We start from the raw sequence: 115,343 nt of genomic DNA, 5'->3' as shown, positions 1-115,343 counted from the left end.
GCACTTTGAAGAGCCGTTCGATGCTGACTGCAGACGGATTCGCTTCGAGCTGCGCGTACGTTTGCTGCGTGACGCCGAGGCGGGCCGCGAGTTGCGCCTGCGTGAGCCCGGCCGCTTTGCGGAAGCCGACGAGGATCGGGCGCAATTGGGCCAACGTCTGAACGGGGAAGGACATGGGCGCTCCGGCGAAATACAGGCGATCGTTTGTCATCGAAGAATACAGTCTATGGTATGTATCGGCAAAATACAAACTGCAGCCTGTATTCGACAAAAACAGACGATAGCCTGTCAGATCGAAGCGTGCGATGCAGCGAGACGAAACGCCGTGCCGCGGTTCGCGGCTGTTCGCGCGACCGGTCGCGCGAACAGCGACTTACGGCAACGTCATCGTCGAGTGAGGCCTTGCCGGCACCCTCGGCTGCCCGAGCGGACTACGCAAACTGTTGCCGCGGTCGCAGCAAGTGCCGCTGTTTCGGCGGTATCAAATGAAGAAAAGGAGGGCGGCGACCGGTGCCTCGCTCCGGCCGCCGACAATCGGCGCCGTCGGCGGCTCGCATACAACCACCATCGTGCGATAACGGCGGCCGCCGTGCTCGGTCCGCCGCGCTGCCTCGACAGAACGATTCCGGCCGCTCGTCGTCCGTATCGGCGTCACGATCACCGGATCGAACGGCTCGCCCACGCCGCCAGACCCGGCCAATACCTGCACGCGCGCCGAACGAAACTCGCGCCGGTCCGGATCACGAGCGCGCCTATCGCCAGTGCGGCGAAATCGTCGACATGACCGAGTCCCACCCACGCTGCACTCATCGCGACCGTCGCGAGCAATGCCGACAACGCGTCGGCGCGCACATGCCAGCCGTTTGCTTCGAGGAGCGCCGAACCCGTTTCCCGCGCCTTGGCGAGCAGCCACCGCGACAGCGCGACCTTGCCGACGAGCGTCACGGCTACCAGTGCAAGCGGCACTGCGCCGGGCGCTACGCGCGGCGGCGTGTCGAAGTGCGTCGCCGCCTGCCAGATCATTTGCAACCCCGTCGCGACCAGCAACGCGCCGAGCCCGGCAAGCGCGATCGGCTCGAACGTCGGTCGGCGCTCCGGCGGCAGCCGTGCATCCATGCGGCAGGCGACGAGTAACAGCGCGTCCGCGGCGAGATCCACCGCAGCGTGCAGCGCGTCGGCGAGCAGGCCGGACGAATGCGCCGCCCATCCGGCGATGAGTTCGGTCGCGAGCAACAGGGCGTTGATCGCGAGACCGATGGCGAGGGCGCGGGAAGTGGCGGTGTAGAGATGAGGCGTGACGCGCGTCGGACGCTGCATGGCGAATTCGTCTGTCGAATCGGGAGCAGCCTCGAACGCTACCGGTCGATGGTGGCATGCGCATGACGGAGCGCAGCGCGGCGAACGCCTTGAGACGGCGCGAAAAGAAGCAGGCGCCCGTGGCGACGTCGATGCGGACTCACCGCCGCGCGAAGCGGCATGGCGAATCTCAACATTATAGAAGTAATGTCAAATATCACGCCCGAAATAATTGGAAATCCAACGGTTTACGTTATATTATTCACGAAAATCCTCCGCGCACCCGCCATGTCCGACCTGACTGCCGACGAATCCCGCCTCATCGCCGAAATCGACCGCCTGAAGGCCGCCTTCCCGAAAACCCGCGAGCTTTACCGCGAGGTCTGCGCGCTGCTGTTCTTCCGTTTCGGCATCACGCCGACTGCGAACCGTCTGTATCAACTCGTCCGCAAAGGCAGCATGAGCACGCCGACGGCCGTACTCGGCGAGTTCTGGGCCGAATTGAGGGAAAAGAGCCGCGTGCGCATCGAACACCCGGACCTGCCGGCCGACTTGCAGGCCGCCGCCGGAGAATTGGTCGCGACGTTGTGGAGCCGATCGTCGGCCGATGCGGCCGCCGCGCTCGACGCACTGCGCGCCGAAGTCGAAGCCGAACGGGCAGCGGCCAAGGCCGAAGTCGCCGCCTTGCAGTCGGAGCTGGCCCGCACCGAAACCGCGCTCGAGCAGCGCACGGCCGCGTTGCTCGCGGCACAGGTGAGGATTCAGGAGCTGGAGCAGGCGAGGGCGGCCGACGACGCCACGCGCCGCGCCCAGCAAGCCGAAATCGAACGCCTGAAGGCCGATAACGCGGAAGGCGATCGCGCGCTCGCCCAGGCGCGCGCCGACTTCACCGCACAGCTCGATCGGCTGCGCGACGATGCGAGCCGGGCGGAAGAGCGTCTGCGCGCGTCGGAGCGGCGTGCGCTGCAGGAAATCGATCGCGAGCGGCAGGCGGCCGCACGACTGCAAAAGGAACTCGACGCGACGAACGCGCGCGCCGACGAGCGCGACGCACACCTTCGCCGCGAAATCGGCGCGCTGCAGGCGCAGCTTGCCGACAGCCAGCATCGCTGCGGCGTACTGGAAGGGCAGCTCGACGGTGCACGCGCTGCACAGGCGGCAAGCGCCGCCGAGCTCGACGCGCTGCGTGCCGAGCGGGCGTCGGCATCGCGCGTGACGGCGCGTCGCGGCCCGATCCGGCCGATGTCGGCCGTACGCCCCACAAAACCGATCGCGCGGCGCCGCGTGCCCAAACCGGCATGAGGCTAAACAAACCGCAGCAGGCCAACGTTCACGGCGACCCACAAGGCGACCAAACTGCAACGCGCGAGACGTTGCGCCAACGGCGTTAGACGACCGGTCTAATCGCTGCTACCATACGCCATCATGAATGCATCCTCGGGCGCGGAAGTCCGCCAGCACATCCTCAATATCGCGAAGCCGATCATGCTCCACAAGGGGTTTTCGGCGGTCGGTCTGAACGAGATTCTCGCTGCGGCGGGCATCCCGAAGGGGTCGTTCTACCATTACTTCGGCTCGAAGGAGGCGTTCGGCGAAGCGCTGCTCGAGTCGTATTTCGAAGGCTACCTGGAGCATCTCGACAACCTGTTCGAGCGCCAGCCCGGCACGGGCGCCGAGCGGATGATGACGTACTGGAGCAATTGGCTGCACACGCAGTGCGCGGACGATCCCGAGGGCAAGTGCCTCGCGGTGAAGCTGGGCGCGGAAGTGTCCGACCTCTCCGAGGCGATGCGCGCGGTACTGCGGCGCGGCACGAGCCAGATCGTCGAACGGCTGGCGGCATGCATCGAGGCCGGCCTCGCGGACGGTTCGCTGCGCGGCATCGAGGATCCGCCGCACACCGCCGCGCTGCTGTACGAGCTGTGGCTCGGCGCGACGCTGCTGGAGAAGATCCACCGCAACCGCAAGCCGCTCGAAACCGCGATGGCCGCGACGCGGCAGCTGCTGAACCTGCCGCCGTCCGCGCCCGACGAGGCGCGGACATAAGCGGGCGCGCTGCGGCGCGCCTTGTTTTTACCTATCACACTAGACGACTGGTCTACTCATGGCGATCGCGATTCCTCCCCCGTTTTTGCCCTCGCAGCATCCGCGCCCGCAAGGGCAGCGGGGCGATCGCAGCGCATCGTGGATCGCGCGTAGTCCGCTCGTCCTTTCCTGATTCGATCGCGTGCGTGCACACGCATCCTTGTTGACGGAGGCTCACATGTCGCAAAGCAAGACCGCAAACCGCCGTATCGTCCTCAATTCGCGTCCGGTCGGCGCGCCCACCGCCAACGACTTCCGCCTCGAAACCGGCGACGTGCCGACGCCCGGCGCCGGGCAGGTGCTGCTGCGCACGGTATGGCTGTCGCTCGATCCGTACATGCGCGGCCGGATGAGCGACGCGCCGTCGTATGCGCCGCCCGTGCAACTTGGCGACGTGATGGTCGGCGGCACGATCAGCCGTGTCGTATCGTCGAACCTGCCGGCGTTCCGCGAGGGCGACCTCGTCGTCGCGGCGGGCGGCTGGCAGGACTATGCGCTGTCCGACGGCAGCGACCTGATTCCGCTCGGCCGCGATTTCCCGCATCCGTCGCGCGCGCTCGGCGTGCTCGGCATGCCCGGATTCACCGCGTATACGGGGCTGCTCACGATCGGCGAGCCGAAGGCTGGTGAAACGGTCGTCGTCGCGGCCGCGAGCGGTGCGGTCGGCGCTGTCGTCGGCCAGATCGCGAAGCTGAAGGGCTGCCGCGTGATCGGCGTCGCGGGCGGCGCCGACAAATGCGCGTACGTGACCGGCACGCTCGGCTTCGACGCGTGCATCGACCATCGCGATCCCGCCTTCGCGAGCCAGTTGAAGGCTGCCTGCCCGAACGGGATCGACGTGTACTTCGAGAACGTCGGCGGCGCCGTGTTCGACGCGGTCTGGCCGCTGCTCAACAACCACGCGCGCGTGCCGGTGTGCGGCTTGATCGCGCATTACAACGACACCGCGCTGCCGGCCGGCCCCGATCGTCTGCCGAAGCTGATGACGACGATCCTGAGCAAGCGCATCCGCATGCAGGGTTTCATCATCCTCGATTACTATGCGACCGGCTATGCGCCGTTCCTGAAGGACATGAGCGAATGGGTCGCGCAGGGCAGCGTGAAGGTGCTCGAGGACGTGATCCCCGACCTGACCGACGCGCCGGCCGCACTGATCGGCCTGTTCGCCGGCAAGAACTTCGGCAAGGTCGTCGTGCGCGTCGGCCCCGACGAACTCGCGTAACCGTTCCACGCATCCGCGGACCGGCGCCGGAAGACGTCGGCCCGCTACGTTGTCGATCGCTTTTTCAAAGGAGAAATCATGGCGCTCTACGTGATGGCCTCGCTGTTTCCGAAACCCGAACACGCGCAAGCCGTCGAGGCCGAACTGCGCAGCATGGTCGCGAAGACGCGGACCGAACCGGGCAATCGCCAATACGACCTGTTCCGCGAAGAGGGCGGCTCGCCGAACCTGCATCTGTTCGAAGTCTACGACGACCAGGCCGCGTTCGACGCGCACCTCGCGAGCCCGTACTTCGTCGCGTTCCGCGACAAATCCGCCGACTGGTTCGCGTCGCCGCCGGTGATCAAGGTGCTGAGCGGCATCGACGTCGCCGATTGACGTATCGCGTACCGCGCCCCGTCGCGACGGGGCCGCATGCAGCCGCCGCGCCCGCGCGGCGGCGACGACGACACGGCGCATCCAGCGCGCCGCTTCCCCACACACCGGCCCCGGAGGCTGAATGGTCACTCTGAACATCAACGGCGAGACCCGCACGGTCGACGCCCCCGACGACATGCCCTTGCTCTGGGTGCTGCGCGATCTCGTCGGCCTGACCGGCACCAAGTTCGGCTGCGGCATCGCGCAGTGCGGCGCGTGCACCGTGCATCTCGACGGCGTCGCCGCGCGCTCGTGCGTGTTGCCGGTCGCGGCGGTCGCGGGCCGCAGGATCACGACGATCGAAGCCGTCGGCGCGACGCCGGCCGGCCAAAAGGTCCAGCAGGCATGGCGCGCACTCGACGTCGTGCAGTGCGGCTACTGCCAGTCCGGCCAGGTGATGGCGGCCGCTGCGCTGATTGCGTCGAACCCGAAGCCGAGCGACGCCGACATCGACGCCGCCATGGCCGGCAACATCTGCCGCTGCGGCACGTACCATCGGATTCGCGCGGCGATCAAGCAAGCCGCGCAGGAGGCCTGACATGTCGCGCGGACTGATCGAAGCAGGCCATGCCGGCGCCGCCATGTCGCGCCGTTCGTTTCTGCGCTTCGGCATGTCGCTCGGCGCGGCGGCCGGCGGCGGACTGCTGCTCGGCTTCAGCCTGCCGGCCGCGGGCGACGATACGCGGCGCTCGGTGATCGGCGGCGACGCGGACGAACCCGCGCGGGCGGGCGTGTTCGCGCCCAACGCATTCGTGCAGATCGACCGTAGCGGCCGCGTCACGCTCGTGATGCCCAAGGTCGAGATGGGGCAGGGCGTTTACACCGCGCTGCCGATGCTGATCGCGGAAGAGCTCGAGGTGCCGCTGTCGAGCGTGACGCTGGATCATGCGCCGCCGAACGAAAAGCTGTTCCTCGATCCGCTGCTCGGCGGCCAGTTGACCGGCGGCTCGACGTCGGTGCGCTACGCATGGGAGCCGCTGCGTCGCGCCGGTGCGACCGCGCGCGTGCTGCTGGTGTCGGCGGCCGCGAAGCAATGGAACGTCGAGCCGACCGCCTGCCACGCGGAGAACGGCGAGGTGCGCCATCCGCCGAGCGGCCGTCGTGCATCGTACGGCGAGCTCGCGGACGCGGCCGCAAAGCTGCCGGTGCCGGCGGACGTCGCGCTGAAAAAGCCCGAGCAGTTCAAGCTGATCGGCACGCCAGCGAAGCGCCTCGACTCGCCGGAGAAAGTCGACGGTGTCGCGCAATTCGGACTCGACGTGCGGCTGCCCGGGATGCTCTATGCAGTGATCGTGAACAGCCCGGTGTTCGGCGGCACCGTTGCGAGCGTTGACGATACGGCCGCGAAGAAGATTCCCGGCGTGCGTCAGATCGTGCGCGTCGACGACGCCGTCGCGGTGGTCGGCGATCACACGTGGGCGGCCAAGCGCGGCGCATCGGCGCTGGTCGTCAAATGGAACGAAGGCGCGAACGCCAACGTGTCGACGAAGGATCTGTTCGCCGATCTCGCGCAGGCTGCCGCGAACGGCAAGGGCGCGGTCGCTCGCAAGGACGGCGACGTCGACCATGCCTTCTCGAACGCGAAGACGCGCGTCGACGCGGTGTACGAACAGCCGCTGCTCGCGCACGCGACGATGGAACCCGTGAACTGTACCGTGCACGTGCGCAGCGACGCCTGCGAGGTGTGGGTCGGCACGCAGGTGCCGACGCGCGCCCGCGACACCGCGCAGCGGATCACCGGCCTGCCTGCCGAGCGCATCGTCGTGCACAACCACCTGCTTGGCGGCGGCTTCGGCCGGCGGCTCGAAACCGACATGATCGGCCAGGCCGTGAAGATCGGCAAACAGGTCGGCGCGCCGGTGAAGGTCGTGTGGACGCGCGAAGAGGACATCCAGCACGACATGTACCGGCCGTGCTACCACGACCGGATCTCGGCCGCGCTCGACGCGAACGGCAAGCCGATCGCATGGCGGCACCGGATCGTCGGATCGTCGATCCTCGCGCGCTTCGCGCCGCCGGCTTTCAAGGACGGTGTCGATCCCGACGCGGTGGAGGTGGCGATCGATCTGCCGTACGACGTACCGAATCAGCTGATCGACTACGTGCGACAGGAGCCGCGCCATGTGCCGACCGCGTTCTGGCGCGGCGTCGGGCCGACGCGCAGCACCTTCGTCGTCGAAAGCTTCATCGACGAACTCGCCGCGCAGGCCAAAACCGATCCGGTCCAGTACCGGCGCGCGCTGCTCGACAAGACGCCGCGTGCGCGCAACGTGCTCGACATCGCGACAAAGGCGGCCGGGTGGGGCGCGGCGTTGCCGCAAGGGCAGGGCCGCGGCGTCTCGGTGATGCATGCGTTCGGCAGCTTCTTCGCGATCGTCGCCGACGTCGCGGTCGACGACGGTGAGGTGCGCGTGACGCGCGTCGTCTGCGCGGTCGACTGCGGGATGACCGTGAACCCGAACACGATCGAGGCGCAGGTGCAGGGCGGCATCATCTTCGGCATCACGGGCGCGCTGTACGGCGAAGTGACGATCGAGAACGGCCGCGTGACGCAGCGCAACTTCAACGACTATCGCGTGCTGCGGATCAACGAGACGCCGCCGATCGACGTGCATATCGTGAAGAGCGGCGAAGCGCCGGGCGGGATCGGCGAGCCCGGCACCGCGGCGACCGCCGCGGCCGTCGCGAACGCGATCTTCGCGGCGACCGGCAAGCGGCTGCGCAAGCTGCCGATCGGCAACCAGCTGAAAACGGCCTGAGGGGAGCGGCGACCATGCGAAACCTGAACCTGAGTGCGCGTGCGCTCTGCGCGTCGTTGCTCGCGCTGTCGGCACTGGTGACCGCGACGACCGCACATGCGGCGCAAGCGGCGCCCGCCGACAACGCGCTCGTCGCGCGCGGGGCCTATCTCGCGAAAGCCGGCGACTGCGTCGCGTGCCACACCGCGCCGCGCGGCATGCCGTTCGCGGGCGGCCTGAAGATGGCCACGCCGATGGGCGCGATCTACACGACGAACATCACGCCCGACACGGAAACCGGTATCGGCGGCTATACCGAAGCGGAGTTTGCCGACGCGTTGCGCAAGGGCGTCGCGAAGGACGGCCATCGGCTGTACCCGGCGATGCCGTACCCGTCGTACGCGAAGCTGAGGGACGACGACGTGAAGGCGTTGTATGCATACTTCATGCACGGCGTCGAACCGGTGAAGCAGGCGAACCGGCCGTCCGACATTCCGTGGCCGCTCAACATGCGCTGGCCGCTTGCGTTATGGAACATGGTGTTCCTCGACACGACGCCGTACGCGGACAAGCCTGCGAAGGACGCGATGTGGAACCGCGGCGCCTATCTCGTGCAAGGGCTCGGCCACTGCGGCTCGTGCCATACGCCGCGCGGTGTCGGCTTCCAGGAGAAGGCGCTCGACGAAAGCGGCGCGGCGTTCCTGTCGGGCGCGTCGATCGACAACTGGTTCGCGTCGAACCTGACCGGCGAGCACAATACCGGGCTCGGCCGCTGGAGCGAGGCCGACGTCGCGCAGTTCCTGAAAACCGGCGCAAACCGGCACGCGACCGCGTTCGGCTCGATGGTGAGCGTGATCAACCACAGCACGCAGGAACTGACCGGCGACGATCTGGCGGCGATCTCGCGCTACCTGAAGTCGCTGCCCGCGGCAGGCGGCACGGGCGCGCCCGAGTACCGCTATGATGCGAAGGCGACGCAGGCTGCACTGGCGCGACCGTCGGCCGATCCGGGCGCAAAGGTCTATAGTGCGTACTGCGCGCATTGCCACGGCACGGACGGGCGCGGCTACGCGCCCCTCCTCGCGCCGCTCGCCGGCAATCCGAACGTGCTCGAACGCGATGCGTCGTCGCTGATCAACGTGACGCTGAACGGCAGCGACACGCTCGTGATCGACGGCGTGCCTTCCGCGTATCCGATGCCGGCGTTTGCCGGCCAGCTGAACGACCGGCAGATCGCCGACGTGCTGACGTTCATGCGTGCCGGATGGAGCAACGGCGCGCCGGCCGTGCAGCCGGCGGATGTCGCGAAGCTGCGCAAGGCGACCGCCGCCGCGCAATGAGTGCCGTGCGGATCGTCGGCGACACCGATCCGCGATCGCATGCCGGCCAGTGCCGGCCGGCATGCCGACCGAACCGCGGGCGACGAGCCCGCACCGAACGCCGCCGCGCGCATTGCGCCGGCGACGCCCCTGATAACCGGCGTGCCGCCGTCCGCGGCGGCACGCTTTTTCGACGTAAAGCAGAGGTGTCTGGATGGCAAACGTGACTTATACGGATACGCAACTCCTGATCGACGGCGAGTGGGTCGACGCCGCGAGCGGCAAGACGATCGACGTGGTAAACCCGGCGACCGGCAAGGTGATCGGCAAGGTGGCCCACGCGGGCATCGCCGATCTCGATCGTGCGCTGGCCGCCGCGCAGCGCGGCTTCGAAGCATGGCGGAAGGTGCCCGCGCACGAACGCGCGGCGACGATGCGCAAGGCCGCGGCGCTGGTGCGCGAGCGCGCCGATACGATCGCGCAACTGATGACGCAGGAACAGGGCAAGCCGCTTACGGAGGCGCGGATCGAAGTGCTGTCAGCGGCCGACATCATCGAATGGTTCGCGGATGAAGGGCGTCGCGTGTATGGGCGCATCGTGCCGCCGCGCAACCTCGGCGCGCAGCAGACGGTCGTGAAGGAGCCGGTCGGCCCGGTCGCCGCGTTCACGCCGTGGAATTTCCCGGTGAACCAGGTCGTGCGCAAGCTGAGCGCTGCGCTCGCCACGGGCTGCTCGTTCCTCGTCAAGGCGCCGGAAGAAACGCCCGCATCGCCGGCCGCGCTGCTGCGCGCGTTCGTCGACGCCGGCGTGCCGGCGGGCGTGATCGGCCTCGTGTACGGCGATCCGGCCGAGATCTCGTCGTACGTGATTCCGCACCCGGTGATCCGCAAGGTCACGTTCACCGGTTCGACGCCGGTCGGCAAGCAGCTCGCGGCGCTCGCCGGTCAGCACATGAAGCGCGCGACGATGGAGCTCGGCGGTCACGCGCCGGTGATCGTCGCCGAGGACGCGGACGTCGCGCTGGCGGTGAAGGCGGCCGGCGGCGCCAAATTCCGCAACGCGGGGCAGGTCTGCATCTCGCCGACGCGTTTTCTCGTCCACAACAGCATTCGCGACGAATTCACGCGCGCGCTCGTCAAGCATGCGGAGGGGCTGAAGGTCGGCAACGGGCTCGAGGAAGGGACGACGCTCGGTGCGCTCGCGAACCCGCGCCGGCTGACTGCGATGGCGTCGGTCGTCGAAAACGCGCGCAAGGTCGGCGCGAGCGTCGAAACCGGCGGCGAGCGGATCGGCTCGGAAGGCAACTTCTTCGCGCCGACCGTGCTCGCGAACGTGCCGCTCGAAGCGGACGTGTTCAATAACGAGCCGTTCGGTCCGGTCGCGGCGATCCGCGGCTTCGACAAGCTCGAGGATGCGATCGCCGAAGCGAACCGGCTGCCGTACGGTCTGGCCGGCTACGCGTTCACGCGCTCGTTCGCGAACGTGCATCTGCTGACGCAGCGGCTCGAAGTCGGGATGCTGTGGATCAACCAGCCGGCGACGCCGTGGCCCGAAATGCCGTTCGGCGGCGTGAAGGATTCGGGTTATGGCTCGGAGGGTGGTCCGGAAGCGCTCGAGCCGTATCTCGTCACGAAGTCGGTGACGGTGATGGCGGTTTGACGGCGGTTTGATGAAGGACGGACGCACGCGCCGCCGGTGGGTGGCGTGTGCGGTCTGTGGGGTTGGGATTTCCGGTCGTTTTCGGAGATTCATGAGTTGACATAAGGTGAATTATCACACCAAACGGTTGTAGCGGCTAAGTTGTAATGTCCGCTTTCGTGCCGCGTAAGCTATCCGGCCGCCGGTTGTCCGGCGCCGGGAGCTTCGATGGCTGCGACAGAACGGATCACGATGACGATGCGAGAACTGGACCGATTCAAGGTTATTCAGGCCGTGGCGGACGGCAAGCTCAAGCCGTGGCGCGCGGCCGAGCGACTCGGACTGACGACGCGGCAGATTCGGCGACTGGTTGGCCGACTGCGGGAGCACGGGCCGCAAGGTCTCGTGTCGCAGCGGCGCGCGAAGCCCAGCAATAACCGATTGGACGCCGTGACGGCCGACCGGGCACTCTCGATCATCCGCGAACGCTATACCGACTTCGGGCCGACGCTGGCCTGCGACGAGCTCTGGGAATGTCATGGCATTCGGCTGGCCAAGGAGACCGTGCGGCGGCTGATGACCGACGCTGGCTTGTGGGTGCCACGGCGGCAGCGTCCGCCGAAGGTCTACCAGCCGCGGGCGCGACGCGCGTGCCTGGGCGAGCTGATCCAGATCGACGGCAGCGAGCATGCGTGGTTCGAGGATCGGGCGCCGCAATGCACGTTGCTGGTGTACGTCGACGACGCGACCAGCCGGCTGATGCAATTGCACTTCACCGCGACCGAGTCGACGTTCAGCTACTTCGAGGCGACACGCGCGTACCTCGAGCGCCACGGCAAGCCCGTGCCGCGTGGGCGCTCGAAGCCCGCATAGCGACGCGCGACCCAATGCAGGCGCACTCGGTGCCCGCCCCGCATGCCGTCCCAGGAACGACCCTTGCTCGCCTGATCCCGATCGAGACCCCATCGACATTCGAACATCGACGTGAAAAAGACATCAGGCGAGATTCGAATCGGCATTTCAGGCTGGCGCTACGCGGGATGGCGCGGCACGTTCTACCCGCAAGGACTGAAGCAGGCAGCGGAGCTGCGCTACGCGTCGAGCCTGATGCAGACGATCGAAATCAACGGAACGCATTACAGCCTGCAATCGCTGGACAGCTGGCAGCACTGGTACGCACAGACACCGCCGGGATTCACGTTCAGCGTAAAAGGCGCCCGCTACCTGACGCATCTGCTGCGCTTTCGCGACGAAGCGGCGACGGTCGGCGCCGCCAACTTCTTCGCACAGGGCGTGCTTGCGCTGAAAGACAAGCTCGGCCCGATCCTGTGGCAGTTCCCGCCCTCCCTGCGCTTCGACGCGGAGCACATCGAGCGCTTCCTGACACTGCTGCCGCACGATACCGAAGCGGCGCTCGCGTTCGCCGAACGGCATGACGCGCGCGTGAAGACGCCCTACCTCAGGATCGACCGCAAGCGCCGCTTGCGTCACGCGATCGAGGTGCGCCACGAGAGCTTCATGGATCCGGCGTTCATAAAGCTGCTGCGCCGCCACAAGGTCGCACTCGTCGTGTCGGATTCGACCGAGCCATGGCCGCAGTTCGAGGATCTGAGCGCGGATTTCGTCTATATGCGGCTGCACGGCACCGAAACGAAATATTCGGGCGAATACTCGGATGCCGCGCTCGACCGCTGGGCGAACCGAATCGACGCATGGCGCCGCGGCACGCAGCCTGCCGACGCACGGCTCGCCGCGCCGGAACTGCCGCCGCCGCGCGCGCAGACGCGCGACGTGTACTGCTATTTCGACAACGATGCGAAAACGCACGCGCCGTTCGACGCCCAGCGTCTGATGGAGCGCCTCGGCCTGCATGCACACGCGGCGGCGACGGCCGACGACAGCGCCGCGGCCGTCGCCGAACACGATGAACCCGAACCGCAAGGAGAAAAACGATGACCCTGCTTATCTACCTGGTCGGATGGATCATTTTCATCGGCGGCGTCGCATGGGGATTGATGACGCTGCATGTATCGCAGCACATCATCGAGATCGTCGCCGTCATCCTGTTCGGCATCGCCGTGATCACGGGCGCGACGCGCGCACGCAATCGCGACCGGTCCTAGCGCGATGCGTCCGTGCGCACGACCGCTCTGCGCACGCACGTCGCATCGTTCGCGGCCCACCACGTCTCAGCGCCGGTTCGATCGCGACACGACGTCGATCCACACCGCGAGCACCAGCACCGCGCCCTTGACGATCATCTGCCAGTACGCGTCGACGTCGAGCATCGACATCCCGTTGTCGAGACTCGCCATCACGAGCGCGCCGATCAGCGCGCCGTACACGGTGCCCGACCCGCCGCGCATCGACGTACCGCCGATAAAGCACGCGGCGATCGCGTCGAGTTCGCCCATCGTGCCGGCGGACGGCGATCCTGCGGCGAGCCGTGCGGTGTTCACGATCCCCGCGAACGCGCACATCAGCCCCATCAGCGCAAAAATCGCCAGCTTCACGCGGTCGGTGTCGACGCCGGACAGCCGCGTCGCCTCGAGATTCGATCCGACTGCATAGATGCGCCTGCCGAACACGGTCTGCGTCGCGATCCACGAGAACACGCCGAGCAGCGCGAGCAGCAGCAGGACCGGCACCGGAATGCCGCCGTAACGGTCGAGCGTCGCAACGAACGCGAACAGCACGGCACCCGCGCCGACGACCTTCGCCGCGTCCTGCCACACCGGCGCGACCGCGAGCCGGTAGCGGCGCCGCGTGCCGCGCTGACGCACGACGAGCAGCGCGACGAGCGCGAACAGCAGCAGCGCGAGGCCGTCGCCGACGGCGCGCGGCAGATAGCCCTGCCCGATGAACACGAAGCCGTCCGAGACCGGCGCGATGGTCGAACCGCCGGTCACACCGAGCAGCACACCGCGAAACGCGAGCATCCCGCCGAGCCCGACGATGAACGACGGCACGCGCCGATAGGTCGACCACCAGCCGTTGAACAACCCGATCAGCACGCCGAGCGCGAGCACGGCGGGCACGGTCGCGGCTACGGGCCAGTGGCGGTTCACGTCGAGAATCGCCGCGACGCCGCCGAGCAGCCCGAGCAGCGAACCGACCGACAGGTCGATCTCGCCCGCGATGATGACGAACACCATGCCGCACGCGAGCATCCCGGTGATCGACATCTGCCGCAGCAGGTTCGACACGTTGCGCGGCGTAACGAACGCGCCGTCGGTCAGCACCGAGAAGAACAGCCAGATCGCGGCGACCGCGAACAGCAGCGCGAGCACCTTGTAGCGGACGAAGATCTGCCGCAGCGGCCGGCCCGCGCCGCGGCGCGCGTCGGCACCGGGCGCACCGCCCGGCGCGCCGGCGGAAGACGTAGAGGAAGACAGTTCGGTATTCATGTCGCACTCGTTGCGGTGGGTTCGGTCGGGCGCCGGCCGGCTTTCAGCGCGGCGCCGAGAATCTGTTCCTGCGTCAGGCCGTCGTTGACGAAATCGCCGCGCAGCTCGCCCTCGCCGATCACGAGCACGCGATCGGCGAGCCCGAGCACCTCGGGCATCTCCGACGACACGACGATCAGCGCGACGCCGCGCTTCGCGAGCGCGAAGATCAGCCGGTAGATCTCCGCTTTCGCACCGACGTCGACGCCGCGCGTCGGCTCGTCGAGAATCAGCACCTGCGGGTCGGCGAGCAGCATGCGCGCCAGCACGGCCTTCTGCTGATTGCCGCCGGACAGGCTCGCGATCGGCAGGAACGGATGCGCGGCACGCACGGACAGCCGCTGCATCTCGGTGCGGATCGCGTTGAGTTCGGCGGCCGCGTCGATCCGCCCGCGCGCCGCGAAACGCCGCAGCACCGACAGCGTGATGTTGTGGCCGACGCCGAGCTGCGGAACGATGCCGTGCCGCTTGCGGTCCTCGGGCACCATCGCGATGCCCGCGCGGATCGCATCGCCCGGCGCACGGATCGCGAGCGGCCGGCCGTTCACCCGTACGTCGGCCGTGCACGCGCCCGGATACGCGCCGAAGATCGCCTGCATCAGCTCGGTACGCCCGGCGCCGACGAGCCCCGCGACACCGAGAATCTCGCCGCGCCGTACGCTGAACGACACGTCGTCGACACGCTTGCGCCGCGGGTTCGTCACGTCGTAGCAGGTCACGTTGCGCACATCGAGCACGACGTCGCCGATCTCGTGTGGCTCGCGCGGATACAGGTTGCGGATCTCGCGGCCGACCATCATCGAGATGATCCGGTCGGTCGTCAGCGCACGCATCGGCTCGGTCGCGACGTGGCGGCCGTCGCGGATCACGGTGACCGTGTCGCAGACGGCTTCGACCTCGTCGAGCTTGTGCGAGATGTACACGCACGCGACGCCGCGCCGTTTCAGATCGCGGACGATGTCGAGCAGGATGCGCGTCTCCGACGCGCTCAGCGACGACGACGGTTCGTCGAGAATCAGCAGCTTCGCGCGCTTGTTCAGCGCCTTCGCGATCTCGATCAATTGCTGATGGCCGCCGCCGTAGTTCATCACGGGCTGCGCGACGTTGATCGCGTCGATCCGCAGTTCGCGCAGCAGCGCCTCGGCGCGTCGCACCATCTCGGCATAGTGCATGCGCCCGCCGGGCAGCGTGATCTCGTTGCCGAGGAAGATGTTCTCGGCCACCGACAGTTCGGGCACGAGCATCAGCTCCTGGTGAATGATCACGATGCCCGCGCGCTCGGTATCGCGCACGCCGGATGCGACGAGCGGCGCACCTTCCCAGCGGATCTCGCCCTCCCACGTGCCGTGCGGATAGACGCCCGACAGCACCTTCATCAGCGTCGATTTGCCCGCGCCGTTCTCGCCGCACAGCCCGACGCATTCGCCGGGCCGCACGGTCAGGTCGATTCCGTCGAGCGCCTTCACGCCGTCGAAATCCTTGACGATGCCGCGCATCGTCAGCAAGGGTTCGGTCATACGTTCGTGCCTCGCAGTGTGCGCGCGGCCGCACCCGGCACCCGCGGCCGGCCGCGCGCGTCGCGCCGCTTACTGGCTCGCCAGCTGCGCCTGGGTGTAGAAGCCGTCCTTCACGACGACGTCGACGTTGCGCTTGGTCAGCAGCGTCGGCTGCAGCAGCACGGTGTCGACCTTCTTCTTGCCGTTGTCGTATTGCGCGTTGTACGCGGGCTTCGTGCCCTTCGCGAGATCGACCGCGAGCTTCGCCGCTTCGCCGGCGATCAGCTTCAGCGGCTTGTAGACGGTCATCGTCTGCGTGCCGGCGATCACGCGCTTGACGGCCGCGAGATCGGCGTCCTGCCCCGACACCGGCACCTTGCCGGCCAGATGCTGCGCGGCGAGCGCCTGGATCGCGCCGCCCGCGGTGCCGTCGTTCGACGCGACGATCGCGTCGATCTTGTTGTTGTTCGCGGTCAGCGCATCCTCGACGATCCGCAGCGCGGTCGATGCGCTCCACTCCGGCACCCACTGCTGGCCGACGATCTTGATGTCGCCGCGGTCGATCGCGGGCTTCAGCACCTTCATCTGGCCGGCGCGCAGCATCTTCGCGTTGTTGTCGGTCGGGGCGCCGCCGAGCAGGAAGTAGTTGCCCTTCGGCTTCGCGTCGATCACGCCCTGCGCCTGCAGCTCGCCGACCTTCTCGTTGTCGAACGAGATGTATGCGTCGACGTCCGCATCGAGAATCAATCGGTCGTACGACACGACCTTGATGCCGGCCTTCTTCGCTTCGGCGACGACGTTGCCGAGCGTCTTCGAATTGAACGGCACGATCACGATCACGTCGACGCCGCGCGAAATCAGGTTTTCGATCTGCGAGATCTGCCGCTCCTCGCTCGCGTCGGCGGACTGCACGGACACCTTCGCGCCGAGCTTCGTCGCGGCGGCGACGAAATAGTCGCGATCGCGCGACCAGCGCTCGACGCGCAGATCGTCGATGCAGAAGCCGATCTCGGGCTTGTCCTTGCTCGCGTGCGCGAGCGGCGCGCCAAGCGCGAGGACCGCCAGCGCTGCGGCGCCGGCGAGCGAACTCAATACGGTACGACGCGTCACGGATCTCATGTCTCCACTCCTCTTTATTGGACTACCTCGATACGCCGGGCGGGCGCCGGAATGCGCCGCCCGCTTCGAGCCATTGCAGGCCCCGCGCCATCGCGCGGCGGCCCCGCCGGCGGCCCGAGTTCCGGCGGTGCGAGCGGCGCGTCACGCGCCGGCCGCGAATACGGGTTCGAGCGCGCGATACAACGCGCGAAACGTCGGCCGCCGCACGTCGCGATACCACGCATGGCGCGCGCGGTCCGGCTCGCGTACCGCCAGCACGGGCGGCTGCGGACACACGATGTCGAGCGGCACATCGGGTTCGACCGCGAGCCGCGCAAGCCGCGCGGCACCGAGCGCCGGGCCGACGTCGCCGCCCGCGCGCAGCGTCAGCGCGCGGCCGGTCAGATCGGCGAGCATCTGCGTCCAGTACGGGCTGCGCGAGCCGCCGCCGATTACCGTGATGCCGTCCGGCACGAGCCCCGCCGCATGCAGCGCGTCGATGCCGTCGAGCAGCGCGAAGCCGACGCCTTCGAGCGTCGCGTTCGCGAGATCGGCGCGCCGCGTATCGGCCGTCAGCCCGTAGAACACGCCCTTCGCATTGACGTCGTTGTGCGGCGTGCGCTCGCCGCTCAGGTAAGGCAGGAACCATGGGCGCGCATCGCGCGCGTTCGCCTCGGCATCCGCGAGCAGCGCCGCGACGCCGTCGTAGCCGGCGAGCTGCGCGGCAAAGTCGATGCAGCCCGCCGCGTTCAGCATCACGGACATCAGGTGCCACGTGTCGGGCAACGCATGGCAGAAGCTGTGCACCGCCGATTCGGGATTCGCGCGAAAGCCGTCCGACACCGCGAAGTAGACGCCCGACGTGCCGAGCGACAGCAGCGCATCGCCGGGCCGCACGATGCCGACGCCGACCGCGCCGGCCGCGTTGTCGCCGCCGCCGGCGACGACCGGAATCTCGCGCAGCCCGAGCGTGCGCGCGACGTCGGGCAGCAGCGTGCCGGTGATCCGGTTGCCTTCGAACACGGGCGGCATCTGCGCTTGCGATAGTCCGCAGGCCGCGAGCAGCGTGTCGTCGTACGCGCGCTTTGCGACGTCGAGCCACAGCGTGCCGGCCGCATCCGACGGATCGGTCGCGAACGCGCCGGTCAACCGGTAGCGCAGATAGTCCTTCGGCAGCAGCACGTGCGCGATCCGCGCGAACACGTCGGGTTCGTGGCGGCGCACCCACAGCAGCTTCGGCGCGGTAAAGCCCGGCATCGCGACGTTGCCGGCGACCGCACGCAGCGACGGCGCCGCGCGTTCGAGCTCCGCGCACTCCGCATCCGCGCGGCCGTCGTTCCAGAGAATCGCGGGACGCAGCACGTCGCCGCGCGCGTCGAGCAGCGTCGCGCCGTGCATCTGGCCCGTGAGCCCGAGCGCGGCGATGTCGCGCGCGTCGATGCCGGCCGCACGTGCATCGGCGACGAGCGCCGCGAGCGCACCGCACGCAGCGTCCCACCAGTCGTGCGGCGCCTGCTCCGACCAGCGCGGCTGCGGCCGGCTCACCGTCAGCGGCCGCGTCGCGCTCGCGCGCACCGTGCCGTCGCGGTCGAGCAGCACGGCCTTCACGCCCGACGTGCCGAGATCGAGTCCGATGTACATGGCGTCAGCGCAGCGCGTAAATCGCCTGATTCACGATGTTCTCGAGCCGCTCCTGCGCGCCGCTCGCATGCTGCGGGTTCACGCCGCGCGCGAGCGCGTCGGCCGCGAGCGATTCGAGCGTATAGCCGCCCGACAGGATCTTGCGGCCGAACGCGTCGTCCCACTGCGCGTAGCGCTGCCGGCGCATCGCTTCGAGCCGGTCGTTCTCGACGAGCACGGCCGCGCGTTCGACGGCGAGCGCGAGCACGTCGATCGCGCCGACATGTCCGTAGAACAAATCTTCCGGATCGACACTCTGACGTCGCACCTTCGCGTCGAAGTTCATGCCGCCGGTCGTGAATCCGCCGTGACGCAGGATCTCGTAGAACGCGAGCGTGAGCTCCTCGACGCTGTTCGGAAACTGATCGGTGTCCCAGCCGTTCTGCGGATCGCCGCGGTTCGCGTCGACGCTGCCGAACACGCCGAGCGCGAACGCGTTCGCGATTTCGTGATGGAACGAATGACCGGCGAGCGTCGCATGGTTCGCCTCGATGTTCACGCGGATCTCGTCCTGCAGCCCGTATTGCGTGAGAAAGCCGTGCACGGTCGCGACGTCGTAGTCGTATTGATGCTTGGTTGGCTCCTGCGGCTTCGGCTCGATCAGCAGCGCGCCGCGAAAGCCGATCCGGTGCTTGTGCTCGACGACCATCGACAGGAAGCGCGCGAACTGCTCGCGCTCGCGCTTCAGATCGGTATTGAGCAGCGTTTCGTACCCTTCGCGGCCGCCCCACAGCACGTAGTTCTCGCCGCCGAGCCGGTGCGTCGCGTCGAGCGCATGGCGCACCTGCGTCGCGGCCCATGCGAAGACGTCCGGGTTCGGGTTGGTCGCGGCGCCCGCCGCGAAGCGCGGATGCGAGAACAGGTTCGCGGTGCCCCACAGCAGCCGCACGCCGCTCGCCTGCTGACGCTCGCCGAGATAGTCGACCATCCGCGCGAAGTTGTCGACGTACTCGCGCAGGCTGTCGCCTTCCGGCGCGACGTCGGTGTCGTGGAACGTGTAGAACGGCGTGCCGAGCTTCGTGAAGAACTCGAATGCGGCATCGGCCTTCTGCCGCGCGCGCTCGAGCGCGTCGCCCGGCTGCTGCCATGGCCGCCGGAATGCACCCTGCCCGAAAATGTCGTGACCGGGCCACACGAAGGTGTGCCAGTAGCAGACGGCGATCCGCAGATGTTCCTCGAGCGTCTTGCCAAGCACGCGCTTCGTGCGGTCGTAGTGGTGATAGGCCAGCGGGTTGTCCGACTGCGGCCCTTCGTAGCGAATCGCGGGAATGTGTTCGAAATACGACATGGCGTCTCCGTCCGGTGTCTTGTTGCAGCGCAGCGTGCGTCGCGTCGACGCGCGGCGCCGGGTTGCGGTCTGGCAGGATCGTGCCCGTGCGCCTGCCGGCCGGCAATTGCGAAATTGCGCAGCACGCTTAACGTTTCTTGCCAGCCGCGCGCGCGGCACGCGGATTCCGTCCTACAATCGCCGGACATCGAACCGTCGCGCGCCGCCCGCCGGACGCGCGCCCCAGGAGACAACGGCACGGCGCCCGCGGCGCCGGCCCCGAGACCGAGATGAACCGCGCCCGTTCCGCCCCGACACCGCACCGCATTGCGCTGCTGTTCAACGCCAACAAGGTCTACGACCGCGAAATCATCAGCGGGATCGGCCAGTACCTGCACTCGACGCGCGTCGTGTGGGACCTGTTCCTCGAAGACGACTTCCGCTGCCGGCTCGCCGGCATCGAGCGCTTCGACGGCGACGGCATCATCGCGGATTTCGACGATCCGGCGGTCGCCGACGCGCTGGCCGGCTCGCCGCTGCCGATCGTCGCGGTGGGCTCGTCTTACGAGGATCCGTCCCACTATCCGGACGGCGTCCCATACATCGCGACCGACAATCCGAAACTCGTGTCGCTCGCCTATACGCATCTGATCGGCGCGGGGCTGCCGCATTTCGCGATGTACAGCCTGCCGGCCGCGCAGGAAAACCGCTGGGCGCAGCAGCGCGAGCTGGCGTTCGACCGGCTCGCGCGCGCGGACGGCCTCGACGCGCCGATCTACCGCGGGCTGCCGACGACGGCGTCCGGCTGGAACCATGCGATCGAGCAGCTGATCGACTGGCTGAACGCGCTGCCTAAGCCGGTCGGCGTGATCGCGGTGACCGACGCGCGTGCGCGGCATCTGCTGCAGGCGTGCCTGATCGCCGGCATCGCGGTGCCCGAGCAGGTCGCGATCATCGGGATCGACAACGATCCGCTCACGCGCACGCTGACGCGCATTCCGCTGTCGTCCGTGATCCAGGGCACCGAGGAGATGGGCCGCACGGCCGCGCACCTGCTGCACCGGATGCTGCGCGGCGCACGCTTTCCGGGGCAGCGCATCCTCGTGCCGCCGGTCGGCATCAACGTGCTCGAATCGACGCGCCATCAGCCGGTCGCGAGCCCGCACGTGATGCGCGCGCGGCACTTCATCCGCCAGTACGCGTGCCAGGGCATCAAGACCGAGCAGGTCGCCGACTATGTCGGCGTGTCGCGCTCGCTGCTCGAAGAACACTTCCGGCGCGAACTGCAGCGCACCGTTCATCAGGAAATCCTGCGTCACAAGCTCGAGGCCGCGCAGGCGCTGCTCGCGAGCCGCAATGCATCGAGCGCCGAGGTCGCGATCCGCTGCGGATTCACGTCGCTGCAGTACATGTATGCGGTGTTCCGGCGCGAACTCGGCTGCACGCCGCGCGAATACCAGGAACGCGCGGTGTCCGCGCACTGACGCTCATCGTCGACGACCGACTACTCATGACCTTCGATACCGATTCTTCCCGTACCGCGTCCGACGTCGCCCGCATTCCGTCCGAGCCGTGGGGGTCGCTGCCCGGCGGCGATCCGGTGCGGCGCTATACGCTGCGCAATGCGCACGGGATGCGCGTCGTCGTCAGCGACCTCGGCGCGACCGTCGTGTCGTGGCTCGCGCCCGACCGCACCGGCCGCTTCGCCGACATCGTGCTCGCGCACGACACGCCGGCCGACTATCTCGCGTCCGGCGCGTATCTCGGCGCGACGGTCGGCCGCTGGGCGAACCGGATCGCCGGCGCGCGCTTCACGCTCGACGGCATCGACTACCCGCTCGATCGCAACGAGAACGGCAATCTGCTGCACGGCGGCGCAAGCGGTTTTCATCGCGAACGTTGGGACGTGATCGACGATCGCGGCGGCCTCACGCTGCGGCTCGATTCGCCCGAAGGCGATGCGGGGTTTCCCGGCAACGTCAGCGTACAAGTGCGCTATACGCTCGACGACGACGGCACGCTGACGATCGACTACACGGGCACGAGCGACGCACCGACGCCGCTGAACCTGACGAATCACAGCTACTTCAATCTGAGCGGCCGCGCGGGCAGCGACGTGCGCGGCCACGTGCTGAGGATCGATGCGGACGCGTTTCTCGAAGTCGACGACGCGCTGATTCCGACCGGCCGCGCCGACGTGACGGGCACCGCGTTCGATTTCCGGCAAAGCGCGCCGCTCGGTGCGCGCCTCGATTGGCCGCACGCGCAGCTTGCGCGCGGCCGCGGCTTCGACCACTGCTACGTGCTGCGCGACGACCTGCACGGCGTGCGGCCGGTGGCGAGCATCTACGATCCGGAAAGCGGCCGCGAGCTGACCGTGTCGACCGATCAATGCGGGCTGCAGCTCTATACCGGCAACTATCTCGACGGCCTGCGCGTCAGCGGCGGCACGACCTGCGTGCGGCATGCGGCACTGTGCGTCGAGGCCGGCTGCTTTCCGAATCAGATCAACATGGCGGAGCTCGCCGACGCCACGATCGTACGGCCCGGCGATACGTATCGGCAGACGACGCGCTATCGCGTCGCCGTGCGCGCGTAATCGCCGCGCGCGGTACGGCCGCGTAATCCGCGCGCCGTCGCAGGCCGCGATCGTTCGCGCGGCGCGCCGCGTCCGGCCATCGACCTGAGGGCAGCGCACGCCCTCCGCCCCCTTCCCTTTCTGCGCTGGATGTCGCACACGGCATCCAGCGACGCATGCGCGCCGCACACGATTGTGCGAGATCGTGCAGAAGACCTTTCCTGTGCAGCCGCTTAATCGCGCGTCGGGCGATCTTCAATAATGCGCGCTCGATCCGTCGGTCTGCCGCCGACGCGCCTGCCGGCTTCGCGCCGGGCCAACGACAAGACACACAATGCATTCCAATCAGACCACCCCGCGCGCGCGCACGCGTGGCCGCACGACCTCATCGACGCGTCGCGCGCGCCGGACCAACGGGATCGCCGGCGCGCTCGTCGCCGCCTGCACGGCGGCCATCGCACCGACCGCCGCACAGGCACAGAGCAGCGTCGCGCTGTACGGGCTGATCGACACGTCGATCACCTATGCGAACAACCAGCGCACGCATGGCGCGGGCTCGCCCGGCAGCGGCAGCGTCGCGATGACGAGCGGCGCATTGAATGCGGCGCGCTGGGGACTGCGTGGCCGCGAGGATCTCGGCGGAGGTCTCTCGGCCGTCTTCACGCTCGAGAACGGCTTCTCGGGCACGACCGGCGCGTTGTCGCAGAAAGGCGTCGACCTGTTCGGCCGGCAGGCATGGATCGGCGTGCGCTCGAACACGGCCGGCACGCTGACGTTCGGCCGTCAGTACGACCTGATTCTCGACTTCGTGACGCCGCTCGGCGCGTCGGGGCCCGGCTGGGGCGGCAACCTCGCCGTCCATCCGTACGACAACGACGACTCGAATCGCAACACGCGGATCAACCACGCGGTCAAGTACACGAGCCCGACCTATCGCGGGCTCGCGTTCGGCGCGATGTACGGATTCTCGAATACGGCCGGTGCGTTTTCGAACAATGCCGCGTGGAGCGCGGGGCTGTCGTACGCGAACGGCCCGCTGAAACTCGGCGCCGGCTATCTGAAGATCAGCCGCGACCGCCATGCGCCGAATCCCGACGGCGCGCTCAGCACGGTCGACGGCTCGGCGACGATCACGGGCGGCAACCAGCAGATCTGGGCGCTCGCCGCGCGCTATGCGTTCGGCCCGCACTCGGTCGGCGCCGCGTGGTCGCACTCGGCCACCGACGGCGTCACCGGTGTGCTGCAAGGCAGCGGCATCGCGCCGCTGAAAGGCGAATCGCTCGTGTTCGACAACTTCTCGGTCGATGCGCGCTACTTCGCGACCACTGCCTTCAGCGTATCGGCTGCTTACACCTACACGATGGGCCGCTTCGATACGCGCGCGGGCCAGACGCGCCCGAAGTGGAATCAGGTCGTCGCGCAGGCCGATTACGCGTTCTCGAAGCGCACCGACGTCTATCTCGAAGGCGTGTATCAGCGCGTGAGCGGCGGCAACGGCAATCCGGCGTTCAACGCGACCGTCTGGACGCTGACGCCGTCGGCGAACGGCAATCAAGTCGTCGTCGCGCTCGGGCTGCGGCACAAGTTCTGAAGCGCGCCGGGCCTCGTCGTGCAACGTTCGTTCCCGAGCGCGCGCGGCAACGGACGATGCCTGCGCGCGCATCCTTTCTCGTCCATCCCTGCGGTCAATGACGGAGAAACTGGTCACGCTGTGACATTTTTCCTAATCTGATTGCAGCAGCATCGCGATCCGGCACGCCGATCGTCACAGTCTTTCAGGGTGCGTGCCGCCGCCTTGCGAAAGCATGTCGCACGGGCCTCGCGTGCCCGCTGTCAACGCAGTCAACCGCAGGAGAAAAAGGATGAGCAAAACGAACCGGTTTGCGGTCATTGCAGCGCTCGCGCTGCTCGGCGGCTGTCATCATGCCGCGAAGGCGCCCGAGAACACCGGGATGGCGCCGACACCGTCGAGCGAGGCCGTCACGACCGTGACGGCCGACGATCTGGACAATCCGAACAGCCCGCTCGCCAAGCGCAGCGTGTATTTCGACTTCGACAGCTACACGGTGAAGCCAGAGGACCAGTCGCTGCTGCAGGCCCATGCGAACTACCTGCGCAGTCACCCGTCGCGTCACGTGCTGATCCAGGGCAACACCGACGAGCGCGGCACGTCCGAATACAACCTCGCGCTCGGCCAGCGCCGCTCGCAGGCCGTGATGAGCGCGCTCGAAACGCTCGGCGTGCCGGCGTCGCAGCTCGAGGCCGTGAGCCTCGGCAAGGAAAAGCCGGTCGCGCTCGGTCACGACGAAGCCGCGTGGGCGCAAAACCGCCGCGCGGATCTCGTCTATCGTTGATCGCGCCGTGTCTGCCGCCGCGTTCGCGCCAGCGTGGCGGCCCTCCCGAGCCGCCGCGTCGCGCGCGACGCGGCTACACACGCCGAATCGCCACGCGTCGCCTACGCCAACGGCAGATCGATCTCGACTTCCGATGCAGATATCGTCCTGCGCCGACCACGTTGCGAGGTTGCGCAACGGTCGCGAGAACGCACCGCGCGATGCATGACGCCGTGCGCGTGCCGCGGCGCGATATGCAAAAACAATGGAATAACGGCCGGCGCCAAGTCGTTCTGTGATCGCGCAGACGCCCGGTTCGCACGAACCGGCGTCGTCCGGCGGACTGCGCACCGAAAGGAGATCGACATGAAATCGGCAACGTTGGCCGCGGCGCTGATCGCGGCGCTCGCGCTCGTGCTGTCGGCGGGGTGTACGTCGTCGGGCGGCGGCCCCGCGCAGGGGCCCGGCATGAGCCGCTACGGCGGCTCCGGAGGCAATGGCGGTGGGGGTGGCGGCGGCGGTTACTGACGCATCGCCGTCGAGATGTCGGCGCGCAGCGCGCGGCGGCCGGCAACCGGCCTGCCCGCACGCTGCATCGCCGCACGGTTCAGCGCATCGCCTTGACGTCGGCCGGCGTGACGCTGGCCGGCTGGCCGCCCCATGTCGCGCGCAGATAGTTCGCGAGCTGGGCAACTTCGTCGTCGCCGAGCGTGCCGGCGAAGCCCGGCATCGCCTGCATGTTCTCGACGCCGGCGAACTTCTGTTCGTCGATGCCGTCGAGCACCGCGACGAGCAGGTTGCGCGGATCGTGCTGACGCACGGTCGAGTTGCCGGCCATCGGCACCGCGACGTGCGGCTTGCCTTCGTCGCTCAGCCCGTGACAGCCCGCGCACACGGCGACATAGACGGAACGGCCGGCCGCGAGCTGGGCCGCATCGGCCGATACCGGCTTCACGGGCTGCGGCGCGGGCGGCGTGTCGCCGAGCAGATAGACCGACAGCGCGCGCAGGTCGTCCTTCGTCAGGTATTGCGTGCTCAGGTGCACGACCGGATACATCTCGCCGAACGCCGAGCCTTGCGGCGCGATCCCGACGCCGAAGAAGGTCTGCAGGTCGGCACCGGTCCAGCCGCGCGCTGCGAGGCCGGCCGGCGTGATGTCCGGCGCGGCGACGCGGCCGAGCGCAGCGCCCGCGAACGGCTTCGCGCCGTCGAGCTGGCCCGTGAACGCGCGCGGCGTGTGGCACTCCGCGCAGTGGCCGAGCGCGCCGGCCAGATAGCGGCCGCGCTGCCAGTCGGCGGACTGGCCCGTCGATGCGTCCGGCAGGCTGTCCTTCAGGAACGCAAGGTCCCACAACGCCATCCCGAACCGCAGGTTGTACGGGAACTTCAGCTCGTGCTCACGGTTGGCCTGCGCGACCGGCCTGATCGTCATCAGGTACGCGTACATCGCGTCGGTGTCCGCGCGCGTGAGCTGCCGGTACGACGTGTACGGCATCGACGGATAGAGCCGCTTGCCGGGCGCCTTGCCGTCGTGCAGCGCCGCATAGAAGTCGTCCGCGCTCCAGCGGCCGATCCCGTGATCCTTGTCGGGCGTGATGTTCGATCCGTAGAACGTGCCGTACGGCGAATCGAGCTTCGCGCCGCCCGCGAACGGCGCGCCGTCCTTCGCGGTATGACATGCGGCGCAGTCGGCCGCCTTCACCAGATAGCGGCCGCGCGCGATCTGGTCCGCGCCCGGTGCGCCGGAGCCGGCCGTCGACGCCGGAGCGTCGCCGCCGCACGCGGCGAGCGTCAGTGCGCACGCCGCGGCGAGCGCAGGCAAGCCGGCGAAGCGCGCGATACGATGAGCGAGTGTACGTTTCATGCGGCGTCCTTCACGAGTCCCGGCGTCGTCATCACGACGTCCTTCACGGCTTCGTAGTAGCGGACGTAGCCCGTGCAGCGGCACAGATGCGCGTTCAGCGCCTCGGTGATCGTGCGCTCGACGTCGGCCTTCGCGACCGGCTCGCGCTTCAGCCGCTCGATCAGCACCGTCGCGGCGTTCACGAAACCGGGCGTGCAGTAGCCGCACTGGAAGCTGAAGTGCTCGAGGAACTTCTGCTGGATCGGCGACAGCTCGACCACCTCGCCGGCTTCGTTGCGCTTCGCATGGCCTTCGACCGTGCGGATCGCGCGCCCGTGGAAGAAATGCGCGCCGGTGATGCAGGTCCGCACTTCCTCGCTCGTGCCGTCCGGCTTGTCGAGAATCACCACGCACGCGTGGCAGATCCCCTGCCCGCAGCCGAGCCGCGAGCCCGTGAGCCCCGCATACTCGTGCAGGAACTCGATCATCATCAGCCCTTCCGGCACCTGCATCGGGCCGACGGCCTTGCCGTTGATGTTGACCGACAGCGGCTTCTGCTGGAAGCGGACCAGCGGACGCTCGACGGCGGCCGCGGCGGGTGCGGCCGAAGCCGCGTTCGGCGCGGACGCGCCGGTCGCTGCCGCGGCGGCGCTCGCGCCCGACGCGGCGGTTTGGGCGGTCGTCATGCGAGCACCTCCTGAATCTTTTGCGGGGTCACCGGCAGATCGGTGAAACGATGGCCGATCGCGTGTGCGATGCCGTTCAAGATCGCGCCGACGACGGGAATCATCACGACTTCGGCGACGCCCTTCGGCGGATCGGTCTCCGACAGCGGCGGCAGCACGTCGCCCGTCTGCGTCCATACGGCGACGTCGGTCGCGCGCGGCAGCTGATAGCGGTTGAAGTTCCACGTGCCGTTGCCGGGGCCGTCCTCGTAGAGCGGCAGGTATTCGTGCAGCGCGTGGCCGATGCCCATCGCGAGGCCGCCCTGCAACTGGCCCGACACGAGCTGCGGCGAAATCTGGTTGCCGCATTCCATGATCGAGTGATGCGTGAGCAACTCGACCTTGCCGGTCGCTTCGTGCACGGCCAGCTCGACGAGCGTGCCGACCGCCGTGTAGTACGTGACGGCCGCGTTGTTGCGGCTCATCGGCGGAATGAACACGCGCTTGCGGTCGAGCACGCGATAGCCGTTCGCGGTCGGCGGCAGCGTGCCGCGCACCGCGGTCGCGCCGGCCGGCACGGCGGTGCCCGGTACCGGTCCGTGCTCGTCGCCCGTCTTCGGCGCACCGATGCGCAGCGACAGCCCGTCGATCGGCAAACGCTCGACCGTGCCGCCGATCTCGAATTCGGCGTCGGTCCATTGCCAGCGGTTGAACACGTGCACGACGGCGCCCGTCGGCAGGCCGAGCGCATGCGCCTGCTTCGCAAGCTGTTCGAAGCTGAGCGGCTCGAGCCCGTCGGCGGTCAGCTTGCCGTCGACCCAGCGCGCGTCTTCGATGCGTACCGTGTACGGCGCGGCCTGACCGCCGCCGAGGCCGCGCGACCAGATCGACATCGCGGCCGGCCACAGGCCGTAGCGGAATACGGCGCGCGCGGCTTCGCGCGTGCTGTGCGTGAAGTAGAACGCCGAGTTCGTCGCGCTCGACGGCGACGCATAGCTCGGCGACCAGCGCGGATTCGCGCTCAGGCGATCCTGGTCGGCCTGCGACATCGTGTACGGGTCGCCGCTCGTCTCGACCGGCAGATCGGGCCATTCCGTCACGGCGACGCGCACGTCGGTCGCGGGGCGGCCGAGCCATTTCGCGACCGCGACCGCCTGCGACGTCGACATCCCGGTGCCGATCTCGGCGGCCGTGTGATGCAGCGTGACCTTGCCGTTCTCGTCGAACTCGACCTTCGCGAACGATGCTTCGGCGCCGGTGCCGAAGTCCTTCTGCACGCAGGCGAAGCCGACGCCGTAGCGCTTGCCGGGATTCGCGGCCTCGAATTCGGCCTTGCGCGCGGCGCGCCGCGTCCACAGCGGGTGCTGCTTCGCGCGCTCGAGCACTTCGTCGACGCGCAATGCGCCGGCCGGAATCGCGCCCTGTGTGTTCTTCATGCCGGAGCGCAGCGCGTTGCGCAGACGGAAGTCGATCGGATCGAGGTTCAGCTGCGCGGCGATCTCGTCGATCGCCATTTCGGTCGCGGCCATGCTTTGCAGCGTGCCGTAGCCGCGCGCGGACCCGGCGTCGATCGCGCGCGACGCGATCGCGACCGCCGCGAGATCGCTTTTCGGGAAGTAGTAGATCGACTGCGCGGCCGTCGCGCCGACCATCGCGACCGAAGGCGAGAAGTTCGAGCGCCCACCGCCGTTCGCTTCGAAGTCGCCCTTGAACGACTGCAGCAAGCCGGTATTGCGGTCGACCGCGATCCGGTAATGCATGCGGAACGCGTGACGCTTAAGCGACGTCTGGAACTGCTCGTAGCGGTCGTTCGCGAAACGCACCGGACGGCCGTCCGCATAGAGCGCGCACACGAGCCCGTAGAACGGCACGTTGCAGTGATCCTTCGATCCGTAGCCGACCGTGTAGCACGGATGCACGAACAGCTTCTTCACCGGGAAGCGGCATTTCGCGACCATCGCGGCCGCGTTCTCCGCGACCTCGAGCGGCGACTGGCTTGCGACCACCAGATGCAGCGACTGCGTCGCGGCGTCGTACCAGCAGTTCGCGTTGTCCGGCTCGAGCGCGGCCGTATCGACCGACTGCGTGCTGTACTCGCGATCGAACACGAGCCAGTCCGCGGACGGATGCTCGAGCTCCGCCGCGATCTGCCCGGCATGGAACATCCCCTGCTCGTCGAGCTTGCCGTGTTCCTTGCCGTCGGGCCAGACCGGTTGATGCTTGCGCATCTGGCTCGGGAAGATCGGCGCGTCCTTCAGGCTCGAATAGACATCGTCGTCGTACGCGGTCTTGCCGCCCACGCGCACGTAGCGGAACGTGCCCCACGGATCGCGCTCGAGCGGCCCCGTGACGGCGCCGTAGCGGATCACGTCGTCGCGGAACTTCAGCGCGTTCTTCGCGAAGCGGAAGCGCGCGAAGTCGTGATAGATCAGGATCGCGACCGCATGGCCGAGATAGGCAGGCGTCTTGCCGGCGGGCAGCAGCATGTCCTCGCCGTAGAACGCCGGGAATGCGACGCCGTCGCGCGCGAGATCGTCGGCGGTGACGACGCGGTCCGGCTTCAGTTCGTCGCCGAGCAGCGACAGGTCGAATCCTTCGTAGATGCGGTCCGCCTGCGTGACGCGCAGGATCAGCGCATGCGACTGCTGCTGCGGCCAGTGCGGCATGTCGGCGGCACGCACGTCGCGGGCGAACACTTTCGAGCCCGTGACCTTCGCCATGCCGTCGATGCGGAATCGGGGGATGCCGGTGACGCTATCCCATTTGACCGGAGTGAGGAGTTTTTCTTCGAAGAGCGCCGCGAATGCGCGGCTGCCCAGCGGCGCGACATACACTGCAACGCCGGCCAGCACGCTGGCTTTCAGAAAACCCCGCCGTGACAGGCCGTGGTTTTTCATTGGGGGGAACCTCCTGATGCGGCTCGTACGGCGATCGGATGTCGCGGCGTTCGGAGCGGCGCGCATTCTGGCATTTTTTACGAGATATCGCCTATAGTATTTTTCACATGCAATAGTTATTGAATTTCTTATAACGAGATTCGGCCGCGGCGCGGCGTGCGGTCGCGGCATCGATCGCAAGCGTGTGCGGACGTGCCGGCCATGCGCCGCATATCGTCCCGTGGACAACGATCGTGCCGCTGCGCGCGCAGCGCCGCAAGCGTCTTTTCTTCGCGTGCGGCAGCCGTTCGAACGGCCAAGCACCGGTGCGCCGCGCGGCGCGCGTTCATGGTAATGTCGTGCGCATCCCGGCTTGCCGGCACCCGGCCCCGTGCACGGATCCGCCAGCCATCGCGATATCGTGTCGAGGTCGATAACCATGGCAGTCAGGGCACGTCTCCTGCACTCCGTTCTCGCCACTCCCCCGTCCGGCAACCACTGCGTGACGGACGCGCTGCGTCCGTCGATGCTCGTCACGTTGTTCGAGGACGTGCGGCCGATGGCGCTGTCCGGCCTCGCAAGCGGCTTCGTCGCGGCCGTTGCGCTGCTTCGTCTGCATGAACTCTGGTGTGCGCTCTGGCTCGTCCTCGACGTCGGGCTGCTCGCCGCGCGGCTCGCGATCGCGCGCGCTTACGTGGTCGAGCGCAACGCCGGCCGCGATCGCGCCGAATACTGGGCGATGCGCTACGCGCCCGTGTCGCTGCTCGCCTGCTTCGTGCTCGGCCTCGGCGCGATGGGCTGCGTCGATGCGGCCGACGTCGAGCTCGGCACGCTCGCGGTGATGATCGCGGGCGGCGTGTTCGGCGGCATCGCGTCGCGCAATTCGGCGCTGCCGCGCCTCGCGATGACGCAGGTCACGCTCGGCGTGCTGCCGATCGGCGTCGGCGCGCTGCTCGCCGAGCGGCCGGGTGCGTGGCTGCTGGTGCCGCCGCTCGCGATCTATCTGGCCGCGATGCGCACCGTCGTGCAACGCCACTACCGCGTGCTCGTCGCGCTGATCGCGGCCCGCCAGCGCAATGCGGAGCTCGTCGCGCGCTTCGACGCCGCGCTCACCTACATGCCGCACGGCCTCTGCATGATCGACGGCGACAGCCGCGTGATCGTCGCGAACCGGCGCACCGCGCATCTGTTCGGTTCGCCGCGCGACATCATGCTCGATACGCCGCTGCCCGACGTCGTCGCCGCGCTCGGCACCGACGCCGCGCAACCGGACGCGGCCGTCCTCGCGGCCCGCTGCGCCGACTGGCTCGCACACGACGCGGCGCCGTTCGACATCACGCTCGCGAGCGGCCGGCAGCTCGAACTGACGCGCCATCGCGTGCCGGACGGCAACGCGGTGATCATCGTCGAGGACGTGACCGCGCGGCGTCTGACCGAACAGCACATCCGCCACCTCGCGCGGCACGATGCGCTGACGGGGCTGCCGAACCGGCACGAGCTGCATGCGGAGCTCGAACGGATGCTGTCGCGGCCGCGCCGGCCCGACACGGCGGTCGCGGTGATGTATCTCGATCTCGACGGCTTCAAGGCGATCAACGACCGCTTCGGCCATCAGGCCGGCGACGAGCTGCTCACGCAGGTCGCCGAACGGCTCGGCCGCACCTTGCGCGACGGCACGCTCGCGGCGCGCATCGGCGGCGACGAGTTCGTCGTGGCCGTCGACGATACGACGATGGACGCGTGCTCGCGCGTCGCCGCGCAGCTCATTGCGCAGATCTCGGCGCCGTACACGCTGTCGATCGGCGAGACGGTCCGCTTCGGCATCAGCATCGGCATCGCGCTCGACGACGGGCACGGCACGCCCGACGAGCTGATCCGCCAGGCCGACAGCGCGCTCTACGACGCGAAGTCTGCCGGCAAGGGCCGCTATCGGTTCTATTCGAGCGGCAGCCGGCCCGTCGCGCCGGCCGCCGCAAACTGACCGCGCCGCGCGCGACTGTTTCAGTTTCGAAACGCTTTTCGCGTGCGCGGCGCGTGCCGATGTCACGTGACGTGTTCCGTAACATCGCCCGCGATACGCCGCGACGTTACGTGCAGAAGGCTGCACGATCGGCGCAGTGCGCCGCATTTTCTCTCTGGCACCGTTATTGCTTCATCACGGGAAACAGACAGCCGGAGAGTGCTGCCATGAATACCGTCGAAGTGATGAGCCGCCGCGAAACGATCGACGAACTCGACGTGATCGACGGCGCATCGCTGATCCGCCGCCTCGTGTCCGGACGCCGCACGCCCGCTCGGGAAGCCTGCTGCGTCGACAATCCGCCGCTGACGCTGTACGGCGCGTATCGGCAAGGCGTCGCCGACTACGCGGCCGGCCGCGCGAATCCGTATCGTGCGGGCAGCCGGTTCTGGGCGCTGTGGGAAGAAGGTCGTATCGAAGCTGAAACGTCGGGGCGGTAGCGCACGCAAGTCCGCGCGCGCGCGACACGCGGCTCGCGCGCGTCGCGCCGCGGCCGTTTCCCGATAAGATGGCAGATCCCGTCCATCGCACGACGTTGCCATGACCGCCTCCTCCCCGTTCCGCAATCCCATCCACTGCGAAATCGATCTCGACGCGCCCGGCAAGCAGGCCGGCTATCTGCGTCTTCCGCATTCCGTGCATCGCTCGGCATACGGCTGGCTGCCGATTCCGATCGCGTCGATCCGCAACGGCGACGGCCCTGTCGCGCTCGTGATGGCCGGCAATCACGGCGACGAATATGAAGGGCAGATCATCGTGTCGCAGCTGATGCGCGAGATCGAGCCCGACATGATTAGCGGCCAGTTGATCCTGCTGCCGATGGCGAACTTTCCGGCCGCCGATGCGGGGCTGCGCGTGTCGCCGCTCGACAACGGCAACCTGAACCGCAGCTTTCCCGGCGATCCGGCCGGCACGCCGACGCAGATGATCGCGCATTACATCGAGCACGCGCTGCTGTCGCGCGCGCAATACCTCGTCGACCTGCATTCGGGCGGCAGCTCGCTGCTGTATAGCGGCGGCAATATGCTCGCGATCGATCCGCTCGACGCGGACGAGGCCGCGAAGCTCCACGGGCTGCTCGTCGCGTTCGGGCTTCCGAACGCGCTGCTGCATGGGCCGAACCCCGTGCATTCGGCGTCGGCCGCGCGCCGGCAAGGCGCAATCTCGATCGTCACCGAACTCGGCGGCGCCGGCATGGCGGATCCGTCGCTGATCCGGCTCGGCCGTCACGGGCTGCTGCACTATCTCGGCTATATCGGCCTGCTGCACGGCAAGCTCGTGCCCGATGCGCCGCCGACCGTCACGCGCTTTTTGCGGGTCGACGGCGACCGGCATTTCGTCTACGCCTACGAACGCGGGCTCTACGAACCGCTCGTCGAACTCGGCGACCGCGTGACGGCCGGGCAGCCGGCCGCCTGGGTCCACTTCCCCGATACGCCGCTGCGTGAGCCCGTGCTGCATCGGTTCAAGGGCGACGGCGAAGTCGTCTGCAAGCGCGTGCCCGCGCAAGTGCAGCGCGGCGACTGCCTGTTTCAGCTCGCGGAACCCACCGACCCGCCGAGCATCGGCCGATAGGGCCGGTTCCGGACCTCTCCTTTTCCCGTGCTGTCTGCCCTGTATGGCGGACGGCACGCGTGCGCCATTAACCAACTTGACAAATTAACCTACTTGGTTATACTCGCGCATGGATACCTATGGAAAAGCGAACGCCGCACTGCAAGCTGCCGCGTCAAGGCGCTGATCGAAGCCGGCAAGGTCCGCCTGACCGCAAGCGCCGTCATCGGCGCCCGCCTGATGGGCTTCACCGAAGCGGAAGCGATCGACGTGGTGAGGGCGCTGACACCGTTCGAATTCCACAAGAGCATGACGACCTACGCCGACCACACGATCTGGCAGGACGTCTACCGGCCTTGCACGATGCGCGGCGACGTGTACCTGAAACTGACCGTCGTCGACGATGTGCTGATCGTGTCTTTCAAGGAGCGATGAAATGAAATGTCCTGCATGCGGTGCTGCCACGCTGGTCCGCGACACGCGCGACATCCCGTACACCTACAAGGGCGAATCGACCGTGATCCCGCACATCACCGGCGAGTTTTGCCCCGCGTGCGGCGAGTCGGTGCTCGACGTCGACGAGGCGACCCGTTTCGGCGAAGCGGTGTCGGCGTTCAACCGGCAAGTGAACGCGACACTCGTCGATCCGAAGTTCATTGCGACGGTGCGCAAGAAGCTGAAGCTCGATCAGCGCGAGGCGGCCGAGATTTTCGGCGGCGGCGTCAATGCGTTTTCCCGCTACGAGACCGGCAAGACCAATCCACCGCTGGCGCTCGTGAAGCTGCTGAAGATTCTCGACCGTCATCCCGATCTGCTCGACGAAGTGCGTGCGGCATAAACGGCCTGCGCGCGTGCATCGATGATCCGCCGCGCACGCGCACTTTCGCGCCTCATCCCCCCGCTTTCGCTGCAAGCCTTCTGACGCTTCCCGCGAAATCCTTATCGAAATTGCTTCGTTCGTCTTCGCGCGCCGCCCCGCTAACGTATCCGAAACGGCGGCGGCCCGCCCAATGCATCGCACCGCGCACAGCGGCTGCCGCCCTCACGACAACCGCGTCGCGATAACGAACGAAATGGCCGGCCCGCGTGCCTGCCGCGTCCGCATCGCGCGCCTTTCGCGATGCCCATGGCCACGACCGACCGCATCATCGACACGACCCCGCTCGACGTGCGTGCCCAGCCGCTGATCGACGCGCTGATCGACGAATACGCCACGCGCTACGACGCGTACCGACCCGACAGCCGCGCGTCCGCGCGCGAAGAACTCGCACGCTATCCGGCCGAGCTGTTCGCGCCGCCCGAAGGCGCGTTCGTGCTGCTGCTGCGCAACGGCGAGACGATCGGCGGCGGCGCATTCAAGCGCTACGACGCACAGACGGCCGAACTCAAACGCATCTGGACGCGCGCCGACCAGCGCCGCCAAGGGCTCGCGCGCCGCATCGTCGACGCGCTCGAGCAGCGCGCGCGCCGGCAAGGCTATCGCCGCGTGTATCTGACGACCGGCTTTCGTCAGCCCGAAGCGTGGGCGCTGTACGACCGCGCGGGTTATGCGCGTCTGTTCGATGCATCGATCGATCCCGAAGTGCTTTTCCATCTGCGCTTCGGCAAGGATCTCGTCGATCCGTCGCGCACATCGACGCTCGCCGATCTGTGGGCGCCCGCGCCCGAAGCGGCCCTGCCGCGCTGACGGTCGGCGCGGTCCAGACGCGCATCGCATTCCCCGCTTTCCACGACAACGACAGGACGTCTTCATGCCATACCGCGTTCGCCGCGCTTCGCGCGCCATCGTCACCCTCGCCGCCGCGCTCGTGGGCCTGACGGCCTTCGCCGCCGCGGCCGCCACGTTCGACCTGAGCCCCGAGCAGCGCGGCCGTCCGCGCGGCGTCGCCGATCCGGCGGTCGAGCGCGCGGTGCCCGCGTCGTTCCGGTTCGCCGAACCCGACACGCTGACGATCGGCATCGCGCCGAGCCTGCCGCCGATCAGTACGTATGCGACGGACGCGCGCACGGTCGTCGGCTTCGATGCGGACGTCGGCCAGCTCGTCGCCGACACGCTCGGACGCCGGCTGAAGATCGTCGCGCTCGCGTGGGCCGACTGGCCGCTCGCGCTCGAATCGGGCAAGGTCGACGCCGTGATCTCGAACGTGACCGTCACCGAGGAACGCAAGCAGAAGTTCGATTTCTCGACGTACCGCAAGGATCAGCTCGGCTTCTACGTGCGCAACGACAGCGCGATCCGGGCGATCCGCGAACCGAAGGACGTCGCCGGGCTGCGCATCGTGACCGACGCCGGCACCAATCAGGAAAAGATCCTGCTCGCGTGGGATCGCGACAACGTCGCGCACGGGCTCAAGCCCGTGCAGGTGCAGTACTACGACGATCACGCGATGCGGATCGTCGCCGTGCAGTCCGGTCGCGCGGACGCGGTCTTCAGCGTGAATTCGGTGCTCGCGTATCAGAGCGCGCAGCAGGGCAAGACGCGGCTCGTCGGTGCGATCAGCGGCGGCTGGCCGCGCACGGCCGACATCGCGATCGCGACGCGCAAGGGCAGCGGGCTCGCGCAGCCGCTGACGGCCGCACTGAATACGCTGATCGCGAACGGCCGCTACGCGCAGATCCTCGATCGCTGGAACCTCGCGTCCGAAGCGATCGACACGTCGCGCACGAATCCGCCCGGCCTGCCGAAGAGCTGAGCGCCGCCTCCTTTCACGCACGTCGTTCACCATGTCCTATTCGCTTTCGCTGCTCGACAAAAGCCCGATCGCCGACGGCGGCAGCGCCGCCGACGCGCTGCGCTTCACGACGACGCTCGCGCGGCGCGCCGAGCAGCTCGGCTACTCGCGGTTCTGGGTCGCCGAGCATCACGGCGCGCCGGGCTTCGCGAGCTCGGCACCGGAGATCGTCGTCGCCCACCTGCTCGCGCAGACGTCGCGCATCCGCGTCGGTTCGGGCGGCGTGATGCTGCAGCACTACAGTCCGTTCAAGGTCGCCGAGACGTTCCGGCTGCTCGCGGCCCTCGCGCCCGGCCGCGTCGATCTCGGCATCGGCAAGGCGCCGGGCGGACTGCCGCTGACCACGCGCGCGCTGCAGTGGTATCACGACAAGGCCGCGAAACCCGACTTCGCGGGCCAGCTCGCCGCGCTCGACGCGTTTCTCGGCTGGGGCGTCGACGAGGATCACGCACTCGCGGGCGCGATCGCGCTGCCCGAACCGCCGCAGCCGCCGCAGCGCATCCTGCTCGGCGGATCGCCGGACAGCGGCGCGCTCGCCGCACGCCGCGGCTGGCGCTTCTGCTATGCCGGCCATTTCAACGGCGACGAGGCGAACCTCGAACGCTCGCTCGAGGCCTACCGAAGCGCAGGCGGCACGAAGCCGCTCGTCGCGCTGTACGCGGTCGCGGCCGAGACGCGCGATGCGGCCGAGCGGCTGACCGGGTCGCTGAAGATCTTCCGGCTGCGGCTCGCGAGCGGTCAGAGCTTCAACCTCGCGAGCGCGCAGGCGGCCGCCGAATTCGCGCGGCAAAGCGGCGCGTCCGACTACCGCATCGACGAACTGCGCCCCGCCGTGCTCGCCGATACGCCCGAGCGCGTGCATCGCGCGCTCGACGCGCTGAGCCGGCGGCTCGGCGTCGACGAGTTCGTGATCGATGCGCCGACCGCCGACCATGCGGCGCGACTCGCGTCGGTCGAATGGCTCGGCGGCGTGCAGACGACCACGCCCGCGCACATCGCACGCGCCGCGACGCACGGCGCCCCTTCCCTCGACCGCGACACGCCACACCCATGACGACTCCACGCCCGATTCCCTTCGGCCTGATGCTGCAAGGCGCAGGCAGCCACATGAACGCATGGCGGCATCCGAGCAACCCGCCGGATGCGAGCATCAACGTCGATTTCGCGATCGGCATCGCGCGCAAGGCCGAGGCGGCCGGGATCGCGTTCGCGTTCGTCGCGGACGGCCTCTACATCAACGACAAGTCGATCCCGCACTTCCTGAATCGCTTCGAGCCGCTGACGCTGCTGTCCGCGCTCGCGGCCGCGACGACGAAGATCGGGCTTGCCGGCACGATCTCGACGTCGTACAGCGAGCCGTTCACGGTCGCGCGCCAGCTCGCGTCGCTCGACGCGATCAGCGGCGGCCGCGCCGGCTGGAACGTCGTGACGACGCCGCTCGAAGGCACCGCGAAGAACTTCGGCAAGACGCATCCCGATCACGCGCTGCGCTACGAGATCGCCGACGAATTCCTGAGCGTCGTGCAGGGCCTGTGGGACAGCTGGGACGACGACGCATTCGTGCGCGATCGTGAGACCGGGCGCTTCTTCGATCGCACGAAGCTGCATACGCTCGATCATCGCGGCCGCTTCTTCCAGGTCGCCGGACCGCTGAACATTCAGCGCTCGCGCCAGGGGCAGCCGGTGATCTTTCAGGCCGGCTCGTCCGACGACGGCATCGCGCTCGCCGGCAAGTACGCGGACGCGGTATTCACGCATTCGCCGTCGCTCGACGAAACCGCGGCCTTTTCGCGGCGCGTGAAGCAGAGCGCGATCGACCACGGCCGTCGGCCCGACGACGTGAAGATCTTCCCCGGTATCGGGCCGATCGTCGGGCGCACCGCCGCCGAAGCCGAAGACAAATACCGCGCGATCCGCGATCTGTTGACGATCGACGACGCGCTCGCCTATCTCGGCCGCTATTTCGACCACCACGACTTCACGCAATACGCGCTCGACGCGCCGTTCCCCGAGCTCGGCGACATCGGCCGCAACAGCTTCCGTTCGACGACCGACCGGATCAAGGCCGACGCGAAACGGCACGGGCTGACGCTGCGCGAAACCGCGCTCGCCGTCGCGACGCCGCGCCCGAACTTCATCGGCACCGCCGAGCACGTCGCCGACGAACTGATCCGCTGGTTCGACGCGGGCGCGGCCGACGGTTTCATTCTCGGCTTTCCGGTGCAGGCGCAAGGCGTCGACGATTTCGTCGAACTCGTGATTCCGGCGCTCGAAGCGCGCGGCCGCTATCGGCGCGAGCTGCCCGGCAGCACGCTGCGCGATCACCTCGGCCTGCCGCGCAAGGCGAGCCGCTACGCGCCGCCCGATGCGACGCGCGCGCCGGCCGATGAAGCGCATACCTAGTACGCCGCGTGCGTCGCGCGCCGTCGTGCGTGCCGAGCAGCCGACGTACCGATTCGACGACCCATTCGAGGACCCTGCATCGACATGAGCGATACGACCCATCTCGGCGGCGCCGTGCCGCCGCTGCCTTCCAGCGCGCCGCGCGACACCGGCGCCGGCGCGCGCGTGCGCATCGTGCCCGCGCGCCACCGCTCGAGCCTCGCGGGCACCGTGCTCGCGGTCGCGTTGATCGCGCTCGCGCTGCACTCGATCCTGACGAACCCGCGATGGGGCTGGCCGGTGTTCGCCGAATGGTTCCTGTCGCCGCCCGTGCTGTCCGGCCTGGCACGCACGCTCGTGCTGACGCTGCTGGGCGCCGTGTTCGGGTTCGCGCTCGGCGCATTGGTCGCCTTTGCGCGGCTGTCGCGCTCGCGGCTGCTATCGGCCAGCGCATGGGCGTTCGTCTGGCTGTTCCGCTCGATCCCGCTGATCGTGCTGCTGCTGATCCTGAACAACCTCGGCTACCTGTACGAGCACGTGCGGCTCGGCGTGCCGTTCACCGGCATCGTATGGTTCGACGCGCCGACGACGGACCTGATCAGTCCGTTCGCGGCGGCCGTGCTCGGTCTCACGCTGAATCACGCGGCGTTTTCGGCGGAAGTGATCCGCGGCGGCATTCTTTCGGTCGATCAGGGGCAGCTCGAAGCGGCCGCCGCACTCGGCCTGCCGCACGGCCGGCAGACCGCGCGCATCGTGCTGCCGCAGGCGATGCGTGCGATCCTGCCGACCGCGTTCAACGATCTGATCGTGCTCGCGAAAGGCACGTCGATGGTGTACGTGCTCGCGATGCCCGAGCTGTTCTACACGGTTCAGGTCATCTATCGCCGCAATCTCGAAGTGATTCCGCTGCTGATGGTCGCGACGGTCTGGTATCTGATCATCCTGACCGTGCTGTCGGCGATCCAGGTGCAGGTCGAGCGCCACTACGCGCGCGGCGCGCTGCGCAACCCGCCGCCGTCGGCGCTGACGTTCGTGCTCGCACGCGCGGGCGCGCTGTGGCGGCGCGTCGTCGCGCGCCGCAGCGTGCCGGCCGCCGGCGCCCGCGACGACGCGGTCGTGCCGCAAGTCGGCGGCGAAGTGACCGTGCATCGCGTATCGAAACGCTTCGGCACGCAGCGCGTGCTCGACGACGTGTCGTTCGTCGCGCCGCGCGGCAGCGTGACCGTGATCGTCGGCCCGTCCGGCTCGGGCAAGTCGACGCTGCTGCGCACGATCAATCATCTCGAACGCGTCGACGACGGCATCATCGAGATCGACGGCGAACTGATCGGCTATCGCCGCGACGGCGACGTGCTGCACGAACTGAAGGAGCGCGACGTGCTGAAGCGTCGCAGCGGGGTCGGGATGGTGTTCCAGACCTTCAACCTGTTCCCGCATCTGACGGTGCTCGAGAATCTGATCGAAGCGCCGCTCGCGCTCGGCACCGCGACGCGCGAGGCGGCGGAACGGACCGCGCGCGCGTTGCTCGCGCGTGTCGGCCTCGCCGACAAGGCCGACGCGTATCCGCGCCAGTTGTCGGGCGGCCAGCAGCAACGCGTCGCGATCGCGCGGGCGCTCGCGCTGCGACCGAAGGTGCTGCTGTTCGACGAGCCGACGTCCGCGCTCGATCCGGAGCTCGTCAACGAAGTGCTCGACGTGATCAAGGAACTTGCGCGCTCCGGCACGACGCTCGTGATCGTCACGCACGAAATCGGCTTCGCGCGCGAAGTCGCCGACAACGTGCTGTTCATGGAACGCGGACGCATCGTCGAAGCGGGACCGCCGGCGGTCGTGCTCGACGCGCCCGCGCATCCGCGCACGCGCGCGTTCCTGTCGCACGTGCTGTAACGCGTGTGGCGCGCGACGCATTCGCTATCGAACCCGACGACATGACGATCGACCGACGACAGTTCATCGCCGCCGCACTGGCCGCGGCATCCGGCTGCGCGCCGTGGCGCACGGCGTACGCGGCCGCCGCGACCGCGGACCTCGACCCGCGCCAGGCCGGCCGCGTGCGTGCGCCGCGCGACGACGCCGCGATCCGCGCGGCAAGTGCCTACCGATGGGTGCGAGACGGCGCGTTCACGGTCGCGATTTCGCCGCATGCGCCGCCCGTGTCGACCTATGCGACCGATGCGCGTACGGTCGTCGGTGCCGATCCCGACTATGCGCAGCTCGTCGCCGACGCGCTCGGCCGCACGCTGGTGCTGGTGCCCGTCGCGTGGGCCGACTGGCCGCTCGGCCTCACGTCGGGGAAATACGATGCGGTGATTTCCAACGTCGGCGTGACCGAAAAGCGCAAGGAGAAGTACGACTTCACGACGTACCGGCTCGGGCTGCACGGCTTCTACGTGCGTACCGACAGCCCGATCCGCGCCATCGCCGAACCGAAGGACGTCGCCGGGCTGCGCATCATCACCGGCGCGGGCACGAGCCAGGAGCACATCCTGCTCGAATGGAGCCGGCGCAACGTCGCGCATGGCCTGAAGGCGACCGAGTTGCTGTACTTCGACGACGATGCGGCCGCGCGCGTCGCGCTGCTGTCGGGCCGTGCGGACGCCGAGCTGAATCCGAACGCATCGCTCGCCTACGAAGCCGCGCGCACGGGCAAGATCCGGCGCGTCGGCGTCGTCAATGCGGGCTGGCCGGCGAATGCGGACGTCGCGATCGCGACGCGTCGCGGCAGCGGGCTTGCACCCGCGCTGACGCTCGCGACCAACACGCTGATCGCGAGCGGCCGCTACGGACAGGCGCTTGCGCGATGGGGACTGCAAAGCGAAGCGATCGCGCGTGCCGAAACCAATCCGCCGGGACTGCCGTCGTACTGAACCCAGCATCGATGCGTGCGCACGCATCGATGCGCCACGCGCGTTTCATCGCAACCGCAAGCGATTCCGATTCGCGTTCTTCATTCGATTTCATCGCGTGTTCGACGGCCGCCGCGGTAAGTTTTGCGTGTGCGTGCGCAGCGTATCCGGCAACGCTTGCCGGCGCGCACGCTGTTACAAAAATCGCCTCTCGCGCCGCGCGCGGATCGCCTACATTGCAACCACTTCGACGCATTCGTCGGATGTCTGCACGGGCTTCGACGGCGGTCGGTATCGCACGCCGGGCCGATGGCAAAGAAAACGAAAAGGTGTCTCGACCGACGCGCTGGCGGTATCCAGCGTACGCGGCTTGCGATGGCTGAAACGGTTTCCCCGAACGATACGAGGCGATCCGCTGCGCGGGCATCCGCTGCCTGCGCACGCGCGTCGCGTCGTCGATCGGTCGGGCCGCGCCGTCGCGGCCGCACGTCAATGAGGAGCAGTCCATGCGACGCATCACCGTGCCTCACTCGCTCGTCACCCGTCTGTCCGCCGCGCTTGCCTGCGCGGCCGCCGCCGCGGCGCACGCGGAACCGGTCGTCGTATCGGGACCGAGTCCGTTCGCGGCGTGCACGATCGGCGGCCCCGGTACCAACTACGTGAACGCCGAAGTCGAACCCTGGCTCTCGGTGAACCCCGCGAATCCCTTGAACATGATCGGCGTATGGCAGCAGGACCGCTGGTCGAACGGCGGCGCGCACGGGCTCGTCGCGGGCTACACGTTCGATGGCGGCGCGACGTGGGCGCGCACGCCGCAGCCGTTCAGCGCGTGTGCGCCCGGCGGGCTCAAGTACGAGCGCGCGTCCGATCCGTGGGTCTCGTTCGGGCCGGACGGCACCGCGTACTCGGTGTCGATCTCGTTCAACCAGTCGAACAACAGCAACGCGGTGGCCGCGTCGGTATCGACGGACGGCGGGCAGACGTGGAGCAGCCCGGCCGTGCTGATCGCGAACGACGAACCGACCACGCAGTTCTTCAACGACAAGGAATCGGTGACCGCGAACCCGGTGAAGGCCGGCACCGCCTATGCGGTGTGGGACCGGCTCGAACTGCCCAACGGCAATCCGTACGCGAACCTGCATACGGCCGCGTATCGCGGGCCGACGTTCTTCTCGAAGACGATCGACGGCGGCCGCACGTGGAGCCCCGCGAAGGTGATCGTCACCGTTGCGTCGCGTCAGCAGACGATCGGCAACCAGATCGTCGTCGATCCGAAGACGGGCACGCTGTACGACTTCTTCGACCTGATCCAGCCGCCGTTCAGCAAGGCGGCCGGCAAGGTCGCGTTCGTGAAGTCGACCGACGACGGCGCGACGTGGAGCAAGCCGCAAGTGATCGCGGGACTGCAGACGGTCGGCGTCACCGATCCGAACACCGGCGCGCCCGTGCGGACCGGCGACATCATTCCGGAGCCGGCGATCGATTCGGCGTCGGGGCAGCTGTACGTCGTGTGGCAGGACAGCCGCTTCAACGGCGGCCAGTACGACGAGATCGCGCTGTCGACGTCGAAAGACGGCGGCGCGACCTGGAGCGCGCCGCTGCAGGTCAACACGCCGACCGGGCGCCCGGCGTTCAACCCGTCGGTGCGCGTCGACAATGCGGGCACCGTGATGGTCACGTACTACGATTTCCGCGACCTGCAGGCCGGCAACACGACGACGCTGCCGACCGGCTTCTGGCGCAAGGTGTCGCATGACGGCGGTGTGACGTTCGTCGACGAACGCCGTGTCGGCGGGCCGTTCGACATGATGCTCGCGCCGTACGCGGAAGGGTTCTTCATCGGCGACTATCAGGGGCTCGACGTGCTGCCGTCGTCGTCGTTCCATCCGCTGTTCGTGCAGACGAATTCGGGCAATTTGACGAACCGCACCGACGTGTTCTTCGCGCCGTAAGCCGGCGTACGCGCCGCGCCGCCGCGGCGATGCAGGCCACCGTGCGGCCACCGTGCTGCATTCGACCATGCGCGGCCGCTCGGTTCCCGACGCGGCCGCCGCCCGCGTTCCCCGCGTTCCCCGCGTTCCCCGCGTTCCCCGCGTTCCCCGCGTTCCCCGCGTTCCCCGCGTTCCCCGCCTTCCCCGCCTTCCCCATCTCCTCCGCTATCGGCTCGCCGTGCATCGCGTGGCGGCGTCGGCCGTTGTCCGTTCGGTCGGCTTGGAGCCCGAAATGATATAACGTATCATTCACGATCTCGATCGTCCGATGCCCGCCTGACCGGCGTGGCGGCCGAATCGAGCGATGTTCCAGCGGGTCGCTGCGCGCCGTAAACGCAACAATATATCGTATCGATATGAAACCGATTCGCGGCGCGCCGGGCTTGCCCCCGATCCGATTCCGACAGACTTCAACCGACTCATCGACCATGCGCGACCTCCCACGTCTTCCACGTGTTCCACGTCTTCCGCTCCGCCCGCTCTCGCCCGTTTCGCTGATGGCGCTCGCCGCCCTTGCCCATGCGCAAACCGACACGTCCGCAATCGCTACGTCGCCGTCCTCGAACGGCGCGCCGCTCGCGCCGATTTTCGTCACCGCGAATCCGCTCGGCGACGCCGAGCTGATCGCGCCCACCGCGCAGCTGTCCGGCGATGCACTGCTGCGCCGCCAGGCCGACTCGCTCGGCGAAACGCTGAACGGCCTGCCCGGCGTATCGACCACCACGTACGGGCCGATGGTCGGCCGCCCGATCGTGCGCGGCATGGACGGCGACCGGATCCGGCTGCTGCAGAACGGCGTGGCTGCCTACGATGCGTCGTCGCTGTCGTACGACCACGCCGTGCCGGAAGACCCGCTGTCGATCGAGCGCGTCGAGATCGTGCGCGGCCCGGCGGCGCTGCTGTACGGCGGCAACGCGATCGGCGGCGTCGTGAACACGATCGACAACCGGATCCCGCGTGAGGCGATCGATGGCCCGACCGGTGCGCTCGACGTCCGCTACGGCGGCGCGAACGCCACGCGCGCGGGCGCCGCGCAGGTCGAAGGCGGCAACGGCCGTTTCGCGTTCCACGTCGACGCATTCGATCGCGAAACCGGCAAGCTGCGGATTCCCGGCTATGCGCGCAGCGATACGCAACGCGCGCTCGACGGCCCCGACACGCCGCAGCCGGTCGGCAGCGTGCCGAACAGCGACGGCCGCGTGCACGGCGGCGCGGTCGGTGCGTCGTACACGTGGGCCGACGGTTTCGCGGGCCTGTCGTACAGCGGCTACGAATCGAACTACGGATCGGTCGCCGAAGACGACGTGCGGCTGCGCATGCGTCAGGAGCGCCTCGCCTTCGCGTCGGAGGCGCGCAACCTGCGCGGGCCGTTCTCGACGCTGAAATTCGACTTCGCCTACACCGATTACCGCCACAAGGAAGTCGACAACGGCGAAACCGCGACGACGTTCCGCAATCGCGGCTACGAGGCGCGCCTCGAGGCGCGGCACCGCAAGATCGGGCCGCTCGAAGGCGCGATCGGCGTACAGTTCGGCGGCAACACGTTTTCCGCGCTCGGCGACGAAACGCTCGTTCCGTCGACGCGCACCAACAGCGTCGCGCTGTTCGGCCTCGAGGAATGGCAGGTCGATCCGGCGCTGAAGCTGAGCCTCGGCGGACGCATCGAGCATGTCAACGTCGATCCCGATCCGGCCGGCGTCGAGAAATTCGCGGGCGCGCAATCGCGCACGTTCAACGCAGGCAGCGTGTCGGCCGGCGCGCTGTTTTCGCTGACACCCGTCTGGTCGATTGCCGCCAACGTCGCCTACACCGAACGCGCGCCGACGTTCTACGAGCTCTATTCGAACGGCCCGCACGATGCGACGGGGCAGTACCTGATCGGCAATCCGAATGCGTCGAAGGAAAAGGCCGTGTCGACCGATCTGTCGCTGCGCTATGCGAGCGGACCGAATCGCGGCAGCGTCGGCGTGTTCTACAACCGCTTTTCGAACTATCTGGCCGAATACGCAACCGGACGCATCGTCGACAGCGACGGCGAGCCGGTCCCGCGCGGCACCGACGACGCGCTCGCCGAGGCCGTCTATCGCGGCGTGCGCGCGGAGTTCTACGGCATCGAGCTGGACGGCAAGTATCGCGTGTACGCGCACAGCGGCCACACGGTCGACCTCGAGCTGACGGCCGACTATACGCATGCGCGCAACGTCGACACCGGCGAGCCGCTGCCGCGCATCGCGCCGCTGCGCGCGACGCTCGCGGCCGACTACGGCTACGGCCCGTTCGGCGCACGCGCGCAGCTCACGCACGCGTGGTCGCAGCATCGCGTGCCCGCCGACGATGAACCGACCGCCGGCTATACCTCGCTCGGCGTGGTGCTGACATACAAGTTCCGCGTCGGCGCAACGCACTGGCTCGCGTATCTGCGCGGCGACAACCTGACGAACCAGGACATCCGCTACGCGACCTCCGTCGTGCGCGGTTTCGCGCCGCAAGGCGGACGCAGCGTGATGGCCGGATTGCGCACGACGTTCTGATTGCACTCGCCGTTCCGATTCGCATCATATCGACACTGCAATACCGGTCATTCGTCGATCGAGCGAATCGGAACGGCGGATCATTCAATGATGAATACCGGTTTGCCAAATGCAACAAAGCCGGTTTCATTATCCGGATATGAAACGAATGAATCGCCGGTGATTACCTCGCGGCGCACGAACCGTGCGTTGCAGCATGGCGTTACCGAATCGCGGTTGAATTAATAGAAATAAAAATCAGGGTTTCGACGGGTAAAGAAATGGCTGCGAATACCCGTTAAATGCGGCATCGGCCTGCTACGGCCGAATTCCGTTTCCCCATCCGCGCAAGAGGGCCATTGTGAAAATCACCAGAATAACCATCCAGGCAAAACTGCTCGGCGGCTTCGGCATGCTCGCCGCCATCGTCGTCATCGTGTCCGCGATGGCGCTCAATGCGCTGTCCAACGCCAACGACGAATTCTTCCGCTACATGAACGGCATCAGCGCACGCGCGCAATTGTCCGAGCAGATTCGCGAGGCCGTCGACCGGCGCGCGATCGCCGCGCGCAATCTCGTGCTCGTGACGAAGCCGTCCGACGTCGAACTCGAACTCGCCGACGTGCAGCGCGCGCACAAGGACGTGCAGGATCGCATCGCGAAACTGCAGGCGCTGATCGCGAACGCGCACGATACGACCGATCGTGCGCGCGAACTGGTGGCCGCCATCGCGCGCATCGAGCGCAGCTACGGCCCCGTCGCGCTGAACATCGTGTCGCTCGCGCAGGCCGGCAGGAAGGACGAGGCGGCCGCCGACATCGACGATCGCTGCCGGCCGCTGCTCGCGCAGCTCGTGCGGGCGACCGATGCGTACGCAACCTATACGCGCGAACGCGAACATGCGATCGCGGAATCGTTCGGCGATCGCTACGTGCGCGAACGCAACCTGCTCGCCGGCATCTGCATCGGCTCGCTGCTGCTCGCGATCGGCGGCGGCCTGTGGATCACGCGCCGGATCACCGCGCCGATCGCGGTCGCGGTCGACGTCGCGCGCACCGTTGCGCAGGGCGATCTCGGCAGTCGCATCGCCGTAACGGGCAACGACGAGACGCGCGACCTGCTCGATGCGCTCCGCACGATGAACGCGCGACTGATCGACATCGTCGGCCGCGTGCGCGACTCGTCCAATAGCATCGCGCACGCCGTCGGCGAGATCGCGGCCGGCAACCTCGATCTGAGCCAGCGCACCGAGGAGCAGGCGGCGTCGCTGCAGGAGACGGCCGCGACGATGGAGGAATTCACGTCGACGGTACGGCTCAACGCGGAGAACGCGCAGCAGGCGAGCGCACTCGCCGCGAACGCGTCCGACGTCGCGCAGCGCGGCAGCGCGGTGGTCGGCCGCGTGGTCGACACGATGACGGAGATCGGCGACAGCTCGTCGAAGATCGCGGACATCACCGGCATCATCGAAGGCATCGCGTTCCAGACCAATATCCTTGCGCTGAATGCGGCCGTCGAAGCCGCGCGTGCCGGCGAACAGGGGCGCGGCTTCGCGGTCGTCGCGAGCGAAGTGCGCAGCCTGGCGCAGCGGTCGTCCACCGCGGCGAAGGAGATCAAGGCGCTGATCGGCGCGTCGGTACAGACGATCCGTGACGGCTCGGCGCTCGCCGACGAAGCCGGCAGGACCATGGCCGACGTCACGCAGGCGGTCGCGCGCGTGACCGACATCATGGGCGAGATCGCGGCGGCGTCGGCCGAACAGAGCCGCGGCATCGAACAGGTGAACCTGACGATCACGCAGATGGATCAGACGACGCAGCAGAACGCGGCCCTCGTCGAACAGGCGGCCGCTGCGTCGAAGTCGCTCGACGCACAGGGACGCGAACTGTCGCAGACGGTCGCCGCGTTCCGGATGCCGGCCGGTGCGCCTGCGCAAGCGAGCGACGGCAGCACGCCGCCGCACGCCGCGTCTCGCTGGCAGACGGCCGCTGCATAACGCTGCACGCCGGCGAGCAAATTCCGGTCCCGCGCCTGCATCGTACGCCGCACGGCGCATGGGGGCGGCGTACGCGTATGGATGCAGACTTTTAAAACGGACGATTGGCGAGTATCCTAAAAAAGCACTCCTCGTTCGGGCTGCGAGCCGCGTGCCCCTGGCTCCGGTCCGATCGTACTGCGGTCCCGTCGCGCGCGTCGCGACCTTGGCGGCATCCGCTGCGCGCCCGGCCGCACGACCTTTCCCTCAACAACCGTCAGGAGAGCTGGTGAGCCGTCTCGTCGTCGTATCGAATCGCATTGCAGATCCCCGTAAAGCCGCGGCCGGCGGTCTCGCCGTCGCCGTGAAAGACAGCCTGCAGGAAACGGGCGGCGTCTGGTTCGGCTGGAGCGGCAAGCTACGCAGCGCCGACGCGCAGCCCGCACACGGCGACGACGTGCAGATCCAGAACGTCGGCGGCATTCAGCTCGCGACGATCGATCTCGATCCACAGGATTACGACGCGTACTACCTCGGCTACTCGAACAACGTGCTGTGGCCGGTGTTCCATTACCGGCTCGATCTCGCGCAGTTCGACCGCCGTTTCGCCGACGGCTACCGGCGCGTGAACCAGCTGTTCGCGCGTCGGCTGCGCACGCTGCTGCGGCCCGACGACGTCGTGTGGGTTCACGACTATCAGCTGATTCCGCTCGCGGCCGAATTGCGCGCGATGGGCTGCACGAATCCGATCGGCTTCTTCCTGCACATCCCGGTGCCGCCGCCGCCGATCATGGCTGCGATCCCGGAGCACGAATGGCTGATGCGCTCGCTGTTCGCGTACGACCTCGTCGGCTTCCAGACCGAGGCCGACCTGCTCCACTTCGAGCATTACGTCGAAGCGGAAGCCGGCGCCGCGCGCCTCGCGGACGGGCGGCTGCGCGCCTTCGGCCGCACGCTGTCGGCCGGCGCGTTTCCGATCGGCATCAACGTCGACGAATTCGCGGCGCTCGCCGACGATCGCGACGGCATCGACATGTTCGAGCGGATGCGCGACGAGTATTCGCGCCGACAACTGCTCGTCGGCGTCGACCGGCTCGACTACACGAAGGGACTGCCGCAGCGCGTGCATGCGTTTCGGCAATTGCTCGAACAATATCCGGAGAACCGCAATCGCGCGACGCTGATCCAGATCGCGGCACCGAGCCGCGAGGATCTCGGCGCATACGACGATCTGCGCCGCGAAATGGACAGTCTGTGCGGCGCGATCAACGGCGACTACGGCGAGCTCGAATGGATGCCGATGCGCTACATCCATCGCACGGTCGCGCGCAAGCGGCTGCCGGGACTCTATCGCGCGAGCCGCGTCGCGCTCGTGACGCCGCTGCGCGACGGGATGAATCTCGTCGCGAAGGAATTCCTCGCCGCGCAGGACGAAGCCGATCCCGGCGTACTCGTGCTGTCGCGCTTCGCCGGTGCGGCCGAGCAGCTGAAGGAAGCGCTGCTCGTGAATCCGTACGACACACAAGGCACCGCGCAGGCGATCCAGCGTGCGCTGGCGATGCCGCTCGACGAGCGCCGTCAGCGTCATGCCGCGCTGATGGCGACGTTGCGGCGCACCGACGTGCAGTGGTGGCGCAAGCGCTTTCTCGAAGCGCTCGCGGAAGCGGCCGAAGTCGCGGATGCGACGTAGCGCGTCGCGCGTCGACGGGCCCGCTTCGTCTGCGTCCAATCGTTCGCCGCACCGCCGCATCGCCGCGTCGCGGCTTTAAGTCCCCGTCTGTTCGCTGACCAGCAACGCGCCGTTCGCGTCGCGCACGTCGATCGAGATCGGAATGCCGGCCCGCACGCTTTCGGTCACCACGCAATACGCATCGAAGCGCTCGAGCGCCTGCGCCGAGGTCGCGAGTTCGGCCCACGTGCGGCCGACCGAGAGGCGCACCGCCATCGCGCCGACGCGCACGGCGCCCGCGTCGTCCTGAACCATGTCGACGTCGACGTGCGCGCCGACCGGCTGCGGATCGACGCGCTGCCGCTCGAGCGCGAACAGCAGGCTCGCCGCGAGACAGCTCGCGACGGACGCCGCCAGCAGCCGGACCGGGTTCGGTCCGCGGCCTTCGCCGAGCGGCGGCGGCTCGTCGGTCACGACCGGCGCCAGCGTCGTGCCGGCAAACGTCACTTCGAAGCTGAAACGCGCGCGCTGCGCGACATCGATCGATACGTGCACCTCGCTCATGGCGACTCCGTCTAAGGCAAGGAAGGACAGGAAGACCGGTGCGTCGCGGCGCCGCGGGCATCGCTTGCGCGACGGGCGAACCGTATGCGGCGACGCGCGCGCAGCCGGCGGCGACCGGCGACGGGCGGCCGCCTCGAAGGCGAACGCCTTCTTCAGCGATCGGGCTCGCGCGGCGGCCCGTACGCGACGAACTCGCGCTCGACTGCCGACGCGCGTTCCGGCGCACGCGCCGGGCCGAGCGTCGCGGCACCCGCATCGCCGGCGCCGGCCGGCGGGTCGGCGCGACCGTCAATCAGCGCCTGCAGCGCGTCGTGCTCGACCACCTCGCACTGCAGCAGCCGGCGCGCGATGCGCTCGAGCGCGTCGCGCCGTTCGCCGAGCGTCGCCGCGACGCGCGCATGCGCATCGGCGAGGAGCGTGCGCACCTCGTCGTCGATCAGACGCGCGGTATGTTCGCTGCAACGGCCGTCGCCCGGATGCCAGGCATTCGCGCTTCCCGTGCGGCCGTCGCCGTCGTCGAACGTCGCAAGCCCGAGCCGCTCGCTCATCCCGTACTGCATCACCATGTGGCGCGCCATCGCCGTCGCGCGTTCCAGATCGTTCTGCGCGCCGGTCGACACGTCGCCGAACGCGAGCTCTTCCGCGACGCGTCCGCCGAGCAGCACGTCGAGACGATCCATCAGTTCGCTCTTGCGCAGCACGTAGCGGTCCTCGGTCGGCACCTGCTGCGTGTAGCCGAGCGCCGCGACGCCGCGCGGAATGATCGACACCTTCTTCACCGGATCGCAGTGCGCGCGGCACTGCGCGACGAGCGCGTGGCCGGCCTCGTGATAGGCGATCGTCGTCTTCTCCTGTTCGTTCATCACGCGGCTCTTGCGCTCCATGCCCGTCATCGCGCGGTCGATCGCCTCGTCGAAGTCGTCCATGCCGATCGCTGCGCGCCCGAGCTCGGCCGCGTGCAGCGCGGCTTCGTTCACGACGTTCGCGAGATCGGCGCCGACGAAGCCCGGCGTGCGCGACGCAAGCTCGCCGAGATCGACGTCGGCGGCCAGCTTCACGCGCTTCACGTGCACGCCGAGAATCTGCCGGCGACCGTTCAGATCGGGGCGATCGATCGCGATGTGCCGGTCGAAGCGGCCCGGACGCAGCAGCGCGGGGTCGAGGATCTCGGGCCGGTTGGTCGCGGCCATGATGATCACGCCGGAATTGGCCTGGAAGCCGTCCATCTCGACGAGCAGCTGATTGAGCGTCTGCTCGCGCTCGTCGTTGCCGGACATCGGGCCGACGCCGCGCACCTTGCCCAGCGCATCGAGCTCGTCGACGAACACGATGCACGGCGCCTTCTGCTGCGCCTGCTCGAACAAATCGCGCACGCGCGCGGCGCCGACGCCGACGAACATCTCGACGAACGCCGAGCCGCTGATCGAGAAGAACGGCACCGCGGCCTCGCCGGCGACCGCACGCGCGAGCAGCGTCTTGCCGGTGCCCGGTGCGCCGACGACCAGCACGCCCTTCGGAATCTTGCCGCCGAGCCGCTGATAGCGCTCGGGATTGCGCAGGAACGCGACGATCTGCTGCAGCTCGGCCTTCGCTTCGTCGATGCCGGCAATGTCGTCAAACGTGATGCCGGTTTCCTGCTGCACGTAGACGCGCGCGCGGCTCTTGCCCATCCCCGTGAAATCCTGCAGCCCGCCGCGTCGTCGCAGCATCAGCGTCCAGACGAACGCGAACGCGGCCAGCGGCAGCAGCCACGACGCGAGCGAGACGAGCCAGCTCGTATCCGGCGCGCCGCGGTAGCGGATGCCGGCTGCCGTCAGCGTATCGATCAGCCGCTCGTCGGGCACGCGCTCGGTCGTGAAGCGCCACGGCGCGCCGGCCGTCTTCGCGGCGTCGGCATCGGACGCCGGCAGCATCGCGGCCGCCTTCGGCATGCGCAGCGTGCCCGAGATCGACGCCGAGCCGATCTCGAGATCGTCGACGAGCCGCGCATCGACGAGCCGGTGGAAATCGCTGTATGCGATCGACGTCGCCGCCGGCCGCAGCGTCAGCAATTGCGCGGCGAACAGCACGAAGAAACCCGCCGCGATCAGCAGCCCCGGGTAGTCGAATTTCCTGTCCATGGCATCGGCATGCGCGGCGAAGCCGCACGTCGTGCGCTTCGTCGTCGTTTCGTTTCGTCGCATCAATGACGCCGCGGCGTCGCCGCGGGCCTGCGCCGCCGCGCGGCATTCGCGCCGGCCGCCCGTCGCGACGCGCGGCCCGTCGATTCCAGTCTAGTTCGCGCACGCGCGTCGCGCATGCGCGGCCGCAGCACGCCGCGCGCGCCTTTCGCTGCCGGGCGCGGTCGCGCTATAGTCGCGTTCATGACAATTTCATGACAACGGCCGCCCGGTGCGGCGGCCGCAACCGCGCGGCGTCGGCCGAACGCCGGCGCATCGAGCGACATCCCAACCCGCGAGGAGCACACGACGTGAACGACACCCCCGATCGCCCCGACGACCTTCCCGACGATCCCGACCGCCGCCGTGTGCTCGGCGGCCTCGCCGCACTCGGCGCGGGCCTCGCGCTGAACGGCTGCGAAACCGCGCCCGGCGGCGCGCCGCGCTCCGCGGCCGACCTGCGCGTCGACGCAGCGCTGCGCCACCATGTGCGCCACATCGTCGTGATCTACGCGGAGAATCGCAGCTTCGCGAACCTGTACGGCGATTTCCCCGGCGTGCGCTATCCGTTGAGCGCGGTGGCGCCCGAGCAGGCGCAGCAGCTCGACCGCGACGGCAAGACGCCGCTGCCGGTGCTGCCGAAGATCTGGGGCGGCCTCGTGCCGCAGGCGCAGGAAGTGAACGGCAAGCGCTACATGATCGGCGAGCGCGACATCGACAAGCTGCCGAACGGGCCGTTCCAGCTGACGGACAAGGACGGCAAGCCGCTGCCGAACGGCGTGATCACGCGCGACCTGTGGCACCGCTTCTATCAGAACCAGATGCAGATCGCGGCGGGCCGCAACAACCAGTTCGCCGCATGGGCCGACTCGGGCGGCCTCGTGATGGGCCATTACCGCAATTCGGCCGACACGTTGCGCCTATGGAATCTCGCGCGTCAATACACGCTGTGCGACAACTTCTTCATGGCCGCATTCGGCGGCTCCTGGCTGAACCATATGTACCTGATCGGCGCACAGCCGCCGCGCTACCCGGATGCGCACAAGCACCCGCACGCGGCAAAGCTGCTGTCGGTGCTCGACGGCGACGATCCGGCCGGCACGCGGCTGAAGCTGGCCGCCGATTCGCCGGCGTCGGCGCTCGACGGCCCGCCGAAGTTCGTCGGCGACGGCCCGCTGACGCCCGACGGTTACGGCGTGAACACGATGGCGCCGCCGTACCAGCCGAGCTACGTGCCGCCGCCCGCGAACGGCAACTCCGCGTTCGCCGATCCGGACGACCATCGCGTGTTGCCGCCGCAGGTCTACGCGACGATCGGCGACCGGCTCTCGGAGAAGCAGATCGACTGGGCGTGGTATAGCGGCGCGTGGCAGTACGCGCTCGAGCATCGCGACACGGGCACCGTGCCCGATTTCCAGTACCACCACCAGCCTTTCAACTACTTCGCGAACTACGCGCCCGGCACCGAAGCGCGCCGCCGGCATTTGCGCGATGCAGGGCTCGGCGACGATCCGTCGACGAACCGCTTCATCGCCGACATCGACGCGGGCCGCCTGCCCGCCGTCGCGTTCTACAAGCCGCAAGGCAACCTGAACATGCATGCGGGCTACGCGGATGTCGAGTCGGGCGACCGCCACATCGCGACCGTGATCGAGCATATCCGGCGCGGGCCGCAGTGGGAGAACACGGTGATCGTGATGACACACGACGAGAACGGCGGCTGGTGGGATCACGTCGCGCCGCCGGTCGGCGACCGCTGGGGCCCCGGCTCGCGGATTCCCGCGCTGGTGATCGCGCCGTTCGCGAAAAAGGGCTACGTCGACCACACGCTGTACGACACGAACTCGATCCTGCGCTTCATCAGCCGCGTGCACGGCCTCGCGCCGCTCGACGGAATCGTCGCGCGCAACCAGGCATTCGCGGCACGCGGCGCGACGCCGCCCGGCGATCTGACCAACGCGCTCGATCTCGGTTGAGCATCTGTGGTCGTGCCGCGCGTGCGATCGACGAAGCGGCTCGCGGGACATCGTGCGCCGCGTCCCGCGGCAGTCGCATCCGCCGTCGCATCGCGTCGCCTTTCGTGTCGCTGAAAAAAACGCCCCGCTGCCGGTTCGGTGCCGACAGCGGGGCGTCGCGGACGATGCCGATCGTCAGGCGTCGAGACGCTGCTCGATCTTCTTCATCGTGTCGGTCAGTTCAGCCGGCAGCCGCAGCTTCAGCGTATCGAACAGCGCCGCGTGCAGCTTCAGCTCTTCGCGCCATTCTTCCGCGTTCATCGACGTGACCGCGTCGAACTGCTCGCGCGTGAAGTCGAGGCCGTCCCAGTGCAGATCGTCATACGCGGGCGACACGCCGAACGCATGCTCGCTGCCGCCGCCCTCGCCTTCGAGACGATCGAGCATCCACTTCAGCACGCGCATGTTCTCGCCGAATCCCGGCCATACGAAGCGGCCGTCCGCGTCCTTGCGGAACCAGTTCACGCAATAGATCTTCGGCAGCGTCGCGCCGGCGCGCTCCAGCTGCTTGCCGAGCTTCAGCCAGTGCGCGAAGTAGTCGCTCATGTTGTAGCCGCAGAACGGCAGCATCGCGAACGGGTCGCGCCGCACGACGCCCTGCTGGCCGGCGGCTGCAGCCGTCGTTTCGGAACCCATCGTCGCGGCCATGTACACGCCTTCGACCCAGTCGCGCGCTTCGGTCACGAGCGGCACCGTGGTCGAGCGGCGTCCGCCGAAGATGAATGCGTCGATCGGCACGCCGGCCGGGTTCTCCCAGTCGGCGTCGATCGACGGGCACTGCGCGGCCGGCGCGGTGAAGCGCGAGTTCGGATGTGCGGCCTTGCGGCCTGTTTCCTTGCCGATTTCCGGCGTCCACGTATTGCCTTGCCAGTCGGTCAGCTTCGCCGGCGGCGTGTCGGTCAGCCCTTCCCACCATACGTCGCCGTCTTCGGTCAGCGCGACGTTCGTGAAGATCACGTTTTCCTTCAGCGTCGCGAGCGCATTCGGATTCGTCTTCTCGCCGGTGCCGGGCGCGACGCCGAAATAGCCGGCCTCCGGGTTGATCGCGTAGAGCCGGCCGTCGGCGCCCGGCTTCAGCCACGCGATATCGTCGCCGATCGTCGTGACCTTCCAGCCGTCGAAGCCCTGCGGCGGAATCAGCATGGCGAAGTTCGTCTTGCCGCATGCGGACGGGAACGCGGCCGCGACGTGATACTTCTTGCCGGCCGGAGACGTCACGCCGAGGATCAGCATGTGTTCGGCGAGCCAGCCCTGATCGCGGCCCATCGTCGATGCGATCCGCAGCGCGAAGCATTTCTTGCCGAGCAGCGCATTGCCGCCGTAGCCGGAGCCGAAGCTCCAGATCTCGCGCGTCTCGGGGAAATGCACGATGTACTTGACCGGATTGCACGGCCACGGCACGTCCTGCTGACCAGGCTCGAGCGGATGACCGACGCTGTGCACGCACGGCACGAATTCGCCGTCTTCGCCGAGCACGTCGTATACGTCGCGTCCCATGCGCGTCATGATCCGCATGTTCACCGCGACGTACGGACTGTCGGACAGCTCGACGCCGATATGCGCGATCGGCGAGCCGAGCGGGCCCATCGAGAACGGCACGACATACAGTGTGCGACCGCGCATCGAGCCGCGGAACAGCCCGTCGAGCGTTTCGCGCATTTCGTCGGGCGCGATCCAGTTGTTGGTCGGGCCGACGTCGTCGCGCGACGCGGCGCAGATGAACGTGCGGTCTTCGACGCGCGCGACGTCCGACGGATCGGACTGCGCGAGATACGAGTTCGGGCGCTTCGCCGGATTCAGGCGCTTGAGCGTGCCCTGATCGACCATCGCCTGACACAGCGCGTCGTATTCGGCCTGCGAGCCGTCGCACCAGACGACGCGTTCGGGCTCCGTCAGCTCGGCGATGCGCGCAACCCAGTCGATCAGTTTGCGGTGTTTGACGAAAGCGGGGGGAGCGATCAGCGGGCCGTGTGTCGCTTCGGCCAGATTGTTGTGCGACATGATGACGTCTCCAGATTTATTGGGCGGGGATCGGGGATGCGGGCGAGGCCCGCGAGATGCGGAATGCGTGCGGAGGGCAGGATGCGGCGACGCGCAGGTCGGAGCGCGCCGATTCAGCGCGTGTCGATGCCGCGAGGCGTGCGAGAGAAAGTGAAGTCTCTTGAGAGGGTGCGAACGCGAGTTTCGCCATGCATGCAACCTGCCGAACAACTCCATGACGGCCAGCATACCATCGCCGATTTGGCCCGCGCGTTGCGTTGCAACAAGAAACAAATCTGACGAACCGTCGGCACGCGCGTTGCGTACCGGTCGTTTTTACTGCTTCGCTGCGCACCGCACGTCGGACGAAACGGCCGGAACGTCCGCCGCACAAGGGTTTCGCGGACGCGGCAATTTCGGCCTGTCGCGCAGCGACGCGTGCGCGACATCGACGGGTGGCGCGTGTCCGTGTTTTCGCTACTCAGGCAAACCCTGAATTAGGTTGCGTACACAAACATCTCTCTCGCGCGTACCCGATCAAAGCGGCGCGACAGACAATCGGGAGTAACACGCATCTCTTCGACCGCGTCATCGCGTTGCCCGCGCGTAGCCGTCGACTTCGAGCGACATCGACGGGACGAATCGCTGCACACCGCGCGATATTTTGCATGTCGTGACAAAACGTCTATACTTGGACGAACTGTCAAACAGGGAAAATCGCGCGTATCGGTCGCCTGTGGCCGCGCGTTGCGACTCCCGTTTCACGCTGCCGGACCGACATGCACGATCGCCCTGCTTTGCACTCTCTGTGTAGCCTGCCGAACCGAAACGGCATCCGTTTTCATGCCGGCGCGCGCATCGCAATCTCGCCGCACGCATGCGGAGTGCGTCGATGAAGCCGAAAGCGCGAACGTCCGCCGTTGCGCAAGCGAAGCGCACGAGCCGCCGGCCCGCCGCATCGGCGATGTCGTTGAAATCGGAGCAGGCCTCGCTGATCGAACAGGTGCAGCGCATCGCCGAAGGGCTCGGCCAGATGTTCGCGCCGTTCACCGAAGTCGTCGTGCATGATCTGCGCACGCCGAAGCAGGCGATCCTCGCGATTCACAACAATCTGTCGGGCCGCGCGGTCGGCGAGCCGGCTACCGAACTCGGGCTCGCGCGCATCGCGGACGACGATTTCCCGCCGGTGCTCGCAAACTACCCGAACCGCTTCCCGGACGGCCGCACGGCGAAGAGCACCTCGATCGGCATCAAGGACTCGAGCGGGCGCTACGTCGCCGCACTGTGCCTGAATGCGGACGTCACGCTGTTCCGCGGCTTTCAGCACATGCTCGCGCAATTCTGCAGCACCGACGGCGACGCGGTGGCCGACACGCTCGACCCGGCGGGCGCCGATGCGATCCGTCAGCGGATCGACGCGTTCGCGACGCGGCTTGCCGCCACGCCACGCGAGCTGAAGACGGAGCAGCGCCGCGAACTGATGCAGACGTTGAAGGCGGACGGTTTGCTCGAGATCCGGCGCGCGATGGAGATCGTGTCGCAGCATCTCGGCGTGTCGCGCGCGACGGTGTACAACGATGCGAAATGATGCACGGGCGCGGCATGCCGCCGTGCCCGGCTGTTGACGGACTCTTTCACTCGAGCGACTCATGAACAAATTGCCCCTCCCCAGCTTCGACGACGTTGCCGCCGCGGCGGCGAGAATCGCCGGCCACGCGCACCGCACACCCGTGATGACGTCGCGCACGGTCGACGACGCGCTCGGCGCGCAGGTGTTCTTCAAGTGCGAGAACCTGCAGCGCATGGGTGCGTTCAAGTTCCGCGGCGCATTCAACGCGCTGTCGCGCTTCGATGCGGAGCAGCGCCGTCGCGGCGTCGTTGCGTTTTCGTCGGGCAATCATGCGCAGGCGATCGCGCTGTCCGCGCGCATGCTCGGGATTCCCGCGACGATCGTGATGCCGCAGGATGCGCCGGCCGCGAAGATCGCCGCGACGCGCGGCTACGGCGCCACCGTCGTCACGTACGACCGCTACACCGAGGATCGCGAGCAGATCGGCCGTGAACTCGCGGAACGCGACGGGCTCACGCTGATTCCGCCGTACGATCATCCCGACGTGATCGCCGGTCAGGGCACCGCGGCCATGGAGCTGTTCGACGAAGTCGGCCTGCTCGACGCGGTATTCACGCCGCTCGGCGGCGGCGGTCTGCTGTCGGGCACCGCGCTCGCCACGCGCGCGCTGTCGCCTAACGCGCGGCTGTACGGCGTCGAACCCGAAGCCGGCAACGACGGTCAGCAATCGTTCCGCTCGGGCGCGATCGTCCACATCGACACGCCGCGCACGATCGCCGACGGCGCGCAGACGCAGCATCTCGGCAACATCACGTTTCCGATCATCCGCCGCGACGTCGACGACATCCTCACCGCGACCGACGAGGAGCTCGTCGAATGCATGCGCCTGTTCGCGTCGCGTATGAAGATTGTCGTCGAGCCGACCGGTTGTCTGTCGTTCGCAGGCGCGCGACGCATGAAGGACGAGCTGAAGGGCAAGCGCGTCGGCATCGTGATCAGCGGCGGCAACGTCGATCTCGACGCGTTCAGCGCATTGCTCGCCAGCCGGCCGCAAGACTGAGCGAAGCGGCAACGCACCCTTCACGTCGCGTTAAGTTTCGCGACCTAGACTGACGAGGTGATCCCCGCAGTCCGTCGTGAAGGAGTTGCCATGAACACGCATGCGATCGTCGCCGCCGCATTGGCGGCCGCTTCCCTGTCGGCGTTCGCTCAACCGGCCGCCGTGCCGTCCGGTGCACCGCTCGCCGCACCGTGCGCCGCCGCGCCCTGCACGTCGCGCGCGTTGCCCGCGCCGCGCTTCGTCCTGGCGAAGATCGATCAGAACAATACGCCGCCCGATCGCGGCGGCGATCCGTCCGGCCGCTCGCACGGCGCGGCGCATCTGTAATGGCACAGACGGCGAACGCGAGTATCGGCCGTTCGCCCGCCCTGTTCGAGAAGCGATGCAGCCTGCGGCAAGCGAACCTGCATCATGCGTGCCCGACCCGCGTCGCGCGTTGCGCGTGCATACGCCCGCGTACCGACGCGCGCAGCACGACCATGCAGGAAAACGAGCGTGGCCGCACGCCACCGTGCGATCTACGCTGAGAGAACCGGCTCGTCCAACGGCGCGCATGTCGCGCAAAGGCGGCACCGATGCAACCCCATGATGCGGACACGCTGTTCGCCGGCTCGATCCCGGCGCTCTACGACACGCTCCTCGTGCCGCTGCTGTTCGAGCCGTACGCGATCGATCTCGCGAGGCGCGCCGCGATCATTGCGCCGACGCGCGTGCTCGAGCTCGCGGCCGGAACCGGTGCGCTGACGCGGGCGCTGTCCCGCGCGCTGCCGGACGGCACGACGCTCGTCGCAACCGACCTGAACCGGCCGATGCTCGATCGCGCGGCGGAAGTCGGCACGTGCCGGCCGGTCGTCTGGCAACAGGCCGACGCGCAGCGGCTGCCGTACGGCGACGCGAGCTTCGATCTCGTGATCTGCCAGTTCGGTGCGATGTTTTTCCCGGACAAGCCGCGCGCGTTCGCGGAAGCGCATCGCGTATTGAAACCGGGCGGCACGCTGCTGTTCAACGTGTGGGACCGGATCGCCGAAAACGAATTTGCCGACACCGTCACGCAGACGCTCGCGCGGCGCTACCCCGATCGTCCGCCCACGTTTCTCGCGCGCACGCCACACGGCTACCACGATCGCGCGACGGTCGAAGCCGACGTGCGCGCGGGCGGCTTCTCGTCGCTGCTCTATTGCGACACGGTGCCGGCGCACAGCCGCGCGGCGACGCCCGGCGTGCCGGCGATCGCGTACTGCCACGGCACGCCGCTGCGCAACGAACTCGAGGCGATCGGTCCCGACACGCTGGCAGACGCGACCACCGCATGCACGGAGACGATTGCCGAGCGGTTCGGTGCGGGGCCGGTGGACGGCAAGACCCAGGCGCACGTGTTCGGCGCGAGCCGCTGACGGCCGGCGCAGCCGGCGCGCACTACAGGATCAACGACGCAAGGATGCTGCACCACACCGCGATCGCGCCGCCGAGAAACACGCGCCGCGCGACGGCGATCTGCGTTTCGTCGTCCGCGCGCTTCATCGGCGACGTCGCGAAAAACGGCACGCTCCCGAGGCAGGCGAAGCCGGACAGCGCAAGCGCGATCACGACATAGTCGCCGAACTGCCACGGCGTTTGCTCGTGCAGCCCCCAGTAGCCGAGGAACAGCATGCCCATCGAAAACATCGTCGCCGCGGCCGAACTGAGCGCGGTCACGGATCCTGTCGGAAATTGCATGGGCATCCTCCTGCGCGCATCGCGCGCGCCGCGTCATTATCCGGGCGCGCAGCAGGGCAGCGCAACGGCGCTGCGCCTGTCGTCGAGTGCGTTCCGCGACGATTCGTCATACCAAACGGGTGGCACGGCGCGTCGCAAATGCGGACCCGATGCCAGCCGCGGCGCGTGGTTTTTTCGCGCCGGTGCGTGCATGAAAGATTGACGCGCGAAAGCCATGCCCCTTACCCTTGCGCGCTGATGGTTCCCGCGAGACGGGATCAAATGGGAACGCAGTGACGGCGCACGCCGGAATCTGCGGCTGCCCCCGCAACTGTAAGCGGCGAGTCCGTGCCCTTCGCGCCACTGGGAAACCGGGAAGGCGGGCACCGGGCGGCGACCCGCGAGCCAGGAGACCAGCCATCGACCGAGGTCCAAGCAGCCGCAGCGGGCGGGGTGTCCCGATGCGCAAGCGCCGCCGCCGGCGGTCGCCCGTTGCAAGGACGGCCCGACCTCAGGATCCGTCAGATGTCCACCGCTTCCGCATCCGTTTGCCCGCGCACGGCACGCACGCTGCCGTGCGCGCGCGTTCGCGCGCCCGCGTGCAGCCGGTTCGGCGACACGAGCCGGCCTCGCCGGGCCACGCCACCGCCGCGCGACGGCGGCGCGCCCTGCGCCCACGTCGCCGCCACGCCCGCATCACGATAACGACTCACGCTTCATGAATCTCCGACATCTTCTTGCCACGACCACCGCCACCGCGTTCCTGTCGCCGCTCGCGCACGCCGCCGGCGACGGCGCGGCGCAGCAGCCGGCGCAGCCGTCGAACGACGGCGCGCTGCCGGCCATCACCGTTACCGACACGCGCCATCTGCCCGAATCGTTCGATCGCCGCTATGCGAGCACGCAGGTGCTCACGCGCGACGATCTCGACCGCCTGTCGCCGAGCGATCCGAGCATCACGCAGGCGCTCGCGACGCTGCCGGGCATCACGGTCTCGCACAACGGCGGGCCGGGCTCCACCGCGTCGGTCAGCATCCGCGGCTCGTCGGCGAACCAGGTCGCGGTGTTCGTCGACGGCATCCGGATCGGCTCGCCGACCACCGGCATCGCGCCGTGGTCCGACCTGCCGACCGAGGCATTCGAACGCGTCGAGGTGATTTCCGGGCCGGCCGCCGCATCGTTCGGCGCGAACGCGATGGGCGGCGTCGTGCAGTTGTTCACGCGCCGAGCGTCGAACCAGCCGAACCGCACGACGGTGTCGTTCGGCGGCGGCTCGAACAAGACGTTCGACACGCAGCTGCGTACGTCGGGCACGGTGCCGTCGACCGGACCGCTGGCCGCGCTCGGCGGCCTCACCTACTCGCTCGGCCTGCACGATTACGCGACGGCCGGCATCGACGCGACGCGGCCGTTCGCATACGGTCACGAGGACGGCCGCAATCCGTACCATGCGCAGGACGTCGACGCGCGGCTCGGCTACGCGCGCGACAACTGGTCGGTCTCGACGTTCGCGCTCTATCACCGCTCCGATCTGTCGTACGACAATGCCGGCGGTGCGAACCGCGAGCTCGATCATCAGCTGACGACCGGCGTATCGCTCCACGTCGACATCACACCCGACACGCAGTTCGATCAGTCCTTCGGTTATGCGAACGATCGGCAGTTCTTCTATTCGGGCGATCGGACCATCGCGACCGACCGGATCGATTCGCAGCGAATCAGCACGTCGACGTCGCTGACGCATCAGACGCGCGGGCTCACGCTGCTCGGGCAGCCGCTGTCCGGCGAGACGAAGCTCGCGTACGACTTCACGCGCGAGCAGGCGTTCCTGCCGAATGACGTGGCGGGCGGCGTGCCGACGCGCAACGACTCCGCGTTCTCGCTGCATCAGTCGATCACGCTCGGCAAGGTCACGATGTTCATGGCGGGCCGTCACGAGATCATCGCCGGCCGCGCGGTCAACACCGGCAACGCGGCGCTCGCATGGGCGATCACGCCCGTCTACACCGCGCGCGTGTCGTACGGCAACGCGTTCCGGCTGCCGACCTTCAACGATCTATACTACCCCGGCTACGGCAATCCGCGGCTCAGTCCGGAACGCAGCAATTCGGTCGAGGCGGCAGTCGACGCAAGCACGGCAATCGGTACGTTCACGGCCGCGCTCTACGACACGCGCGTTCACAACCTGATCGCATACGATCCCGTCACGTTCGGGCCGATCAATATCGGCCGCGCGCATATTCGCGGCATCGATCTGTCGTACAAGGGCACGCTCGGCCGCTCGACGCCCGTCAGCGTCGCGGTCGGCTTCCTGAATCCGCAGGACGTGACGAATCGGACATGGCTGAACCGCCGGCCGCGTCAGACTGTGAGCGTCAGCATCGATCACTCGTGGGACGAACTGCATCTGCATGCGCTGAGCACCGGCGCATCGCTGCTGTACGGCGGCACGACGTTCGACGATCCGGCCAACGCGACGTATCTGCCGTCGTATCTGAGCGTAAGCCTGCGTGCGTCGTACCGGATCAATTCGCATCTGACGGTGTCGGCGCTGCTGTCGAACCTGTTCGACCGGCAGTACATGACGGCCTACGGTTACAACACGGTCGGCCGCACCGCGTTCGGCAAGATTGCCTATACGTTCTGATCGGACCGGGCGCGCTTAGGGACGCTTCGCTGCGCGGCGTGGCTCGAGTCGGTCATCTCGTCGATTTTGATTTGCTGCATGCATCGATGTGCGGCTCGCAGGCGATCGCCGCGACCTCGGTCACGTATGCGAATGCGTCTACGCGCTCGCGCGTGACCGACAGTCTCTGCAATTTCAGTTTCACGACTACACGCTGACGGTGTTACGTAGCGTCGTGGCGCGCGCGCGGCCCCGCATCGCGCCGACGGCGATCAGGCCATCGCCTCAACGCACATTCACGAGCTTCACGAGCGTCAGCGTGCCGTTCACGCGTTCCACGCGCACCTTCACATGGTCGCCGACATGAACGCCGCCGAGCATCGCGGGATCGGCGGCCTTGAACGCCATCGTCATCGGCGGCATTCCGACGTTGCGCAACGCGTCGTGCTTCAACGTGACCATCCCGCTGCCGGCATCGATCCGCGTGACTTCGGCATCCGTCAGCGCGGCGTCCTGCGCCGACATCGTCGGCTGGCCGCCCTTCATATCGGCCATGTCGTCGGCCGCGGCCGGCACCGGCACCGCGGCGCTGATCGCGATCGAGACCGCCGCAACGCATCCGCTCTTCATCGACTGTCTCCCCGCGCATCCGCACGATGCGCTCAAACCAGCAACGTCGCGATCGCCCATCCGATCAGCACGATCCCGAGCGCACGACCGAACCGTTCGCCGCGCGGCGCGACCTTCTCGACGACGACGATCAGCGACAGCGCGGCAATCCAGACGACGTTCATCACGCCGCCGACGAAGAGCAGCGCCATCAGCAGCCAGCAGCAGCCGACGCAATAGAGCCCGTGCCGCACGCCGAGCACGAAGCTGCCGGCGAGCCCCGGCCGCCAGTGCGCGGTCAGAAAGCCGACCGGGGAGCGGCACTGGCGCAGACACGCGCGCTTGAGCGGCGAGAACTGATAGAGGCCGGCGAGTGCGAGCACGAGCGCCGAGAGCACGGCGCTTTTCGACCACAGCATCATGCCGGAGATGAGGCCGGCCGGCTGCAGTCCCTGCTGAAGCCATGCGGCCAATACGGAGAACGCGAGCCACGCAACCAGATAGCCGGCCAGCAGACACGCGGACAAGCGCGCCGATGTCCGCGCATCCGCGCCGCGATGCCGCAGCACGCGCCGGTACAGCAGCACGAGCGGCGCCGCACCGGGCGTCATCATCGCGATCATCATCGTCCACCACATCAGGATCACGGTCGGCAGCGACGGCGCCATGCTGCCCGGATCGTCCGGCAGCCGATGCGGAAAGAGCGCGACCGTCGTCATTTCGAGCGCGGACATGCCGGTGCCCGCGCCCGTCCACACGTAAAACCAGCACAGCGCGGCCACCGCCGCCATCGCAAGCAGCGTGACGGCGCGCTCGCGTCCGAGCAGCGGGTCTGCCGGGATCATGCCGCGACGCGATGCCGGATCAATCCGTGGTTGTTCAGGTGCAGTCGCGCGAACTGCGCATAGGTTCCGTCGAGGGTCAGCGCGATGTTGCCTTGCGAGCGACCGGTGCCCGAGCCGACTTCCGCCAGCTCGTATTCGAAGCCGTGCGGCAGATCGATCCGCACGCGGTGCGCGGCGCCGGTGACCGGGTTGCGGATCGGTTCGCCCGTCAGGTCGAACACGCCCTCGACATGAACGCGGCCGCGCCGTTCGTCGACGTCCACGTCGAAGTCGATCGTCGTGAAGATCGGATCGTACGCATGCTCGAGCGTCGAGGCGAACACCGCGAACATCGTCGCAAAGGGATCGGTGTCCTGACCGGTCATGATTTTCAGCACCGCGTCGCGCTGCGCGGGATCGGCGCGCGCATCGACGATCGGCTGGCAGCGCCCGTGGCCTTCGTGAATCGGCCCCGGCCACTGAAACACGACCGCGATCTTCACGCCGTCGAGCACCACGTCGCCGTAGTGGCCGCTGTCGATCGAAATCGCACCCATCGCTTCGCAGCCGCCGTGCGTCGGCGGTGCGTTGAACTGACAAGGGCAACCGTATGAGCAATTGCAGTTGATCAATTCGGTTCCCTGAATTTCCCAAGGCGTCATGGCTCCACCTCGCGCGCGCGGTGACACGTGTCACGCTTCGAAATCTAGTGCACGGCACCGGGAAAGCAAGGGCGCATCGGCCGCGCTCGCATGCCGCGTCTGTCCGACGAAATCCTGTTGCCGGTACGCGAGCGCGACACGCGTCGCGTGCGACCTTGCGCAGCGCGCGCGATGCGCCGCGTCCGTGCCCTGCTCCTGACACGACGGTGTCAGGAGCACCGCGCTATGCTGAATCCATTCCAGTTCGCGGAGCGCTTCATCGTGCCGAACGACGGACATCCTTCTTCGCCCGCGCCGACGCGCGCCACGCATCCCGGCTTCACGCTACTGACCCTCTGTATCGCGGTGCTCGTCGCACAGATCGACACCGCCGTCGTGAATCTCGCGACGCGCGCGATCGCCGACTATTTCCACGCAGGTGTCGGCGCGCTGCAATGGGTCGTCGACAGCTACAACCTCACGTACGCGGTGCTGCTGCTGACCGGCGGATTGCTCGCCGATCTCTACGGGCGCCGCCGGATCTTCATCGCGGGCACCGCGCTGTTCACGGTCGCGTCGCTGCTCTGCGCATTCGCGCCGACGGTCGGCGTGCTGATCGGCGCGCGGGCGCTCGCCGGCGTCGGCGCGGCGCTGCTGCTGCCGGCCTCGCTCGCGATCGTACGCGTGGTATGGCGCGATCCGGTCGAACGCGGCCGCGCGCTTGGCATATGGGCCGCGTGCAACGGCATCGCGATGGCGATCGGTCCGACCGTCGGCGGCGTCCTGATCCGGCACTTCGGCTGGCGCAGCATCTTCTTCGTCGTCGTGCCGCTCAGTGTCGCCGCGATGCTGTTCGCGATACCTGCCGTGCCCGAATCGTCGGACCGGCGCGGCCGGCACGTCGACGCAGGCGCGCAGGCCGCCGGTGCGCTCGCGCTCGGCGGGCTCGCCTATGCGGCCATCGTGCTTCGCGATACGCCGGCCATCGCCGCGATCGGCTTCGCCGTCGCGCTCGTCGCGTTTCGCGTCTTCGTCGCGATCGAGCGCCGGCACGGCGCGGCCGCGCTCGTGCCGCTCGATCTGTTCCGGCTGCGCGCGTTTCGCGGCGCAATCGCGGCGACGACCGGCATGACGTTCGGCATGTACGGCGTGCTGTTTCTGCTGCCGCTCACCTGGCAGAGCGTCGGGCGACTCGACGCGACGGGCGCGGGCCTCGCGCTGCTGCCGATGGCGCTCGTGTTCGTCGCGGTATCGCCGTGCTCGGGCCGGCTGTCCGAGCAGCTCGGACAGCGCGCGACGACGGCCGGCGGCGTAGCGGTGATTGCAGCGGGGCTCGGCGTGATCGGCGCATCGGCGGCGTCGCCGGCATTGATCGGCACCGAGATCGGCCTGGGCCTGACAGGACTCGGGATGGGGATTGCGACCGGGCCGTTGATGACGGTCGCGGTCGGCGCGGTCGATGCCGCGCGCTCGGGCACGGCCAGCGCGCTCGTCAATGTCGCGCGTATGGCGGGCGCAACGCTCGGCATCGCGGTGCTCGGCACGCTGTTCGCGGTGCTGCACGGCGGTCCGGCCGGGTTGCGCATCGCGATGTTCGCGGGCGCGGCGATTCAGCTCGCCGGCGCAGCGGCAGCGGCCGTCGGCGTGCGGCGCGAGCGCAAGCTCGCGTGATGCGGGTCGCGCGGAATCGCGATCGAAACGGGGAAAAAACGGCGCGCTCCCGTCCCTTTGCGGTCACGGTGCGCGCAGACCGACGCGGCCGACCGAAGGTCGGGGACGACGGTCGAGCGACAGGACGCTCAGCGGCGCGGCTGCCCGCTGCGCGGCGGGCGCGCAGGCGCGCGATCGTCCTTGTGGCGGAAGTTGATGCGGCCCTTCGTCAGGTCGTACACCGACAGTTCCAGCGTCACGCGGTCGCCCGCGAGAATGCGAATATGGTTCTTGCGCATGCGGCCCGATGCGTATGCGCCGACCACAGCGCCGTTTTCCAGCGTCACGCGGTATTTGCTGTCGGGCAGCACTTCGTCGACGATTCCGTCCAGTTCCAGCAGTTCTTCTTTGGCCAAGCCGATTCCTCCAGACAACGTGAATGATCGCAAGCTGCAACGCGGCCTGCGCGACGCCGGCATGCAATGCGGGCGGGCCGCATGGCCACACCCGCGCGCGGTCTTACAGCGGCGTGATGTTCGACGCCTGCAGACCTTTCGGGCCGCGCTTCACTTCGTAGCTGACCTTCTGGTTGTCGGTGAGCGTCTTGAAGCCCGTACCGCGAATTTCCGAAAAGTGCGCGAACAGATCGTCGCCGCCGTTATCGGGACTGATGAAACCGAAACCCTTCGTTTCGTTGAACCACTTGACCGTACCGGTATCCATGCATGCTTCCTTGATGCGAATGAGTGAACGCACGCCCGCGACGGGCGCGAAAGAGAATCAAAGAGGGAGAGACCAACGACTGCCGCGTGCGACGCGGAGAAAGATGAGCAATCGAGCTTCTTGACGACTTCGATGTCGGACACTACCCGGTATTGCGTGCCGCGTCAAGGATTGCGGGTGCGGCGTTGGCGCGCAGCCGGTTCTCGCGCGCGGTGCGGTCCTCGCCCTGCCGCACGGAAACGCGGCGGCGGAACCGACGATGCCCGCCCGCATCGCTTCGCTTCGATCGCCGCCGCCGCCGCCAGCATGTTACGCAGGCGCGAACCGCACGCGCCGCCACGCATCGGGATCGCGGCAGACGCCTTCGCTGTCGCGCGTCACCTCGACGAGCCCGTGCATCTCGCCGCGTTCGCGCGGAATGCAGACGAGATCGAACGACCATACGCCGTCGAACACGTTCTCCGGATTGCCGGCGAAATTCAGCCGGTTGAACAGCGGCGTGATGAAGTACCACACGCGATAATCGAGCGCGGCGAACACGTCGAGCATCGCCTTCGACATGTCGCCGGCGTAATGGCTCAGATACTCGACGTAGACGATCGGACGCAATGCGCGCAGCGTCTCGCGCGCACCGCGGATGACGTTCATCTCGAAGCCCTCGACGTCGGCCTTCAGGAAATCGAGCCGCGTCAATCGCAGCGAATCGATCGTGCGCAGCGGCACGGATTCGGCGCGCGGCGCCGGATGAAGCAGCGACGACGCACCGAAGTTGTTCGGCGCACGCGGATCGACGAGCGGAAATTCGACGACGCCGTCCGCATCGCCGATCGCGTACTGATACGCCTGCACGTTGAGGCGCTCGTTCAGCGCGAGGTTCGCGCACAGCAACTGGAACGTGTGGCGTTGCGGTTCGAACGCGAACACCGTGCCGCTATCGCCCACCGCACGCGACAACATCACCGTATGCGAGCCGAGGTTCGCGCCGGCTTCGACGACCGTATCGCCTTCGCCGATCATCTGTGCGAACAGAAACGGCTCGGGCTCCGACCATTCGCCGTACAACGCGAGACTTCGGCCGACGAATTCGTCGTTGGTGTTGAACAGCATCGTGCCGTAGCGGCATCGTTGTTGCGCGTACAGTGGCATCGCATCCCCCGATGATTGTCATTGTCCGCGCGATTATAGGCGGCGCGGTTGCCCGATGAACAGCGCGCGGCGTGGCGGGCGGCGCGATGCCGCACGCCGACGCATGACGGCCGCGCCGGCTCGAGCGTATTGCGCTCGGCACCTTCCCGAGCGCCACCGGAATCGGTACCATCGACTGCTTGAAAAACCGGTCGCACGCCGCACTGGCGTTGCGCCGAACGCCGCACGCCGAATTTCGCCATGTCCCGGGACGCTTCTCACACCGCGCTGCTCTGGATCGTCGCTGCTGCCTTCTTCATGCAGTCGCTGGATACGACGATCGTCAATACCGCCTTGCCCTCGATTGCACAGGGCCTGCATGCCTCGCCGCTCGCGATGCAGCCGGTCGTGGTCGTCTATACGCTGACGATGGCGATGCTGACGCCGGCGTCCGGCTGGCTCGCGGACCGCTTCGGCACGCGCCGCGTGTTTTCGCTCGCGATCTTCGTGTTCGTGCTTGCGTCGATCGGATGCGCGGCATCGCATACGCTCGGTCAGCTCGTCGCGGCGCGCGCGTTGCAGGGGGTCGGCGGCTCGATGCTGCTGCCGATCGGCCGGCTCGCGGTGCTGCGCCGCGTGCCGGGCGAACAATACGTATCGGCGCTCGCGTTCGTCTCGATCGCGGCGCAGCTCGGGCCGATCGTCGGACCGACGCTCGGCGGCTGGCTCACGCAGGCGATCTCGTGGCACTGGGTATTCATCGTCAACGTGCCGGTCGGCGCGATCGGCCTCGTCGCCGTGCAGCGCTTTCTGCCGCACGACCAGGCGACGCAGCCGCCGCCGTTCGACTTCATCGGCTGTGCGCTGCTGTCCGTCGCGATGGTAGCGCTGTCGCTCGCGATCGACCCGCCGATGGCCTCGCAGCGCGGTGCGTGGGCGGCTGCGCTCGCCGTAGTCGGGCTTGCCAGCGCGCTCGCCTATCTGCCGCATGCGCGCCGGCGCGCGCAGCCGCTGTTCCGCCTCGGGCTGTTTCGCGAGCCCAATTTCGGTGCGGGGCTGCTCGGCAATCTGCTGTGCCGGATCGGCACGAGCGCGCTGCCGTTCATGCTGCCGCTGCTGATGCAGGTGCAGCTCGGCTACACGCCGTTGCAATCGGGGATGATGATGCTGCCTGCCGCGATCGCGGGCGTCGTCGCGAAGCGCTGGATCGCACCGCTCGTCCGGCGTTTCGGCTACGCGGCGTTTCTCGTCGTGAATACGGGCATCGTCGGCAGCGCGATCGCCGGCTTTGCGCTGGTGTCCGCGCGGCCGGCGCCCGTGCTCGAGATCGCGCTGCTCGTCGTGTTCGGCGCGGCGAACTCGATGCAGTTCGCGGCGATGAACAGCGTGACGCTCAAGGGGCTGTCGCACGCCGATGCGGCGAGCGGCAACAGCCTCTTCACGATGATGCAGATGCTCGCGATGGGTCTCGGCGTATCGATCGGCGGCGGACTGATCAACCTGTTCGCCGCGCGCCTCGGCTCGACCGCGAGCGGCTTCATGCTCGCGTTCGTCTGCATGGGCGCGGTCACGCTGCTGTCGTCGCTCGTGTTTCGGCGCATCGATACGCCGGCCGTGCCGCGTCCCGCGACGTCGCGGCCCGCCGCGTGACGCGCGCGGCACGCCCCGGCCGCGTTCAGTTCGCGGGCCGTCGCTCGATGACGCGCTTGAGCACCCAGCGGATCGACGAGCGGTCCGCCGGCGGCTGCGCGACGCGATATTCGTCGATCTGCAGCGTGTACGTGTATCCGGGCTGATACGCGAAGCCTTCGATACCGGCATACCACAACGTCCACGGCGCGTTCGGGTCGCTGCGCACCTGCAGGCAGTCCATCGGCGCGACGCCGGTGCAGCGCACGGTCTGCGGCGCGACGTAGACGGTTTTCGTGACGGGTCGGTCCTCATCGGCACGCGCGGCCGCGGCAGTCGTCGCCGCGCCGGTCTGGCAGCCGGTCAGCAGCGCGCCGGCGGCAAGCGCGAGCGCGCCGAACAGCAGGCGGGAGTGTCGAATCATCGGGTGTTCCTCCAAAAGCAAAAGGCGCAGTTAGACGAGTGCCGCGCCCGATCGTTCATCGATCGACGTCGAACGTGCCGCATCGCGGTCCTTCGCGCAACGTCGACACGCGATGCGCATGCGTCGGTCCGCTCGCTGCGCCATCGATGCCATACGACGCGCCGCAGCCGTCATCGCGGATCGCCGGCCGCGCATGCATCGTGTACCATCGGCGCTTTCCGATCGACGCGGCCGCGCGTGCATCCGACGACGATGGCGATCGCGATCGCGACGTTCGCCGGTTCATCCGCCGCGCCCTCATCGCTTCATATGACTTCACCCGTCCCGCCCGACCGTGCGCTGCGCCCGCTGCCGATCGACACGCTGACCGTGCCGGCCGCGCTCGACGGGCGCACGGGCGCGAACCGCGCGACCGGCGCGCGTGCGCAGATCGCGGCGACGAACGATCTCGACGCGGTGCGCGCGTGGCTCGCGCGTTTCGTCGATACGCCGACGACCTTCCAGAACTATCGCAAGGAAGCCGAACGCCTGCTGCTGTGGGCCGTGATCGCATGCGGCAAGCCGCTGTCGTCGCTGACGCACGAGGATCTCGTCGCGTATCGGCAGTTTCTGCTCGCGCCCGCGCCCGCCGACGTCTGGTGCGCGAACGGCGGCCGCAAGCATCCGCGCGGCGACCCGCGCTGGCGCCCGTTCTATGGACCGCTGTCGCCGGCGAGCCAGCGTCAGGCGATGGTGATCCTGAACGCGATGTTCTCGTGGCTCGTGCAGGCCGGCTATTTGGCCGGCAATCCGCTCGCGCTGTCGCGACAACGACAGCGGCGCCCCGCGCCTCGCATCACACGCCATCTCGGGCCGCCGCTCTGGCAGGCGGTGAAGGACGCGATCGCCGCGCTGCCGCGCGACGATGCGCGCGCGTCGTTCCATGCGGATCGCGCGCGCTGGGTCTTCACGCTGCTGTATCTCGGCGGGCTGCGCATCACCGAAGCCGCCGAGACGACGATGGGCCGGTTCTTCTGCCGGCGCGATGCGAGCGGACGCGATCGCTGGTGGCTCGACGTGACGGGCAAAGGCGGCCGCCGCCGGCTCGTGCCGGCGACCGACGAACTGATGACGGAGCTCGCGCGCTACCGGCGCGCGCACGGTCTCGCACCGCTGCCCGTCGCCGACGAAGACACGCCGCTCGTACTGCCGTTCGGCCAGGCGCGCCGGCCGCTCACGCGCGCGGCGCTGCACCGGATCGTCAAGCAGGGGTTCCGCCACGCGGCCGACCGCCTGCGCACGCAAGGCGACGCCGGCGCCGAACAAGCGCGCGTGCTCGAACAGGCGTCGGCTCACTGGCTGCGTCACAGCGCCGGCTCGCACATGGCGGACGGACGCGTCGACCTGCGGCTCGTGCGCGACAACCTCGGCCACGTGTCGCTGACGACGACGAGCCAATACCTGCACGCGGACGACGACTGGCGACATCGCGAAACCGAGGAAAAGCACCGCATCGACTGGTAGACGGCGCGTGCCGCGAGGCTGTCACATCGCGGCAAAACTGTGCGCCGACAATGCGCGTCACCGGGATCCCGCTCGTTTCCGGCTCGTGCTCCGGCCGCGCGCACGCTTGCGCGGCCGCGTGCTTGCGCATCCTCGTGCCCAACCCAGAACGATCATGTCGAACCACGACCCTTCCTCGCTTCCGCCGAACGAGCCGGCCGCCTCCGTGTCGCGCCGCGGCTTTCTGAAACTCGCCGGCGTGTCCGGCTTCGCGACCGCCGCAGGCGGACTCGCGGCCGCCGGCAAGGCCGCCGCCGCGAATCCGGACGGCACGCCCGAACAGATCCACCTGACGTGGGGCAGCGACCCGACGTCGGAAGTCGTGATCTCGTGGGCATCGCTCGCACCGGCGGTCAATCCGCGCGCACGCATCGTCGCCGACGGCGAGCCGCCGCGCACCGTGCACGGCGTGCAGCGCCTGTATACGGACGGGCTGAACGGCGACACCGTATTCACGTACCACGCACGCGTGCACGGGCTGAAGCCGAACACGCGCTATCGCTACGAAGTCACGGCCGACAACGACAGCAACGCCGCGCAGCCGTTCGCCGCGGCGTTTACGACCGCGCCGCGCGGACGCGCGCCGTTCCGCTTCACGAGCTACGGCGATCTCGCGACGCCGAACGGCGCCTGGGTGCTGTCGTCGCCGCAGAGCCGCTTCGCGGTGCAGGCGGTCGAGCAGTTCCAGCCGCTGTTCCATCTGCTGAACGGCGATCTTTGCTATGCGAACCTGAACCCGGCCCATCAGCCCGACGTAGGGCGCGACTTCGGCAACAACAACCAGACGTCGGCCGCGAATCGTCCGTGGATGCCCTGCCCCGGCAATCACGAGATCGAGTTCAACAACGGCCCGCAGGGGCTCGACTCGTATCTCGCGCGCTATACGCTGCCCGACAACGGCACGCGCTTTCCGGGGCGCTGGTACAGCTTCCGCGTGAGCTCGGTGCTGTTCATCTCGCTCGACGCGGACGACGTCGTCTATCAGGACGCGGCCGCGTTCGTCGCCGGGCCGGATCCGCTCGTGCCGGCCGCGAGCACCGGCCGCCCGCCGATCGCGCCCGGCACGTCGTTCTACGTGCGCGGCTACAGCCAGGGCGAGCAGACGCGCTGGCTCGAGCGCACGCTGCGTCACGCGTCGCACGACGACGGGATCGACTGGATCGTCGTGCAGATGCACCAGGACGCGCTGAGTTCGTCGAAGACGGGCAACGGGTCGGACAAGGGCATCCGCGAAGCCTGGCTGCCGCTGTTCGACCGCTACGGCGTCGATCTCGTGCTGTGCGGTCACGATCACGACTACGAGCGCAGCTTCCCGGTACGCGGCTGCAATCACCGCGCGGGCGTCGATGCGAAGACGGGCGAAGTGGTCGACACGCTGCAGCCGCGGCCGGTCGGGCCGACCGATCCGGATCGCAGCCAGTTCGACACGAGCCACGGGACGATTCACCTGATTCTCGGCGGCGGCGGCACGAGCGCGCCGCTCGACGTGTACGGCGAAAACCCGGCGACCGGCTATGCGCAGGCGAAGGTCTTCACGAAGCCGAATCGACCGGTGCCGGGCACGGCGCCGAACACGTTCGTGCGCGCGGCGGCCGATGCGCTCGAGGACGCGATCTGGTCCGCGCGGCGCGACACGGGCACAGGCTACGGCATCGCGGTGTTCGATCACGATCCCGGCGAGCCGGGCGGACACACGACGATCACGATGCGCTACTACCACGCGCCCGGCGCCGATCAGCACCCGACCGCGCAATACGAACTGTTCGAGACGATCCAGCTGACGAAGAAGCGGCGCGATCGCTGACGCGCGCCCGCTCGCCGCGCCGCCTGCCGCGCCTCGCGCGCGGCCGGCGGCCGGCCAGTCGGCGCGGCACGCGGCGGTGTCGGCAGCGTTGCGCCGACACGCGTTAGACTGTCTCGATGGAACAATGCCGCTACTGCCACCGAATCCGCGATGAATGGGATTGCCACGGCGACGAATGCCGGCGTGCAATCGCGAAGGCGCTGCGCCGGCAGCGCGCAGGGCTGCCGATGGTGCCCGATCGCATCCGCAACGAAATTCCGTCCGGCGCGCCGACCCAGCAGGTGATCGCCGTGCTGTCGCGCCAGCGCCTGCGCGCACGGCGCGGCAACGAAGAACGCCGCGAGCGCAAGGAAATCGACGACGCGGACAGCGTCTGACCCGTTGCGGCCGGCTGGCCCTCATCCGGGCTGCGGCCCAACCCGTTCATCGACCTCACGCGAGGTCTCACCCGCGGGCCCGCCCGCGCGCCACGCCCTTGCACACTCTGCAATACGTCATGGGGACGGATCCCATTTATCCCGAAATTGTTGCGTTGCAGACAAGGATCTTTCGTCCAAATCCACGTTTACCCTAAGTCACCCGACGCCTACGATGTAATCAACCGCTGACGACATGGTGTCGAACGCGGAAAGCCAATACAACATCGGAGGTCATCATGAAATCGCTCGTTTATGCAGTCGCTGCCGCCACCGCCCTGTCCGCTTCGTTCGGCGCTTTCGCGCAAAGCACCGTGACGCGTGCGCAGGTCCGCAACGAACTCGTGCAGCTCGAACAAGCCGGCTACAAGCCGAGCCAGGCCAGCCCGCACTACCCGGCCGACATCCTCGCCGCGCAAGCGCGCGTGAACGCCCAGGCCGACAACAGCGGCTACGGCGTCCAGCCGGCGCCGGTCGTCCAGGGCGGCGCGCCGGCCGCGAAGGTGCAGAACCCGCGCGACTCGGTCTACTTCGGCCACTAAGCCGCGCCTCGCGCGCCGCGCACGCGGCGCCGCAGATGCAACGAGCCCGTCCCTGCGACGGGCTCGTCGTTTGTCCGGCGCACGGTCGCGCAGCACCGGCGCGGAGCGAGCGCCGTCAGCGTAGCGCTCGCCGGCCAGCGTCGCATCGTCCGTTGCCGTTACGGCGCCATCCCGTCAGTTTCCGTCGCGCCGCGCACTGCGCACGTCGTCGAGGCGCGTGAGCGTCGCGCCGATCCGCGCGACGCTCGCACCGCCTCGCGTCGTCGGCACGTCCGGTGCGCCGGCGGCCGCACCGTCGTCCTGTGCAATCGCGTCGTCTGCCGCACTCGCATCGTGTGCTGCGCTCGCGTCGGCCGGAGCGCTCGCGCCGGCCGTTGCACTCGCCTCGGCCGGCTGAATCGCACCGAGCAGTTCGCGATAGCGCACGCATGCGCTCTGCCCGCTCGCCTTCGCCGCATACATCGCCGCATCGGCCTTCATCAGCAGTTCCTCGGCCGAGGCGCCGTCCGCCGGGTATTCGCTGACGCCGATGCTCGCGCCCACCGCCATGCGGCGCTCGCCGAGCTCGAGCTCGGCGGCCATCACGCGCTGGATGCGCGACGCGACGTCGGCGATCACGGCGGGCGAGCGCAGGTCCGAAATCAGCACGACGAATTCGTCGCCGCCGAGCCGCGCGACCATGTCGCCGCTGCGCAGCACCTGGCTCAAGCGCTTCGCGACCAGCGCGAGCATCCGGTCGCCGACCGAGTGCCCGTGCTGATCGTTGATCTGCTTGAAGCGGTTCAGATCGACGAACATCACCGCGAACGCCGCATCGACCGCGGCCGCATGGCGGATCGCCGCATCGAGGCGCTCCATGAACAGCATGCGGTTCGGCAGCCCGGTCAGCGGATCGTGACCGGCCAGATGCGCGAGCTCCCGCTGCTTCGCGCGCAGCATCGCGACCTGCGTGCGGATCTCGTCGCGCATCGCATCGAAGCAGCGCGCGAGCACGCCGATTTCGTCCGTGCGCGCGACCGGCAACCGCTCGGCAGCCGGCTCGTCGAATACATGCGTCGCCGCGCGCGCCAGCGCCTGCAGCGGCCGCGTGATCGCGCGCGCGAACAGGATCGCGAGGATGCCGGCGAACACGCTCGAGACGAGCACCATCCGCACGATGCGATCGCCGAGCCGGTTGGCCGGCGTCAGTACGTCGGTCAGCGGCCGCGCGAGGCCGAGCACCACGAAGCGATTGCCTTCGTCGCTGCCGAACGGCGTGCGCACGAACGCGTGCATACGGCCCGCCGACGCGTCGCGCTGCGCGAGATCGCTGAGCGACACGTTGGTGCGCGCACCGTCGAACAGCGCGCGCGTCGCCGGGAAGCTGTCCTGCATCAGCACGCGCCGGCCGCGGTCGAAGCCGAAGGTCTGCGACGGGTCGGGATGGACGAGGAAGTCGCCCCACTCGTTCGCGAGATAGACCGCATAGTCTTCGGGCAGATCGCGTTCGAGACGCTCGAACACGCGCGACAGTTCGATATCGACGACGAGCGCGCCGACCGTCTGCCCGCGCGCATCGACGACCGGCGTGCCGACGCGCAGGATCGGCATTCCTTCGGCCGCATGCGAGCCGGTTTCGTGATTGATCGCGATCGGCGACACGTAAATATGCCCGGGCGCCGTCGCGAGCGTATCGAACACGTAGGAAAACTGCCCCTTCTCCTGAAACGCGCTTTCCGGCAGCACGACGATGCCGTTCGCATCGCGATCGACGCGGATCCGCTCGAGCCCGAAATGCCCGCGTTCGATCAGACGAATCTGCAGATACTCGGGATGATTCGCCATGAAGCTGCGGTACACCTGCTCGAGCCGAGCGCGCGGCGCCGCGACGCGCCCCTCGCCGCGCGCGATGCCGACCGACGACGGCAACTGCGCGAGCACGAGCGCATCGGCGGCCACGTCCGCGAGCGCGCTCGTGAAGCGCTGCGCGAGCAGGTGCGTCGACATCAGCAGGCTGTGCTGCGCTTCCTGCGCCAGCATCGTGCGGTTCGCGCGATACGTGTAGTAGCCGGTCGAGCCGGATGCGATCACGCCGATGCACGCGAACAGGATCGACAGCTTCGAGGTGAGCCCGAGTCGGATCATGTGCGGAAGCGTTCCGGTCGGTCGCCCGATACGATGCGGCTCCACAGCGCCTCGCGTCGGGCGATGTTCTCGACGGGCTGTATCCATACCAGATGCTGTCCGGCGACGTCCGCGCCGAGCGGCGGGGCCAGCGTGTTCGCGAGTCCCTGGCGTTCGGTGAGCAGCGCGCCGATCGCGGGTTCGAGCATGTAGTTGATCCACGCGAACGCGAGGTCCGGCCGGTCGGCACCGCGCGTGACGGCCCAGCAGTCGAGCCACGCGAGCGCGCCTTCGTCCGGAATCGCATAGCCGACGTCCGCGCCGGCGCGGCGCAGCAGCTGCACCTGCTGCGTGCCGTAGTTGCCGAACATCAGCGCCGCGCGATGTTCGACGAACAGCGCGGTCGCTTCTTCAGGAAGCGTGTAGTACGTGAGCAGATTGCGGCGCAGGTCGACCAGCTTGCGCGCGACGACGAGCGTCTGCGCAGGCGTCAGCCGAAACGGATCGCGATAGCCGAGCGCGAGCGCGGTGAACGAGAAATTGTGCTGCGCGCTGTTGAAGTCGAGCACCTTGCCGCGATAGCGGCGATCCCACAATGCGAGCATCGAACGCGGCGCGGCAGGCACCTGCCGGCGATCGTAGATCACGCCCATCGACGAATACGTGAACGGAATCCCGTAGACCGCATCGCCCTGCGCCAGCCCGCCGATCGCGGCGAGTTGCTGAAACGCCGGCAGTTGCCGCCGGCGGTTCGGAATGCGCGACAGGTCGATCGGCGCGAGCAGCTTGCCGCGCGCATAACGCTGGATCTCGGCCGTGTTCGCCGCGAGCACGTCGTACGGCGGCGGCGACGCGCTATGCATGCGCGCCCACAACGCTTCGTCGGAATCGACGAACGTCACTTCGACGCGCGCCCCGAACTGCGCTTCGAATGCGGCGACCGCGTCGCGATCGGCGTAGCCCGGCCACGCGAGCACGCGCAGCACGTTGCGGTTCGCAGCTTCGGCGGAGAACGCGACGATCGGCGGGCACAGCAAGCCGAGCGCCAGCTTGACGAACACGCGACGCGCCGCGCCGCGTTCAGGCGAACGCACGCCGATTCTGCTGATCAATGGATCCCCGCTTGAATCGCTCGGCTGCATTCGACTGTCCTTTTTTCGAGTCGATGCGATATGCGCAAACGACACCATAAAAAGCACGGCCGCGCAATCGGAACAAGCCGCACGACACGGCGCCCGATACGGTCGGGATCGGACACCGCACCGGACACCGCCACGGACCCACGCGCGAGCGAGCGCCTCCGAACGTTGCGCACGCATCGAGCGCTAACGCATCGCGCGGTGCATGGCGACGGCCGCACGCATTCCTCTGATCGTTCAATCGTACGGGCGGAGCGGGCGCATGACCGGCCGCCGGTCGAGGGCGGCGAGGTCCGACAGCGGCACAGCGTCCCGCGCCCAAGCGACGTCGACGCCGCGCTAACGCCACGCCTGCGTAAATTCCGCGATCACGCGCGACAGATGTGCACGCATCGCGTCGCGCGCGCCGTCCGCATCGCGCGCCATGATCGCCGAGAAGATTCGCTGGTGATCTTCCTGCGACGCCTCGCGCAATGCGGGCGAATGAAAGTGCTGCTCGATCTTGTCCCACAGAGGATCGCTGCGCGCACAGTCCCACATGGCCGTGACCATATGCAGCAGCACCGTATTGCCCGTGGATTCGGCAATGCGCAGATGAAACTGGCGGTCGGCCGCGTGGTAGGCGGCCTTGTCGCCCATCTGCTCGCGCATCGTCGTCAACGAGAAAAACAGCCGGTCGAGATCCGCGTCCTTGCGCTCGGTCGCCGCGAGCGCCGCGACCTCCGCCTCGATCAGCCCGCGCGCGCGCAGCGTCTCGATCGGCCCCGGTCCGCGCGGCAGCTCGAACGAGACGGGCCGCGCGGCATCCGCAGCCGACACGTAGATCCCCGAGCCGACGCGCACCTCGACGATGCCCTGCACCTCGAGCGCAATGATCGCCTCGCGCACCTGCGTGCGGCTCACGCCGAACTGGTCGGCCAGGCTGCGCTCGGACGGCAGCCGCGCGCCCGCTTCGAGCGCGCCGGACGCGATCATCGCGTGAATCTGCCGTGCGAGACCGATATAGGAACGATCGGCGGCATCGGTATCGCGGGAAGTGGGCAGGCTGGAAAGATCGGTCATCGAAGGCTCGTCACGGGCGGGCCGGCATCGTCGCGGCGCCGGGTCGCGAAAATGGTACACCAATTTTCGCTGCCACCCTACTCGCGTCGGTTCTCATCATGTGGGAATCCACGGCGTCGGCGCCCTATGCGATCGCGGATTTGGCCGGACAACTGGTAAACCACTATCCCGCCAGATTGGCATACCAATCATAATGCGCTCACCGACGACGGAGGTCGCGCCGGTCGCGGCCGCCCGTCGCTCATCCCTCACCGCCCATCAGGAGCCGCTCCCGTGAAGATGTCTTTCCGCTGGTACGGCGAGTCCGATCCGGTCTCGCTGCAGTACATCCGTCAGATTCCCGGCGTCACGCATATCGTGTCCGCGATCTACGACGAACCGGTCGGCGAAGTGTGGCCCGCGCAGAAGATCGACGCGCTGAAGGCGACGATCGAGCGTGCCGGGCTGCGCTTCGAGGTCGTCGAGTCGGTGCCCGTCCACGAGGACATCAAGCTCGGCAAGCCGAGCCGCGACCGGCTGATCGACAACTACCGTCAGACGATCCGCCATCTCGGCGCGGCCGGCGTGCGCGTCGTCTGCTACAACTTCATGCCGGTGTTCGACTGGACGCGCACCGAGCTGTCGAAGACGCTCGACGACGGCTCGACGTGTCTCGCATTCAGCACCGAGGCGGTCGAGCGGATCGACCCGAGCGCCGGCATCGCGCTGCCGGGCTGGGACACGAGCTACGGGCCCGATGCGCTGCAGGCGCTGCTCGCCGAGTATCGCGACGTCGACGAAGCCGCGCTGTGGGCGAATCTCGAATACTTCCTGAAGGCCTTGATCCCGGTCGCCGAAGAAGCAGGCGTCAAGATGGCGATCCACCCCGACGATCCGCCACGTCCGATCTTCGGGCTGCCGCGCATCGTGAAGGACCGCGACGATCTCGCGCGGATCCTGCGCATCGTCGACACGCCCGCGAACGGCCTCACGCTCTGCTCGGGCTCGCTCGGCGCGGGCCCGCAGAACGACGTCGAGGCGCTGGTGCGCGAGTTCGGCGCGATGGGTCGCATCCACTTCGCGCACATCCGTAACGTGAAGGTCGACGCGGCCGGCAATTTCGAGGAGACGGCGCACCTGTCGAGCTGCGGATCGCTCGACATCGCCGCGATCGTGAAGGCGTATCACGACACGGGCTTCACCGGCTACGTGCGGCCCGATCACGGCCGGATGATCTGGGGCGAGACCGGCAAGCCCGGCTACGGCCTCTACGATCGCGCGCTCGGCGCGGTCTATCTGAACGGACTGTGGGAAGCGCTCGCGAAATTCGACCGCGCGCCGCAGCCGGCGTAACCGTCATCGCCTTCGAGGCGGCCGGCGCCGCGGATCGCCGGTCGCCCGCCACGACATTCCGCGCGGAGACACCTCATGCCACGCATCCGATGGGCCATGATCCTGATGTGCTTTCTGGCCAACGTCATCAACTTCATCGATCGCGCGAACCTCGCGATCGCGGCGCCCAGCATACGCGCGGATCTCGGCCTCGACGCGGTCGGCATGGGTCTCGTGCTCAGCGCCTTCTTCTGGACTTACGCGTTTCTGCAGCTGCCGGCCGGCTGGTTCATCGACAAGGTCGGCGTACGCGTGAGCCTCGCGCTCGCGGTCGGCTGGTGGTCGCTGTTTACGGTCGCGACCGGCGCGGCGCGCGGGCTTGCTCAGCTCGTCGGCGTGCGGCTGATGCTCGGCGTCGGCGAAGCGGCCGCGATCCCGTCGTTCGCGAAGGTCGCGTTCAACTGGTTCCCGCGCAGCGAACGCGGCCTCGCGAGCAGCATCTTCGACAGCGGCTCGCGCGTCGGCTCCGCGCTGTCGCTGCCGCTCGTCGCATGGCTGATCTCGATCGTCGGCTGGCGCGGCTCGTTCGCGGTTACCGGCGCGATCGGCATCGTGTGGGCCGCTGCATGGTGGTTCGTCTATCGCGACCCGGAACGCTACCGCCACATCGCACCCGATGCGGTCGACGCGCTGCTTGCGCAGCGCGGCGCACCGGCCGTCGCCGACACGGCCGACCTGCCGACCGTGTCGTGGCTCGACCTGTTCCGCTACCGCACCGTGTGGGGCATGATGATCGGCCTGTTCTGCCTGAACTTCGCGATCTACTTCTTCATCACGTGGTTCCCGAGCTATCTGCTGCAGTCGCGCGGCTTCTCGCTCGCGTCGCTCGGCACCTGGGGCATGCTGCCCGCGCTGCTCGCGATTCCGGGCGGCTGGCTCGGCGGCTACGTGTCGGACAGCCTGTTCCGTCGCGGCTGGAGCGCGACCGCCGCGCGCAAGACCTGTCTCGTGCTCGGGATGCTGCTGTCGTCGTCGATCGCGCTGTCCGCGTTCGTCGACAACGTGTGGGTATGCCTCGCGCTATTCGCGCTTGCCTATGCGAGCCTGTCGTTCGCGGGTGCGAACGTGTGGACGCTCGTCGGCGAAGTCGCGCCGACGCCCGCGCACGTCGCGTCGCTCGGCGGCATCCAGAACTTCGCGGGCAATCTCGCGGGAATCTTCATCACGACGTTCACCGGCGTGATGCTGTCGCTGACCAAGGGCTCGTTCGTCGTGCCGCTCGCGGTGGCCGGCGCGCTCTGCGTGGTCGGTGCGCTGTCCTACCTGTTCATCGTCGGCAAGGTCGAGCCGCTGCCGGTCCCGCGCGATCGCGCAGCCGCGCGCAACGCGGAGCCGAACGCGGCGTAATGCGTGAGGCCGGCGGCGCGCGGCGGGGATGGGCCGGCCGCGCGTCGCCGCGTCGCTTTCCTTTTCCGCGCACGCATCGGACAATGGCTCGCGCTCGCCGGCGCGGCCTTTCCCTGGGCCCGCTCGGCGGCACCGCCGCCTGCCCAGCCCGATGAAACGCTACGAAACCCTCGCGCATACGATCGCCGACGAAATCCGCCACGGCAACCTCGCCGCCGGCACGCGGCTGCCCTCGCTGCGGCAGATCATCGCGCAGCACGGCGTCAGCCAGTCCACCGTGTTTCGCGCGTACTACCTGCTCGAACAGTGGGGCCTGATTCGCGCGCGCGAACGTTCGGGGTACTACGTCGCGCCGGGCGCCGTTGCGCCGGGCGCCGTCGCGCCGGGCGCCGCCGCGCCCGGGCCTGCCTCGTCGGAATCGCGCGCGTCGGGCGGCGCCGCATCCACGCGCAAGGTCGACATCAGCGATCTCGTGTTCTCGGTGCTCGACGCCGCGACGCAGCCCGGCATCGTGCCGCTCGGCTCCGCGTTTCCGTCGCCGCAGCTGTTTCCGCTGCCGCGCGTCGCGAAGTCGCTCGCGCAGGCCGCGCGGCGCATCAGCCCGTGGAGCACCGTCGTCGATCTGCCGCCCGGCAACGAAGCGCTGCGCCGGCAGATCGCGCTGCGCTATCTCGCGACCGGCATCGCACAACCGATCGACGAGCTGGTCGTCACGAACGGCGCGCTCGAAGCGCTGAATCTGTGCCTGATGGCCGTCACGCGGCCGGGCGACGTGGTGGCCGTCGAATCGCCCGGCTTCTATGCGGCACTGCAGGCGATCGAGCGGCTCGACCTGCGCGCGGTCGAGATTCCGGTCGATCCGCGCACGGGCCTCGATCTCGATGCGCTCGCGAATGCGCTCGATCGCCACGACGTACGCGCATGCTGGTTCATGACAAATTTCCAGAATCCGACCGGCGTCACGTTGTCGATCGAGAAAAAGCGCGCGCTCGTCGAACTGCTCGCCGCGCGCGACGTGCCGCTCATCGAGGACGACGTCTACGGCGAGCTGCATTTCGGTCCCGACTATCCGCTGCCGGCCCGCGCGTTCGACCGCCACGGCCTCGTGATGCATTGCAGTTCGTTCTCGAAGACGCTGGCGCCCGGCTACCGGATCGGCTGGGCGGCGGCCGGCCGGTTCGCCGAGAAGGTACAGCGGCTGAAGCTGATGACGACGCTGTCCGCCAGCATTCCCGTGCAGGCCGGCATCGCGAACTACCTCGAATACGGCGGCTACGATCGCCATCTGCGCAAGCTGCGCGGCGCGTTGCAGGCGCAGCTCGACCGCATGGAAGACGCGCTGCGGCGCTGGCTGCCGCCCGGGGTCGACTGGGTGCGCCCGGAAGGCGGCTATTTCCTGTGGCTCGCGTTCCCCGATGCGATCGACGCGATGGAGCTGCATCGGCAGGCGATCGCGCGCGGCCTCAGCGTCGCGCCGGGGCCGCTGTTCTCCGCCGCGCGCGATTTCGCGCGCTGCGTGCGCGTGAACTTCGGCCATCCATGGAGCGGCGACATCGAACGCGCGATCCGCGTGCTCGGCGAACTCGCCGCCGGGGCGGCCGTGCGCCGCGAGGGCTGAGCGGCCGCGTGTCCGCCGATTCGTTCAGATGAAAAAAAACGGGCCGCCCTCAGGCAGCCCGTTCGATCTCGCCGGCGCCGGCCGGCACTGTCCCGATGCGCGCGCCGGCGCGTTCAGCGCGCGGCGACCGGCCGCTCGAACGCGCGCAGGATCTTTTTCTCGAGCGCGATGTAGTCGCGACCGAAATGATGATCGCCGCCGGTGCGGATCACCTCGACGCCGGTATTCGCGAGTGCCGGGCACATCGTGTCCTGCTCTTGCGCGCCGTAGAAGCACTGGACGATCTGCGGCGGCACCTTCGCGATTTCCGGCGCGACCTTCAGCGCATGCTCGCTCGCCGGCATCCCGAGCCAGCCCGTGACGCGGATCTGGAAGTCGGCCGCCGGCGCGAAGCCGAGCAGCGACATCACCGACACCTTGTCGCGCAGATCGGCCGGCAGCCGGTTGTACGCGAACGGCATGACGTCCGCGCCGAACGAGTAGCCGACGAGCGCGACGCGGCTCGCATGCCAGCGCTTCATGTACGTGCGCATCACGCGCGCGAGATCGCGGCTCGTCTGCGCGGGCGGCTTCTCGCTCCAGAAGTAGCGCAGGCTGTCGATGCCGACCACCGACACGCCGTCGCGCTGCAGCGCTTCGGCGATCGTCTTGTCGAGATCGCGCCAGCCGCCGTCCCCCGAGATCACGATCGCGAGCCGGTCGCTGCCGCCGTTGGCCGGCAGTTCGACGAGCGGCAGGTCGGACACGTCCTGCTCGTCGGCACTGCCGTCGTCGTGCAGATGCGCCGCGACGAGCGACACGAGCTTCGCCGTATCGCCGGCCGGCACCATGTCGACGAAGCCCGGCATCGCGCGGCGCACGATCGTCGGATCGGGCGGGCACGGCTTGAAGCGCGGATCGAGCTTCGCGGCCGGCGCGACCGCGACGACGCCGGCGATCGTGTTCTCCGGCGCCATCGCGAGAATCTGCTTCGCGATCGCGCCGCCCTGCCCGACGCCCGCGACGATCGGCGTGTAGTAGCGCGACGACTGCGCGAGCCGTTCGAGCTGATGGCTGACCGCCTCGGCGTCGCCGTCGAGATGGTGGCAAGTCTCGGCCTTCGCGGCGAGCGTCTTCGCATAGCGCTCCGCATCGACGCCGACCGTCATCGCGCCGGCTTTCGCGAGCGCGTCGGCGGCCTGCTGATCGGCGGCCGTCCAGCCGGCCTCGCGCGAGAACAGCACGACGAAGCCGCGCAGCGGGCCGTTCGGCTTCGTCACCGTGACGGGCCCGTAGCGGCCGCCCGGCACCGTTTCGGTCTTCGTCGCGACCGGCTGCGCGGCGAGCGCGGCGCCGGCCAGCATCCATCCCGCGCAGGCGATTGCGGCCCGCGCGATTCCCTTCTTCGACATCATGAGCGCCGACCTCCAGCCAGCAATGACAGATCCGCGAGCGTGACGAACACGCCGACCGAACCGGACGCCGCGAGATAGCGCGGTTCCCAGTGCGGTTCGAACTTGCTCTTGAACGCACGCAAGCCGCGGAAGTTGTAGAAGCGTCCGCCGAAGCGCCACACCATCAGCCCGACCCGGTGCCACGGCGACGGCATCTTCGCCGCCCCCATCCCCGAGAACGGCGCGATGCCGAGGCTCAGCTTGCGGAAACCCGCTTCCTTCAGATGCAGCGCGAGCTGCGTAAACAGATACTCCATCGCGTACGGCGACGCCTCCGGCAGATGGCGCATCACGCCGACCGTCGCCTCGGTATTGAGGTCGGTCGTCATGAACGTGACGAACGCGATCGGCTTGTCGGCCTGGCGCACGAGCATCACCGATTGCGTCGCGAGATAGCCGTCGTGGAACGCGGCGACCGAAAAGCTCTTCTCGCGCGCGTCGCGCGTGTCGAGCCACACGTTCGAGATCTCGCGCAGCACCGGCAGCGCGGCCGGCACGTCGGCCGGTGCGATCACCTCGACCGACAGCGCGTCCTTGTCGCCGCGGCGCAGCGCATAGCGCAGATGCGAGCGATGCGAGCCCTTCAGATCGAACTCGTCGAGCGCGATATGCGCTTCCTCGCCGAGCTTCATCAGCGTGAGCCCGGCATCGAGATACAGCGGCAGCGCGTTCGCGCGCACCTGATAGAACGCCGCGCGCCCGCCGTGACGGTGCGCAAGTGCGATGAACTTGCCGATCAGCGCCGGCCACTCGTCGCGCGGGCCGACCGGATCGTAGAGCGCGGCCCACGTGCGGCCGTACTTCGCATACATCAGGAACGCGCGCCGCGAGTCCGAGAACAGGAACGACTTGTCGCCCATCAACGCGAGACCGGCATCGCTGCACTCCTGCGCGCGGACGATTCGCTCGGCGTCGAGCAGATCCTGCGGCGTGGGCTTGGTGAAGCGGCCGGGCGCCGGACGCAGCAGCTGCCACAGCGCGAACATCGCGACGAACACGCCGGCCGCGAGCGTCGCGCGCAGCGCCCGCGGCGCGCGCGCATCGAACGAGAAATGGGACCACAGCTCGCGCGTGTAAGGCACGTCGCGGAACGCGAAGCACAGCACCCACACCGCGAGGATCAGCACCATCGTCACGGACACGAACCAGCTCAGCGTGAAGCGCTCGGCGAGCAGCGACGAATGACGGTTGAAGCGGCGCCGGCTCACGAGCAGCAGGACCAGCAGCGTGCCGAGCACGCCCGCCTCGACGAATGCGAGTCCCTTCGCGAGCGACAGCGCGAGGCTTGCGAGCGTCAGCACGAAGGTCATCCACCACGCGCCGTCGAGCCGGCGCAGCAGCCCGCGCGCGACGAACAGCAGCGCGACGCCGAGCACGCTGCAGATCACCTGCGAGCCTTCGAGCACCCAGAGCGGGATGACGTTGCGCAGGATCGCGATGCGATGCCAGAACGCGGGCGTCGCGCTCGAGATCACCAGCATGCTGCCGACCGCGAACGTGACGAGGCTCAGGAACAGCGGCGCGAGCTGCGACACGCGCGCGGCCTGCCGCGACACGAGCCGGCGCCGCAGCGCGCGGCCCTCGAACGCGGCGAGCAGCCCCGCGGACAGCACGAGCGGCACGCCGAAGTAGATCGCGCGATAGGCGATCAGCGCGGCCAGCATCGCATGCGCGGGCACGGCGCTGCCGAGCGTGAACACCATCGCCGCTTCGAACACGCCGATCCCGCCCGGCGTATGACCGATCATCCCGAGCAGCAGCGCGGCCGCGTAGACGGTGATGAACGTCGGGAAGCCGACCGGCGCGGCCGGCAGCAGCACCCAGAGCGTGAGGCCCGCGGCGATCACGTCGAACACCGCGGATACGATCTGCGCCACGAAGTCGCGCCGCGCGGGCACGTCGAACGCGAGCCACTTGAAGCGCGTCACGACCGGCCGCGCGGCGGCGCCGCACATCATCGTCATCGCGGCCAGCACGACGAGCAGCACGATACCGATCGCCGTCATCGCACCGGGCGCGACGTGCAGCATCGCGCCGAGCGTGCCGGGCACGCACACCATGCCGATCGCCGTCATCCATATCAGCGCGAGCGCGAGCGTGGCGCTCGTGAACACCGTCATGCGGCCGATCTGCGCGGGCGTCACGCCCGACACGCCGTACACGCGCGCGCGCACCGCGCCGCCCGTCAGCGCGCCGAAGCCGGTCGCGTTGCCGAGCGCGGAGCCGGCGATCGCGCCGATCCACAGCGCCGCACGCGGCACCTTCGCCGCGACGTAGCGCAGGCCGACCGCGTCGCGCGCGACGAGCGCGACGTAGCTGAGCGCGGTCGCGGCGAGCGACGCGCCCCATTCGCCGGCGGACATGCGGCGCAGCTCGCGGATCACCGACCGGTAATCGACGGATTGCGACAGGTGCTGGAAAACCAGGATCAGCAGCACGCCGATGCCGAGCGCGAGCAGCGGCGACAGCACGCGCTCGTTGCGGATCAGCGCCGCGACACGGCCGATCGCCGACGCGGCACGGCCGGGCGAACCAGGGTGGCGGGAGGACATAGATTATTCGCGGTGATGCATAGCGGTCGCGGCGCGGATGCGAGGCGGCGACGAATCGGGTTGTTCTGCTTGGGCGGCCAACTGCGGAGCCACGCGAGCGGCGCCTGAATCAGAAACGGCGAGTATACGAAAACTACATTACAAAATCTTTCAGTCTGGGCGGGCGGCCGCGTCGTGAGCCACGCGGCGCGATCGTCCGGCCCGCACACGTCAAACATGCGCACGGAACGCATGATAGCCGGAATCGGCCGCGTTGTTTCATCGGATGAATCGTATGCGCGTGATCGCGGAGCAATCGGCGCGGGAGCGGCGTGCTAGGCCGGCCTCGCCTGTTCCCGCAGCACGTCGATGAACGCGCGGAGCTTCGCGGGCACGTGCTTGCGGTTCGCGTAATAGAGCCACATCGGCGGCAGCGCGCGGCACGCGCCCGGCAGCACCTCGACGAGCGTGCCGTCGCGCAGGTCGCGCTCGACGCGCGCGCGGATGAACGCGAATGCGATCCCGACGCCCGCGCGCGCCGCATCGATCACCGCATCCGCGTCGTTGGTGATGAACGCGCCTTCCGGGTCGAGATCGACTGCGCGCCGGCCGTCGCGCAGCAGCCACTTGTGCAGCCGTCCGCTCTCGGGGAACCGGAACCGGATGCATGCATGCGCGTCGAGTGCGGCGACCGACGCCGGCGCGCCGCGACGCGCGAGGTAATCGGGCGACGCGACGAGCGCGCACGACAGCGCGGGCGCGATCCGTACACCGATCATCCCTGGCTGCAGCCGGTCCGCGAGACGAATGCCCGCATCGAAGCCGTCGTTCACGATGTCGACAAGCGCGTTTTCGTAACGGATCTCGAGCCGGACCTTCGGATAGCGCCGGTGAAACGTCGCGAGCATCGGCGCGATCACCTGCGTGCGCGCGAGCGGCAGCGCGGTCACGCGCAGCAGCCCGCTCGGCTCGTCGTGCGCGGCGTTCAGCTCGTCGCGCGCCTGCGCGATCTGCCGGTATGCGGCCTCGGTGCGCTGCAGATAGCGCTGCCCCGCTTCGGTCAGGCTCACGCCGCGCGTGCTGCGGTTGAACAGCTTCACGTTCAGCTCGCCCTCGAGCTGGCCGATCGCGAGGCTGACCGCGGCCGGCGTGAGCCCCAGCGCGGCCGCCGCGCGCGTGAAGTTGCCGGACGTCGCGACGCTCATGAATACGTGCAGCCCGGCCATCGGATCGCGTCTTCTCATCATTAAAAAAACTTGAAACGCTTGCGAGCGGAATGCCGATTTTCGCATATACGGGAACGCCCTACACTCGTGCCGTCGTCTTCGGAACCGGTTACCTCGGCGATCGGTTCGGCCACCTTCCACACAACGAGGTCACACATGGCACAGAAACGCATTCTCATTACCGGCGCGGGCAGCGGGTTCGGCCGCGAGGTCGCGCTGCGGCTCGCGCAGCAGGGTCACGACGTGACGGCCGGCGTGCGCGTCGCGTCCGAAATCGCGACGCTGACGGAAGCCGCGACGCAGCGCAGCACAGCGCTGCGCGCGATCAAGCTCGACGTGACATCCGCGTACGACCGCGCACGCGCGGCCGACGCGGAGATCGACGTGCTCGTGAACAACGCGGGTGTCGGTGAAGCGGGCGCGCTCGTCGACCTGCCGGTCGAGATCGTCCGCGAGCTGTTCGATGTAAACGTGTTCGGCCCGCTCGATCTCACCCAGCAGGTTGCGCGCGGGATGCTCGCGCGCAAGCACGGCAAGATCGTCTTCGTCTCGTCGATCGCGGGGCTGATCACCGGCCCGTTCACCGGCGCGTACTGCGCGTCGAAGCACGCGGTCGAATCGGTCGCCGAAGCGATGCACGCGGAACTCGCGCCGCACGGCGTGCGCGTCGCCGTCGTGAATCCCGGCCCGTACAGCACCGGCTTCAACGACCGGATGATGGAAACGCCCGCGCGGTGGCGCGATCCGGCCGTGCATTTCGTGACGCCGTCGCGGCTGTCGTTCCCGCTCGAACAGCACGATCCGGAAGAAATGATCGCCGCGATGATCGGCGTGATCGTCGGCGAAGGCGGCGCATTCCGTACGCTGCTGCCGAAATCGGCCGAAGCGTTCGTGCGCGAGGAGCAGGCGCACGCGTGGACGCGCATGCAGTAACGGCCGTCGCGGCCGCGCGACGAGCCGCTCAGTACACGTCGCGCACGTAGCGCCGCGCCTTCGCGAGCCGCGCGACGTAGTCGTTCGCGGCCTCCTCGGACATCCCGCCGTGCTCGGCGACGACCGCCTTCAGCGCCGCATCGACATCCTTCGCCATCCGCGCGGCGTCGCCGCACACGTAGAAGTGCGCGCCCTCTTCGAGCCAGGCGAACAGCTCGGCGCCGTGCTCGCGCATCCGGTCCTGCACGTAGATCTTGTCGGCCTGATCGCGCGAGAACGCGAGATCGAGCCGCGTCAGGAAGCCGCTGTCGCGCATCGCGGTCAGTTCGTCGCGATAGTAGAAGTCGGTCTGCGCATGCTGCTCGCCGAAGAACAGCCAGTTGCGTCCGCGTGCGCCGCACGCCTGCCGCTCGTGCAGAAAGCCGCGGAACGGCGCGATGCCGGTGCCGGGGCCGACCATCACGATCGGCACGTCGCCGTTCACCGGCGGCCGGAAGTGTGCGGACTTCTGCACGAACACCGGCACGCGGCCGTCTTCCGCGCGATCGGCGAGAAACGTCGAGGCGACGCCTTTGCGTGCGCGCCGTCCGTTGTGATAGCGGACGGCCGACACCGTCAGATGAATCTCGCCCGGATGCGCGCTCGGGCTCGACGCGATCGAGTAAAGCCGCGGCTGCAGCCGCTTCAGCATGCCGACCAGCTCCGCGCCCGACAGCTCGACCGGAAACTCGTGCAGCACGTCCGCGAGCTGCTGCCCCCACAGCCACTGCTTCAGCTCGGCCTTGCGGTCGTCGCGCAGCAGCGTCTTCAGTGCGCCGTTCGCGCTGCGCGACGCAATGAACGCGAGCGTGTCCGGATGCGGGCGCGTGATGTCGAAGTGGCGCGCGAGCGCGTCGCCAAGGCGCGTGTCGCCGACGCCCGGCACCGACACCGGCGTATCGGCCTTCAGCGCCGTGACGGCCAGCAACTCGTCGACCAGTTCGGGGCAGTTGGTCGGCCACACGCCGAGCGCGTCGCCGGTTTCGTATTCGAGGTTCGCGCCGTCCGTCGACAGCGACACGTAGCGCGTATCCTTCGCGGCGCCCGGACGGTTCAGCCGCAGGTTCGCGACGAGCTTCGACGGCGCCGGATGGGCCTTGCTCGGCAGCAGTCCCGCCGCGTTGTCGGCGCCGGCCGGCACCGCGTGCAGCGCGGCGTCGGTGTCCTTGATCCGCGCGACCACGCGTTCGAGCCACTGGTCGGCGTCGCGCTGAAACTCGACGTCGCAGTCGACGCGCGCACAGAGCCGCGTCGCGCCGAGCTCCGCGAGCCGCGCATCGAGCCGGCGCCCGTGGCCGCAGAACTGGTCGTAGTTGCGGTCGCCGAACGCGAGCACCGCGAAATGCACGCCGTCGACGCGCGGCGCCGCGTCGCCGGCGAGCGCGTCCCAGAACTCGCGGCCGTTGTCGGGCGGATCGCCGTCGCCGAACGTGCTCGTCATCAGCAGCACGTATTGCGCGCTCGCGAGCGACGCGACCGGATAGTCGGCCATGCACGCGGTGCGGATCTCGAAGCCGGCGTTCATCAGCTGCGTCGCGTAATCCTCGGTCAGCGACTCGATGTTGCCGGTCTGCGATGCCCACAGCAGCACGACCTTGGGCCGCGTGCGCACGATCCGCACGCCGCCCGGCGCGGGCGCGGAGGCGTCCGCCGGCCGCGCGCGCGGCGCGGTGTCGGCCGCATCGGACGGCGTCGCGCGGCTGAACAGCCCCGCCAGCATGCCGTCGAGCCAGTAGCGCACGGGCGGCGCGAGCGGCGCCAGCGCGGGCAGCACCGGCACGCCGCCTTCGCGGCGGCCCGCGCTCGCCTTCAGCCCGCTGACGAGGCCGGCCACGTACGACCGCTCCGCGTCGGTCAACGGCGGCGGCGCGAAATCGGCCACGCCGAGCGCGGCCGCGAATGCATCGATGTCTGCCATGTCGAATTCCTGGGTAGCGGCGGCCGGCACCGGCGGCGTCGCCGGCGCGCTGCCGACCTCGTCGGCGTCGGCCCGTTGCATCGCCTCGGGCTCAGCCGCGAACGCGCCGGTGTCGACGCGGCGCAGCGCGACCGCGCAGTATTTCAGTTCCGGCTGCTGCGATTCGGCGTCGATCGCGTCGTGCGTAACCGCGTTGATGCAGAGGTCGTCGCCGTACACGTCGTTCCAGTGCATCGGCGCGAAGCACTGGCCGCGCTGGACGCGCTCCGTCACGACCGCCGGCAGCACCGCGCGCCCGCGCGCCGAACGAATTTCGACACCGTCCTTCGCACGCACGCCGAGCGCACGCGCGTCGTCGGGGTGCAGCTCGACGAACGGCCGCGCATTGAGCTTGTTCAGCATCGCGACCTTGCCGGTCTTCGTCATCGTGTGCCACTGGTGCTGCAGCCGGCCGGTGTTCAGCACGATCGGGAACGTATCGTCGGGCAGTTCAGCCGGCGCGACGTGCGGCCGAGCGAAAAAGCGCGCCTTGCCCGACGGCGTCGGAAACGCGAGACGCGGCGTGCGCGCCGCATCGCCCGCGCCCTCGGCCGCGTGTTCGGTGCGCAGCGTCTGACTCACGCCGTCGTTCAGATAGCGCAGCGGATGGCGCTCGCGCGCCGTGCCGGGCGCGACGGGCCACTGCACGGGCCCTTCGCGCAGCACCGCGTGGCTCGCGCCGCGCAGGTCGTAGCCGGTCGCCGGATTCGAGAAGCGCACGATCTCGTCGAACACGTCGGCCGCCGACGCGTAGTCGAACGCGTCCTCGAAGCCCATCGCGCGCGCGACCTCGGCGACGATCCGCCAGTCGGGCAGCGCATCGCCGGGCGGCGCGATCGCCTGCCGCATCAGCGTCATGTTGCGTTCCGAGTTCACCATCACGCCGTCGCCCTCGGCCCACAGCGCACCGGGCAGCAGGATGTCCGCGTAGCGGTTCGTTTCGGTATCGAGAAACGCATCCTGCGCGATCACGAGCTCGGCGGCCTGCAGCGCGGCGATCACGTTCTGGCGATTCGGCACGGTCGCGACCGGGTTGGTGCAGATGATCCAGCACGCCTTCACGTCGCCGGCCTGCATCCGCGCGAACAGGTCGACGGTGCCGCCGCCCGCCTCCGCGCGCAGCGTGCCGTGCGGCACGCGCCACAGATCCTCGACGAACCGGCGGTCCGCTTCCGACAGCGTCGAACGCTGGCCCGGCAGCCCGGGGCCCATGTAGCCCATCTCGCGGCCGCCCATCGCGTTGGGCTGGCCCGTCAGCGAGAACGGGCCGCTGCCGGGCCGGCAGATGCGGCCTGTCGCGAGATGCAGATTGCAGATCGCGTTCGTGTTCCAGACGCCATGCGTGCTCTGGTTGAGCCCCATCGTCCAGCAGCTCGTCCACTCCGGCGCGTCGCCGATCCACTGCGCGGCCGTGCGGATGTCGGCTTCCGCGAGGCCCGTGATCGCGGCGACGCGCTCGGGCGTGTAGTCCGCGAGAAACGCGGGCATCGCGTCCCAGCCTTCGGTGAATTCGCCGATGAACGCGCGATCGATGCGGCCGTTCGCGTGCAGCAGATGGAGCAGCCCGTTCATCAGCGCGAGATCGGTGCCGGGCCGGATCTGCAGGAACAGATCGGCCTTGTCGGCGGTGCCCGTGCGGCGCGGATCGACGACGATCAGCTTCGCGCCGGCCTTCACGCGATCCATCATGCGCAGGAACAGGATCGGATGACAGTCGGCCATGTTCGCGCCGATCACGAAGAACAGGTTCGCGCGATCGAAGTCCTGGTACGAACCCGGCGGGCCGTCCGCGCCGAGCGACTGCTTGTAGCCGGTGCTCGCGCTCGCCATGCAGAGCCGCGAATTCGACTCGATGTTGTTGGTGCGCACGAAGCCCTTCGCGAGCTTGTTCACGAGGTACTGCGCCTCGATCGACAGCTGCCCCGATACGTAGAACGACAGCGCGTCCGGGCCGTGCGTGTCGAGCACCGCGCGCAGGCGGCGCGCGGTCTCCGCGATCGCGTCGCGCACCGGCAGCGGCACGTGATCTTCGTCGCGCGCACGCCGCACGAATGCGCGGTCGAGCCGCCCGGAGCGGCGTAGCGGGACGTGCGCCGACGAGCCCTTCGTGCAAAGCCGCCCGAAGTTGGCCGGATGATCGGGGTCGCCCGAGACCTTGACGACCTCGCCGTCCTCGACGTGCAGCACCATCCCGCAGCCGACGCCGCAGTACGGGCATACGCTCTTCACGCTGGTGGCGGTCATGCGCGCTCCGCGATGGTCAGGCCGCGACCCACACGTAGCCGTCCTCGACACGCGACGGATACGCGTTGACCGACTGCTCGGGCGCTTCGACGCATTCGCCGGTGCGCAGGTCGAAGTGGTGCTTGTACAGCGGCGAGGCGACCACCACGCGCTCGCCGAGGCTGCCGATCAGCCCGCGCGACATCACGGCCGCGCGCGAGACCGGATCGACGTTGTCGATCGCGTACACGCCGCCGTCGCCGTGCGCGACGTGGAAGACGGCGACCTGTTCGCCGTTGACGAGTGCGCAGACGCCGGTGTTCGGCACGATGTCGTCGAGTGCGCAGACGCGCGTCCAGGACAGCGGAAGACGATCGTTCATCGGACTCTCCTTGAAGATGACAGTGGCACGGATCAGACGGTTTCGGATTCGGCGACGCGCTCCGCCGCGACGACCGGGATCGCGACGCGTTTGCCGCCGACGCGTTCCTCGGGCGTGGCGGGCCGGATCTGGCCGCGCGTTTCGACGAACGCGATGGTCGTGTCCGGCGCATCGCTGTTGACGAAATGGCGGAAGCGGCGGCGCGTGTCGGGATCGTTGACGGCCTTCTTCCACTCGCACTCGTACGTGTCGACGACGTGCTGCATGTCGGCCTCGAGTTCGGCCGCGATGCCGAGCCGGTCGTGCACGACGACGTCGATCAGGTAGTCGAGGCCGCCTTCGAGGTTGTCGCGCCACACGCTGGTGCGCTGCAGCCGGTCGGCGGTGCGCACGTAGAACATCAGGAAGCGGTCGATATAGCGGATCAGCGTGTCGCGATCGAGATCGGCGGCGAGCAGCTCCGCATGCCGCGGCTTCATCCCGCCGTTGCCGCAGACGTACAGGTTCCAGCCCTTCTCGGTCGCGATGATGCCGACGTCCTTGCCCTGCGCTTCCGCGCATTCGCGCGTGCAGCCCGACACGCCGAACTTGATCTTGTGCGGCGCGCGCAAGCCCTTGTAGCGGTTCTCGATGTCGATCGCGAGCCCGACCGAATCGTCGACGCCGTAGCGGCACCACGTCGAGCCGACGCACGACTTCACGGTGCGCACGGCCTTGCCGTACGCATGCCCGGATTCGAAGCCGGCCGCGATCAGCTCTTCCCAGATCGACGGCAGCTGCTCGACGCGCGCGCCGAACAGGTCCACGCGCTGGCCGCCGGTGATCTTCGTGTACAGCCCGTACTTCTTCGCGACCTGCCCGACGGCGATCAGCCCTTCGGGCGTGACCTCGCCGCCCGGCATGCGCGGCACGACCGAATACGTGCCGTCGCGCTGGATGTTCGCGAGGTAGTAGTCGTTCGAATCCTGCAGCCCCGCATGCTCCTTCTTCAGCACGAATTCGTTGAAGCACGACGCGAGAATGCCTGCGATCGCCGGCTTGCAGACGTCGCAGCCGAGCCCGCGGCCGTGCTTCGTGAGCAGATCGTCGAAGGTCCGGATCCGCTCGACGCGCACCAGATGGAACAACTCCTGCCGCGAATACGCAAAGTGCTCGCACAGATGGTTGTTGACGGCGAGCCCTTGCTTCTTCATCTCGGCCTTCATGATCTGCGTGACGAGCGGCACGCAGCCGCCGCACGACGTGCCGGCGCCCGTGCACGACTTCAGCGCGCCGAGACTCGTCGCGCCGTCGTTCACTGCCGCGCAGATCTGCGACTTCGACACGTTGTTGCACGAGCAGATCTGCGCGCCCGCGGGCAGCGCGTCGACGCCGAGCGCAGGTTTCGCCGCGCCGTCCGACGACGGCAGGATCAGGAATTCGGGCCGCTCGGGCAGCTCGATGCGGTTCAGCATCATCTGCAGCAGCGTGCCGTATTCGGTCGCGTCGCCCACCATGACGGCGCCGTGCAGGAACTTGCCGCAGTCGGACACGACGAGCTTCTTGTAGATCTGCCGACGCTCGTCCGCGTACTGATAGGTGCGGCTGCCGGCCGTCGTGCCGTGCGCGTCGCCGATGCTCGCGACGTCGACGCCCATCAGCTTCAGCTTCGTGCTCATGTCGGCGCCCGCAAACACGGCGGTTTCGCCGGTGCGGCCCGCGAGCTGCTTCGCGACCACGCGCGCCATGTCGTAGCCGGGCGCGACGAGCCCGTACACGGTGCCGTTCCACGCCGCGCATTCGCCGATCGCGTAGATGTCGGCATCGCTCGTACGGCACGCGTCGTCGATCGCGACGCCGCCGCGCGGGCCGATCTCGAGCCCGCAGGCGCGCGCCAGTTCGTCGCGTGCACGGATGCCGGCCGAGAACACGATCATGTCGGTGTCGAGATGCGTGCCGTCCGCGAACACCATGCGATGCGTACCCTCCTCGCCGTCGACGATCTCGAGCGTGTTCTTGCCGGTATGGACCGTCACGCCGAGCGCTTCGATCTTCGCGCGCAGCATGCGGCCGCCGCCGTCGTCGACCTGCACGGCCATCAGCCGCGGCGCGAATTCGACGACGTGCGTATCGAGCCCCATGTCGCGCAGCGCCTTCGCGCATTCGAGGCCGAGCAAACCGCCGCCGACCACGACGCCGCGCTTCGCGCGCGCGCCGCACGCCTGCATCGCTTCGAGATCCTCGATCGTCCGGTACACGAAACAGTCCGCGCGATCGTGGCCGGGCACCGGCGGCACGAACGGGCGCGAACCTGTCGCGAGCACGAGCTTGTCGTACGCGAGCGTGTCGCCCGACGCGAGCGTGACCGTGTGCGCGGCGCGGTCGATCGACACGACGCGCGCATTGAGCCGCAGGTCGAACTGCGGATGGCGCGCGAAGAAGCCGGGCTCGACGAGCGAGAGGTCGTCCGCCGATTTGCCCGCGAAGAACTCGGACAGATGCACGCGATCGTAAGCCGGACGCGGCTCCTCGGCGAGCACGGTCGCCTGCACCGCCGCGGTTTCGGCGGCGACGCATTCGAGGAGCTTGTGGCCGACCATCCCGTGGCCGATGACGATGAGTTTCATGATGGCGTTTCCTTCGGTCGATCAGTTCGCGGCGTTCGCGGCAGCGAGTGCGCGGTCGCGCAGCTCGGCCTCGCGCGCCTTGTGTTCTTCGCTAAAGCGCACGGCCATCGCGCACAGCGCAGTTGCCGTGACGGCGAGTCCGAGCAGGCTCAGCGCGTGCTGCACGTCGCCGACGCCCTTCAGCAGGAAGCTCGCGGCGACCGCGCCCACGTTGCCGCCCGCACCGACGATCCCGGCGACGCCGCCGAGCGCCTTGCGGTCGATGAACGGCACGAGCGCATAGGTCGCGCCGCACGCCATGTGCGTGAACAGGCCGAAGGTCAGCATCGCGACGAGCGCGATGCCGACGCTCTGGGCGTGCGAGAACCAGATCAGCCCGAGTCCTTCGCCGACGATCAGCGCGCAGAGCAGCGTCGCACGCACGTCGAGGCTGCGGCGCGCGGCGACCTTGTCCGACAGCCAGCCGCCGAGTGCGCGCGCAAACAGCGCGAGCAGCCCGAACAGGCCGGCCGCGAGGCCCGCATCCTTCAGCGACAGATGGAAGTGATCGACGTAGTAGAGCGCGGCGATGTTGTGGATGAACACTTCGACGCCGAAGCACGCGCCGTACGTGACGAACAGCATCCACACGCGATAGTTCGCGCACGCGGTAAAGAAGCTCGCCCAGCCGCCCTTCTTGCCGCTGTCGATCGTCACGCCCGCTTTGCGCAGCGCGATGAAGTCGCCTTGCGGGCAGTCCTGCGCATAGCGCCAGTACGCCCATGCCATCGCGAGCATCGCGATGCCGGGCACGACGAGCGCGGCGCGCCATGCCGAATCGTCGCCGAGGCCTAGCATCAGGCCGGCCGCGACGAGCAGCGGCATCAGCGCCTGCGTCGCGCCGGCGCCCGCGTTGCCCCAGCCGGCCGTGGTCGCATTCGCGGTGCCGACGACGTTCGGCGCGAACATCACCGACGTGTGGTACTGCGTGATCACGAAGCCCGCGCCGATCGCGCCGATCCCGAGCCGGCAGATCAGGAACGACAGGTAGTCGTGCGTGAACGACACCGCGAACACCGGAATCGCGCCGAGCACGAGCAGGCCGACGTAGACGCGGCGCGGACCGAAGCGGTCGCACAGCGGGCCGACCAGCAGCCGCACCGCAATGGTCGCAGCGACGGCAGCGATGTTGATGTTCGCGACCTGTGCGGCGCTCAGATGGAATTCACGTGCGATCAGCGGCATCAACGGCGCGCACGCGAACCATGCGAAGAAGCAGACGAAGAACGCCATCCACGTCAGATGGAACGCGCGCATCGGCGCGGTGCGGAGGCTGAAGAGATCGATACGGGTAGCTTTGTCGGTCATGTCATCCGCCAAACGAAAAACGGCGTCCTGCGCACACGGTCTCGTTAGTCGAGAGCCGGTGCGTAGGACGCCGTTGCCCATGAAGCCCGTTGCCGGGCGCGTCGGTATTCGGTACTGCGAGCCGGATCGCCGTTGATCCGCCCGGACGCTGTTACGCAAGCGCCGTGCCAATGACGCGGCCAGCGCGCCGCAACGCCCGCCGCGCAAGGCGCGCGCGGCATCGGACCATGCGCGCGGCGCCCCTGCTGACGACGCACGCCGACGCAGCGAGGCACAGATGTGGTGCGATGCAGCACTGAAGCCGTGCGACATCGCGGTGCGCGGCAGCCGCCATCGATGCACGTCGATGCGGCATCGCGTCGGCTCGCATCGCGCGGCCCTGCACGCGCACCGCGCGATTGCGCCACGCATCGCGATGCGCGCGATACCGGTTGGCCCGGATATTGCTGAATCGAAAGCGGACATCGGCAACGACGCCGATGTGCAGTGTCGGAACGAGCGGCCCGTCGATGCGGACGGGCAAATCGGGACAACGGCGTCCGTTGCGTGCGCGGCATCGCCGGGTGCGGCCGTCATATCGGCTGCCGACGCTGCCGCAATGACCGCGTTAAACGACCGCCCGCCCGGGCGGCGATGGAATACGACATGACGACTGGAAAAGTCACGCTGCTGGGCGCCGGGCCCGGCGATCTCGATCTCCTCACGCTGAAGGCCGTGAAAGCGCTGGCGGCCGCCGACGTGCTGCTGCTCGACGATCTCGTCGACGCGCGCATCGTCGAACTCGCGCCGCATGCACGCGTCGTGCGCGTCGGCAAACGCGGCGGCTGCCGCTCGACGCCGCAGGCATTCATCGAGCGGCTGATGCGCCGCTACGCGCTGCGCGGCGCGCACGTCGTGCGCGTGAAAGGCGGCGATGCATTGCTGTTCGGCCGCGCCGGCGAAGAACTCGCGACGCTGCGCGCCGCCGCGATTCCGGTCGAGATCGTGAACGGCATCTCCTCGGGCTTCGCGGCCGCCGCGAGCCTTGGCGTGTCGCTGACGCACCGCGAGCATTGCCAGGGCGTCACGTTCGTGACCGCGCATCGGCAGGATCACGGCGAGCCCGACTGGGCGCAACTCGCGGCGACCGGCACGACGCTCGCGATCTATATGGGAATGAGCCGCATCGAGCGGATCGCCGCCGGGCTGCTCGCCGCATTGCCCGCGTCGACGCCCGCCGCGGCCGTGCAGTGGGCCGGCACGCCTGCCGAACGGCGCTGGATCGGCACGCTCGGCGCGCTGGCCGACGGCGTCGAAGCGGCAGGGCTCGGCAGCCCCGCCGTGATTCTCGTCGGCGCGGCGATCGGCGAAGCGGGCGCGCTCGCGCTCGATGCCGATCGTGCCGCCGCCCTGTCGCGGGCCGCGTAGCATGCGCGGCGTCATCCCGCCTCTCGTCGAATCCCGCGTGCGGGCTGGCTGCGACACGCGCCGCCGATACGTCGTCGCGTGTCCGATTCCGTCCGCCATCGATCCGCAACCGTTCCCGTTCGTGCAATGAGCTCGCCCGTTCTGTCCGGCCGCTTGCGCGTGCTGCTCGTTACCGACACCGACAAACCGATCGGCGAACTGCGCACGGCGCTCGCGCAGCGCGGCTACGACATGCTCGCCGACGTCGCGACGCCCGCGCGTCTGCCCGCCGCCGTGGAGGAGCAGCGTCCCGACGTCGTGATCATCGATACCGATTCGCCGTCGCGCGACACGCTCGAACAGCTCGCGGTGATGCACGCGACCGCGCCGCGTCCGGTCGTGATGTTCAGTCACGACGCGGATCAGGCGCTGATCCGCGCGGCCGTGGGCGCGGGCGTCAGCGCGTATCTCGTCGAAGGGCTGTCGGCCGAGCGGCTCGCGCCGATCCTCGAAGTCGCGCTCGCGCGCTTCTCGCACGACGATGCGCTGCGTCGCCGGCTCGCCGACGTCGAGCGCGAGCTCGCGGAGCGCAAGCTGATCGACCGCGCGAAGCGCCTGCTGATGGATCAGCGCAGGCTGTCCGAGCACGACGCATACGCGACGCTGCGCAAGCGCGCGATGGATCAGGGGCTGCGCATCGTCGACGTCGCGCGCCAACTGCTCGATGCGTCACCTTCGTCTTCCTCGTCATGAATACTTCGCCCCCCGCAGCGCCCGAACGCTGCCATCTCCGCATCGGCTTCGTCGCGCTCAGCGACGCGGCACCGCTGATCGTCGCGCAGCGCCTGAAGCTCGGCGCGGCGCACGGACTCACGCTCGAACTGAGCCGCGAGCCGTCGTGGGCCGCCGTGCGCGACAAGCTGCTGAGCGGCGAGCTCGACGCCGCGCATACGCTGTACGGGCTCGTGTGCGGGCTGCAGCTCGGCATCGGCGGCCCGCAGGCCGACATGGCCGCGCTGATGGTGCTGAACCGCAACGGTCAGGCCATCACGTTGTCGCGCACGCTCGCCGACGCCTATCGCGCGCACGGCAGCGTGCGCGACGCGTTCGCGACGCTCGGCCGCAAGCCGCTGCTCGCGCAGACGTTCCCGACCGGCACGCACGCGATGTGGCTGAACGCCTGGCTCGCGTCGCACGACGTCGATCCGCTGCACGACGTGCGCAGCGTCGTGATTCCACCGCCCGAGATGGTCGCCGCGCTCGCCGGCGGCGAACTCGACGGCTTTTGCGCCGGCGAGCCCTGGCATGCCGTGGCCGATGCGTGCGGCGCGGGCCGCACGGTCGCCGTCACCAGCGAGATCTGGCCCGACCATCCGGAGAAGGTGCTCGCGAGCCGGCGCGATTTCGTCGCGCTCTATCCGGCGACGTCGCGCGCGCTGATCCGCACGCTCGTCGACGCGTGCGCATGGCTCGACAGCGCCGCGCACCGGCGCGAAGCGGCCGACTGGCTCGCGTCGCCCGACGCGCTCGGCGTGCCGGCCCGGCTGATCGCACCGCGCCTGCTCGGCGACTACGGAGCGGGGCCGTTCGCGCAGCCGCCGCTGCCGATCCGCTTCCACGACGGCGGCGCGGTCAACCGGCCCGATCCGCGCGACGGCCGCTGGTTCCTCGCGCAATACCGGCGCTGGGGCATGCTCGACGGGCCCCACGACGACGCGGGCATCGCCGCGGCGATCGCGCAGACCGCGTTGTATGATGCTGCGGTCGCCGAACGCGGCACGACCGGCGCGTGATGCGCCGAACGCGCCGAACGCGCTGCAACGCGCGCCGGCAAGCCGGCATGGGGGCGCGGCCTCACGCGCGTCGTCGCGGAGGTGCAGGCCCGCCACGGCGGGCACGCGCCGCCGCCGTTCGGGACGACGCCGTACCGCTCGCTCCGTCCCCCGATCCGAACCGATGCCGAAACGATCGCGCACGCCGCTCGACGTGCTGCTCACCGAAATCCGCGCCTGCCGCGCATGCGAAGCCGACCTGCCGCTCGGCCCGCGCCCCGTCGTGCGCGCGCACCGCGATGCGCGCATTCTGATCGTCGGCCAGGCGCCCGGCGCGCGGGTCCATGCGAGCGGCATTCCATGGGACGACGCGAGCGGCAAGCGGCTGCGCGACTGGCTCGGCGTCGACGCCGACACGTTCTACGACGACACGCGCTTCGCGATCGTGCCGATGGGCTTCTGCTATCCCGGCCGCGGTGCGAGCGGCGACAATCCGCCGCGTGCCGAATGCGCGCCGCTGTGGCTCGAGCGGCTGCTCGCCGAGCTGCCGTCGATCCGGCTGACGCTGCTGATCGGCCAGTACGCGCAGCGGCATTTCCTGCGCGACACGCGCAAGCCGACGCTGACCGATACCGTCGCCGCATGGCGCGACTACGGTCCCGACGTACTGCCGCTGCCCCATCCTTCGCCGCGCAATCAGGCGTGGTTCAAGCATCATCCGTGGTTCGACGCCGAAGTCGTGCCGGAGCTGCGGCGGCGCGTCGCGCCGCTCATCGCCGGCTGAGCGCGGGCCGCGCCGATTCCGGCCACGCGCGGTTCGCTGTACCATCGCGGCTCCACAGCGTCACGAACCGCAGAATCCGTCATGTCCTCCCCCGCCCCGCCGCGCCTGTACGGGATGCCCGAACGCAGCGACCGGCTCGATTTCTACATCCGCGATCAGGCGTCGCGGCAGGCGATCACCGAGCCGCACCGGCACGCGTATTTCCAGATCCAGTTCAATCTCGGCGGCGACACCGAGCAGCGGATCGGCGGCGTCACGCGGCCGTTTCCGCGCGGCGCGCTCGCGTTCGTGCTGCCGTATCGCGAGCATCTGATTCCGCATCCGGAAGGCGCGCACTTCATCGTGATCAACTTCAGTCAGGCGTTCCTGCGCGCGGATCTCGACGTCGATCCGCTCGATCTCGAGGACGTGCCCGCGCACCGTTTTCCCGAACTGACGCCGTTCCGCTTCCAGGAGCATCTCGATTTCATCCTGACCGGCGACACGTTCGACGAGGCGCGCCGCCTCGCGCTGTGCATGATCGACGCGGACCGCGCGCGCACGTTCGGCTCGACGACGCTGCTGCGCGGCTACCTGCTGCAGCTGATCGGCCTCGTCTGCACGCAGTACGCGGGTGCGCTCGACAAGCTCGCGCAGCGCGGCGCACAGCGCGCGGGCCGGCGCGATGCGCTCGCGCGCGTGCTGCGCCACGTGCGCGCGAACCTGACGCGCGAGGATCTGACGCTCGCGGCGACCGCGGAAGCGGCGTTCTTGTCGCCGAACTACCTTGCGCATCTGATCCGCAAGGAAACCGGCAGCACGTTTACGGATCTCGTGACCGAGCGCCGGATCGCGCTCGCGCAGTCGCTGCTCGCGCATACGAGCCGACGCATCGCCGACATCGCGCGCTCGGTCGGGTTTCGCGACGAAGGCTATTTCGCGCGGCGGTTTCGCGCGCGTGTCGGGGTGTCGCCGAAGGCGTACCGCGATGCGAACGCGGCGCTGCCGGTCGACGATGATGCGTGAGCGGCAAAGGCGTGAGCGGTGCGGGGTTGATGGGGGCGGTCGGCGAGTGGACGGCGCGTCTCGGACCGCGGGCGGGCGATCGGTGCGGTTGCCGCATGTCGCGTGCTGTTCGGCGATTTTGATTTTCTGACTTGCGCCTTTCGCGGGTCGCCACTCGCCGGTCACCATTGGCCTGCCGCTTTCGCGCTTTCCGCCTTTCGCCTTTCGCCTTTCGCCTTTCGCCTTTCGCCTTTCGCCTTTCGCCTTTCGCCTTTCGCCTTTCGCCTTTCGCGCTTTCCGCCTTTCGCTTTCCGCGTTTCGCTTTCCGCCTTTCACCGCCCGCTTTCCACTTCCTGGTTTCCGCTCCCCGCCCCGCGCGCGTAGTTTTGTCCCGGTAAACCGCAAATGCGTCGCATCCGGCCGCGCGCGGCTCGGGTATCGTTCAGGCATGCCGGCCCGCGCGTCGCGCGCGCCGCTGTCCGTCTTTCTGTCGAACGAGGCCATCCGATGTCCGAAACCGTCATCGACGCTCCCGAGCGTCCTTCCGTCGAAGTCGATCAGTCGTCCGCGCGCTTTCCGCTGCGCCGCGTATTCTGCGTCGGCCGCAACTATGCGGATCACGCGCGCGAAATGGGCGCCGATCCCGACCGCGAACCGCCGTTCTTCTTCATGAAGCCCGCCGACGCGATCGTGCCCGCGCGCGGCACGGTGCCGTATCCGCCGCTGACGCAGGACCTGCATCACGAAATCGAGCTGGTCGTCGCGATCGGCACCGGCGGCCGGTCGATCGACCCCGCGAACGCGCTGTCGCACGTGTGGGGCTACGGCGTCGGCGTCGACCTGACGCGCCGCGACCTGCAGGCCGAAGCGAAGAAGCTGAGCCGTCCGTGGGACTGGGCGAAAGGCTTCGACGCGTCGGGCCCCGTGACTGCATTGCGCCCCGCATCGGCGATCGGTCATCCGGCGACCGGCCGAATCTGGCTTGCGGTGAACGGCGACACGCGTCAGCAAGGCGATCTCGCCGACATGATCTGGGGCATCCCGGACGTGATCGCCTACGTGTCGCGCTCGGTCGAGCTGAAGGCCGGCGACCTGATCTTCACCGGCACGCCGGCCGGCGTCGGCGCGCTGCAGCCGGGCGATCGCGTGACGGGCGGCGTCGACGGCGTCGCGACATTCGAGTTCACGGTCGGCGTGAAGCCTTAAGCGCTGTGCACGCACGTTGCCGATGTGAATCGGTTGCGTGCGCAATGAACTTGCCGCGGCGTGTGCGTAGCCGATTGCGGGGCATACCGCGGCACCCTTCCGGACGTGTTTCAAGTACGGCGCGATTGCGTTCGCGCTGGCTGTGTCGCGCACATCGAACGCGCGCACGGCACGCGGCGGGCGACGAGGCCGAAGCAACAACCGCATGCGGCTGCGGCTTTCGCCCTTGAAGCGCCTCACGCGGAAATCGGCAAGCGTCGTCACCTGCCGAGCGGCGTCACTCCGCCGCGATCGCATCTGCGCCGGCCGCGTCGCGCGCATCGAACGACCGCACACAGCACGCGGCGAGCAGCGCCGCCGCCGCGGACAGCAGCATCATTGCAAGCGGCGCATAGGCGGCATTACGCGGCGTCACGACCGCGCTCGTCAACGACGACAGCGCAGCGCCGCCCGCGATCGTCATCGCGCCGGCAAGCCCGGACGCGCTCCCGGACAGCTCCGGTCGCACCGACAGCGCGCCCGCATGCGCGCCGGGGTTCGTGAACCCGTTGCCGAGCCCGACCAGCACGCACGGCCCGAACCACGCAGCCGCATGCGTTGCGCCGCCGACCTGGAGCGCCAGGGCGATCAGTGGCCCCGCGCACGCGACGATGCGGCCATACAGAATCGTCGTCGCGAGCGGATAGCGATGCGCGACGCGGCCCGCAAGAAAGCTGCCGCATACGAAACCGGCCGTGATCGTCCCCATGCAGACGCCGAGTTCGGCCGGCGCGATCGCGAACACCGCGCGGGCCGCGAGCGACGCGCCGGCGAGGAACGCGTAGAACGTACCGGTCGAAAACGCCATGCACAGCACATACGCCCAGAAGCGGCGCGCGCGGAGCAGCGCCGGATACGCGCGGAACTGGTGGGCGAGCGTCGGCGACCGGTTCGTATGGGTCTCGGCGAAATCGAACATACACCACGCGCACAGTGCGACGCCGACGGCGCCGAGTAGCCAGAAGTTCGCGCGCCAGCCGGCCGCCTGTTCGAGCGCGCCGCCGAGCGTCGGGCCGATCATCGGCGCGAACGCGGCCGCCATCGCCGCATAACCGATCCGGCTCGCCGCGCGGCTGCCGCCGGCGGCGTCGCGGATCGTCGCCATCGAGACCGGATACACCGACGTGATCGCGGCCTGCATCAACCGGCACGCGAGAAACGTGCGGATGTCGGTCGCCAGCGCGCAGCCGATTGCGCCGAGCGTGAACACGCCGACGCTCGTCAGCACGATCGGGCGCCGCCCGAAGCGGTCCGATAGCGGCCCCATCAGCAATTCGAGCGATGCGGCGAGTGCCGCGTAGCCGCCGATCGCGAGCCCGACGAGCGCATAGTCCGCACGCAGGTCGCGCGCGATGGCCGGCAGCGACGGCAGGAACAGACTCAGCGGCAGCACCGAGAACGCACACAGCAGCATCAGCGTCGTGCGCGCGGGCGCGCCGGTGGCCGGACCGAACGGATTCGATTGCAAGCGAATGCTCTCCGCGCACGCGCGCGAGGCCGTGCGCAAACACCAGAAAATCCCGATCGAATCGGGAAGACGGGGATGCGGCGCACACAGAGCCGCGATCGGCGGGTGCGTGCGCGGGAAGCGGCAGTCGAACGGGTCGCGCAGGCCGGATCGGCGCTGCGCGACGCTGCACGCGATGATGGTAGACAGGCGCGGCGGCCGCCGTCAACGCGCTATCGCATGCGCACCGACACGAACCGGCGTGCGTGGTTGCGCTGGATCAGCACCGCGATGACGTCGCCGCCGTTCGCCTCGAGCGCCGGCACGTCGGCCGGCGATTCGAGCAGCGTGTCGTTCAGTTCGAGCACGACGTCGCCCGGCTCGATGCCCGCACGCGCCGCCGGGCCGCGCACCGCGTCGACCATCATGCCGACGGGCAAGCCGGTCGATCGCCGTTCGTCGTCGGTCAGCGGATGCATCGTCAGCCCGAGGCGGTCGCCGTGCTGCGGCGGCCGTGCGGCGGTACGCGTGACGGTCGCGGTCCCGACCGGTGCGGCGGCCGTCCGCATGGCCGGTGCCGCGCGCGTGGCGGTTGCCGCGGGAACGACGTCGTCGCCGTCCTCGCCCGCTGTACCGGCTGCGCGCAACGCGGGCGCGCCGGCGTCGGTCGCGCCCGAGCCGGCAGAGCCCAGGCCGGCCGCGCCTACGCCGGCCGCCGCTACGCCGGCCGCGCCTGAGCCGGCCGCGCCAGCGGCGGCCGACCGCGTCGCACTTGAGCTGGCGGCGCTTGCCCCAGCCGCGCGTAAGCCTGCTGCAACCGAGCGGCTCGTACTTGAGCCGGCTGAACCGGCCCCGGCTGCGCCCGAGCCGGCTGCGACCGCGCGGGTCGTACCTGAACTGGCGGCCGCTGAGCCGGCCGCGCCTGGGCGCGTCACGCTCGAGCGGGCCGCACTTTGGCCGGCCCCCAGATCAGCATTCGATCTAACGACGCGTGATCCGGCCGTATCCGGGCCGGCGCCAGTTGCGCGGACCGCGCCTGAACCAGCCGCATGCAAATGGGTCGCAGCTGCCCCGGCCGTCCCAGCCCCGGCCGTCCCAGCTCCGGCCGTCCCCGCTCCGGCCGTGCGCGAGCCGGCCATACCCAAGCCATTCGCACCCAAGCCCGTCGCCCCGCTCTCGTCCTCGCCACCGCTCGCAGCGGCAACACCGGTCACACCATCGGCGCCGACCGCATTCGCGCCTCGATCGTCGTTAACCGCGACCGTCAGCACGACCGGCGCGCGATTGCGAATCAGCCGCATCGGCGCCTGCTCGCCCGGCGCCAGCGTCGTCGCGAGGTCGTTCAATTCGGCCGCGCCCGCGACCGGCCGATCGCCGAACTGCACGATTACGTCGCCCGCGCGCACGCCCGCCACCGCGGCAGGCGAACCGGCCTCGACGCCGTCGACGAGCGCACCGGAGGCGCGAGGCAGCCCAAGCGCCGCCGCCAGCCCCGCGCCGACGTCCTGCACGTCGAGGCCGAGCGCATTGGCGCCCGACCCGCGCGCCGCCTGCGCCGGCGGCTGCAGTTGCGCACGCAGCTTCGCGCTGAGCGCGATCGGGATCGCGAACGTGAGGCTCGCGTAGCGATCCGCGCCCGTATAGACCTGCATCGCGATACCGACCACGTTGCCCGCGCGATCGAACACCGGGCCGCCGGAGTTGTCGGGATTCACCGCGATGTCGGTCTGCAGGAACGGGAACGCGCTGCCGTCCGGCAGCCGGCGCGGCGTCGCGCTCACGATGCCGGCCGTGACCGTGTTGCCCGCGCCGTCCGGCGCGCCGATCGTCATCACGGGCTCGCCGGCACGCACGCGTGTCGCTTCGGCAATCGGCACGTAAGGCAGCCGCGCGCCGTCGATCCGCAGCACCGCGACGTCGCTCTGCGGATCGACCGCCACCACGGTCGCGCGGAATTCGCGGCCATTGGCGAGCCGCACCGTCGCATCGGTCGCGTCCCCGATCACGTGGGCGGACGTGAGGATCGCGCCATCGGGGCTGACGATGAAGCCGGACCCGCTACCGGTAATCGCGCGCGGCGACGTATCGGGCGCCGGCGGCTGCGGGCCCTGCGCGCGCGGCGGCGCACCGCGTCGGAAGAATGCGGCGAGCGGATCGTCGGGATCGAGAATTGCGAACGTCGGCTCGCCGGTCTGCGGATCGAACGCGCTCGTGCGGATCGTGACGACCGCCGCGCCGTAGCGGTCGACGATCGCCGGAAAACCGTCCGACGCGACGTCGGATGCCGCGGGCGAGCCGCCGCCGTTGTCGACAGGCAGTGCGAGCGTCGCCGCGAGGCCGGTCGGCGGCGGCGAGGCGACGGCGAGCGCGAGCGCGGGCAGCGCGGCGCGAAGGACGGCGCGGGCAAGCGTCTGGCGAACCACGGTGCACCTCCCCCGGGCAGTCGCGGCAACGCGCTGCGCGACACGCGCAGACACCCGACAAGCACCGGTACACGCCTCCATTTATAGCTCACGCGCGTCTGTCGAGCAGCCGGACGCAACCCGTACGCCGGGTCCGCGTCGCGCCGCAAAACCGTAATGGCATTCGTTCCGGACAAAGTCCGCGGTTCGTCAATCCGAACATTCACCGCGCACGATGCACGACCACGACGCGAGGCGCAGATGACGCACCGGCACTTATTCGGGCCATGCGGTCGCGCGGCGATCGAGCGCGTCGCGTACCGCGCGGGCGAGATCGTCGAGCGCATAAGGCTTGCCGATCAACGCGACGCCTTCGTCGAGTTTGCCGTCATGGAAGATGATGTCGCGCGTATAGCCGGACGCGAACAGCACGCCGGCGCGGTACGGCGGCGCGCTCGCGATCCGCGCGAGTTCGCTGCTGCGCACGGCGCCCGGCATCACGACGTCGGTAAACAGCAGATCGAAGCGCTGCCCGCTCTGGATCAGGCGCAGCGCCGCATCGCCGTCCTGCGCGGACAGCACCTTGTAGCCGAGCCGTGCGAGCATCTCGATCGCCGCGAGCCGCACGTCGCAATTGTCCTCGACGACGAGAATCGTCTCGCCGCCGCGCGTGGCCGGCGCGCTCGCGGGCTTGTCGGGTTCGCGCTCCGTATCGAGACAGCGCGGAAAGTAGAGATCGACGGTCGTACCCTCTCCTTCGGCGCTGCTGATATGCACGCAGCCGGCGCTCTGCGATACGAACCCGTGCACCATGCTGAGCCCGAGACCGGTGCCCTGTCCTTCCGCCTTCGTCGTGAAAAACGGTTCGAACGCGCGCAGCTTCACGCGCTCGGGCATGCCGTGACCGTCGTCGGCGACCGACAGCCGCACGTAGTCGCCGGCCGGAACGCCGGCGTGCGCCGCGCGGCGGTCCGTCGACGCATCGACGGCGGCCACGGCGATCCGGATCGTGCCGCGCTCGTCGATCGCGTCGCGCGCATTGATCACGAGATTCAGCAGCGCGCTTTCGAGCTCGTTCGGGTCCGCGTAGATGTGCCAGCCGTCGTACGCATCCTCGATCGACAGCTCGATCGACGCCGGCAACGTACGCCGCAGCATCTCGGCCATCGCTTCGACGAGCCGCATCGGATTGAGCACGGTCGGCACGAGCGGCTGCCGGCGCGCGAACGCCAGCAGCTGCGACGCGAGCTTCGCGCCGCGCGACACCGCATTGCTCGCGACGGCGACGCGCCGTTCGAGTTCCGCGTTGCCCTGCGCCAACAGCTGAATCAGCTGCAGGTTCGCCGCGATCACCTGCAGCACATTGTTGAAGTCGTGCGCGACGCCGCCGGTCAGGCTGCCGATCGCCTCGAGCTTTTGCGCCTGCCGCAGTTGCGCCTCCATCGCGACGCGGGCCGCAACCTCTTCGGCGACCCGCTGCTCGAGCGTCTGCGTGAGCTGCATCAGCGCGTATTCGGCCTCGTGGCGCCGCGCCTCCGCCACGACCTTGGCGGTCGTCTCGAACACGATCGCGATGACGCCGGCCGGCTGCCCGTCGTCGTCGAATACGGGGCTGTAGCCGAGGTCCATCCAGACGTCCTCGGGGCGGCCCTGGCGATACAGCACGAGCTGCTTGTCGCGATAGGTCAGCGTGCCGCCGGCCAGACAGGTGTCGACCACGTGCCGGTTGAACGACGCGACTTCCGGCCAGCCGACCTCGACCGGCTTGCCGAGCAGGAACGGATGGCGCCCGCCGGCAAACGACGCATAGGCGTCGTTGTAGAGCATCGTGCCTTCGCGGCCCCACAGGATCACCAGCGGCGACGGCGACGCGAGCACGAGCCGCACCGCGGCGGCGAGGCTCGGCGGCCACGTCGAACGCGGCCCAAGCGGCGTGTCGCTCCAGTCGAACGTCGCGACACGACGCGCCATCTCGCCGCCGCCCAACTCCGGACTGCCGCTCACCGACAGTGCAAACTCCGACTCGACAGAAATTTCGCTCATACGGTAACGCTCACGCGATCTGGAAACTTTTGCACGACCCAACGTCGATCCGTTGCCCGCCGGCCGCTCCGGCGGCCTGTCCCGCCGCATCGGCACAAGGGCTGCAGCGTGCAGCAAGCACCGTTCCCGCGACGCTTCCGCGGTTCGATCTTCGCCGCCCGCGGAGAGGCGGCCGACGTGACGAGCGTGTAACCGCATCGCGGGCGCTCCGGCTGGACGCACGCATCTCGCTCCGCGCGCGACGCGCGTCACGCGCCGCCGATCCGCTTCGCGATCGCGGACAGCGTGCGCAGCATCGGCGCGAACGCATCGGCCGACGTATTGCCGAAGCCCAGCACGAGCCCGTTGCGCGACGATTTCGCGTGCATCGAAAACGCGGACAGCGCAAACGGCCCGATGCCGTGCGCCCGCGCCGCGTCGACGATCGCGCGGTCGCGATAGCGCGCCGGCAGTTGCAGCGCGAGATGCAGCCCGCACGGGCCGCCTTCGACGCGATGTTCGGTGCTGAGGCTGTCGTCGAGCGCCGCGAGCAGCGCGTGGCGCCGATCGCGATAGAGCCGGCGCATGCGGCCGAGATGCCGGCCGTATTCGCCGGTCTCGACGAAATCGGCGAGCGCGATCTGCACGTGGCGCGTGCCGCCGCGCAGCATCTCCGGCAGCGCCGGCCGCACGGCGGCGAGCAGCGCGTCGGGCAGCACGAGGAAGCCGATGCGCAATGCCGGAAACATCGTCTTGCTGAACGAGCCGAGATAGACGACCGGCGAATCGGCTGCCAGTCCATACATCGCGCCGATCGGTTCGCCGGTATGGCGGAACTCGCTGTCGTAGTCGTCCTCGACGATCCATGCGCGATGCCGGCGTGCGGCATCGATCAGCGCAAGCCGCCGCGAAATCGACAGCACCGCGCCGGTCGGGAACTGGTTCGACGGCGTCGTATAGACGACGCGCGGCGTCCGCTCGCGCCAGTCCGCCTCGCTCGCGCGCAGCCCTTCCGCGTCGACCGGCATCGGCACGACGTCGAGGTTGGCCGTCTGCATCGCGGTGCGCGCGCCGCGGTAGCCGGGATCCTCGACCCACACCGTATCGCCGGGATTCGTCAGCAGCTGCGCGCACAGCGCGATTGCGCCCTGCGCGCCTTCGGTGATCACGATCTGCTCGGGATCGCAGCGCACGCCGCGCGTCACCGCCAGATGGCGCGCGATCGATTCGCGCAGCGCGGGTTCGCCGAGCGGATCGCCGTAGGCGAGCAGGTCGCGGCCCGTGCGGCGCAGCGCGCGGTCGATCGCGTGCCGCCACGCGTCGATCGGGAAATGCGACAGCGCCGGCACGCCGGGCCGAAAGCCGTGCGTGTCGTCGCTGTCGCCGACGCTCGGGCGAATCCGCTCGAGGCGCTGCGCAACCGCGGGCGGCGCCGTTCGCCGGCGCGGCGCCGCCGGCCGCGACAGCCCGACCACGCGCGTGCCGCGACGATCCGATTGCAGAAAACCTTCTGCGACAAGCTGCTCGTACACGGCCGCGGTCGTATTGCGCGACACGCCGAGCAGGTCGGCGAGCGCGCGCGTGCCCGGCAAACGCGTACCGGCCGGCATCGCGCCGCCGAGAATCGCGCCGCGCACGCGCTGCAGCAGTTGTCGCTGCAACGAAGGCGCGCCCGGCGCGCGGGACAGCGGCGCATCGAGCGGCATCGGCGAAACGGAATCGAGAGGCGGAACGGTCGTCATCGGAGCGGGCGAAGGCAAGCGGTCGGCGCCACGCGCGTGGCACCATAAATTCGGCGGCGTCTGGCACTTCTCATGGTACCTCGACGCGACTACGATCGTCTGCACGCCGGCATGTCGCCGGCCGCCAACCGACGCGAGACCGACCTTGCCCACCCTGACGAACGCCTATCGACAGCCCATCGGCCAACCGCTTCCCGACTGGTCCGCGCGCCCGCGCCCGGAGAGCATCGTGCTCGAGGGACGCTACTGCCGTCTCGAACCGCTCGACGCCGACCGTCATGCCGCCGATCTGTACGCCGCCTATGCGCAAGCGCCGGACGGCAGCGACTGGACCTATCTCGCGCACGGCCCGTACGACGACGAAGCGAGCTACCGCGAGTACGCACGCGGCGCGGCGACGAGCGCCGATCCGCTGCACTACACGGTGATCGACCGCGCGACGAACCGCGCGGTCGGCACGCTCGCGCTGATGCGCATCGATCCGGCGAACGGCGTGATCGAGGTCGGCTCGGTGACGTTCTCGCCGCTGCTCAAGCGCACGCCGGCGTCGACCGAAGCGCAGTACCTGCTGATGAAGTATGCGTTCGACACGCTCGGCTACCGGCGCTACGAGTGGAAGTGCGACGACCTGAACGCGCCGTCGCGCAAGGCGGCCGTACGGCTCGGCTTCCGCTACGAAGGGACGTTCCGGCAGGCGATCGTCTACAAGGGCCGCAATCGCGACACCGCGTGGTATTCGATCGTCGATGGCGAATGGCCGGCCGTCGCGGCCGCGTTCGAGGCGTGGCTGTCGCCGGACAATTTCGACACCCAAGGCAGCCAGCGCCAGTCGCTGACGGCGATCCGCGCCGCGCAGGCAAACGCGCGCGATGCCGCGCGCCGCGCGAACGAGGCGACGCGCGTCACGGTGCGGCCGCTCGTCGCCGCCGACGAAGCGGCATGGCGTCCGCTGTGGCAGGCTTATCAGGCGTTCTACGAGACCGCGCTCGGCGATGCGGTATTCGCGACCACGTGGGCTCGGCTGATGGATCCGGACGAGCCGATGTTCGTGCTCGGCGCGTTCGACGCGTCCGGCGCGCTGATCGGCATCGTGCATGCGATCTACCACCGGTCGTGCTGGACCGAAGCGCCGTATTGCTATCTGCAGGACCTGTTCACCGCACCCGACGCACGCGGACAAGGCGCCGGCGCCGCGCTGATCGAGGCCGTGTACGAACGCGCGCGCCGCGACGGCGCGAGCCGCGTGTACTGGCTCACGCACGAGACGAACACCACCGCACGCGCGCTGTACGACCGGCTCGCGAACAACGCGGGATTCATTCAGTACCGCAAGGACCTGAAGTAATCGCGCAAAAGGACTGAAGCAACGCGATGGCCGCGCCGCAACGCGCGGCATTGCGTTCAGCCGAACGCGTCGGCCGGCTCGTCCATGGGCTCGCTCGCGTCGACGCGTGGCGTGTCGCGCGGCAGCGACGCCGGGCAGATCATCTCGTCGCCGTTCGCCGGCACCGGGCGGCGCACCGGCCGGAACACGGGCTCGCCCGGCGCGATCGGGCGGCCCGAGATCGCGCAGCGGCCCGGCTGCACCGCGGTTCGCAGCCGCCAGCGCTGCTCGCCGTAATGACAGCGGCCGCTCTCGACCCAGCGTACGAGCAGGCTGTCGTCGGCCGCTTCGAGCACCGCGACGAACAGTTGCGCGCGCAACGGAGAGGCGATCGCGCCCGCATGCTCGCCGGCGTCCGCGTGCGGCGGCGAAACGGGCGGCGCGGCGGCGGCATCCGGCGTCGCTGCGCGGACCGGTCGTTCGATGCGGTTCGACATGCTTGATGCTACTCCCTGAAAGAGTGACTCGGATCGACGCTCAGCGCCGCGCGGCCGGTTCGCGCAACAACGACAGGCCGAGCGCCGCACCGACGACGGCGGCGGCGATCATCAGTGCGATCCCGCCCGACCAGCCGAGCGCGCCGACGATCGTGCCGATCGCGAGCGGCCCGATCACCTGGCCGAGATAGTTGCCCTGCACGACCCATCCGATGCCGAGCGGCGCGAGAGACGGCGACGGCACCGACATCGGCGCACACGCGAGGATCGTCGCGGGCAGCAAACCCGCGATCGCCGAAAACGCGAAGCCGAGCGCGACCGCGACCGGCGCGGGCGTTGCCGCCGCGAACAGTCCGGCGCCGGCCGCGCCGATCGCCACCGACGTCGCGGCCATCACGATGCCGGGACGCGCGCCGCGCGCGAGAAGCCAGCCGGCAGTGAGATTGCCGATCACGCACGATGCGACGATCGCGGCCGCGATCAGTCCCGCCGCACCGACCGATACGCCGAGACGCTGCATCAGGAACACGGGCAGGAACGTCATCGCCGCGAAGAACTGCACGTTGTACGTCGCGAAGGCAAGCGCGAGCAGCGTCGTCGCGCGCGATGCGACCACGTCGCGCAGCGCGGCGCCGAGGCGCGGCGCGTGCGCATGCGCGTCGTCCGGCGGGTCGGCGGACGTCGTCATCGGCAGCGCGGCGGCCGCGGCGAACGTCAGCACCGCGGCGGCGACCCAGCCGCTGCGCCAGCCGCCGAGCAGCGGCCCGACGACCATCGAGAGTGCGATGCCGGCCGGCATGAAGGTGCTCCACAGGCCGAACACGACCGCGCGGGACGCGGGCGGCGTCACGCGGTTCAGCACGGCCGGCGCCGCGACGACGACGATCACGAAGCCGACGCCTTCGGCGACGCGCGTGGCGAGCAGCACCGCGAAGCTGTCCGCGACTGCGCCGGCGACGCTGGCGACGCCGAGCGCGACGAGTCCCGTCACCAGCAGCCGCCGATCGCCCCAGCGCCGCACGAGCAGCCCGGCCGCGATTCCGCCGAATACGCCGACGAACGGAAAGACCGACATGATGGCGCTCAGCGACGCGAGCGAGCCGCCGAACTGTTGCTGAAGCGACGGCAGCGCGATCGTCGCCTTGC

At 68.8% G+C, this 115,343-nt stretch carries 92 protein-coding genes, 4 pseudogenes and 1 riboswitch (2 of these 97 only partly in view); of the genes and pseudogenes, 57 read left to right on the top strand and 39 right to left on the bottom strand.

Translation table 11 applies throughout. The features are described 5' to 3' along the window. On the bottom strand, window positions 1-175 hold the 5' end (the start) of the coding sequence (locus tag BCR55_RS26115) for a helix-turn-helix transcriptional regulator (RefSeq protein WP_065496548.1). 311 nt of this gene lie to the left of the window's left edge; 175 of the gene's 486 nt are visible here — the first part of the coding sequence; it begins with the start codon at window positions 173-175; its stop codon lies off the left edge, out of view. Between the two features lie 482 nt (window positions 176-657). Further along, the gene (locus BCR55_RS26105) at window positions 658-1,317 is read right to left on the bottom strand and encodes a cation diffusion facilitator family transporter (protein ID WP_065496542.1); all 660 of its coding nucleotides are present in this window, start codon (window positions 1,315-1,317) and stop codon (window positions 658-660) included. Between the two features lie 267 nt (window positions 1,318-1,584). Between BCR55_RS26105 and BCR55_RS26100 the strand changes: the two genes are divergently transcribed. The 11 genes and pseudogenes from BCR55_RS26100 (at window position 1,585) to BCR55_RS33200 (ending at window position 12,839) form a co-directional block, all read left to right on the top strand. Beyond that, the gene (locus tag BCR55_RS26100) at window positions 1,585-2,598 is read left to right on the top strand and encodes a DNA-binding protein (protein WP_035487677.1); all 1,014 of its coding nucleotides are present in this window, start codon (window positions 1,585-1,587) and stop codon (window positions 2,596-2,598) included. A gap of 123 nt (window positions 2,599-2,721) precedes the next feature. Then, entirely contained in the window at window positions 2,722-3,342 is a 621-nt protein-coding gene (locus tag BCR55_RS26095) for a TetR/AcrR family transcriptional regulator (protein WP_065496540.1), read from the top strand. A gap of 217 nt (window positions 3,343-3,559) precedes the next feature. Beyond that, window positions 3,560-4,603, top strand: a complete 1,044-nt coding sequence (locus BCR55_RS26090; RefSeq protein WP_065496776.1) for an NADP-dependent oxidoreductase — start codon at window positions 3,560-3,562, stop codon at window positions 4,601-4,603. A gap of 78 nt (window positions 4,604-4,681) precedes the next feature. Beyond that, the gene (locus BCR55_RS26085; protein ID WP_006403529.1) at window positions 4,682-4,981 is read left to right on the top strand and encodes a putative quinol monooxygenase; all 300 of its coding nucleotides are present in this window, start codon (window positions 4,682-4,684) and stop codon (window positions 4,979-4,981) included. Window positions 4,982-5,102: 121 nt separating this feature from the next. Continuing rightward, entirely contained in the window at window positions 5,103-5,558 is a 456-nt protein-coding gene (locus tag BCR55_RS26080; RefSeq protein WP_006397045.1) for a (2Fe-2S)-binding protein, read from the top strand. A 1-nt stretch (window position 5,559) separates the two neighbouring features. Next, window positions 5,560-7,779: a xanthine dehydrogenase family protein molybdopterin-binding subunit gene (locus BCR55_RS26075; RefSeq protein WP_065496539.1), complete on the top strand. Its 2,220-nt coding sequence runs from the start codon at window positions 5,560-5,562 to the stop codon at window positions 7,777-7,779. Between the two features lie 14 nt (window positions 7,780-7,793). Then, complete coding sequence (locus BCR55_RS26070; RefSeq protein ID WP_065496538.1) at window positions 7,794-9,098, top strand: cytochrome c; 1,305 nt, start codon at window positions 7,794-7,796, stop codon at window positions 9,096-9,098. Window positions 9,099-9,291: 193 nt separating this feature from the next. Then, window positions 9,292-10,737, top strand: a complete 1,446-nt coding sequence (locus tag BCR55_RS26065; RefSeq protein ID WP_006403526.1) for an NAD-dependent succinate-semialdehyde dehydrogenase — start codon at window positions 9,292-9,294, stop codon at window positions 10,735-10,737. A 207-nt stretch (window positions 10,738-10,944) separates the two neighbouring features. Then, window positions 10,945-11,559: pseudogene (locus tag BCR55_RS26060) on the top strand (ISNCY family transposase); the annotation flags it as partial. 141 nt (window positions 11,560-11,700) lie between these two features. Further along, entirely contained in the window at window positions 11,701-12,672 is a 972-nt protein-coding gene (locus BCR55_RS26055; protein ID WP_065496537.1) for a DUF72 domain-containing protein, read from the top strand. Next, window positions 12,669-12,839 (top strand): hypothetical protein, encoded by a 171-nt coding sequence (locus tag BCR55_RS33200; RefSeq protein WP_006397039.1) that lies wholly within the window; start codon window positions 12,669-12,671, stop codon window positions 12,837-12,839. Before BCR55_RS26055 ends, BCR55_RS33200 begins: the two co-directional genes overlap by 4 nt. 66 nt (window positions 12,840-12,905) lie before the next feature. On the opposite strand, the gene BCR55_RS26050 is transcribed toward BCR55_RS33200, so the two are convergent. The 5 genes from BCR55_RS26050 to xylA form a co-directional block, all read right to left on the bottom strand. Next, entirely contained in the window at window positions 12,906-14,123 is a 1,218-nt protein-coding gene (locus BCR55_RS26050) for a sugar ABC transporter permease (protein WP_059939704.1), read from the bottom strand. After that, window positions 14,120-15,679 (bottom strand): D-xylose ABC transporter ATP-binding protein, encoded by a 1,560-nt coding sequence (gene xylG, locus BCR55_RS26045; RefSeq protein WP_065496535.1) that lies wholly within the window; start codon window positions 15,677-15,679, stop codon window positions 14,120-14,122. Before xylG ends, BCR55_RS26050 begins: the two co-directional genes overlap by 4 nt. A 69-nt stretch (window positions 15,680-15,748) precedes the next feature. Beyond that, the gene (gene xylF, locus BCR55_RS26040) at window positions 15,749-16,777 is read right to left on the bottom strand and encodes a D-xylose ABC transporter substrate-binding protein (RefSeq protein WP_006397036.1); all 1,029 of its coding nucleotides are present in this window, start codon (window positions 16,775-16,777) and stop codon (window positions 15,749-15,751) included. A 141-nt stretch (window positions 16,778-16,918) separates the two neighbouring features. Next, window positions 16,919-18,397 carry a xylulokinase gene (xylB, locus tag BCR55_RS26035; RefSeq protein WP_065496533.1) on the bottom strand — a complete coding sequence of 493 codons (1,479 nt, stop codon included), beginning with the start codon at window positions 18,395-18,397 and terminating at the stop codon, window positions 16,919-16,921. Between the two features lie 4 nt (window positions 18,398-18,401). Beyond that, window positions 18,402-19,724 carry a xylose isomerase gene (xylA, locus tag BCR55_RS26030; RefSeq protein WP_006409872.1) on the bottom strand — a complete coding sequence of 441 codons (1,323 nt, stop codon included), beginning with the start codon at window positions 19,722-19,724 and terminating at the stop codon, window positions 18,402-18,404. 269 nt (window positions 19,725-19,993) lie between these two features. On the opposite strand from xylA, the gene BCR55_RS26025 reads away from it, so the two are divergent. The 5 genes from BCR55_RS26025 to BCR55_RS33195 all read left to right on the top strand — a co-directional run bounded on the left by BCR55_RS26025 (window position 19,994) and on the right by BCR55_RS33195 (window position 25,142). Next, on the top strand, window positions 19,994-21,187 hold the full coding sequence (locus BCR55_RS26025) for a DNA-binding transcriptional regulator (RefSeq protein WP_006403516.1): 1,194 nt from the start codon (window positions 19,994-19,996) through the stop codon (window positions 21,185-21,187). Window positions 21,188-21,213: 26 nt separating this feature from the next. Further along, window positions 21,214-22,302 carry an aldose epimerase family protein gene (locus tag BCR55_RS26020; protein ID WP_006403515.1) on the top strand — a complete coding sequence of 363 codons (1,089 nt, stop codon included), beginning with the start codon at window positions 21,214-21,216 and terminating at the stop codon, window positions 22,300-22,302. A 313-nt stretch (window positions 22,303-22,615) separates the two neighbouring features. Next, window positions 22,616-23,872 carry a porin gene (locus BCR55_RS26015; protein WP_053298530.1) on the top strand — a complete coding sequence of 419 codons (1,257 nt, stop codon included), beginning with the start codon at window positions 22,616-22,618 and terminating at the stop codon, window positions 23,870-23,872. 271 nt (window positions 23,873-24,143) lie between these two features. After that, window positions 24,144-24,635 (top strand): peptidoglycan-associated lipoprotein Pal, encoded by a 492-nt coding sequence (pal, locus tag BCR55_RS26010; RefSeq protein ID WP_065496531.1) that lies wholly within the window; start codon window positions 24,144-24,146, stop codon window positions 24,633-24,635. 345 nt (window positions 24,636-24,980) lie between these two features. Next, complete coding sequence (locus BCR55_RS33195; RefSeq protein WP_006409870.1) at window positions 24,981-25,142, top strand: hypothetical protein; 162 nt, start codon at window positions 24,981-24,983, stop codon at window positions 25,140-25,142. A 79-nt stretch (window positions 25,143-25,221) separates the two neighbouring features. Here the strand turns inward: BCR55_RS33195 and BCR55_RS26005 are convergent, their stop codons facing one another. The 3 genes from BCR55_RS26005 to BCR55_RS25995 are packed head-to-tail and all read right to left on the bottom strand — an operon-like array spanning window position 25,222 to window position 30,019. Further along, window positions 25,222-26,478: a cytochrome c gene (locus BCR55_RS26005; RefSeq protein ID WP_065496529.1), complete on the bottom strand. Its 1,257-nt coding sequence runs from the start codon at window positions 26,476-26,478 to the stop codon at window positions 25,222-25,224. Further along, window positions 26,475-27,143 (bottom strand): (2Fe-2S)-binding protein, encoded by a 669-nt coding sequence (locus BCR55_RS26000; protein ID WP_006397024.1) that lies wholly within the window; start codon window positions 27,141-27,143, stop codon window positions 26,475-26,477. Before BCR55_RS26000 ends, BCR55_RS26005 begins: the two co-directional genes overlap by 4 nt. Then, window positions 27,140-30,019 carry a xanthine dehydrogenase family protein molybdopterin-binding subunit gene (locus BCR55_RS25995; protein ID WP_065496527.1) on the bottom strand — a complete coding sequence of 960 codons (2,880 nt, stop codon included), beginning with the start codon at window positions 30,017-30,019 and terminating at the stop codon, window positions 27,140-27,142. The genes BCR55_RS26000 and BCR55_RS25995 overlap by 4 nt, the downstream gene beginning before the upstream one ends. Window positions 30,020-30,437: 418 nt before the next feature. Between BCR55_RS25995 and BCR55_RS25990 the strand changes: the two genes are divergently transcribed. The 17 genes and pseudogenes from BCR55_RS25990 to otsA all read left to right on the top strand — a co-directional run bounded on the left by BCR55_RS25990 (window position 30,438) and on the right by otsA (window position 49,698). Then, the gene (locus BCR55_RS25990) at window positions 30,438-31,979 is read left to right on the top strand and encodes a sensor domain-containing diguanylate cyclase (protein ID WP_167338149.1); all 1,542 of its coding nucleotides are present in this window, start codon (window positions 30,438-30,440) and stop codon (window positions 31,977-31,979) included. A gap of 206 nt (window positions 31,980-32,185) precedes the next feature. Beyond that, the gene (locus BCR55_RS25985) at window positions 32,186-32,458 is read left to right on the top strand and encodes a hypothetical protein (RefSeq protein WP_006403506.1); all 273 of its coding nucleotides are present in this window, start codon (window positions 32,186-32,188) and stop codon (window positions 32,456-32,458) included. A gap of 100 nt (window positions 32,459-32,558) precedes the next feature. Beyond that, complete coding sequence (locus tag BCR55_RS25980; RefSeq protein ID WP_006397017.1) at window positions 32,559-33,593, top strand: succinylglutamate desuccinylase/aspartoacylase family protein; 1,035 nt, start codon at window positions 32,559-32,561, stop codon at window positions 33,591-33,593. A gap of 119 nt (window positions 33,594-33,712) precedes the next feature. Then, window positions 33,713-34,007, top strand: a pseudogene (locus BCR55_RS25975) (type II toxin-antitoxin system MqsR family toxin). Window position 34,008: 1 nt separating this feature from the next. Then, a complete protein-coding gene (locus tag BCR55_RS25970) occupies window positions 34,009-34,410 on the top strand; it encodes a type II toxin-antitoxin system MqsA family antitoxin (RefSeq protein WP_006403504.1) in 402 nt (133 codons plus the stop codon). Between the two features lie 288 nt (window positions 34,411-34,698). Then, window positions 34,699-35,259: a GNAT family N-acetyltransferase gene (locus BCR55_RS25965; RefSeq protein ID WP_065496521.1), complete on the top strand. Its 561-nt coding sequence runs from the start codon at window positions 34,699-34,701 to the stop codon at window positions 35,257-35,259. Between the two features lie 64 nt (window positions 35,260-35,323). After that, window positions 35,324-36,265, top strand: a complete 942-nt coding sequence (locus BCR55_RS25960) for an ABC transporter substrate-binding protein (RefSeq protein WP_035487669.1) — start codon at window positions 35,324-35,326, stop codon at window positions 36,263-36,265. Window positions 36,266-36,296: 31 nt separating this feature from the next. Then, on the top strand, window positions 36,297-37,358 hold the full coding sequence (locus BCR55_RS25955; RefSeq protein ID WP_065496516.1) for an LLM class flavin-dependent oxidoreductase: 1,062 nt from the start codon (window positions 36,297-36,299) through the stop codon (window positions 37,356-37,358). Continuing rightward, window positions 37,355-38,707 (top strand): LLM class flavin-dependent oxidoreductase, encoded by a 1,353-nt coding sequence (locus BCR55_RS25950; protein ID WP_065496512.1) that lies wholly within the window; start codon window positions 37,355-37,357, stop codon window positions 38,705-38,707. Before BCR55_RS25955 ends, BCR55_RS25950 begins: the two co-directional genes overlap by 4 nt. Window positions 38,708-38,791: 84 nt before the next feature. Next, complete coding sequence (locus BCR55_RS33820) at window positions 38,792-40,573, top strand: amino acid ABC transporter permease/ATP-binding protein (protein WP_083211886.1); 1,782 nt, start codon at window positions 38,792-38,794, stop codon at window positions 40,571-40,573. Between the two features lie 41 nt (window positions 40,574-40,614). Further along, on the top strand, window positions 40,615-41,553 hold the full coding sequence (locus tag BCR55_RS25935) for an ABC transporter substrate-binding protein (RefSeq protein WP_065496772.1): 939 nt from the start codon (window positions 40,615-40,617) through the stop codon (window positions 41,551-41,553). After that, window positions 41,516-42,028, top strand: a complete 513-nt coding sequence (locus tag BCR55_RS32815) for a hypothetical protein (protein WP_139094093.1) — start codon at window positions 41,516-41,518, stop codon at window positions 42,026-42,028. Before BCR55_RS25935 ends, BCR55_RS32815 begins: the two co-directional genes overlap by 38 nt. A gap of 10 nt (window positions 42,029-42,038) precedes the next feature. Beyond that, entirely contained in the window at window positions 42,039-43,484 is a 1,446-nt protein-coding gene (locus BCR55_RS25930; protein ID WP_065496509.1) for a sialidase family protein, read from the top strand. 536 nt (window positions 43,485-44,020) lie between these two features. Continuing rightward, window positions 44,021-46,054 carry a TonB-dependent receptor domain-containing protein gene (locus BCR55_RS25925; RefSeq protein ID WP_065496505.1) on the top strand — a complete coding sequence of 678 codons (2,034 nt, stop codon included), beginning with the start codon at window positions 44,021-44,023 and terminating at the stop codon, window positions 46,052-46,054. 163 nt (window positions 46,055-46,217) lie between these two features. Next, window positions 46,218-46,274 (top strand): annotated as a pseudogene (locus BCR55_RS33975) (hypothetical protein); the annotation flags it as partial. 120 nt (window positions 46,275-46,394) lie between these two features. Beyond that, on the top strand, window positions 46,395-48,029 hold the full coding sequence (locus tag BCR55_RS25920) for a methyl-accepting chemotaxis protein (protein WP_006403490.1): 1,635 nt from the start codon (window positions 46,395-46,397) through the stop codon (window positions 48,027-48,029). Between the two features lie 268 nt (window positions 48,030-48,297). Further along, window positions 48,298-49,698 carry an alpha,alpha-trehalose-phosphate synthase (UDP-forming) gene (gene otsA / locus BCR55_RS25915; protein ID WP_006403489.1) on the top strand — a complete coding sequence of 467 codons (1,401 nt, stop codon included), beginning with the start codon at window positions 48,298-48,300 and terminating at the stop codon, window positions 49,696-49,698. A gap of 75 nt (window positions 49,699-49,773) precedes the next feature. Here otsA and BCR55_RS25910 read toward each other — a convergent pair whose 3' ends face one another. Together BCR55_RS25910 and ftsH are read right to left on the bottom strand one after the other, a co-directional pair. Beyond that, complete coding sequence (locus BCR55_RS25910) at window positions 49,774-50,241, bottom strand: OsmC family protein (protein ID WP_065496500.1); 468 nt, start codon at window positions 50,239-50,241, stop codon at window positions 49,774-49,776. A gap of 152 nt (window positions 50,242-50,393) precedes the next feature. Beyond that, entirely contained in the window at window positions 50,394-52,361 is a 1,968-nt protein-coding gene (gene ftsH, locus BCR55_RS25905) for an ATP-dependent zinc metalloprotease FtsH (RefSeq protein WP_045593355.1), read from the bottom strand. A gap of 350 nt (window positions 52,362-52,711) precedes the next feature. Between ftsH and BCR55_RS25900 the strand changes: the two genes are divergently transcribed. Then, complete coding sequence (locus BCR55_RS25900) at window positions 52,712-54,376, top strand: acid phosphatase (protein WP_053298520.1); 1,665 nt, start codon at window positions 52,712-52,714, stop codon at window positions 54,374-54,376. Between the two features lie 174 nt (window positions 54,377-54,550). Here the strand turns inward: BCR55_RS25900 and BCR55_RS25895 are convergent, their stop codons facing one another. Beyond that, on the bottom strand, window positions 54,551-56,416 hold the full coding sequence (locus tag BCR55_RS25895) for a phosphoenolpyruvate carboxykinase (GTP) (RefSeq protein WP_006403485.1): 1,866 nt from the start codon (window positions 56,414-56,416) through the stop codon (window positions 54,551-54,553). A 943-nt stretch (window positions 56,417-57,359) separates the two neighbouring features. Here BCR55_RS25895 and BCR55_RS25890 point away from each other — a divergent pair. From BCR55_RS25890 to BCR55_RS25870, 4 genes are all read left to right on the top strand, one after another. Then, complete coding sequence (locus BCR55_RS25890; protein ID WP_175403857.1) at window positions 57,360-57,983, top strand: transcriptional regulator; 624 nt, start codon at window positions 57,360-57,362, stop codon at window positions 57,981-57,983. A gap of 61 nt (window positions 57,984-58,044) precedes the next feature. Continuing rightward, on the top strand, window positions 58,045-59,025 hold the full coding sequence (locus BCR55_RS25885; RefSeq protein WP_065496498.1) for a threo-3-hydroxy-L-aspartate ammonia-lyase: 981 nt from the start codon (window positions 58,045-58,047) through the stop codon (window positions 59,023-59,025). A 90-nt stretch (window positions 59,026-59,115) separates the two neighbouring features. Further along, window positions 59,116-59,352, top strand: a complete 237-nt coding sequence (locus tag BCR55_RS25880; protein ID WP_006403480.1) for a hypothetical protein — start codon at window positions 59,116-59,118, stop codon at window positions 59,350-59,352. A 248-nt stretch (window positions 59,353-59,600) separates the two neighbouring features. Beyond that, window positions 59,601-60,419: a class I SAM-dependent methyltransferase gene (locus BCR55_RS25870; RefSeq protein ID WP_059938752.1), complete on the top strand. Its 819-nt coding sequence runs from the start codon at window positions 59,601-59,603 to the stop codon at window positions 60,417-60,419. Window positions 60,420-60,441: 22 nt separating this feature from the next. Here the strand turns inward: BCR55_RS25870 and BCR55_RS25865 are convergent, their stop codons facing one another. Beyond that, window positions 60,442-60,741 carry a hypothetical protein gene (locus tag BCR55_RS25865; protein ID WP_006396988.1) on the bottom strand — a complete coding sequence of 100 codons (300 nt, stop codon included), beginning with the start codon at window positions 60,739-60,741 and terminating at the stop codon, window positions 60,442-60,444. A 221-nt stretch (window positions 60,742-60,962) separates the two neighbouring features. Continuing rightward, window positions 60,963-61,157, top strand: a riboswitch (cobalamin riboswitch). 84 nt (window positions 61,158-61,241) lie between these two features. Next, window positions 61,242-61,433 carry a hypothetical protein gene (locus BCR55_RS25855; RefSeq protein ID WP_006403475.1) on the bottom strand — a complete coding sequence of 64 codons (192 nt, stop codon included), beginning with the start codon at window positions 61,431-61,433 and terminating at the stop codon, window positions 61,242-61,244. A 5-nt stretch (window positions 61,434-61,438) separates the two neighbouring features. Here BCR55_RS25855 and BCR55_RS25850 point away from each other — a divergent pair, with 5 nt between their 5' ends. Next, the gene (locus BCR55_RS25850; protein ID WP_065496493.1) at window positions 61,439-63,367 is read left to right on the top strand and encodes a TonB-dependent receptor domain-containing protein; all 1,929 of its coding nucleotides are present in this window, start codon (window positions 61,439-61,441) and stop codon (window positions 63,365-63,367) included. A 38-nt stretch (window positions 63,368-63,405) separates the two neighbouring features. Then, window positions 63,406-63,558: pseudogene (locus BCR55_RS32795) on the top strand (3-hydroxybutyrate oligomer hydrolase family protein); the annotation flags it as partial. Window positions 63,559-63,631: 73 nt separating this feature from the next. Here the strand turns inward: BCR55_RS32795 and BCR55_RS25845 are convergent. Genes BCR55_RS25845 through BCR55_RS25835 form a run of 3 tightly spaced genes read right to left on the bottom strand, consistent with a single transcriptional unit; the run spans window position 63,632 to window position 65,441 of the window. After that, window positions 63,632-63,976: a copper-binding protein gene (locus BCR55_RS25845; protein ID WP_006403472.1), complete on the bottom strand. Its 345-nt coding sequence runs from the start codon at window positions 63,974-63,976 to the stop codon at window positions 63,632-63,634. A gap of 32 nt (window positions 63,977-64,008) precedes the next feature. Further along, window positions 64,009-64,800, bottom strand: coding sequence for a DUF2182 domain-containing protein (locus BCR55_RS25840; RefSeq protein WP_065496492.1), 792 nt, complete (start codon window positions 64,798-64,800; stop codon window positions 64,009-64,011). Further along, on the bottom strand, window positions 64,797-65,441 hold the full coding sequence (locus BCR55_RS25835; RefSeq protein ID WP_006408462.1) for a DUF1326 domain-containing protein: 645 nt from the start codon (window positions 65,439-65,441) through the stop codon (window positions 64,797-64,799). Before BCR55_RS25835 ends, BCR55_RS25840 begins: the two co-directional genes overlap by 4 nt. 225 nt (window positions 65,442-65,666) lie before the next feature. On the opposite strand from BCR55_RS25835, the gene BCR55_RS25830 reads away from it, so the two are divergent. Then, a complete protein-coding gene (locus BCR55_RS25830; protein WP_065496487.1) occupies window positions 65,667-67,091 on the top strand; it encodes an MFS transporter in 1,425 nt (474 codons plus the stop codon). A 128-nt stretch (window positions 67,092-67,219) separates the two neighbouring features. Here the strand turns inward: BCR55_RS25830 and infA are convergent, their stop codons facing one another. The 3 genes from infA to BCR55_RS25815 all read right to left on the bottom strand — a co-directional run bounded on the left by infA (window position 67,220) and on the right by BCR55_RS25815 (window position 68,939). Then, window positions 67,220-67,486, bottom strand: a complete 267-nt coding sequence (gene infA, locus BCR55_RS25825) for a translation initiation factor IF-1 (RefSeq protein ID WP_006396979.1) — start codon at window positions 67,484-67,486, stop codon at window positions 67,220-67,222. Between the two features lie 103 nt (window positions 67,487-67,589). Then, entirely contained in the window at window positions 67,590-67,793 is a 204-nt protein-coding gene (locus BCR55_RS25820; protein ID WP_006396978.1) for a cold-shock protein, read from the bottom strand. A gap of 309 nt (window positions 67,794-68,102) precedes the next feature. Continuing rightward, the gene (locus BCR55_RS25815; RefSeq protein ID WP_053298510.1) at window positions 68,103-68,939 is read right to left on the bottom strand and encodes an FkbM family methyltransferase; all 837 of its coding nucleotides are present in this window, start codon (window positions 68,937-68,939) and stop codon (window positions 68,103-68,105) included. Between the two features lie 240 nt (window positions 68,940-69,179). Between BCR55_RS25815 and BCR55_RS25810 the strand changes: the two genes are divergently transcribed. Beyond that, window positions 69,180-70,568 (top strand): DHA2 family efflux MFS transporter permease subunit, encoded by a 1,389-nt coding sequence (locus BCR55_RS25810; protein ID WP_006403465.1) that lies wholly within the window; start codon window positions 69,180-69,182, stop codon window positions 70,566-70,568. Window positions 70,569-70,593: 25 nt separating this feature from the next. Here the strand turns inward: BCR55_RS25810 and BCR55_RS25805 are convergent, their stop codons facing one another. Continuing rightward, window positions 70,594-70,971 (bottom strand): DUF4377 domain-containing protein, encoded by a 378-nt coding sequence (locus BCR55_RS25805; protein ID WP_053298508.1) that lies wholly within the window; start codon window positions 70,969-70,971, stop codon window positions 70,594-70,596. A 309-nt stretch (window positions 70,972-71,280) separates the two neighbouring features. Here BCR55_RS25805 and BCR55_RS25800 point away from each other — a divergent pair, with 309 nt between their 5' ends. The 4 genes from BCR55_RS25800 (at window position 71,281) to BCR55_RS25785 (ending at window position 75,275) form a co-directional block, all read left to right on the top strand. After that, a complete protein-coding gene (locus tag BCR55_RS25800) occupies window positions 71,281-72,474 on the top strand; it encodes a tyrosine-type recombinase/integrase (protein ID WP_223855035.1) in 1,194 nt (397 codons plus the stop codon). Window positions 72,475-72,628: 154 nt separating this feature from the next. Next, entirely contained in the window at window positions 72,629-74,317 is a 1,689-nt protein-coding gene (locus BCR55_RS25795; protein WP_065496483.1) for a metallophosphoesterase family protein, read from the top strand. A gap of 116 nt (window positions 74,318-74,433) precedes the next feature. Then, window positions 74,434-74,694 (top strand): hypothetical protein, encoded by a 261-nt coding sequence (locus BCR55_RS25790; RefSeq protein ID WP_006396970.1) that lies wholly within the window; start codon window positions 74,434-74,436, stop codon window positions 74,692-74,694. A gap of 278 nt (window positions 74,695-74,972) precedes the next feature. Further along, entirely contained in the window at window positions 74,973-75,275 is a 303-nt protein-coding gene (locus tag BCR55_RS25785; protein WP_006412370.1) for a DUF4148 domain-containing protein, read from the top strand. A gap of 174 nt (window positions 75,276-75,449) precedes the next feature. On the opposite strand, the gene BCR55_RS25780 is transcribed toward BCR55_RS25785, so the two are convergent. The 3 genes from BCR55_RS25780 to BCR55_RS25770 all read right to left on the bottom strand — a co-directional run bounded on the left by BCR55_RS25780 (window position 75,450) and on the right by BCR55_RS25770 (window position 79,579). Next, window positions 75,450-77,399: a diguanylate cyclase domain-containing protein gene (locus tag BCR55_RS25780; protein WP_065496482.1), complete on the bottom strand. Its 1,950-nt coding sequence runs from the start codon at window positions 77,397-77,399 to the stop codon at window positions 75,450-75,452. Next, window positions 77,396-78,520, bottom strand: coding sequence for a PotD/PotF family extracellular solute-binding protein (locus tag BCR55_RS25775; protein ID WP_065496480.1), 1,125 nt, complete (start codon window positions 78,518-78,520; stop codon window positions 77,396-77,398). The genes BCR55_RS25780 and BCR55_RS25775 overlap by 4 nt, the downstream gene beginning before the upstream one ends. 336 nt (window positions 78,521-78,856) lie before the next feature. Beyond that, complete coding sequence (locus BCR55_RS25770) at window positions 78,857-79,579, bottom strand: FadR/GntR family transcriptional regulator (RefSeq protein WP_065496479.1); 723 nt, start codon at window positions 79,577-79,579, stop codon at window positions 78,857-78,859. Between the two features lie 273 nt (window positions 79,580-79,852). Between BCR55_RS25770 and uxuA the strand changes: the two genes are divergently transcribed. The 3 genes from uxuA (at window position 79,853) to BCR55_RS25755 (ending at window position 83,915) form a co-directional block, all read left to right on the top strand. Next, window positions 79,853-80,911: a mannonate dehydratase gene (gene uxuA, locus BCR55_RS25765; RefSeq protein ID WP_175403847.1), complete on the top strand. Its 1,059-nt coding sequence runs from the start codon at window positions 79,853-79,855 to the stop codon at window positions 80,909-80,911. A gap of 75 nt (window positions 80,912-80,986) precedes the next feature. Further along, a complete protein-coding gene (locus BCR55_RS25760; RefSeq protein WP_006403454.1) occupies window positions 80,987-82,297 on the top strand; it encodes an MFS transporter in 1,311 nt (436 codons plus the stop codon). A 151-nt stretch (window positions 82,298-82,448) separates the two neighbouring features. After that, on the top strand, window positions 82,449-83,915 hold the full coding sequence (locus BCR55_RS25755; protein WP_065496476.1) for a PLP-dependent aminotransferase family protein: 1,467 nt from the start codon (window positions 82,449-82,451) through the stop codon (window positions 83,913-83,915). A gap of 113 nt (window positions 83,916-84,028) precedes the next feature. Here BCR55_RS25755 and BCR55_RS25750 read toward each other — a convergent pair whose 3' ends face one another. The 3 genes from BCR55_RS25750 to BCR55_RS25740 form a co-directional block, all read right to left on the bottom strand. Continuing rightward, entirely contained in the window at window positions 84,029-85,309 is a 1,281-nt protein-coding gene (locus tag BCR55_RS25750) for a virulence factor family protein (protein ID WP_006403451.1), read from the bottom strand. Then, entirely contained in the window at window positions 85,306-87,900 is a 2,595-nt protein-coding gene (mprF, locus tag BCR55_RS25745) for a bifunctional lysylphosphatidylglycerol flippase/synthetase MprF (RefSeq protein ID WP_065496474.1), read from the bottom strand. The genes BCR55_RS25750 and mprF overlap by 4 nt, the downstream gene beginning before the upstream one ends. 314 nt (window positions 87,901-88,214) lie before the next feature. Continuing rightward, a complete protein-coding gene (locus tag BCR55_RS25740; protein ID WP_172488728.1) occupies window positions 88,215-89,123 on the bottom strand; it encodes a LysR family transcriptional regulator in 909 nt (302 codons plus the stop codon). 138 nt (window positions 89,124-89,261) lie between these two features. Between BCR55_RS25740 and BCR55_RS25735 the strand changes: the two genes are divergently transcribed. Further along, complete coding sequence (locus BCR55_RS25735) at window positions 89,262-90,038, top strand: SDR family oxidoreductase (RefSeq protein ID WP_059940520.1); 777 nt, start codon at window positions 89,262-89,264, stop codon at window positions 90,036-90,038. Window positions 90,039-90,066: 28 nt separating this feature from the next. Here the strand turns inward: BCR55_RS25735 and BCR55_RS25730 are convergent, their stop codons facing one another. From BCR55_RS25730 to BCR55_RS32790, 5 genes are all read right to left on the bottom strand, one after another. Continuing rightward, window positions 90,067-94,278: a bifunctional nitrate reductase/sulfite reductase flavoprotein subunit alpha gene (locus BCR55_RS25730; RefSeq protein WP_053298489.1), complete on the bottom strand. Its 4,212-nt coding sequence runs from the start codon at window positions 94,276-94,278 to the stop codon at window positions 90,067-90,069. A gap of 16 nt (window positions 94,279-94,294) precedes the next feature. Continuing rightward, on the bottom strand, window positions 94,295-94,639 hold the full coding sequence (nirD, locus tag BCR55_RS25725; RefSeq protein WP_006403445.1) for a nitrite reductase small subunit NirD: 345 nt from the start codon (window positions 94,637-94,639) through the stop codon (window positions 94,295-94,297). A gap of 32 nt (window positions 94,640-94,671) precedes the next feature. Then, window positions 94,672-97,245 carry a nitrite reductase large subunit NirB gene (nirB, locus tag BCR55_RS25720; RefSeq protein ID WP_065496472.1) on the bottom strand — a complete coding sequence of 858 codons (2,574 nt, stop codon included), beginning with the start codon at window positions 97,243-97,245 and terminating at the stop codon, window positions 94,672-94,674. Window positions 97,246-97,266: 21 nt separating this feature from the next. Beyond that, window positions 97,267-98,592, bottom strand: a complete 1,326-nt coding sequence (locus BCR55_RS25715) for an MFS transporter (protein ID WP_035945924.1) — start codon at window positions 98,590-98,592, stop codon at window positions 97,267-97,269. A gap of 151 nt (window positions 98,593-98,743) precedes the next feature. Beyond that, a complete protein-coding gene (locus tag BCR55_RS32790) occupies window positions 98,744-99,115 on the bottom strand; it encodes a hypothetical protein (RefSeq protein WP_065496470.1) in 372 nt (123 codons plus the stop codon). A 122-nt stretch (window positions 99,116-99,237) separates the two neighbouring features. Here BCR55_RS32790 and cobA point away from each other — a divergent pair, with 122 nt between their 5' ends. From cobA to BCR55_RS25680, 6 genes are all read left to right on the top strand, one after another. Next, window positions 99,238-99,999 carry a uroporphyrinogen-III C-methyltransferase gene (gene cobA / locus BCR55_RS25705; protein WP_006403441.1) on the top strand — a complete coding sequence of 254 codons (762 nt, stop codon included), beginning with the start codon at window positions 99,238-99,240 and terminating at the stop codon, window positions 99,997-99,999. 126 nt (window positions 100,000-100,125) lie between these two features. Next, the gene (locus tag BCR55_RS25700) at window positions 100,126-100,731 is read left to right on the top strand and encodes an ANTAR domain-containing response regulator (RefSeq protein WP_006396953.1); all 606 of its coding nucleotides are present in this window, start codon (window positions 100,126-100,128) and stop codon (window positions 100,729-100,731) included. Further along, window positions 100,728-101,771, top strand: coding sequence for a CmpA/NrtA family ABC transporter substrate-binding protein (locus BCR55_RS25695; protein ID WP_006403439.1), 1,044 nt, complete (start codon window positions 100,728-100,730; stop codon window positions 101,769-101,771). Before BCR55_RS25700 ends, BCR55_RS25695 begins: the two co-directional genes overlap by 4 nt. A 163-nt stretch (window positions 101,772-101,934) precedes the next feature. Beyond that, window positions 101,935-102,534 (top strand): uracil-DNA glycosylase family protein, encoded by a 600-nt coding sequence (locus tag BCR55_RS25690; protein ID WP_065496468.1) that lies wholly within the window; start codon window positions 101,935-101,937, stop codon window positions 102,532-102,534. 81 nt (window positions 102,535-102,615) lie between these two features. Further along, on the top strand, window positions 102,616-103,539 hold the full coding sequence (locus BCR55_RS25685; protein ID WP_012216927.1) for an AraC family transcriptional regulator: 924 nt from the start codon (window positions 102,616-102,618) through the stop codon (window positions 103,537-103,539). A gap of 486 nt (window positions 103,540-104,025) precedes the next feature. Continuing rightward, window positions 104,026-104,724, top strand: coding sequence for a fumarylacetoacetate hydrolase family protein (locus BCR55_RS25680; RefSeq protein ID WP_006403438.1), 699 nt, complete (start codon window positions 104,026-104,028; stop codon window positions 104,722-104,724). 277 nt (window positions 104,725-105,001) lie between these two features. On the opposite strand, the gene BCR55_RS25675 is transcribed toward BCR55_RS25680, so the two are convergent. From BCR55_RS25675 to BCR55_RS25660, 4 genes are all read right to left on the bottom strand, one after another. Continuing rightward, on the bottom strand, window positions 105,002-106,270 hold the full coding sequence (locus tag BCR55_RS25675; protein WP_053298485.1) for an MFS transporter: 1,269 nt from the start codon (window positions 106,268-106,270) through the stop codon (window positions 105,002-105,004). A 173-nt stretch (window positions 106,271-106,443) separates the two neighbouring features. Then, a complete protein-coding gene (locus tag BCR55_RS25670) occupies window positions 106,444-108,633 on the bottom strand; it encodes a trypsin-like peptidase domain-containing protein (RefSeq protein WP_065496465.1) in 2,190 nt (729 codons plus the stop codon). Window positions 108,634-108,888: 255 nt separating this feature from the next. Next, window positions 108,889-110,655 carry an ATP-binding protein gene (locus BCR55_RS25665; RefSeq protein ID WP_053298483.1) on the bottom strand — a complete coding sequence of 589 codons (1,767 nt, stop codon included), beginning with the start codon at window positions 110,653-110,655 and terminating at the stop codon, window positions 108,889-108,891. A gap of 248 nt (window positions 110,656-110,903) precedes the next feature. Further along, window positions 110,904-112,376: a PLP-dependent aminotransferase family protein gene (locus BCR55_RS25660; protein ID WP_053298482.1), complete on the bottom strand. Its 1,473-nt coding sequence runs from the start codon at window positions 112,374-112,376 to the stop codon at window positions 110,904-110,906. 145 nt (window positions 112,377-112,521) lie between these two features. On the opposite strand from BCR55_RS25660, the gene BCR55_RS25655 reads away from it, so the two are divergent. After that, window positions 112,522-113,721, top strand: a complete 1,200-nt coding sequence (locus BCR55_RS25655; protein WP_065496463.1) for a GNAT family N-acetyltransferase — start codon at window positions 112,522-112,524, stop codon at window positions 113,719-113,721. A gap of 56 nt (window positions 113,722-113,777) precedes the next feature. On the opposite strand, the gene BCR55_RS25650 is transcribed toward BCR55_RS25655, so the two are convergent. Both BCR55_RS25650 and BCR55_RS25645 read right to left on the bottom strand, forming a co-directional pair. After that, a complete protein-coding gene (locus BCR55_RS25650) occupies window positions 113,778-114,197 on the bottom strand; it encodes a DUF3331 domain-containing protein (RefSeq protein ID WP_053298480.1) in 420 nt (139 codons plus the stop codon). Between the two features lie 40 nt (window positions 114,198-114,237). Continuing rightward, window positions 114,238-115,343, bottom strand: the 3' portion of a protein-coding gene (locus BCR55_RS25645) for a CynX/NimT family MFS transporter (protein WP_053298479.1). The gene runs 109 nt beyond the window's last position; the window shows 1,106 of its 1,215 coding nt (coding positions 110-1,215); the start codon falls outside the window, past its right edge; its stop codon occupies window positions 114,238-114,240.

Origin of the sequence: Burkholderia sp. CCA53 (genome assembly GCF_001685525.1) — a bacterium.
Classification (GTDB): Bacteria; Pseudomonadota; Gammaproteobacteria; order Burkholderiales; family Burkholderiaceae; genus Burkholderia; species Burkholderia multivorans.
Note: the sequence above shows the minus strand (reverse complement) of the source record. Positions and strands in the feature narration are given on the sequence as shown.

Coding starts and splice junctions, on each gene's coding strand:
- BCR55_RS26105 (WP_065496542.1), bottom strand. CDS start 1,317: ATGCAGCGTCCGACGCGCGTCACGCCTCATCTCTACACCGCCACTTCC.
- BCR55_RS26100 (WP_035487677.1), top strand. CDS start 1,585: ATGTCCGACCTGACTGCCGACGAATCCCGCCTCATCGCCGAAATCGAC.
- BCR55_RS26095 (WP_065496540.1), top strand. CDS start 2,722: ATGAATGCATCCTCGGGCGCGGAAGTCCGCCAGCACATCCTCAATATC.
- BCR55_RS26090 (WP_065496776.1), top strand. CDS start 3,560: ATGTCGCAAAGCAAGACCGCAAACCGCCGTATCGTCCTCAATTCGCGT.
- BCR55_RS26085 (WP_006403529.1), top strand. CDS start 4,682: ATGGCGCTCTACGTGATGGCCTCGCTGTTTCCGAAACCCGAACACGCG.
- BCR55_RS26080 (WP_006397045.1), top strand. CDS start 5,103: ATGGTCACTCTGAACATCAACGGCGAGACCCGCACGGTCGACGCCCCC.
- BCR55_RS26075 (WP_065496539.1), top strand. CDS start 5,560: ATGTCGCGCGGACTGATCGAAGCAGGCCATGCCGGCGCCGCCATGTCG.
- BCR55_RS26070 (WP_065496538.1), top strand. CDS start 7,794: ATGCGAAACCTGAACCTGAGTGCGCGTGCGCTCTGCGCGTCGTTGCTC.
- BCR55_RS26065 (WP_006403526.1), top strand. CDS start 9,292: ATGGCAAACGTGACTTATACGGATACGCAACTCCTGATCGACGGCGAG.
- BCR55_RS33200 (WP_006397039.1), top strand. CDS start 12,669: ATGACCCTGCTTATCTACCTGGTCGGATGGATCATTTTCATCGGCGGC.
- BCR55_RS26050 (WP_059939704.1), bottom strand. CDS start 14,123: ATGAATACCGAACTGTCTTCCTCTACGTCTTCCGCCGGCGCGCCGGGC.
- xylG (WP_065496535.1), bottom strand. CDS start 15,679: ATGACCGAACCCTTGCTGACGATGCGCGGCATCGTCAAGGATTTCGAC.
- xylF (WP_006397036.1), bottom strand. CDS start 16,777: ATGAGATCCGTGACGCGTCGTACCGTATTGAGTTCGCTCGCCGGCGCC.
- xylB (WP_065496533.1), bottom strand. CDS start 18,397: ATGTACATCGGACTCGATCTCGGCACGTCGGGCGTGAAGGCCGTGCTG.
- xylA (WP_006409872.1), bottom strand. CDS start 19,724: ATGTCGTATTTCGAACACATTCCCGCGATTCGCTACGAAGGGCCGCAG.
- BCR55_RS26025 (WP_006403516.1), top strand. CDS start 19,994: ATGAACCGCGCCCGTTCCGCCCCGACACCGCACCGCATTGCGCTGCTG.
- BCR55_RS26020 (WP_006403515.1), top strand. CDS start 21,214: ATGACCTTCGATACCGATTCTTCCCGTACCGCGTCCGACGTCGCCCGC.
- BCR55_RS26015 (WP_053298530.1), top strand. CDS start 22,616: ATGCATTCCAATCAGACCACCCCGCGCGCGCGCACGCGTGGCCGCACG.
- pal (WP_065496531.1), top strand. CDS start 24,144: ATGAGCAAAACGAACCGGTTTGCGGTCATTGCAGCGCTCGCGCTGCTC.
- BCR55_RS33195 (WP_006409870.1), top strand. CDS start 24,981: ATGAAATCGGCAACGTTGGCCGCGGCGCTGATCGCGGCGCTCGCGCTC.
- BCR55_RS26005 (WP_065496529.1), bottom strand. CDS start 26,478: ATGAAACGTACACTCGCTCATCGTATCGCGCGCTTCGCCGGCTTGCCT.
- BCR55_RS26000 (WP_006397024.1), bottom strand. CDS start 27,143: ATGACGACCGCCCAAACCGCCGCGTCGGGCGCGAGCGCCGCCGCGGCA.
- BCR55_RS25995 (WP_065496527.1), bottom strand. CDS start 30,019: ATGAAAAACCACGGCCTGTCACGGCGGGGTTTTCTGAAAGCCAGCGTG.
- BCR55_RS25990 (WP_167338149.1), top strand. CDS start 30,438: ATGGCAGTCAGGGCACGTCTCCTGCACTCCGTTCTCGCCACTCCCCCG.
- BCR55_RS25985 (WP_006403506.1), top strand. CDS start 32,186: ATGAATACCGTCGAAGTGATGAGCCGCCGCGAAACGATCGACGAACTC.
- BCR55_RS25980 (WP_006397017.1), top strand. CDS start 32,559: ATGACCGCCTCCTCCCCGTTCCGCAATCCCATCCACTGCGAAATCGAT.
- BCR55_RS25970 (WP_006403504.1), top strand. CDS start 34,009: ATGAAATGTCCTGCATGCGGTGCTGCCACGCTGGTCCGCGACACGCGC.
- BCR55_RS25965 (WP_065496521.1), top strand. CDS start 34,699: ATGGCCACGACCGACCGCATCATCGACACGACCCCGCTCGACGTGCGT.
- BCR55_RS25960 (WP_035487669.1), top strand. CDS start 35,324: ATGCCATACCGCGTTCGCCGCGCTTCGCGCGCCATCGTCACCCTCGCC.
- BCR55_RS25955 (WP_065496516.1), top strand. CDS start 36,297: ATGTCCTATTCGCTTTCGCTGCTCGACAAAAGCCCGATCGCCGACGGC.
- BCR55_RS25950 (WP_065496512.1), top strand. CDS start 37,355: ATGACGACTCCACGCCCGATTCCCTTCGGCCTGATGCTGCAAGGCGCA.
- BCR55_RS33820 (WP_083211886.1), top strand. CDS start 38,792: ATGAGCGATACGACCCATCTCGGCGGCGCCGTGCCGCCGCTGCCTTCC.
- BCR55_RS25935 (WP_065496772.1), top strand. CDS start 40,615: ATGACGATCGACCGACGACAGTTCATCGCCGCCGCACTGGCCGCGGCA.
- BCR55_RS25930 (WP_065496509.1), top strand. CDS start 42,039: ATGCGACGCATCACCGTGCCTCACTCGCTCGTCACCCGTCTGTCCGCC.
- BCR55_RS25925 (WP_065496505.1), top strand. CDS start 44,021: ATGGCGCTCGCCGCCCTTGCCCATGCGCAAACCGACACGTCCGCAATC.
- BCR55_RS25910 (WP_065496500.1), bottom strand. CDS start 50,241: ATGAGCGAGGTGCACGTATCGATCGATGTCGCGCAGCGCGCGCGTTTC.
- ftsH (WP_045593355.1), bottom strand. CDS start 52,361: ATGGACAGGAAATTCGACTACCCGGGGCTGCTGATCGCGGCGGGTTTC.
- BCR55_RS25895 (WP_006403485.1), bottom strand. CDS start 56,416: ATGTCGCACAACAATCTGGCCGAAGCGACACACGGCCCGCTGATCGCT.
- BCR55_RS25890 (WP_175403857.1), top strand. CDS start 57,360: ATGTCGTTGAAATCGGAGCAGGCCTCGCTGATCGAACAGGTGCAGCGC.
- BCR55_RS25885 (WP_065496498.1), top strand. CDS start 58,045: ATGAACAAATTGCCCCTCCCCAGCTTCGACGACGTTGCCGCCGCGGCG.
- BCR55_RS25880 (WP_006403480.1), top strand. CDS start 59,116: ATGAACACGCATGCGATCGTCGCCGCCGCATTGGCGGCCGCTTCCCTG.
- BCR55_RS25870 (WP_059938752.1), top strand. CDS start 59,601: ATGCAACCCCATGATGCGGACACGCTGTTCGCCGGCTCGATCCCGGCG.
- BCR55_RS25865 (WP_006396988.1), bottom strand. CDS start 60,741: ATGCAATTTCCGACAGGATCCGTGACCGCGCTCAGTTCGGCCGCGGCG.
- BCR55_RS25850 (WP_065496493.1), top strand. CDS start 61,439: ATGAATCTCCGACATCTTCTTGCCACGACCACCGCCACCGCGTTCCTG.
- BCR55_RS25845 (WP_006403472.1), bottom strand. CDS start 63,976: ATGAAGAGCGGATGCGTTGCGGCGGTCTCGATCGCGATCAGCGCCGCG.
- BCR55_RS25840 (WP_065496492.1), bottom strand. CDS start 64,800: ATGATCCCGGCAGACCCGCTGCTCGGACGCGAGCGCGCCGTCACGCTG.
- BCR55_RS25835 (WP_006408462.1), bottom strand. CDS start 65,441: ATGACGCCTTGGGAAATTCAGGGAACCGAATTGATCAACTGCAATTGC.
- BCR55_RS25830 (WP_065496487.1), top strand. CDS start 65,667: ATGCTGAATCCATTCCAGTTCGCGGAGCGCTTCATCGTGCCGAACGAC.
- BCR55_RS25820 (WP_006396978.1), bottom strand. CDS start 67,793: ATGGATACCGGTACGGTCAAGTGGTTCAACGAAACGAAGGGTTTCGGT.
- BCR55_RS25815 (WP_053298510.1), bottom strand. CDS start 68,939: ATGCCACTGTACGCGCAACAACGATGCCGCTACGGCACGATGCTGTTC.
- BCR55_RS25810 (WP_006403465.1), top strand. CDS start 69,180: ATGTCCCGGGACGCTTCTCACACCGCGCTGCTCTGGATCGTCGCTGCT.
- BCR55_RS25805 (WP_053298508.1), bottom strand. CDS start 70,971: ATGATTCGACACTCCCGCCTGCTGTTCGGCGCGCTCGCGCTTGCCGCC.
- BCR55_RS25800 (WP_223855035.1), top strand. CDS start 71,281: ATGACTTCACCCGTCCCGCCCGACCGTGCGCTGCGCCCGCTGCCGATC.
- BCR55_RS25795 (WP_065496483.1), top strand. CDS start 72,629: ATGTCGAACCACGACCCTTCCTCGCTTCCGCCGAACGAGCCGGCCGCC.
- BCR55_RS25790 (WP_006396970.1), top strand. CDS start 74,434: ATGGAACAATGCCGCTACTGCCACCGAATCCGCGATGAATGGGATTGC.
- BCR55_RS25785 (WP_006412370.1), top strand. CDS start 74,973: ATGAAATCGCTCGTTTATGCAGTCGCTGCCGCCACCGCCCTGTCCGCT.
- BCR55_RS25780 (WP_065496482.1), bottom strand. CDS start 77,399: ATGATCCGACTCGGGCTCACCTCGAAGCTGTCGATCCTGTTCGCGTGC.
- BCR55_RS25775 (WP_065496480.1), bottom strand. CDS start 78,520: ATGCAGCCGAGCGATTCAAGCGGGGATCCATTGATCAGCAGAATCGGC.
- BCR55_RS25770 (WP_065496479.1), bottom strand. CDS start 79,579: ATGACCGATCTTTCCAGCCTGCCCACTTCCCGCGATACCGATGCCGCC.
- BCR55_RS25760 (WP_006403454.1), top strand. CDS start 80,987: ATGCCACGCATCCGATGGGCCATGATCCTGATGTGCTTTCTGGCCAAC.
- BCR55_RS25755 (WP_065496476.1), top strand. CDS start 82,449: ATGAAACGCTACGAAACCCTCGCGCATACGATCGCCGACGAAATCCGC.
- BCR55_RS25750 (WP_006403451.1), bottom strand. CDS start 85,309: ATGATGTCGAAGAAGGGAATCGCGCGGGCCGCAATCGCCTGCGCGGGA.
- mprF (WP_065496474.1), bottom strand. CDS start 87,900: ATGTCCTCCCGCCACCCTGGTTCGCCCGGCCGTGCCGCGTCGGCGATC.
- BCR55_RS25740 (WP_172488728.1), bottom strand. CDS start 89,123: ATGAGAAGACGCGATCCGATGGCCGGGCTGCACGTATTCATGAGCGTC.
- BCR55_RS25735 (WP_059940520.1), top strand. CDS start 89,262: ATGGCACAGAAACGCATTCTCATTACCGGCGCGGGCAGCGGGTTCGGC.
- BCR55_RS25730 (WP_053298489.1), bottom strand. CDS start 94,278: ATGACCGCCACCAGCGTGAAGAGCGTATGCCCGTACTGCGGCGTCGGC.
- nirD (WP_006403445.1), bottom strand. CDS start 94,639: ATGAACGATCGTCTTCCGCTGTCCTGGACGCGCGTCTGCGCACTCGAC.
- nirB (WP_065496472.1), bottom strand. CDS start 97,245: ATGAAACTCATCGTCATCGGCCACGGGATGGTCGGCCACAAGCTCCTC.
- BCR55_RS25715 (WP_035945924.1), bottom strand. CDS start 98,592: ATGACCGACAAAGCTACCCGTATCGATCTCTTCAGCCTCCGCACCGCG.
- cobA (WP_006403441.1), top strand. CDS start 99,238: ATGACGACTGGAAAAGTCACGCTGCTGGGCGCCGGGCCCGGCGATCTC.
- BCR55_RS25700 (WP_006396953.1), top strand. CDS start 100,126: ATGAGCTCGCCCGTTCTGTCCGGCCGCTTGCGCGTGCTGCTCGTTACC.
- BCR55_RS25695 (WP_006403439.1), top strand. CDS start 100,728: ATGAATACTTCGCCCCCCGCAGCGCCCGAACGCTGCCATCTCCGCATC.
- BCR55_RS25690 (WP_065496468.1), top strand. CDS start 101,935: ATGCCGAAACGATCGCGCACGCCGCTCGACGTGCTGCTCACCGAAATC.
- BCR55_RS25685 (WP_012216927.1), top strand. CDS start 102,616: ATGTCCTCCCCCGCCCCGCCGCGCCTGTACGGGATGCCCGAACGCAGC.
- BCR55_RS25680 (WP_006403438.1), top strand. CDS start 104,026: ATGTCCGAAACCGTCATCGACGCTCCCGAGCGTCCTTCCGTCGAAGTC.
- BCR55_RS25665 (WP_053298483.1), bottom strand. CDS start 110,655: ATGAGCGAAATTTCTGTCGAGTCGGAGTTTGCACTGTCGGTGAGCGGC.
- BCR55_RS25660 (WP_053298482.1), bottom strand. CDS start 112,376: ATGACGACCGTTCCGCCTCTCGATTCCGTTTCGCCGATGCCGCTCGAT.
- BCR55_RS25650 (WP_053298480.1), bottom strand. CDS start 114,197: ATGTCGAACCGCATCGAACGACCGGTCCGCGCAGCGACGCCGGATGCC.